The organism is Gemella cuniculi DSM 15828 (genome assembly GCF_000425665.1).
Classification (GTDB): domain Bacteria; phylum Bacillota; class Bacilli; order Staphylococcales; family Gemellaceae; genus Gemella; species Gemella cuniculi.
In genome coordinates this window covers 90,363-205,705 of sequence record NZ_KE384431.1, presented here as the reverse complement: position 1 = coordinate 205,705, position 115,343 = coordinate 90,363, and the positions used below count along the sequence as shown (strand labels likewise).

111 protein-coding genes and 1 pseudogene (2 of these 112 cut by a window edge) are annotated in these 115,343 nt (G+C 28.2%); 93 read left to right on the top strand and 19 right to left on the bottom strand.

Annotated features, from left to right (window positions below; all coding sequences use genetic code 11):
* The 21 genes from H612_RS0105660 to H612_RS0105560 all read left to right on the top strand — a co-directional run.
* On the top strand, positions 1-177 hold the end of the coding sequence (locus H612_RS0105660; protein WP_027130564.1) for a phosphate/phosphite/phosphonate ABC transporter substrate-binding protein. Its footprint begins 714 nt before the window's first position; only the last 177 of its 891 coding nucleotides appear in the window; the start codon falls outside the window, past its left edge; its stop codon occupies positions 175-177.
* A 198-nt stretch (positions 178-375) separates the two neighbouring features.
* A complete protein-coding gene (gene ruvA, locus H612_RS0105655; RefSeq protein ID WP_027130563.1) occupies positions 376-954 on the top strand; it encodes a Holliday junction branch migration protein RuvA in 579 nt (192 codons plus the stop codon).
* A gap of 32 nt (positions 955-986) precedes the next feature.
* The gene (gene ruvB / locus H612_RS0105650) at positions 987-1,985 is read left to right on the top strand and encodes a Holliday junction branch migration DNA helicase RuvB (protein WP_027130562.1); all 999 of its coding nucleotides are present in this window, start codon (positions 987-989) and stop codon (positions 1,983-1,985) included.
* 83 nt (positions 1,986-2,068) lie between these two features.
* The gene (locus tag H612_RS0105645; protein WP_027130561.1) at positions 2,069-2,836 is read left to right on the top strand and encodes an epoxyqueuosine reductase QueH; all 768 of its coding nucleotides are present in this window, start codon (positions 2,069-2,071) and stop codon (positions 2,834-2,836) included.
* Between the two features lie 317 nt (positions 2,837-3,153).
* Positions 3,154-3,417: a phosphocarrier protein HPr gene (locus tag H612_RS0105640; protein ID WP_027130560.1), complete on the top strand. Its 264-nt coding sequence runs from the start codon at positions 3,154-3,156 to the stop codon at positions 3,415-3,417.
* 1 nt (position 3,418) lies between these two features.
* A complete protein-coding gene (ptsP, locus tag H612_RS0105635; protein ID WP_027130559.1) occupies positions 3,419-5,131 on the top strand; it encodes a phosphoenolpyruvate--protein phosphotransferase in 1,713 nt (570 codons plus the stop codon).
* Between the two features lie 520 nt (positions 5,132-5,651).
* Positions 5,652-6,674, top strand: a complete 1,023-nt coding sequence (gene pheS / locus H612_RS0105630) for a phenylalanine--tRNA ligase subunit alpha (RefSeq protein WP_084167250.1) — start codon at positions 5,652-5,654, stop codon at positions 6,672-6,674.
* A 12-nt stretch (positions 6,675-6,686) separates the two neighbouring features.
* The gene (gene pheT / locus H612_RS0105625; protein ID WP_027130557.1) at positions 6,687-9,074 is read left to right on the top strand and encodes a phenylalanine--tRNA ligase subunit beta; all 2,388 of its coding nucleotides are present in this window, start codon (positions 6,687-6,689) and stop codon (positions 9,072-9,074) included.
* Positions 9,075-9,082: 8 nt separating this feature from the next.
* Positions 9,083-9,694 carry a glycerol-3-phosphate 1-O-acyltransferase PlsY gene (gene plsY / locus H612_RS0105620; protein ID WP_027130556.1) on the top strand — a complete coding sequence of 204 codons (612 nt, stop codon included), beginning with the start codon at positions 9,083-9,085 and terminating at the stop codon, positions 9,692-9,694.
* Entirely contained in the window at positions 9,691-10,539 is an 849-nt protein-coding gene (locus H612_RS0105615) for a bifunctional 5,10-methylenetetrahydrofolate dehydrogenase/5,10-methenyltetrahydrofolate cyclohydrolase (protein ID WP_027130555.1), read from the top strand. Before plsY ends, H612_RS0105615 begins: the two co-directional genes overlap by 4 nt.
* A 330-nt stretch (positions 10,540-10,869) precedes the next feature.
* Complete coding sequence (secE, locus tag H612_RS0105610) at positions 10,870-11,043, top strand: preprotein translocase subunit SecE (RefSeq protein ID WP_027130554.1); 174 nt, start codon at positions 10,870-10,872, stop codon at positions 11,041-11,043.
* 13 nt (positions 11,044-11,056) lie between these two features.
* A complete protein-coding gene (gene nusG, locus H612_RS0105605; protein ID WP_027130553.1) occupies positions 11,057-11,602 on the top strand; it encodes a transcription termination/antitermination protein NusG in 546 nt (181 codons plus the stop codon).
* Positions 11,603-11,640: 38 nt separating this feature from the next.
* The gene (locus tag H612_RS0105600) at positions 11,641-12,498 is read left to right on the top strand and encodes a DegV family protein (protein ID WP_027130552.1); all 858 of its coding nucleotides are present in this window, start codon (positions 11,641-11,643) and stop codon (positions 12,496-12,498) included.
* A 20-nt stretch (positions 12,499-12,518) separates the two neighbouring features.
* On the top strand, positions 12,519-12,899 hold the full coding sequence (gloA, locus tag H612_RS0105595) for a lactoylglutathione lyase (protein ID WP_027130551.1): 381 nt from the start codon (positions 12,519-12,521) through the stop codon (positions 12,897-12,899).
* Positions 12,900-13,037: 138 nt separating this feature from the next.
* Entirely contained in the window at positions 13,038-13,502 is a 465-nt protein-coding gene (gene rimP, locus H612_RS0105590) for a ribosome maturation factor RimP (protein ID WP_027130550.1), read from the top strand.
* 18 nt (positions 13,503-13,520) lie between these two features.
* On the top strand, positions 13,521-14,555 hold the full coding sequence (gene nusA / locus H612_RS0105585; RefSeq protein WP_027130549.1) for a transcription termination factor NusA: 1,035 nt from the start codon (positions 13,521-13,523) through the stop codon (positions 14,553-14,555).
* A gap of 12 nt (positions 14,556-14,567) precedes the next feature.
* Positions 14,568-14,855, top strand: coding sequence for an RNase P modulator RnpM (gene rnpM / locus H612_RS0105580; protein WP_027130548.1), 288 nt, complete (start codon positions 14,568-14,570; stop codon positions 14,853-14,855).
* On the top strand, positions 14,855-15,166 hold the full coding sequence (locus tag H612_RS0105575) for a L7Ae/L30e/S12e/Gadd45 family ribosomal protein (RefSeq protein WP_027130547.1): 312 nt from the start codon (positions 14,855-14,857) through the stop codon (positions 15,164-15,166). The genes rnpM and H612_RS0105575 overlap by 1 nt, the downstream gene beginning before the upstream one ends.
* Positions 15,166-17,250: a translation initiation factor IF-2 gene (infB, locus tag H612_RS0105570; protein ID WP_027130546.1), complete on the top strand. Its 2,085-nt coding sequence runs from the start codon at positions 15,166-15,168 to the stop codon at positions 17,248-17,250. Before H612_RS0105575 ends, infB begins: the two co-directional genes overlap by 1 nt.
* 15 nt (positions 17,251-17,265) lie before the next feature.
* Positions 17,266-17,619, top strand: a complete 354-nt coding sequence (gene rbfA / locus H612_RS0105565) for a 30S ribosome-binding factor RbfA (RefSeq protein ID WP_027130545.1) — start codon at positions 17,266-17,268, stop codon at positions 17,617-17,619.
* Between the two features lie 109 nt (positions 17,620-17,728).
* The gene (locus H612_RS0105560; RefSeq protein ID WP_027130544.1) at positions 17,729-19,327 is read left to right on the top strand and encodes an ABC-F family ATP-binding cassette domain-containing protein; all 1,599 of its coding nucleotides are present in this window, start codon (positions 17,729-17,731) and stop codon (positions 19,325-19,327) included.
* 445 nt (positions 19,328-19,772) lie between these two features.
* Here H612_RS0105560 and H612_RS0105555 read toward each other — a convergent pair whose 3' ends face one another.
* Positions 19,773-20,240, bottom strand: coding sequence for a GAF domain-containing protein (locus H612_RS0105555; protein WP_051210156.1), 468 nt, complete (start codon positions 20,238-20,240; stop codon positions 19,773-19,775).
* A gap of 262 nt (positions 20,241-20,502) precedes the next feature.
* On the opposite strand from H612_RS0105555, the gene H612_RS0105550 reads away from it, so the two are divergent.
* Positions 20,503-22,197: a septation ring formation regulator EzrA gene (locus tag H612_RS0105550; RefSeq protein WP_027130542.1), complete on the top strand. Its 1,695-nt coding sequence runs from the start codon at positions 20,503-20,505 to the stop codon at positions 22,195-22,197.
* Positions 22,198-22,248: 51 nt separating this feature from the next.
* On the opposite strand, the gene H612_RS0105545 is transcribed toward H612_RS0105550, so the two are convergent.
* From H612_RS0105545 to H612_RS09210, 3 genes are all read right to left on the bottom strand, one after another.
* A complete protein-coding gene (locus H612_RS0105545; RefSeq protein ID WP_027130541.1) occupies positions 22,249-23,040 on the bottom strand; it encodes a metal ABC transporter permease in 792 nt (263 codons plus the stop codon).
* Positions 23,033-23,743, bottom strand: a complete 711-nt coding sequence (locus tag H612_RS0105540) for a metal ABC transporter ATP-binding protein (RefSeq protein WP_027130540.1) — start codon at positions 23,741-23,743, stop codon at positions 23,033-23,035. Before H612_RS0105540 ends, H612_RS0105545 begins: the two co-directional genes overlap by 8 nt.
* A 177-nt stretch (positions 23,744-23,920) precedes the next feature.
* The gene (locus H612_RS09210) at positions 23,921-24,958 is read right to left on the bottom strand and encodes a metal ABC transporter solute-binding protein, Zn/Mn family (RefSeq protein WP_051210155.1); all 1,038 of its coding nucleotides are present in this window, start codon (positions 24,956-24,958) and stop codon (positions 23,921-23,923) included.
* Positions 24,959-25,387: 429 nt separating this feature from the next.
* Here H612_RS09210 and rpsB point away from each other — a divergent pair, with 429 nt between their 5' ends.
* From rpsB to H612_RS0105490, 9 genes are all read left to right on the top strand, one after another.
* Entirely contained in the window at positions 25,388-26,125 is a 738-nt protein-coding gene (gene rpsB / locus H612_RS0105530; protein WP_027130539.1) for a 30S ribosomal protein S2, read from the top strand.
* Between the two features lie 39 nt (positions 26,126-26,164).
* A complete protein-coding gene (gene tsf, locus H612_RS0105525; protein WP_035500377.1) occupies positions 26,165-27,052 on the top strand; it encodes a translation elongation factor Ts in 888 nt (295 codons plus the stop codon).
* A gap of 123 nt (positions 27,053-27,175) precedes the next feature.
* Positions 27,176-27,889 carry a UMP kinase gene (gene pyrH / locus H612_RS0105520; protein ID WP_027130537.1) on the top strand — a complete coding sequence of 238 codons (714 nt, stop codon included), beginning with the start codon at positions 27,176-27,178 and terminating at the stop codon, positions 27,887-27,889.
* A 31-nt stretch (positions 27,890-27,920) separates the two neighbouring features.
* On the top strand, positions 27,921-28,478 hold the full coding sequence (gene frr / locus H612_RS0105515; protein WP_027130536.1) for a ribosome recycling factor: 558 nt from the start codon (positions 27,921-27,923) through the stop codon (positions 28,476-28,478).
* 10 nt (positions 28,479-28,488) lie between these two features.
* Positions 28,489-28,692, top strand: coding sequence for a DUF896 domain-containing protein (locus H612_RS0105510; RefSeq protein ID WP_245570456.1), 204 nt, complete (start codon positions 28,489-28,491; stop codon positions 28,690-28,692).
* A 3-nt stretch (positions 28,693-28,695) separates the two neighbouring features.
* A complete protein-coding gene (locus H612_RS0105505; RefSeq protein ID WP_027130534.1) occupies positions 28,696-28,941 on the top strand; it encodes a YneF family protein in 246 nt (81 codons plus the stop codon).
* Between the two features lie 323 nt (positions 28,942-29,264).
* Complete coding sequence (locus tag H612_RS0105500) at positions 29,265-30,164, top strand: RluA family pseudouridine synthase (RefSeq protein ID WP_027130533.1); 900 nt, start codon at positions 29,265-29,267, stop codon at positions 30,162-30,164.
* A 395-nt stretch (positions 30,165-30,559) separates the two neighbouring features.
* Positions 30,560-31,426 carry a class II fructose-1,6-bisphosphate aldolase gene (fba, locus tag H612_RS0105495; protein WP_027130532.1) on the top strand — a complete coding sequence of 289 codons (867 nt, stop codon included), beginning with the start codon at positions 30,560-30,562 and terminating at the stop codon, positions 31,424-31,426.
* A 108-nt stretch (positions 31,427-31,534) separates the two neighbouring features.
* Entirely contained in the window at positions 31,535-32,572 is a 1,038-nt protein-coding gene (locus tag H612_RS0105490; RefSeq protein ID WP_027130531.1) for a M42 family metallopeptidase, read from the top strand.
* A gap of 112 nt (positions 32,573-32,684) precedes the next feature.
* Here the strand turns inward: H612_RS0105490 and H612_RS0105485 are convergent, their stop codons facing one another.
* Positions 32,685-33,536 carry an RluA family pseudouridine synthase gene (locus H612_RS0105485; protein WP_027130530.1) on the bottom strand — a complete coding sequence of 284 codons (852 nt, stop codon included), beginning with the start codon at positions 33,534-33,536 and terminating at the stop codon, positions 32,685-32,687.
* A 183-nt stretch (positions 33,537-33,719) separates the two neighbouring features.
* On the opposite strand from H612_RS0105485, the gene H612_RS0105480 reads away from it, so the two are divergent.
* The 13 genes from H612_RS0105480 (at position 33,720) to alaS (ending at position 49,636) form a co-directional block, all read left to right on the top strand.
* The gene (locus H612_RS0105480) at positions 33,720-34,751 is read left to right on the top strand and encodes a threonine aldolase family protein (RefSeq protein ID WP_027130529.1); all 1,032 of its coding nucleotides are present in this window, start codon (positions 33,720-33,722) and stop codon (positions 34,749-34,751) included.
* 337 nt (positions 34,752-35,088) lie between these two features.
* Positions 35,089-35,634 (top strand): helix-turn-helix domain-containing protein, encoded by a 546-nt coding sequence (locus tag H612_RS0105475; RefSeq protein ID WP_027130528.1) that lies wholly within the window; start codon positions 35,089-35,091, stop codon positions 35,632-35,634.
* 15 nt (positions 35,635-35,649) lie between these two features.
* Positions 35,650-36,738, top strand: coding sequence for an ABC transporter ATP-binding protein (locus H612_RS0105470; protein WP_027130527.1), 1,089 nt, complete (start codon positions 35,650-35,652; stop codon positions 36,736-36,738).
* A 3-nt stretch (positions 36,739-36,741) separates the two neighbouring features.
* The gene (locus tag H612_RS0105465; protein ID WP_027130526.1) at positions 36,742-37,560 is read left to right on the top strand and encodes an ABC transporter permease; all 819 of its coding nucleotides are present in this window, start codon (positions 36,742-36,744) and stop codon (positions 37,558-37,560) included.
* Entirely contained in the window at positions 37,560-38,360 is an 801-nt protein-coding gene (locus H612_RS0105460; RefSeq protein WP_027130525.1) for an ABC transporter permease, read from the top strand. The genes H612_RS0105465 and H612_RS0105460 overlap by 1 nt, the downstream gene beginning before the upstream one ends.
* A gap of 1 nt (position 38,361) precedes the next feature.
* Complete coding sequence (locus H612_RS0105455; protein WP_027130524.1) at positions 38,362-39,438, top strand: ABC transporter substrate-binding protein; 1,077 nt, start codon at positions 38,362-38,364, stop codon at positions 39,436-39,438.
* Between the two features lie 477 nt (positions 39,439-39,915).
* Complete coding sequence (locus tag H612_RS0105445; RefSeq protein WP_156882796.1) at positions 39,916-40,740, top strand: NHL repeat-containing protein; 825 nt, start codon at positions 39,916-39,918, stop codon at positions 40,738-40,740.
* A gap of 880 nt (positions 40,741-41,620) precedes the next feature.
* A complete protein-coding gene (gene dnaX / locus H612_RS0105440) occupies positions 41,621-43,336 on the top strand; it encodes a DNA polymerase III subunit gamma/tau (protein WP_027130522.1) in 1,716 nt (571 codons plus the stop codon).
* Between the two features lie 107 nt (positions 43,337-43,443).
* Entirely contained in the window at positions 43,444-43,761 is a 318-nt protein-coding gene (locus tag H612_RS0105435) for a YbaB/EbfC family nucleoid-associated protein (protein ID WP_027130521.1), read from the top strand.
* Between the two features lie 4 nt (positions 43,762-43,765).
* The gene (gene recR / locus H612_RS0105430; RefSeq protein ID WP_027130520.1) at positions 43,766-44,362 is read left to right on the top strand and encodes a recombination mediator RecR; all 597 of its coding nucleotides are present in this window, start codon (positions 43,766-43,768) and stop codon (positions 44,360-44,362) included.
* Positions 44,363-44,381: 19 nt separating this feature from the next.
* Positions 44,382-46,358, top strand: a complete 1,977-nt coding sequence (tkt, locus tag H612_RS0105425) for a transketolase (RefSeq protein ID WP_027130519.1) — start codon at positions 44,382-44,384, stop codon at positions 46,356-46,358.
* Positions 46,348-46,716 (top strand): S1 RNA-binding domain-containing protein, encoded by a 369-nt coding sequence (locus H612_RS0105420; protein WP_027130518.1) that lies wholly within the window; start codon positions 46,348-46,350, stop codon positions 46,714-46,716. The genes tkt and H612_RS0105420 overlap by 11 nt, the downstream gene beginning before the upstream one ends.
* 298 nt (positions 46,717-47,014) lie before the next feature.
* Complete coding sequence (alaS, locus tag H612_RS0105415; RefSeq protein WP_027130517.1) at positions 47,015-49,636, top strand: alanine--tRNA ligase; 2,622 nt, start codon at positions 47,015-47,017, stop codon at positions 49,634-49,636.
* Positions 49,637-49,792: 156 nt separating this feature from the next.
* On the opposite strand, the gene H612_RS09205 is transcribed toward alaS, so the two are convergent.
* A complete protein-coding gene (locus tag H612_RS09205) occupies positions 49,793-50,449 on the bottom strand; it encodes a DUF3841 domain-containing protein (RefSeq protein ID WP_051210153.1) in 657 nt (218 codons plus the stop codon).
* A 330-nt stretch (positions 50,450-50,779) separates the two neighbouring features.
* Here H612_RS09205 and H612_RS0105405 point away from each other — a divergent pair, with 330 nt between their 5' ends.
* From H612_RS0105405 to H612_RS0105370, 8 genes are all read left to right on the top strand, one after another.
* On the top strand, positions 50,780-51,085 hold the full coding sequence (locus H612_RS0105405) for an Asp23/Gls24 family envelope stress response protein (RefSeq protein WP_027130516.1): 306 nt from the start codon (positions 50,780-50,782) through the stop codon (positions 51,083-51,085).
* A 13-nt stretch (positions 51,086-51,098) separates the two neighbouring features.
* Positions 51,099-51,494, top strand: a complete 396-nt coding sequence (nusB, locus tag H612_RS0105400) for a transcription antitermination factor NusB (RefSeq protein ID WP_027130515.1) — start codon at positions 51,099-51,101, stop codon at positions 51,492-51,494.
* 13 nt (positions 51,495-51,507) lie between these two features.
* Entirely contained in the window at positions 51,508-52,767 is a 1,260-nt protein-coding gene (gene xseA, locus H612_RS0105395; RefSeq protein WP_027130514.1) for an exodeoxyribonuclease VII large subunit, read from the top strand.
* On the top strand, positions 52,767-52,967 hold the full coding sequence (xseB, locus tag H612_RS0105390; RefSeq protein WP_027130513.1) for an exodeoxyribonuclease VII small subunit: 201 nt from the start codon (positions 52,767-52,769) through the stop codon (positions 52,965-52,967). Before xseA ends, xseB begins: the two co-directional genes overlap by 1 nt.
* Positions 52,960-53,820 (top strand): polyprenyl synthetase family protein, encoded by an 861-nt coding sequence (locus H612_RS0105385; protein ID WP_027130512.1) that lies wholly within the window; start codon positions 52,960-52,962, stop codon positions 53,818-53,820. The genes xseB and H612_RS0105385 overlap by 8 nt, the downstream gene beginning before the upstream one ends.
* Positions 53,821-54,349: 529 nt before the next feature.
* Positions 54,350-55,483, top strand: coding sequence for a glycerate kinase (locus H612_RS0105380; RefSeq protein ID WP_245570459.1), 1,134 nt, complete (start codon positions 54,350-54,352; stop codon positions 55,481-55,483).
* Positions 55,473-56,336: a DMT family transporter gene (locus H612_RS0105375; RefSeq protein WP_027130510.1), complete on the top strand. Its 864-nt coding sequence runs from the start codon at positions 55,473-55,475 to the stop codon at positions 56,334-56,336. The genes H612_RS0105380 and H612_RS0105375 overlap by 11 nt, the downstream gene beginning before the upstream one ends.
* 19 nt (positions 56,337-56,355) lie before the next feature.
* Positions 56,356-57,246, top strand: coding sequence for a C39 family peptidase (locus H612_RS0105370; RefSeq protein ID WP_027130509.1), 891 nt, complete (start codon positions 56,356-56,358; stop codon positions 57,244-57,246).
* A 321-nt stretch (positions 57,247-57,567) separates the two neighbouring features.
* On the opposite strand, the gene H612_RS0105365 is transcribed toward H612_RS0105370, so the two are convergent.
* The gene (locus tag H612_RS0105365; protein ID WP_281170297.1) at positions 57,568-59,082 is read right to left on the bottom strand and encodes an ABC transporter permease/substrate-binding protein; all 1,515 of its coding nucleotides are present in this window, start codon (positions 59,080-59,082) and stop codon (positions 57,568-57,570) included.
* A 4-nt stretch (positions 59,083-59,086) separates the two neighbouring features.
* Positions 59,087-59,827 (bottom strand): ABC transporter ATP-binding protein, encoded by a 741-nt coding sequence (locus tag H612_RS0105360; RefSeq protein ID WP_027130507.1) that lies wholly within the window; start codon positions 59,825-59,827, stop codon positions 59,087-59,089.
* Positions 59,828-60,210: 383 nt separating this feature from the next.
* Between H612_RS0105360 and sufC the strand changes: the two genes are divergently transcribed.
* The 41 genes and pseudogenes from sufC to xerS all read left to right on the top strand — a co-directional run bounded on the left by sufC (position 60,211) and on the right by xerS (position 106,503).
* On the top strand, positions 60,211-60,951 hold the full coding sequence (gene sufC / locus H612_RS0105355) for a Fe-S cluster assembly ATPase SufC (RefSeq protein ID WP_027130506.1): 741 nt from the start codon (positions 60,211-60,213) through the stop codon (positions 60,949-60,951).
* Position 60,952: 1 nt separating this feature from the next.
* The gene (gene sufD / locus H612_RS0105350) at positions 60,953-62,248 is read left to right on the top strand and encodes a Fe-S cluster assembly protein SufD (protein ID WP_027130505.1); all 1,296 of its coding nucleotides are present in this window, start codon (positions 60,953-60,955) and stop codon (positions 62,246-62,248) included.
* A gap of 2 nt (positions 62,249-62,250) precedes the next feature.
* Positions 62,251-63,480 carry an aminotransferase class V-fold PLP-dependent enzyme gene (locus H612_RS0105345; protein WP_027130504.1) on the top strand — a complete coding sequence of 410 codons (1,230 nt, stop codon included), beginning with the start codon at positions 62,251-62,253 and terminating at the stop codon, positions 63,478-63,480.
* Complete coding sequence (gene sufU, locus H612_RS0105340) at positions 63,470-63,901, top strand: Fe-S cluster assembly sulfur transfer protein SufU (RefSeq protein WP_027130503.1); 432 nt, start codon at positions 63,470-63,472, stop codon at positions 63,899-63,901. Before H612_RS0105345 ends, sufU begins: the two co-directional genes overlap by 11 nt.
* Before the next feature lie 53 nt (positions 63,902-63,954).
* Positions 63,955-65,334 (top strand): Fe-S cluster assembly protein SufB, encoded by a 1,380-nt coding sequence (sufB, locus tag H612_RS0105335; RefSeq protein ID WP_035500399.1) that lies wholly within the window; start codon positions 63,955-63,957, stop codon positions 65,332-65,334.
* A 421-nt stretch (positions 65,335-65,755) separates the two neighbouring features.
* Positions 65,756-66,940: an acetate/propionate family kinase gene (locus tag H612_RS0105330; RefSeq protein WP_027130501.1), complete on the top strand. Its 1,185-nt coding sequence runs from the start codon at positions 65,756-65,758 to the stop codon at positions 66,938-66,940.
* Positions 66,941-67,004: 64 nt separating this feature from the next.
* Positions 67,005-68,165: a CCA tRNA nucleotidyltransferase gene (locus tag H612_RS0105325; RefSeq protein WP_027130500.1), complete on the top strand. Its 1,161-nt coding sequence runs from the start codon at positions 67,005-67,007 to the stop codon at positions 68,163-68,165.
* A 36-nt stretch (positions 68,166-68,201) separates the two neighbouring features.
* Positions 68,202-70,046, top strand: coding sequence for an exonuclease domain-containing protein (locus tag H612_RS0105320; protein WP_027130499.1), 1,845 nt, complete (start codon positions 68,202-68,204; stop codon positions 70,044-70,046).
* A gap of 145 nt (positions 70,047-70,191) precedes the next feature.
* Positions 70,192-71,478 (top strand): asparagine--tRNA ligase, encoded by a 1,287-nt coding sequence (gene asnS / locus H612_RS0105315; protein WP_027130498.1) that lies wholly within the window; start codon positions 70,192-70,194, stop codon positions 71,476-71,478.
* Positions 71,479-71,489: 11 nt separating this feature from the next.
* Positions 71,490-72,017 carry a DnaD domain-containing protein gene (locus H612_RS0105310; RefSeq protein ID WP_027130497.1) on the top strand — a complete coding sequence of 176 codons (528 nt, stop codon included), beginning with the start codon at positions 71,490-71,492 and terminating at the stop codon, positions 72,015-72,017.
* A complete protein-coding gene (gene nth / locus H612_RS0105305; RefSeq protein WP_084167249.1) occupies positions 71,998-72,636 on the top strand; it encodes an endonuclease III in 639 nt (212 codons plus the stop codon). The genes H612_RS0105310 and nth overlap by 20 nt, the downstream gene beginning before the upstream one ends.
* Before the next feature lie 18 nt (positions 72,637-72,654).
* Positions 72,655-73,107, top strand: a complete 453-nt coding sequence (gene lspA, locus H612_RS0105300) for a signal peptidase II (protein ID WP_027130495.1) — start codon at positions 72,655-72,657, stop codon at positions 73,105-73,107.
* 98 nt (positions 73,108-73,205) lie between these two features.
* Entirely contained in the window at positions 73,206-73,712 is a 507-nt protein-coding gene (locus tag H612_RS0105295) for a methylated-DNA--[protein]-cysteine S-methyltransferase (protein WP_027130494.1), read from the top strand.
* Positions 73,713-73,886: 174 nt separating this feature from the next.
* Positions 73,887-74,849: a methionyl-tRNA formyltransferase gene (fmt, locus tag H612_RS0105290; protein ID WP_027130493.1), complete on the top strand. Its 963-nt coding sequence runs from the start codon at positions 73,887-73,889 to the stop codon at positions 74,847-74,849.
* Entirely contained in the window at positions 74,842-76,161 is a 1,320-nt protein-coding gene (rsmB, locus tag H612_RS0105285; RefSeq protein WP_027130492.1) for a 16S rRNA (cytosine(967)-C(5))-methyltransferase RsmB, read from the top strand. Before fmt ends, rsmB begins: the two co-directional genes overlap by 8 nt.
* Entirely contained in the window at positions 76,161-77,294 is a 1,134-nt protein-coding gene (rlmN, locus tag H612_RS0105280; RefSeq protein ID WP_027130491.1) for a dual-specificity RNA methyltransferase RlmN, read from the top strand. The genes rsmB and rlmN overlap by 1 nt, the downstream gene beginning before the upstream one ends.
* Positions 77,272-78,018: a protein phosphatase 2C domain-containing protein gene (locus H612_RS0105275; RefSeq protein WP_027130490.1), complete on the top strand. Its 747-nt coding sequence runs from the start codon at positions 77,272-77,274 to the stop codon at positions 78,016-78,018. Before rlmN ends, H612_RS0105275 begins: the two co-directional genes overlap by 23 nt.
* Positions 78,008-79,870 carry a Stk1 family PASTA domain-containing Ser/Thr kinase gene (pknB, locus tag H612_RS0105270; protein WP_027130489.1) on the top strand — a complete coding sequence of 621 codons (1,863 nt, stop codon included), beginning with the start codon at positions 78,008-78,010 and terminating at the stop codon, positions 79,868-79,870. Before H612_RS0105275 ends, pknB begins: the two co-directional genes overlap by 11 nt.
* Before the next feature lie 86 nt (positions 79,871-79,956).
* A complete protein-coding gene (gene uvrC, locus H612_RS0105265; protein WP_027130488.1) occupies positions 79,957-81,702 on the top strand; it encodes an excinuclease ABC subunit UvrC in 1,746 nt (581 codons plus the stop codon).
* 152 nt (positions 81,703-81,854) lie between these two features.
* Positions 81,855-82,769, top strand: a complete 915-nt coding sequence (locus tag H612_RS0105260; RefSeq protein ID WP_027130487.1) for a fumarylacetoacetate hydrolase family protein — start codon at positions 81,855-81,857, stop codon at positions 82,767-82,769.
* Between the two features lie 15 nt (positions 82,770-82,784).
* Complete coding sequence (gene recA / locus H612_RS0105255) at positions 82,785-83,924, top strand: recombinase RecA (protein WP_027130486.1); 1,140 nt, start codon at positions 82,785-82,787, stop codon at positions 83,922-83,924.
* The gene (locus H612_RS09940; protein WP_156882795.1) at positions 83,917-84,009 is read left to right on the top strand and encodes a DUF4044 domain-containing protein; all 93 of its coding nucleotides are present in this window, start codon (positions 83,917-83,919) and stop codon (positions 84,007-84,009) included. The genes recA and H612_RS09940 overlap by 8 nt, the downstream gene beginning before the upstream one ends.
* 177 nt (positions 84,010-84,186) lie before the next feature.
* A complete protein-coding gene (locus H612_RS0105245) occupies positions 84,187-86,373 on the top strand; it encodes an ATP-dependent helicase (protein WP_027130485.1) in 2,187 nt (728 codons plus the stop codon).
* A gap of 5 nt (positions 86,374-86,378) precedes the next feature.
* Positions 86,379-88,367 (top strand): NAD-dependent DNA ligase LigA, encoded by a 1,989-nt coding sequence (gene ligA, locus H612_RS0105240; RefSeq protein ID WP_027130484.1) that lies wholly within the window; start codon positions 86,379-86,381, stop codon positions 88,365-88,367.
* A 2-nt stretch (positions 88,368-88,369) separates the two neighbouring features.
* The gene (locus H612_RS0105235) at positions 88,370-88,654 is read left to right on the top strand and encodes a LapA family protein (protein ID WP_027130483.1); all 285 of its coding nucleotides are present in this window, start codon (positions 88,370-88,372) and stop codon (positions 88,652-88,654) included.
* A gap of 13 nt (positions 88,655-88,667) precedes the next feature.
* Positions 88,668-90,932, top strand: a complete 2,265-nt coding sequence (recJ, locus tag H612_RS0105230; RefSeq protein WP_027130482.1) for a single-stranded-DNA-specific exonuclease RecJ — start codon at positions 88,668-88,670, stop codon at positions 90,930-90,932.
* A gap of 203 nt (positions 90,933-91,135) precedes the next feature.
* Positions 91,136-91,456, top strand: coding sequence for a DMT family transporter (locus H612_RS0105225; protein ID WP_027130481.1), 321 nt, complete (start codon positions 91,136-91,138; stop codon positions 91,454-91,456).
* Between the two features lie 39 nt (positions 91,457-91,495).
* Positions 91,496-91,948: a GNAT family N-acetyltransferase gene (locus H612_RS0105220; RefSeq protein ID WP_027130480.1), complete on the top strand. Its 453-nt coding sequence runs from the start codon at positions 91,496-91,498 to the stop codon at positions 91,946-91,948.
* A gap of 19 nt (positions 91,949-91,967) precedes the next feature.
* Positions 91,968-92,681 (top strand): B3/B4 domain-containing protein, encoded by a 714-nt coding sequence (locus H612_RS0105215; protein ID WP_027130479.1) that lies wholly within the window; start codon positions 91,968-91,970, stop codon positions 92,679-92,681.
* Between the two features lie 343 nt (positions 92,682-93,024).
* Positions 93,025-96,873, top strand: a complete 3,849-nt coding sequence (locus H612_RS09200; RefSeq protein ID WP_051210148.1) for an NEAT domain-containing protein — start codon at positions 93,025-93,027, stop codon at positions 96,871-96,873.
* A 175-nt stretch (positions 96,874-97,048) separates the two neighbouring features.
* The gene (locus H612_RS0105205; RefSeq protein ID WP_211223600.1) at positions 97,049-97,657 is read left to right on the top strand and encodes an NAD(P)H-binding protein; all 609 of its coding nucleotides are present in this window, start codon (positions 97,049-97,051) and stop codon (positions 97,655-97,657) included.
* An 87-nt stretch (positions 97,658-97,744) separates the two neighbouring features.
* Positions 97,745-98,113 carry a nuclear transport factor 2 family protein gene (locus H612_RS0105200; RefSeq protein ID WP_027130477.1) on the top strand — a complete coding sequence of 123 codons (369 nt, stop codon included), beginning with the start codon at positions 97,745-97,747 and terminating at the stop codon, positions 98,111-98,113.
* 109 nt (positions 98,114-98,222) lie between these two features.
* The gene (locus tag H612_RS0105195; RefSeq protein ID WP_027130476.1) at positions 98,223-99,065 is read left to right on the top strand and encodes an SDR family oxidoreductase; all 843 of its coding nucleotides are present in this window, start codon (positions 98,223-98,225) and stop codon (positions 99,063-99,065) included.
* A gap of 3 nt (positions 99,066-99,068) precedes the next feature.
* Positions 99,069-99,455, top strand: a complete 387-nt coding sequence (locus H612_RS0105190) for a MerR family transcriptional regulator (protein WP_027130475.1) — start codon at positions 99,069-99,071, stop codon at positions 99,453-99,455.
* Between the two features lie 13 nt (positions 99,456-99,468).
* Positions 99,469-99,861, top strand: a complete 393-nt coding sequence (locus H612_RS0105185; protein ID WP_027130474.1) for a cupin domain-containing protein — start codon at positions 99,469-99,471, stop codon at positions 99,859-99,861.
* A 250-nt stretch (positions 99,862-100,111) separates the two neighbouring features.
* The gene (locus tag H612_RS0105180; protein ID WP_027130473.1) at positions 100,112-100,624 is read left to right on the top strand and encodes an adenine phosphoribosyltransferase; all 513 of its coding nucleotides are present in this window, start codon (positions 100,112-100,114) and stop codon (positions 100,622-100,624) included.
* Positions 100,625-100,644: 20 nt separating this feature from the next.
* Positions 100,645-103,515 (top strand): insulinase family protein, encoded by a 2,871-nt coding sequence (locus H612_RS0105175; protein WP_027130472.1) that lies wholly within the window; start codon positions 100,645-100,647, stop codon positions 103,513-103,515.
* A gap of 12 nt (positions 103,516-103,527) precedes the next feature.
* A pseudogene (gene trmB / locus H612_RS09195) lies at positions 103,528-104,175 on the top strand (tRNA (guanosine(46)-N7)-methyltransferase TrmB).
* Positions 104,176-104,291: 116 nt separating this feature from the next.
* Positions 104,292-104,849 (top strand): elongation factor P, encoded by a 558-nt coding sequence (gene efp, locus H612_RS0105165; protein WP_027130471.1) that lies wholly within the window; start codon positions 104,292-104,294, stop codon positions 104,847-104,849.
* Positions 104,850-105,060: 211 nt separating this feature from the next.
* Positions 105,061-105,249 carry a 50S ribosomal protein L28 gene (rpmB, locus tag H612_RS0105160; protein WP_027130470.1) on the top strand — a complete coding sequence of 63 codons (189 nt, stop codon included), beginning with the start codon at positions 105,061-105,063 and terminating at the stop codon, positions 105,247-105,249.
* 207 nt (positions 105,250-105,456) lie between these two features.
* Entirely contained in the window at positions 105,457-106,503 is a 1,047-nt protein-coding gene (xerS, locus tag H612_RS0105155) for a tyrosine recombinase XerS (RefSeq protein ID WP_035500371.1), read from the top strand.
* 45 nt (positions 106,504-106,548) lie between these two features.
* Here the strand turns inward: xerS and H612_RS09190 are convergent, their stop codons facing one another.
* From H612_RS09190 to trmL, 11 genes are all read right to left on the bottom strand, one after another.
* A complete protein-coding gene (locus H612_RS09190) occupies positions 106,549-107,094 on the bottom strand; it encodes a GrpB family protein (RefSeq protein WP_035500370.1) in 546 nt (181 codons plus the stop codon).
* A gap of 64 nt (positions 107,095-107,158) precedes the next feature.
* Positions 107,159-107,731 (bottom strand): CDP-diacylglycerol--glycerol-3-phosphate 3-phosphatidyltransferase, encoded by a 573-nt coding sequence (gene pgsA, locus H612_RS0105145; RefSeq protein WP_027130468.1) that lies wholly within the window; start codon positions 107,729-107,731, stop codon positions 107,159-107,161.
* Positions 107,732-108,242: 511 nt separating this feature from the next.
* On the bottom strand, positions 108,243-108,980 hold the full coding sequence (locus tag H612_RS0105140; RefSeq protein WP_027130467.1) for a hypothetical protein: 738 nt from the start codon (positions 108,978-108,980) through the stop codon (positions 108,243-108,245).
* 69 nt (positions 108,981-109,049) lie between these two features.
* Positions 109,050-111,125: a DNA translocase FtsK gene (locus H612_RS0105135; RefSeq protein WP_051210172.1), complete on the bottom strand. Its 2,076-nt coding sequence runs from the start codon at positions 111,123-111,125 to the stop codon at positions 109,050-109,052.
* A 202-nt stretch (positions 111,126-111,327) separates the two neighbouring features.
* Positions 111,328-111,540, bottom strand: a complete 213-nt coding sequence (locus H612_RS0105130; RefSeq protein WP_027130465.1) for a ferredoxin — start codon at positions 111,538-111,540, stop codon at positions 111,328-111,330.
* Positions 111,530-112,111 (bottom strand): XTP/dITP diphosphatase, encoded by a 582-nt coding sequence (locus H612_RS0105125; RefSeq protein WP_027130464.1) that lies wholly within the window; start codon positions 112,109-112,111, stop codon positions 111,530-111,532. The genes H612_RS0105130 and H612_RS0105125 overlap by 11 nt, the downstream gene beginning before the upstream one ends.
* Positions 112,112-112,131: 20 nt before the next feature.
* Positions 112,132-112,926 (bottom strand): glutamate racemase, encoded by a 795-nt coding sequence (gene racE, locus H612_RS0105120; RefSeq protein ID WP_027130463.1) that lies wholly within the window; start codon positions 112,924-112,926, stop codon positions 112,132-112,134.
* 20 nt (positions 112,927-112,946) lie between these two features.
* Positions 112,947-113,675, bottom strand: coding sequence for a DNA repair protein RecO (recO, locus tag H612_RS0105115; protein ID WP_245570454.1), 729 nt, complete (start codon positions 113,673-113,675; stop codon positions 112,947-112,949).
* Entirely contained in the window at positions 113,662-114,570 is a 909-nt protein-coding gene (era, locus tag H612_RS0105110; protein ID WP_027130461.1) for a GTPase Era, read from the bottom strand. The genes recO and era overlap by 14 nt, the downstream gene beginning before the upstream one ends.
* Positions 114,571-114,572: 2 nt before the next feature.
* Complete coding sequence (ybeY, locus tag H612_RS0105105; RefSeq protein ID WP_027130460.1) at positions 114,573-115,046, bottom strand: rRNA maturation RNase YbeY; 474 nt, start codon at positions 115,044-115,046, stop codon at positions 114,573-114,575.
* Positions 115,047-115,153: 107 nt separating this feature from the next.
* Positions 115,154-115,343, bottom strand: the final stretch of a protein-coding gene (gene trmL, locus H612_RS0105100) for a tRNA (uridine(34)/cytosine(34)/5-carboxymethylaminomethyluridine(34)-2'-O)-methyltransferase TrmL (RefSeq protein WP_027130459.1). Its footprint extends 287 nt past the window's final position; 190 of the gene's 477 nt are visible here — the last part of the coding sequence; its start codon lies beyond the right edge, outside the window; its stop codon occupies positions 115,154-115,156.

The following is a 115,343-nucleotide window of genomic DNA, read 5'->3' as shown; positions in this document are numbered from 1 at the left end:
GAGCTTCAAGAAAAATTAAAACAAGCATTGCGTGATATTGAAAAAGATCCAAAGATGAGTGAGTTGTTTAAAAAGTTATTCAATATAACAGGATTTGAAGATGTAGATCAAAATGCATATAAAAAAGTAGAAGATACAGCAAAAATTATGAATGTGGATTTAGATAAAGTAAAATAGTAATTATGAAATCGAACTTAATTTTTATTGAGTTCGGTTTTTAATTTAAAACTTAATTTTTGGTGTATAAAATTTTTGTAATTTAAATAAATTTATTTTGTTAAATCTGGGGTTATAAAAATAATAAAATTGTCTAAATACTTGAGATTTTTCTTATTTGAATTTATAATTAAATAATTAACAATGGAGCGTGAAATTATGTATGCATATATAAAAGGAAAAGTTTCCGAAATTAATCCAACCAATATTGTAGTTGATAATAATGGAATAGGTTATGAAATAGTTGTAGCAAATCCTTATGAATATAAGTTAGAAGAAGAGAATATAGTTTTTATAAGTCAACAAGTAAGAGAAGACTCTAATGTACTATATGGTTTTTCAAGTAGAGAGCAAAAAAAGGTTTTTCTTTTGCTATTAAAGGTAAAAGGAGTTGGACCTAAAAGTGCACTAGCTATTTTAGCAGGAGCAACCAGCGATGAAATAATTTCTGCGATAGAAAAACAAGATGTGATTTATTTAACGAAATTTCCAGGAATAGGGAAAAAATCTGCTCAACAAATAATACTTGATTTGCAAGGGAAGGTAAATTTAAATATTTCAACTACCGTTACAGAAAGTAGAACGGATATTTATTTAAAAGATGCATTACTTGCTTTAGAAGCATTAGGATATAGTAAAAAAGAATTAGTAAAAATCGAGAAAAAATTATCACTATTTGAATATAATGGTGTGGATGATTATGTTAAGCAAGGATTAAAATTATTAATTAGTAGTTAGTACAAAAATTCAACATTTTATGGAGGTAATAAATGGTAGAAAGAGTTGTGTCTGCTCATCAAAATAATGATGAAGAACGAGAAGAACAATCATTACGTCCTAAACTTTTGAGTCAATACATAGGACAAAATCAAATAAAAAATAATTTGAAAATTTTTATTGAAGCTGCGAAACTAAGAGCAGAAGTATTGGATCATTGCCTTTTATATGGTCCCCCAGGATTAGGAAAAACTACCTTAGCCACAATAATTGCTAACGAAATGGGAGTAAATATAAGGTATACTTCTGGTCCTGCTATAGAGAAATCAGGTGATTTAGCAGCAATATTAACAAGTTTAGAACCAGGTGATGTTTTATTTATCGATGAAATTCATAGGATTAGTAGGTCAATTGAAGAAATTCTTTATTCAGCGATGGAAGATTTTTATTTAGATATTGTTATTGGAAAAGGAGAAGAATCGAGAAGTATAAGAATAGAATTACCGCCATTTACGTTGGTAGGTGCGACGACTAGAGCAGGAGCGTTAACAGCACCATTGCGCGATAGATTTGGTGTACATTGCAGACTTGAATTTTATAATATAGATGAGTTGCAAAATATTATAGAGAGAACATCAGAGATTTTTGATTGTAATATTGATAAAAAAAGTACTTATGAGATAGCTATGCGTTCAAGGGGAACACCTCGTATTGCGAATAGACTATTAAAGAGAGTTAGAGATTTTGCACAAGTTAAAAATAATGGGGTTATCACACAAAAATTAGCTGTTGATTCTTTAGATCTTTTGCAAGTAGATGCAAAAGGCTTAGATAATATAGATTATAAGATTTTAGAATGTCTTATAAAACGTTATGAAGGACGTGCTGTAGGATTAGAAACAGTAGCTGTAACTATAGGAGAAGAGAGTATAACTATAGAAGATGTCTATGAACCATACTTAGTAAAAGAAGGTTTTATAGAAAGAACACCAAGGGGAAGGAGAGCAACGCCCAAAGCATATTTACATCTTGGGGTTGAATATCCAAAATAAAGTTATATGAAAATAGAGTGCCTTATTCTTTTTTAATTTTTAACAATAATATTAATTATATTAGATATAAAGAAAGGATTTATATGATAGATAGTAAACAATTTATTAATACTCGACATAAAAATCAAAAAATAAATTATGATAATGTATTAAAAGAATTAATAAAAGAATGGGGTAAGAAAGAGTTTAGACCAAAAATTCTTATTCATTCGTGTTGTGCACCTTGTAGCACTTATGTTTTAGAATATTTATCAGAATTTAGTGATATTACAGTTTTCTTTTCTAATTCTAATATTCATCCAAAGGAAGAATATATAAAACGAATGTTAGTTCAAAAAGATTTTGTGGAAGAATTTAACAGAAGAAATGATAAAAAAATAAAATTTTTAGCTGACGAATATTCTCCAAGTAAATTTGTGAATATTGTGCGAGGGCATGAAGACGATAGAGAAGGTGGAGAAAGATGCCATATTTGTTATGAAATGAGATTAGATTCTTCAGCTCAAAAGGCAGAAGAATTAGGATTTGATTATTTTGCTTCTGCACTTACCATTAGTCCTAAGAAAAATGCTCAAGTTATTAATGAAACAGGATACGTATTACAAGAAAGGGTGTCAATATATTATCTCCCGTCAGATTTTAAAAAAAATAATGGTTATAGGCGCTCGGTAGAAATGTGTGAAGATTATAATATTTATCGGCAATGTTACTGTGGATGTGTTTTTGCTGCAACTGATCAAGGTGTTGATTTAAAACAAATTAACAAAAATGCTAGGGATTTTAATAAAAACCATGAGGATTATGAAAGATTTAAATCGCTGATAAAATTAGGTGGTGAAATAATTAAGTAAAATTTTTGTAAAATACTAATTTTAATCAAAATTTTTATTACACTACCTTAAACATTTAATACAAATAAAATATATAAAATATAAAAAATATTATAATAGTTTTTATATTTTATATATTTTTTATTAGAAATAATTCATTTTCATTTTATTTTCAATAATCTAAAAACAGTAAGGTATTTTATTGAAAGAAATGGTTTTCTTTAATAAAAAATAAGAAAATATCGTATGTTAAAATGAGCATAAAATACTTGTAAATATTGTTTTCATGTGGTATTATGTGTTTGTAAATATTTTTTTTAATAAAAGGAGATATAACTATGTTACAAAGAGAATATAAAGTAATTGATGAAACAGGAATCCATGCTAGACCAGCTACACTTTTAGTACAAGCTGCTTCAAAATTTCAATCAAATATCGAATTAGAATACAACGGTCGTAAAGTTAATTTAAAATCAATTATGGGTGTTATGAGTTTAGGTGTTGGAAAAGATGCTGATATCGTAATTTACACTGATGGTGCTGATGAAGAAGAAGCAATTAATGCTTTAGAAGAAACAATGAAGAAAGAAGGATTAGTTTAATATGTTACAACTAAAAGGTATAGCAGCCTCTCAGGGTATATCTTTTGCAAAAGCATATATATTTGTAGAACCAGATTTGACAGTAAAAGAAGAAAAAATTCAAGATGTGGAAGCTGAGGTAAAAAGATTTGAAGAAGCAATTGAAATTTCTAAAAAAGAATTGACAATTATTAAAGAAAAAGCTTTAGAAAATCTTGGGGCTGATAAAGCTGCAATTTTCGAGGCACATCTTTTAATTTTGGATGACCCAGAATTTATGGGAACTGTTAAAACTGATATTGAATCAAAAGTTATAAATGCTGAGTATGCTTTGAAAGAAACTTCAGATATGTTTGTTGCAATGTTTGAATCAATGGATAATGAATATATGAAAGAACGTGCAGCGGATATTCGAGACGTATCTAAACGTATTTTAGCACATCTTTTAGGAGTTGATTTACCTAATCCAAGTTTGATAGATGAGGAAGTTATTGTAATAGCGGAAGATTTAACTCCATCTGATACTGCTCAGCTTAACAAACAGTTTGTTAAAGGATTTGCAACTAATATTGGAGGTCGTACATCGCATTCAGCTATTATGGCTCGTTCGCTAGAAATTCCTGCGGTGGTAGGAACAAGTACAATTACTAAAGAAGTTCAAAATGGTGATATATTGATTCTTGATGGTTTAGATGGAGTTGTGGTAGTAAATCCTGATGAAAAAACTACAACAGATTATAAGCTAAAATATGAAGAATTTGAAGCGAAAAAAGCTGAATGGGCAAAACTGGTGACAGAAAAATCTGTAACAAAAGATGGTCATGAAGTTATTTTGGCTGCTAATATTGGGACACCCGCCGATTTAGAAGGTGTGAAAAATAATGGTGGAGAAGCTGTAGGATTATATCGTACAGAGTTCTTATATATGGGACGTGATCAACTGCCAACAGAAGAAGAACAATTTGAAGCGTATAAATCTGTTTTAGAAGGTATGGGTGATAAGCCTGTTGTTGTGCGCACCCTTGACATTGGTGGAGATAAAGAATTACCATATCTAGATCTTCCAAAAGAGATGAATCCATTTTTAGGATTTAGAGCGATAAGATTATGTTTAGAAGAAAAAGATCTATTTAGAACGCAATTAAGAGCATTGTTAAGGGCTTCTGTTTTTGGAAAATTATGTGTAATGTTTCCGATGATTGCAACTATTCAAGAATTTAGAGCTGCAAAGGCACTGTTCTTAGAAGAAAAAGAAAAATTAGTTGCGGAAGGTATTTCAGTAAGTGATGATATAGAATTAGGTATTATGGTGGAAATTCCATCAACAGCCGTAATTGCTGATATTTTTGCAAAAGAAGTTGACTTTTTCTCAATTGGAACTAATGATCTTGTTCAATATACAATGGCAGCAGATCGTATGAGTGAAAAAGTTTCATATCTGTATCAACCATATAATCCAGCAATTTTGAGACTTGTGAAAAATGTTATTGAGGCATCACATAAAGAAGGAAAATGGACAGGAATGTGTGGAGAAATGGCAGGAGATAGTTTAGCAATTCCACTACTTTTAGGTATGGGATTAGATGAGTTTTCTATGTCTGCAACCTCAATCCTTCAAGCAAGAAGTCAAATTAAGAATTTATCATTAGATAAAATGAAAGAGTTAGTGGATAAAGCAATAAACTGTGCAACTACTGAAGAAGTACTTGTATTAGTAGAAGAATATACTAAATAGTTTTAAATTAAGATTCATAGCAAAATATAGTTATGAATCTTAATTTTTCTATTAAAGAAGTACGTTTAATATTTGACAATATGAATTTTTTATATTATCATTTTAAGTATAAATTTTTAAAAAAGCTATGATTAAGACGGTATACATAAAATTTTTAACAGGGAATAACTTTGAAACTGAGAAAGTTATATTAATTGAATGTATATTTTCAGCTTATGAGCAATTGTATAAGTAAGATTATGAGTACAGTCGGGTAGTATCCGTTATTATACTGAAATGCTATGTTAAATATAAATATAGTTTTAAGTTTTGAGGAAGTATTATACTTCGAAATTGGGTGGTACCACGATATATTCGTCCCTAGAAAATAGTTCGTTTTCTGGGGACTTTTTATTATGGATAAATAATATAACTTTTAATTCATTAATGATTAACGAAATTAAATCTAAAAATGAAAAATTAGTCTTATTTATTATCCAAAAATTTTATAACTTAGTATTAGAAAATTGAGGAGGAACTTATGTCTTTAGAAAATATAAGAAAAGAATATCTTGAAGCAGTAAAAAAAGCAACTGATGAAAAATCATTGTATGAACTTAAAGTAAAATTTTTAGGTAAAAAAGGAGCTCTTACTGAAATAATGAAAGGAGCACGTGATTTATCACCAGAAGAAAGACCACAATTTGGTAAAATGGTTAATGAAATAAAAACTTTCATTAATGATAATTTGGAAGAAAGAAAGCAAGAATTCACTAAAAAGGCATTGGAGCTAAAGCTAGCAAGTGAAGAGATTGATGTTACTCTTCCTGGAAGAAAACTAGAGTTGGGTGGAATAAATCCACTAAATAAAATAGTAGAAGAAATCGAGGAGATTTTTATTTCTATGGGTTATTCTGTTGCGGAAGGTCCAGAAGTAGAAACTGATAAATTTAATTTTGAAATGTTAAATTTACCAAAAGATCATCCTGCACGTGATATGCAAGATTCTTTTTATATTACCAATGAACTGCTTATGAGAACTCAAACATCTCCAGTACAAGCACGAGAAATGTTAAAGGCAAATGGAAATGGGCCAGTAAAAATTATTTGTCCTGGTAAAGTCTTTAGAAGAGATAACGATGACGCAACTCATTCACATCAATTTACTCAGATAGAAGGTTTAGTTGTAGATAAAAATATTACTTTTAGTGATCTAAAGGGAACATTAGAACATTTTATAAAAGCAATTTTTGGGGAAAATAAAAAAATTCGACTACGTCCAAGTTTCTTTCCATTTACAGAGCCTTCAGTTGAGGTTGATGTTTCTTGGGGAAATGAGGATGATGAAGAAAATATTAAATGGTTGGAAATTTTAGGAGCAGGAATGGTGCATCCTAACGTATTAGAAATGGCTGGTTTCAATCCAGAAGAATATACAGGTTTTGCTTTTGGTATGGGACCGGAACGTGTGGCAATGTTGAAATATGGAATTAGCGATATAAGAAGTTTCTATACTAATGATGTTAGATTTTTAAAACAATTTAACAATGATAGAAATGATTAATAGGAGGAAACAATGTTAGTAAGTTATAATTGGTTAAAACAATATGCAGATATAAAAGATAATGCGAATGAATTAGCTGAAAAAATTACACGTGGTGGTATTGAAGTTGAAGGAGTAGAGTATTTAGCTGGAAATATTTCTAATGTAGTAGTTGGATTTGTAAAATCAAAAGAAAAACATCCTGATGCAGAAAAATTAAATGTATGTAAAGTAGATGTTGGTGATGAAGAATTGCAAATTGTCTGTGGTGCGTCTAATGTAGATGCAGGACAATATGTAATAGTTGCAAAAGTCGGGGCAAAGTTACCAGGAATAAAAATAAAAAAAGCAAAACTTCGTGGTGTTGAATCACAAGGAATGATTTGCTCGTTAAAAGAGTTGGGATATAATCAAAGTGTAGTTCCTAAAAATTGCCAAGATGGAATTTATGTTTTCGAAGAAGAGCAAAAATTAGGTTCAGATGTAGTTGAGATATTAGGATTAGATGACTATGTATTAGATTTATCTATTACACCAAACAGAGCGGATGCTTTGAGTATGAGAGGACTAGCTTATGAGTTGGGAGCATTGTATACTCAAAGAGTGGATTTTAAAGACTCAGAAAAAGAAGAAAATTATGAAGACACTACATTAAGTATTTCAATAGAGAGTTCTTCTTGTAAAAATTATTTAGGACAAGTTGTAAAAAATGTGGAAGTAAAGGATTCTCCGTTATGGTTACAAACTCGACTTATTAATTCAGGTATAAGACCTATTAATAATATAGTTGATATAACAAATTATGTGCTTTTAGAATTTGGTCAACCAATGCATGCATTTGATAAAGATTTAGTAGGAAGTAACATTGTAGTGAGAGATGCTAGAATGGATGAAATTTTAGAAACTCTTGACGGTGTAGAAAGAAAATTACAAAAAAATGATTTAGTTATTACGGATGGGAACAAGCCAATTGCACTAGGAGGTGTAATGGGTGGGAAAAATACAGAAGTAAACAGTAGTACAAAAAATATTATTTTAGAATCTGCATACTTCAATCCGATAAATGTTCGTCGTACTTCATCATTTCATGGATTAAGAAGTGACTCTTCCACAAGGTTTGAAAAAGGAATAGATCCTAATATGCAAAAAAGTGCATTACAGAGAGCAGTTGAACTAATTCTTGAACTTTGCCCAACTGCTACAGTTGAGAAATCGGTTGGGGTAGTGAATAAAGAAATAGAAAAAGAGATAATTATTTCTACAGAATATATAAATAATTATTTAGGAATAAAATTAACTACAGAAGAAATAATAACTATATTGAAGAGTTTAAACTTTAATGTGGAGAATTCTGATGATATTATAGTTAAAGTGCCAACAAGAAGACCAGATATCTCTATAAAACAAGATTTAGTTGAGGAGATTATAAGAATATATGGGTATGATAATTTAGCTTCAACACTTCCCAAGTTTTCAAAAACAACAAGAGGTGGTTTAACGTATTCACAATATGTTGTAAGAAATTTGAGAAAGATGTTCGTTAGTTTAGGATTTAATGATACAATTAACTATTCATTAGTATCAGATGAGGAATCCATACAATTTACATTAGAAAATAATCATAAAGTTAAACTTCTTATGCCAATGACTGAAACACATTCAACACTTCGTCAAAGTTTAATACCAGGTTTATTAAATACTGTTCAATACAATGTTGCAAGAAAACAAAAAAACTTAAAATTATTTGAGATAGGTAAAGTATTCTTTGGGAGTGGAGATGATAACATTCAACCTAAAGAAACATTATACTTATCAGCTGCATTAACGGGAGTTGATAGAGAAACTAAGTGGTTAAAAGAAAGCGAGAAAATTGATTTTTATAGTGCAAAAGGTTATTTAGAAGTTGTTTTTGAACGTTTAGGACTAGAAGAAAAAATAACATATAGTGCTTTTAAAATGGCAGAAATGCATCCAGGGCGATGCGCAAAAGTATTTTTAGGAGAACAATGTGTTGGTTTTATTGGCGAAATTTATCCTGTAATGGCTGAAGAATTAGGAATAAATAAAACATATGTTTTTGAAATTAATTTAGATAAGATTGTATCAGAATCAAAAGTTAAACCAAAATACGAAGAAGTTACTAAATATCCTGAAATTACACGTGACATAGCTATGTTGGTAGATAGAGAAGAAGAATATCAAAATATCTATAACATTATTGAGAATGTAGATAATAAATTAATTACTAACGTGGAGTTATTTGATTTGTATGAAGGATTAGAGTTGTTAACTGGTAAAAAATCATTGGCATTAACTCTTACTTATAGTGATAAAGAAAAAACTCTTACTGATGAAGAAGTAACGGTTGTTCACGATAAAGTATTAGCTTCATTAGAAGAATATGGTGCTATTATAAGATAGGAGTAAATATGATTACGAAAATTTTATTATTTTGTGTATTAGCATATTTAATAGGTTCGATTCCATTTGCTTTAATAGTGGGGAAAACTTTTTACAATACGGATATAAGAACAATGGGAAGTGGAAATTTAGGAACAACCAATACTTTTAGATGTTTGGGTAAAAAAGCAGGAATAAGTGTATTTATATTGGATGTTTCTAAAGGGATAGTAGCAACATTTTTACCGTCATTGGTATTAGGTAAAGTGGATTATTTATCAATATTTGGGGCTTTTGCAATGATAGGACATGTATTTCCTGTTTTTGCAAAGTTCAGAGGTGGCAAAGCAGTTGCAACTGGTTCTGGAGTATTTATTTTTCTTTATCCATTATTAAGTTTAATTTTGATCATAATATTTTTATCTACGTTATTTTTAACAGGATATGTTTCTTTAGGGAGTATTTTAATTTGCCTAACTTCTATAGTATATCTTTTATTATTTGAAATAGGAATTGATAAATATGTAATGATAACTATGTGTATATTTGTAATATATATGCATAAAAAAAATATTGAACGATTAATAAATGGTACGGAAAGTAAATCAAAATTAAAAATTAAATTTGGAGAAAAGAAATGACGAAGATAATAAGTGGAAAAGAATTGGCGAAAAATTTAAGAGCAAGGATAAAAATAGAAGCGACCACTCTTAGAGAAAAAAATATTGAGCCAACATTAGCTGTAGTATTAGTTGGTGATAATAAAGCATCGAGAAGTTATGTTAATTCTAAACATAAAGCGTGTATAGAAAATAATATTAATTCTATAAAGATAGAGTTAGAGGAAAATATTTCGACAGATGAGCTTTTAGTGGAAATTGAAAAATTAAACAATGATAATAAAATTCATGGAATTTTAGTTCAGTTACCATTACCAAAATCTATAGATGAAGAAAAAATTCTTAATGCGGTATCACCTAAAAAAGATGTTGACGGATTTCATCCAATAAATGTAGGGAAATTGGTTATAGGTGAAGCTAAATTAATTCCGTGTACTCCACTTGGAATTTTAGAAATGATAAAATCTACTGGAGAAAAAATTGAAGGGAAATTAGCATTAGTTATAGGAAGAAGCAATATAGTAGGAAAACCAATTTCAACGTTATTGTTACAAAATAATGCTACAGTTATAACAGCACATTCTAAAACTAAAAATTTGGATAAATTGATAGAACAAGCTGATATTATAGTTAGTTGCGTTGGATATGCACATTTTCTTTCAGGTAAAGAGAGAGTAAAAGATACTTGTACAATAATTGATGTTGGAAATAATTATAAAGAAGGAAAGTTAGTTGGTGATGTTGATACAGAAAAATTTATAGGTAGAGTATCATTTATATCACCAGTACCAGGTGGAGTAGGACCACTAACAATAACTATGTTAATGAGAAATACGTTGACCGCAACGTATGAATTAACTAAATAAAAGTAAAACGTGTGTTCATATAATAGTTATTTAATGAAAAAATTATTATATGAATGTGCTTCAAAATTATATTCTTTGGATATTGATAAAGGAATAGGCACTATTCAATATAATAGAAAAAGTTTATTTTTAGTAACAGGAATTTTTTAAATAATTTTAATAGTTTTTATTAATATATTTGAATACTTGCACAATTAGTGATACAATGATATTATTGTATAAATGTATTTATTTTATTTAATATAATTTATAGACTTATAAATTATACTATGTTATAATTTATAAAATGTGAAGGAAGCGAAAGAATTTTATATGGGAGGAGTAGGATAAATGGTAAGATTTCTAAAAAATGTTGTCTCAGAGATGAAAAAAGTAAGTTGGCCAACATTTAATGAACTTGTTAGAAAAACATTGATAGTTATAGTCGTTGTTGGAATTTTGATGTTATTTAGCTATATAGTTGATTTGGGAATAACTGCTGGCATTAGACGTTTTAGTAGATAAGAGAGAGGTTATTATGAGTGATACAGTAACAAAAGAATGGTATGTAATTCATACTTATTCAGGATATGAAAACAAAGTAAAAGATAATTTAGAAAAAAGAGTTGAGTCTCTTAATATGGAAGATAAAATTTTTAGAATTGTAGTTCCAGAAGAAAAAGAGACAATTATAACGCCAACAGGCAAAAAGAAAGAAGTAAATAGAAAAACTTTTCCAGGTTATGTTCTTGTGGAACTTGTAATGACAGATGATTCTTGGTTTGTAGTGAGAAATACTCCAGGAGTGACAGGTTTTGTTGGTTCTCATGGAGGTGGCTCTAAACCAAGTCCACTTCTTCCAGAGGAAATTAATTTTATTTTGCAACAAATGGGACTTTCTAGCATAGTTGATATTGATATAGAAATAGGAGATCATATAAGAGTAATCTCAGGACCATTCATTGACATGGAAGGAAAAGTTGTAGATATAGACTTAACTAACTATAAAGTAGATGTAATGATTGAACTTATGGGTAGAGAAACAAAAGTTGAGTTAGAATTATACAATGTGGAAAAATTCTAAGAAAGGAAAAGCTATCAAAAAGGATAGTAGGAATAAGTGTGGAAAAAATTGCAATTATGATGGATTCTACAGCATATCTTCCAGAAGAATTGAAATCTAAATTAGGAATTAAGTCTGTGTACTTAAATATAATACTAGATGGTAATTCTTATAAAGAAGTTATTGATATGCCTGTAGAAAAATATTATGAGTATTTGAAAAATCCTGATAATTCTTTCCCTACAACATCACAACCCGCAATAGGTGAGGTTGTTACTTGCTTAGAAAAATTGAAAGAAGAAGGATATACAGATGTTATTGCTATTGCATTATCTAGTGGAATAAGCGGTACATATTCTTCATATTCTGTTGGCGGGTTGATGGTTGAAGGTATTAATGTTCATCCATTTGATTCCGAAGTATCGTGTAGACCAGAAGGATATTATGCTATAAAAGCAGCTAAGTTAGTAAAAGAGGGAAAGAATTCTAAAGAAATAATTGATTCCTTAGAAGAAATGAAAAAAATATCAAAAGCATATTTTATGGCTGATGATCTTTCGCATTTGCAACGTGGAGGCCGTTTGAGTGGTGCACAAGCATTAGTAGGTAATTTACTTCAGGTAAAACCACTGCTACATTTTGAGGATAAGGTGATAGTTCCTTTCCAAAAAATTCGTACTTATAAAAAAGTTATTTCAAGAATATATGAGTTGTTTGATGAATTTTATCAAGTGCACAAAGGAGAAAATATTACAGTGTGTGTACTTCATGTTGATGCAATAGAAAAAGCAGAAGAAATAAAAGAATATATTATTTCAAAATATCCGGACATAACTGTAGAAGTAGATGAAATAAGTCCTGTTATTTCTACACATTTAGGAATAGGAGCAATAGGATTTGGTTGGACAATTTTATAAAAATTTAGAGGTGAAAATTTATGACACAAACTATGGTGCATACTTGTTATAGGGTTGCTGATTTAGAAAAATCAGTAAAATTTTATACTGAAGCTTTTGATTTTGAGAAAAGTAGGGTAAGAGATTTTCCAGAATATAAGTTTACTTTGGTTTATCTGACATTGCCGGGTTCAGATTATGAACTAGAATTAACGTATAATTATGATCATGGTGCTTATGAACTAGGAGATGGATATGGACATATTGCTATTTCAGTTGAGGATTTAGAATCACTTTATGAAAAACACAAAACAGCAGGGTATGAAGTTACTGAATTGAAAGGTCTTCCAGGCTTTCCGCCAAGCTATTATTTTATAAAAGATCCAGATGGATATAAGATTGAAGTTATTCGAGCTAAATAAGACAGAAGTATTTGATTTTTATATTTTATTGTGATATAATTAATGCGTAGTAAAATAAATTACCGAAAGGGTGGTGAATTTTGTAAGTTCTCCGCTCTTTTATATTGGAATAAAAAATTATAAGTAAAGAGGTGTTGTATGAGTATCGTAGAAAGTGTAAGAGCTATAGCAACAAAACAAACAAAAGATTCAGATTATTCTCTTTATGATGTAGAATATGTAAAAGAAGGAAGCGAATATTTTTTACGTATTTACTTTGATAAAGTAGGTGGTTTATCTTTAGATGATTGTGTTTTTTTAAGTGAAAAGCTTGCAGAAGAATTAGATAAAGAAGATTTTATTAACGAAAAATACTATTTAGAAATTTCTTCCCCAGGTATAGAAAGAGATTTAAGAAATCTGGAAGAAGTTGTGGCTTCTATAGGGAAGCATGTCTATATAAAAACTTATGAAAAAATTGATAATCAAAAAGAATTTTATGGAGATATATTAAAAGTTGAAGATAATGATGTAACTATAGAATATAGAGATAAAGCAAAAATAAAAAAATCAACTATTAACTATGAAAAAATTGCTAAAATTAGATTAGCTGTTAAATTTTAAAATTAAAGGAGAGAGAAAATGAGCAAGGATTTGCTTAAAGCTATAAAATTAATTGAACAAGAAAAAGGAATTGCTGAAGATATTTTAATAGAAGCTATAGAATTAGCATTATTATCAGCATATAAGAAAAATTTTAATGCAGCAAAAAATGTGAGAGTAGAATTCAATAGAACAACAGGTGATTATAAATTTATTATTAGAAAAGATGTTGTTGAAGAAGTCTATGATGATAGAATAGAATTTGCATTAGAGGATGCACTGAAAATAAATCCAGCTTATGAAGTTGGTGATATTTATGAAGAAGAGGACTTGCCAAATGATTTTGGACGTGTTGGTGCTCAAGCAGCTAAGCAAGCATTACTTCAAAGACTTCGTGAAGCAGAAAAAGAAATTTTATATAAAGAATATAGTGAATATGAAGGAGAAATTCTTTCAGGAACTGTTGACAGAATAGATACTAGATATGTATATGTAAAGTTAGGGAAAATTGAAGCAATTTTAGGTGAAAACGAAAGAGTTAAAGGAGAAGAATACATTCCTCAAACACCAATAAAAGTTTATATTGCAAAAGTGGATAATCCAAGTCGCGGAAGCAAACCACATGTTTTAGCATCAAGATCACATTCAGAATTTATTAGAAGATTATTTGAATTAGAAGTTCCTGAGATTTATAATGGAATTGTAGAGATTAAGAGTGTATCAAGAGAAGCTGGAGATAGAACTAAGATTGCAGTTTTTGCAGAAGATAAAAATATTGATCCAGTGGGCGCGTGTGTTGGAAATAAAGGTGATAGAGTAAATCGTATTGTTAGTGAATTAAATGGAGAGAAAATCGATATTATTACTTGGGATATTGATCCAGTAAAATTTATTACTAACGCATTGGCACCTGCCAAAGTAGAAGAGATTAATATAGATGAAGAAGAGAAAATAGCTAATGTAAAAGTTAAAGAAGATCAACTCTCTTTAGCAATTGGTAAGAAAGGTCAGAACGTTCGTTTAGCTGCAAAACTAACAGGTTGGAAAATTGATATAAAAGCAGCAAATGTGTAACGAGGTGTTAAGATGAAAAAGAGAAAAATACCAACGAGAAGATGTATATTAACTAATGAGATGTTTCCAAAAAAAGATTTATTAAGAATAGTAAAAAATAAAGAAGGCGAAATTTTTGTAGATTCAACAGGAAAAAAATCTGGGCGAGGTGCTTATGTTGTTTCAGATTTAGAAGTAGTTCAAAATGCACAAGAAAAAAAACAACTTGAAAAATTTTTCAGTGCAACTACAGAAGAAATGGAGCCAATATATAACGAAGTGATAAGATTAATATATAGAAAGTCAATACCACAGAAATAATGAATAAAATATATAATTTATTAGGTTTAATGCAAAGAGCAGGAAAACTTATTACAGGTGAAGATTTAATAATAAAAAACTTAAAGAATAGAAAAATAAAATTATTAGTTATTACAGAAGATTGCGGAGTAAACACTAAAAAAAAATTAGTAGATAAATCTAATTTTTATAGTGTTGATTATATTATATTTTCTAGTATAGAAGATATAAGTGTAGCAATCGGACGTGATAATAGGGTCGCAGTCGGAATAACTGATGATGGATTTATAAAAAAATTTAAACAATTATTAGAAGAAGGAGGAAGACGGTAATGAAAAAAGTCAGAGTATATGAGTATGCAAAAAAAATTGGAAAACAATCTAAAGATATTATAACAGTACTTAAAGAAGCTCAAATAGAAGTATCTAATCACATGTCGATGTTAACAGAAGAGGGGTTAGCAAAATTAGATAGCATCTTCAAAGTAAACGAAAAAAAACAAGTTGAAAAAACTAAAAAATCTTTAAATCAAAATCAAAGTGACGAAGTGAAAAATTCAAATAAAAAAAATAAAAAGAAAAAAAATAAAAAAGAAAAAACTAAAAAATCTCAAAAACAGCAACCGGCAATTATTGAAATACCTACGGAAGAAACTATTTCTGAAGATACAATTTTAGTAAAAGATGGAATGACTGTAGTAGAATTATCTGATGCACTATCTGTAAATTCTACTGAGCTTATCAAGAAGTTATTTATGGAATTAAAAATAATGGCTAATATTAACCAATCATTAACATTAGAGCAAATCGAGCTAATAGCTATTGATTATGGAAAAGAAATCCAAGAAGAAGTAGAAATAAATAAAGAAGATTTAGATTTATACTTCGACGTAGAAGATGAAGAAAAAAATCTAAAAGAAAGAGCACCAATTGTAACAATAATGGGGCATGTTGACCATGGGAAAACAACTCTTCTTGACACAATTAGAAATACCAGAGTTACAGCAGGAGAAGCTGGTGGTATTACTCAACATATTGGTGCGTATCAAGTAAGAGCAAAAGATAAAAAAATTACTTTCCTAGATACACCAGGACATGCTGCATTTACTACGATGCGTGCAAGAGGAGCAAAAATTACGGATGTTACTATATTGGTAGTAGCAGCTGATGATGGAGTAATGCCTCAAACTATCGAAGCGATTAACCATGCCAAAGCGGCAGAGGTGCCAATCATTGTTGCGGTTAATAAAATGGATAAACCTCAAGCTAATCCTGATAGAGTAATGAATGAATTAGTAGAATATGGTCTTATTCCAGAGGACTGGGGAGGAGATACAATATTTGTTCCGATTTCTGCATTAAAAGGTGATGGTATTGATGATTTATTAGAAAATATTTTATTAGTAACTGAAATGCAAGAGTTAAAAGCAAATCCAAATCGTCTGGCTTTAGGAACTGTTATCGAAGCAAAACTTGATAAAGGTCGTGGAGCAGTGGCAACATTATTAGTTCAAAATGGTAGTTTGAACGTTGGAGATCCTCTTGTGGTAGGTAATACGCATGGACGTGTTCGTGCTATGATTAATGATCGCAATAAAAATATTCAAACAGCAAAACCGTCAACTCCAGTAGAAATTACAGGACTTCAAGATGTTCCTAATGCAGGAGATAGATTTGTAGTATTTGGTGACGAAAAAACAGCACGTCAAATTGGAGAAAAACGTCAACAACAATATATTGAAACTACAAGACAAGCCAATTCAGCAGTATCATTAGATACTTTATTTGAGCAGATGAAACAAGGTGAGATGAAAGATCTTAACATTATTATTAAAGCAGATGTTCAAGGTTCAGTTGAGGCATTGGCAATGTCATTAGCAAAAATTGATGTAGAAGGCGTAAATGTTAGAATTATTCATACTGGTGTTGGAGCAATTAATGAGTCAGACATTACTTTAGCAGTTGCCTCTAATGCGGTTGTTATAGGTTTTAATGTTCGTCCAGATAATAACGCAAAACAAATGGCAGGAACAGAGCAAGTTGATATTCGTCTTCACAGTATTATCTATAAAGTTATAGAAGAGATTGAGGCTGCTATGACAGGATTATTAGATCCTGAATTTGTGGAAAAAGTTATTGGACTTGCTGAAGTACGTCAAGTTTATAAAGTTTCAAAAATTGGAACAATTGCTGGAGCATATGTTACAGAAGGTAAAGTATCACGTGATGGAAAAGTTCGTGTAATCCGTGATAGTGTTGTAATTTATGAAGGTGAAATTGATACATTAAGAAGATTTAAAGATGATGTAAAAGAAGTGCAAAGCGGTTACGAATGTGGAATGACTGTAGAAAACTTCAATGATATTAAAGAAGGAGATGTCTTTGAAGTATTTATAATGGAAGAGGTTAAAAAATAGAATAGGAGGAGATTTATGTCTGAGTTAAGAGTTAATAGACTCGCAGAACAAATAAAAAAAGAAATTACTTATGTATTAGCTACAAAAGTAAAAAATCATGATTTGGGATTTGTTACTGTTACAGAAGTTGCTTTGACAGGCGATTATTCTCAAGCAAAAGTTTATTATACTGTTTTAGGTGGAGAAAAAGATAAAGATAAAACAAAAAATTCTTTGGCTAAAATAAAAGGATTTGTAAAAACAGAAGTAGCTAAAAAAATAAAAATAAGAAAATTTCCAGAACTTATTTTTGAGTATGATACAACTAGTGAGTATGCACTTCACATTGAGAATTTAATTGCTAGTGTGAATAAAAAAGAGGAAAAATAATACATAAAAAAAATACAAAAGTTAGTCTAAAAAACTTTGTACATATATAATATAATTATTTTTTATGTACAACTATGTTTATTATATGAAATTATATAAGGAGAAGATAATGTTACAAGTAACAAATTTAGGTTTGCGTTTTGCAGATAGGAAATTATTTGAAGATGTAAACATCAAATTTACGAATGGAAACTGTTATGGACTTATAGGAGCAAACGGTGCTGGGAAAACAACATTTTTAAAACTTCTATCAGGAGAAATTGATTCACAGCAAGGACATGTTTCTCTAGGGAAGGGAGAACGACTTGCAGTACTTCGCCAAAATCATTTTGCTTATGAAGAGAGCCGTGTGATTGATGTTGTTATGATGGGACATGAACACCTTTGGGATGTAATGAATCGTAAAAACGAAATTTATATGAAAGATCCATTTACAGAAGAAGATGGAATTATTGCTGCTGAACTTGAAGGTGAATTTGCAGAAATGGATGGATGGAATGCAGAAAGTGATGCAGCTCAACTTCTTGAAGGCTTAGGAATTTCAGTAGAATATCACAATACACTTATGGGAGAATTAGATAATGCTATTAAAGTAAAAGTTCTTTTGGCACAAGCGCTATTTGGTAATCCTGATGTTCTTCTTCTTGATGAGCCGACCAATGGACTAGATATTAGTGCTATAAAGTGGTTAGAAGAATTTTTGATTAACTTTGAAAACACAGTTATCGTAGTCAGTCATGATAGACACTTTTTAAATAATATTTGTACACATATTTGTGATTTAGATTTTGGAAAAATTCAACTGTATGTTGGAAACTATGATTTCTGGTATCAATCTAGTCAGCTTGCAAGAAGGATGGCGGAAGATTCTAACAAAAAGAAAGAAGAAAAAATTAAAGAACTTCAAGAATTTATTGCAAGGTTTTCTGCGAATGCTTCTAAATCAAAACAAGCAACAAGTAGAAAGAAAATGTTAGATAAGATTACTCTCGATGATATTAAACCAAGTAGTCGTCGTTATCCATATGTACGTTTTACACCTGATAGAGAGATTGGAAATGATTTATTAATAGTAGATGGTGTTAGTAAAACTGTTGAAGGAAAAGAAGTTTTAAGTAATATTAGTTTTACTGTCAATCCAAATGATAAAGTAATCTTGTTGGGTGATGAAGTGGCGAAAACTACACTCCTAAAAATTCTGGCAGGAGAATTGGAACCAGATAGTGGGACTGTAAAATGGGGAATAACGACTTCAAGAAGTTATATGCCGAAAGATAATACAGAGTATTTTGATGGATTAAAATTATCATTAGTAGAGTGGTTGCGTCAATATGCATCGCCAGAGGAAGAGTCAGAAGCGTATTTGCGTTCGTTTCTTGGAAGAATGTTGTTCTCTGGAGAAGAAGCATTGAAGAGAGCACATGTTCTTTCTGGTGGAGAAAAAATGCGTTGTATGCTATCAAAAATGATGTTATCTAAAGCCAATGTGATTTTATTGGATGAACCAACTAATCATCTTGATTTAGAATCAATTACAGCGGTTAACGAAGGGATAATCCAATTTAAAGGATCAGTATTCTTTACTTCTCACGATTATGAGTTTATTCAAACAATAGCTAATAGAGTGATCGAGTTAACACCAGAAGGTGCAATAAATAAAGAGATGGATTATGAAAATTATCTAAGATTTAAAGGAATAATAGATTAAAAAAATAAGGTCAGTAGTTCTTTACTACTTTGATTGTAAAGTAAATACGATATATGGATTTTGTATCCATATATCGTATTATTTTTATACAAGAAGACAAATATCCGATACAACATAAAAAAATAGGGAATATTTGTCATTAGGCTATAGTCAAATAAATGGATATAGAAATGAGAAAAAACAAAAAAGAATAAAATTACAGAAAATTCTCTACATTAAGGGGGAGGGTGTTTGATTACAAAGTGATAAAGAAAAAATTCCTTTATCAACCTAAAAAATACGACTACAGATGTTTAATGACAAAGTGATTTTTATTTATTATATACAGGCTAATTGTCGTTCGTTTTTTTAGTTTTGTTAATAATCTTGGATAAAGTTCCGTTTGAGTTTCTTTTGATGATTCATATTTGATAAAGAGTCACTATTTCTCATTTTTATATTGTATTTAAAATTCTATTTTTTCAAAAATTTTTTCTGTCACTTCACTAAAAGTGCAAACTTCAGCTTTGGAAAATCTGCTAAATTTTGTAGAATCTATATCAAGTAATGCAACTACAGTATTTTTTTTCAAAATTGGGATTACTAATTCACTATTAGATGCACTATCACAAGCTATATGACCAGGAAATTTATGAACATCTTCAACATAAACAGTTTCTTTAGTAGTAAAACAATGCCCACATACACCCTTATTAAATGGGATACGAGTACATGCAACTTTTCCTTGAAATGGGCCAAGTGCAAGATTATTTTTTTCGTGATCAACTAAGTAAAAACCAACCCAATTTGTATCAGGTAAATATTCCTTATATAGTGCTGATAAGTTTGAAAGATTAGTAATTAAATTATTTTCTTCATAGACAAGAGATAATGCTTGCTCAATAAATAAAGTTTTGTTTTCTAATATATTCATGTAAATACCTCCAATTAAACTTACATATATAATTTTCCCACATTATATGAAAAAAATAAAGGAAAAAAACTGAAATATTAATATAAAATAAAAATAATTGATTTTGTTTTATAATTTAGATAAATAAAATAGAAAAAAAGAAAAAAATTTTGAAAAAAATAGTTGAAACACTTTGTTTTTTACTTTAAAAATGGTATAATTTTGTTAGGTTTATTGTATTTGATAAAGAAAAATTTAATAAGAGATTTCAGGGGGAAGATATATGACATATATATTTTTATTTGTGTGTATTCTTATTCTTGGGGGGGTAGTTGCACTATTCATTCTAAGAAATAGAAAAAAACAAGATTTATACCCTCTTTTGGTTATGAAAGATGAACTAGAAAGAGAAACATTATCTGATGATTTAAAACAGATTAAAACATTAAATATTGCTGGAAAAGCTGAAAAACTTTATAATCGTTGGGAAAGTGAATGGTATGAGATACAAAGTATTGATATAGAGGAGCTTGATCGTGACCTTTATAGTGCAGAGAGTTATATCGATAAATTTAATTTTAAAAAAGCTGATGAAGTTATTATGAATAGTGGTGAATTGATTGCTAACATAAAAGATAGGATTACCAATATCAGAAAAGAGATTAAAGAATTATCAGAAGTAGAGCCAGGCAATAAAGAAGTGTATGAAGAGATAGTACGTGAATATAAAGAATTAAATAGAGAACTATTAGCAAAAAGACATCAATATGGTACTGCAGCTGAACAATTTGAACAAAATATAAAAGAAATTGCTCCACAGTTAGATGATTTCAAGGTATTAACATCAACAGGAAAATATTTAGAAGCTCAAGAAAGAATAAGCTCCATAAAAGATACTATCTTCGATTTAAAAGAGAGAATGGAGATTTTACCAGAACTATTGAAAGAAATTGAAAAAACTTGTCCTGCTCAAATTCAATCACTTAGATTAAAGGTTGAAGAAATGGAGAAGAAAGGATTTAAATTAACTCATTTAGATATTTCTGGTAAAATAGAAAGTAGTGTATGGCAACTAAATGATGCAAGAGATAAAGTAAAATCAGGTGATATAGATTCGATAGAAAGTATTTTAGATGGTATTTATGACGTTATTGATGAAGTATCAAATGATTTGAAAAAAGAACTTAATTATAAAAAATATATAGAAAATCATTACAGAGAAGTATCTAATAAACTTGATTTGCAAGATCAATTAAATCAGGCACTTTATAACAATATTCAAGAAATAAAAAATAGATATCAAATTTATCAAAAAGATGAAGAAATGGTTTCTAATTATTATGATGAATTAAGTAATTTACTTGATATAAAACATGATATTGACGTTTATATAAATAATCAACCAAAATTGAATTATAAAGATCTTAAAGAAAAAGTTGAGCTTTTAGGACAAGGATTAGAGAAAATTGAAGAAGATCAGACAAATTATTCAAGATATCTAACTAGTCTTCGTGAAGAGGAAAGTCTTGCAAGAGAAAAATTATTATTTATAAATCAAGAAAAAGAAGTTATAAAACGTAAACTTGACAATTCAAGAGTGCCAGGTTTTAGTGATAGATTTATAGTTCTTTATAAAGATGTAACAGACAGCTACAAATATGCAATAGAAGAGTTAACAAAAGAACCAATCAATATTGATTTATTAAAACGTGCTGTTGCAGAAGCTGAAGAGTCACTGGAAATCTATCAATCAGAAGTTGACAATATTCTTACTGATATTGAATTGATAGAAAAATTAATTCGTTATGCAAATAGATATAGAAAAGATAATGTTGAATTTCATCAACAGTTGACAGTTGCTGAGCAATATTATAGAGAGTATCGTTATAATAAAACATTGGAAATTATAAGATCATCACTGGAAAAAGTCGAGCCTGGTGCTTATGAAAGAATAAGAAATTCTGTAAAAGCTAGATAAATAACTAATAAAGAGATTACCCAATATTTATGGTAATCTCTTTATTAGTTATTATTTTTTTAAATTATAATAGCCTAAGCTAGAAAAATAAAATATTGCTTCAATCGTTGCTATGAAAAAAGTTACTGGTAGGGAAGTATAATATGATAAAGTAATTCCTAACCATGTTCCAATCAATGCAAAAGTTATTGAAATTATAATCATTTTTCCAACTTTATTAGTTACATATCGTGCTGCACTAGCGGGTACTGTAAGAAGTACAAACATGAGCAAAGCACCAACTACTGGGACAGTAATACTAGTTGCGATAGAAAGTAAAACTAAGAAAAAAATAGAAATAAATTTACTATTAAGTCCTAAAGCCTTTGCTCCTATGGCATCAAATGAGTCAAATTTTATTTTTCTATAAAAAATTGATAGAAGGATAATTACAGCAATAGCCAAAGAAAAAATAAGTTTTACGTCAGATCTAGTAATTGAAACAACGCTACCGAACAAAATATTATTTACGTAACTAGTGCTTTTTGGTGTTAAAGATAAAAATAATAAACCTAGACCCAGAAATATCCCAAGCATAACACTAACGGTAGCTTCACGACGAAATGCTTTAACACTAAAATGTCCAACAAGGTATGACATTGTAATTGTAAAAATAAGCAATCCATAAATAGGATTAATACCAAGAAATACTGCGAATGCAGCACCAGCAAATCCAACATGAGAAAGTGTGTGTGAAATAAAAGACATATTTCTAGCCATTACAAAAACTCCAATATATCCAGCCATTATTGCGACAATAGTTCCTGCAATAAAAGCATTTTGCATAAAATCATAACTAAGCATTGTTATCATCTCCTACATAATGTTTACATAATTTTAAATTATTTTGTTCTTTATTATAATCTTTAATGCTCATAAATTTATATTCATCGTCAGATAAGTACAAAATTTTATCAATGTACTTTTCATCAATTAAAGAAAGTTCATGTGTGATACATAAAGTTATAATATTTTCTTTTTTTGTGATTTTTCGAACAAGTTCCATACATTCTATTTCACTAGTTTTATCGAGATTAGATGTAAACTCATCCAAGAGTAAGAGGTTTGGTCTGTTAATAAGCGCTTGTGCTAAAAAGACTCTTTGTTTTTCCCCACCAGAAAGAGTTCCTATAGATTCTTTTCTTTTGGAAAGTGAGTTAGTAAGATTAAGAACGTTTTTAATTTTTTCTTTTTCTTTTTTATTGAACCAGGGGAATAATTTTTGAGAAAGTGGAAGAGCGACAAAATCTTCAACCGAAAGTGGAAGTTCTTCATCAATTTGTCTAAATTGAGGGACATAACCTAAATTAGCATTGTCATTCAATAGATTAATACTGTCATTTTTATTTAATTTATCTAATATGTTATTTAGTAAAGTTGTCTTTCCAACACCATTTCTTCCAACAATTGCCATAACTTCACCAGATGAACATGAAAAAGAAAGGTTGTTTAAAATTTTTTTTTCTCCTATAGAATAGGAAAGATTTTTTATATTAAGCTCAGTCATATAAAACTCCTAACTAATTTTTAAATTACAAAATAAAAATTTTAAAATAATATACCTATAATTGTATTTAAAATAAATACTATAATCATAAATCATATCATAAAATTATATAAAAAAGAAGAGATACGATTTATAATCTCTTCTTAGAATTATACTACATATTTTTACATATGGATACTATTTTTTATCTTCATCTTTATGATCGTGGTCATGGTCATGGCTATGATTATGACTATGTGAGTGTCCTTCATGCCCATGTTCATGGTTATGATTATGACCCTCACTAGCACCTTCGACATGATATGCTTTTTCACCACTACCACCATTTAAAATTTCTTCAAGTTTATTATATTGATCTAACATCCACTCAATATATGTCTTTCCATCTGGTTGTGTTTCAGTAACATTAAGAATAGGTATGTTATTTTGCTCAGCTAAATTTATTAAACCTTCTACAGTTTTGTTAGTGGTTTGAACATTATTTATAATTAAAGAAATTTGTTTAGATTTAATTTGTTCTTGAATTGCTTTTAAATCTTGTGGAGCTGGGTCGTTTCCTTCTTCTGTTGCTTTAGCTAATTTTTTAACTTCAGTTGTTAGTTTAAAACCTAAATTGTCAACAGCGTAGTCAAATACTGGCTCAGTAGTAATAACGTATTTACCATTTGCTTTTTCTTTCAGAGAATTTATCTTATCAGTAATTTTAGCTAATTCTTTTTTATAATTATCTCTATTATTTTCATAAAATTGTTTATTTGAAGAATCTTTTTCTGCTAAAGTTTTAGTAACTTCATCAGCAACTTTCGACATTACTTCAGGATTATACCAAATGTGTTCATTTTCACCATCTTTAAGACCTAAAAGTTTTGCTCCATTAATTTTAGTTATATTTTTATTGTTATCTGCCAATTTTTCAAACCAAGAGTCGTAACCACCACCATTTAAAATAGCAATATTTGCATCAGAAACTTTTTTTGCATCTTGAGCAGTAGGTTCAAAATCATGGGGATCAGCAGACGAAGAACTTATAATGGAAGAAACTTCCGCTTTATCACCAGCAATTTTTTTTGCGACTTCAGCGTAGAAGTTTACTGATGTTACAATTTTAGTTTTCTCACCAGAATTTGAATTTTGTGAATTTGTTTTGCTAGAGCATCCAACTAAAAGTATAGCAAATGCAGCAAGTAATGATAATAATCTTTTGAACTTATTCATTATAATATACATCTCCTTTATTTCGTAATCATTACGGTCTAACAAATTATAATATAATTTACAAAAAAAATCAATAGCAAAATTAAAATAAATATATATATAAGAAAATAGAAAGAAAATTTATTAAATAGTTTTTAATTAAGGAGAACAAATATGATTTATTTTAGTAAAAGATTTTTTATAGTAAGTGAACATATATTAAATTTTTAAAATATTCAACTAATAAATTTTTATATTTCAATTAAGGAAATCAGCAAAAAATAGGTATTAGCCCTTGATTTTTAGTTAGGAATACTATATAATTAATGAAGTTGAGTAAAATTCAACAAAAAAATAAAACACACGATATTTGAGTAGCTGCTCGGTGCATTTATGTTTGCAGTAGTCTTTGAGAATATCGGAGGAAAAAACCAAGGAGGAAAATAACTTATGGCAGTTATTTCAATGAAACAATTATTAGAGGCTGGAGTACACTTCGGTCATCAAACAAGAAGATGGAATCCAAAAATGGATAAATATATCTTCACAGAAAGAAATGGTATTTATATCATCGACTTACAAAAAACAGTAAAAAAAGTTGATGAAGCATATGAATTCGTAAAATCAGTAGCTGATCAAGGCGGAAAAATGTTATTTGTAGGTACTAAAAAACAAGCACAAGATGCGATTAAAGAAGAAGCTGAAAGAAGTGGTCAATACTACATTAATCATCGTTGGTTGGGTGGTACTTTAACTAACTATAAAACTATTAAAGGACGTATTGATAGAATCGCTGAAATTGAAAAAATGGAAGCTGATGGTGTATTTGATGTTTTACCTAAAAAAGAAGTTCTTGAATTAAGAAAAGAATATGATAAACTTAATAAATTCTTAGGTGGAATTAGAGATATGAAAGGTATGCCAGATGCGTTATTCGTTGTTGATCCTAAAAAAGAACACAACGCAATTGCAGAAGCTAAAAAATTGGGGATTCCTGTAGTAGGTATTGTAGATACAAACTGTGATCCAGATGATGTTGATTATGTAATTCCTGCAAACGATGATGCTATTCGTGCAGTTAAATTATTAACAGCTAAAATGGCAGATGCATTTGTAGCATACAATGAAGGAAATATCGAAGAAACAGAAGAAGCATTCGTTGAAGAAGTAGAAGCAACAGAAGAATAATTTTTTAAAATAAATAATAAAATAACGGAGGCGATCAAAATGGCACAAATTACAGCTAGTTTGGTAAAAGAATTAAGAGAACGTACTGGTGCTGGTATGATGGACTGTAAAAAAGCACTACAACATACTGATGGGAATATTGAAGCAGCAATTGACTACCTAAGAGAAAATGGTATTGCTAAAGCGGCTAAAAAAGCTGATAGAATAGCTGCTGAAGGTCTTTCTTATATTGAAGTTAAAGGAAACAAAGCAGTTATCCTAGAAATCAATTCAGAAACTGACTTCGTTGCTAAAAACGAAAAATTCGTTGCTTTGGTGAAAAATGTAGCAGATGCTATATTAACAGCTGAACCAAAATCTTTAGAAGAAGCGCTTCAGGTTTCAGCACAAGGTGGAACAGTAGAAGCAGTTATTAATGAAGGAATAGCTACAATAGGCGAAAAACTTTCACTAAGAAGATTTGAGGTAGTTTCTAAAACAGATTCAGATGCCTTTGGTGCATATTCTCACATGGGCGGAAGAATTGGTGTTCTTACTCTAGTGGAAGGAAGTACTGATGAAGAGGCTGCTAAAGATGTTGCAATGCATATTGCTGCATTAGCACCAAGATACCTTGATGAAAGTGAAGTACCTGCAGATGTACTTGAACATGAGAAAAAAGTATTAACTGAACAAGCATTAAATGAAGGAAAACCAGCTAATATTGTTGAAAAAATGATTGTTGGTAGAATAAACAAATTCTTAGAAGAAATTACAGTTGTTAAACAAAAATTTGTAAAAGATGATAGTTTCACTGTAGAAAAATTCGTAGCATCAAAAGGTGGAAAACTTACTAAATTTGTAAGATATGAAGTTGGTGAAGGAATTGAGAAAAGAGAAGATAACTTTGCTGAAGAAGTAATGAGCCAAGTTAATGCTGGAAAATAGTATTCTCTATTAATATTAAGTTATTATAGAGCTGAAGCACACACTTTTTGTGTGTGCTTTTTTAAAAGAATTATGTGATGAATAATAATAATAATTGTCTAATATTTTATTAGGAGGATAAAAATGGTTGCTAAATACAAAAGAGTTTTATTTAAACTTAGTGGTGAAGCACTTGCAGGTGGAAAAGGTTTTGGAATAGATTCTGATGTTGTCAACAAAATAACAGCACAAATTGTAGAAGTTGTAAAACAAGGGGTAGAAGTTGCTATTGTTGTTGGTGGCGGAAATATTTGGCGTGGTAAAACTGGTGAAGAACTAGGTATGGAAAGAGCAACTGCCGATTCGATGGGGATGTTAGCAACTGTAATGAATTCATTAGCTTTGCAGGATTCATTGGAGCAGAAAGATGTAGACACTAGGGTACTAACATCAGTAGAAATGAAAGCTATGGCAGAACCATATATTAGAAGAAGAGCGATAAGGCATTTAGAAAAAGGAAGAGTAGTTATTTTTGCTGCAGGAATAGGTAATCCTTATTTTTCAACAGATACTACAGCTGCACTTCGTGCAAAAGAAATTGGAGCTGAAGCGATTCTAATGGGTAAAAATGGAGTAGATGGTGTTTATTCAGCTGATCCTAAGATTGATAATTCGGCAATAAAATATGATAATTTGTCGTATATGGATATTATCAATAAAGGACTAACGATTATGGATTCTACAGCAATTTCATTTTGTATGGATAATCATTTACCAATAATTGTGTTTTCAATAGATAATGCAGATAATATCGTAAAAGTTGTTTCTGAAGATAATTTAGGAACAATCATTAAATAATAAAATTTTTATGGAGTAGGAGTGTGAAAATATGCCTGAAAAAATATTAAATAATTTAGAAGAAAAAATGGAAAAAGCCATTGCCAGTTTAAGACGTGAGTTAGCATCTATTAGAGCAGGAAAGGCTAGTGCTTCTGTATTAGATAGAATAACTGTTGAATATTATGGAGTACCGACTCCTGTAAATCAAGTAGCTGGGATTTCTGTTCCAGAGCCAAAAATGTTAGTAATTTCTCCATATGAAAAATCATTATTAGGTGCAATAGAGAAAGCTATTCAAGCATCAGATTTAGGATTAAATCCTGCAAATGATGGTAATGTTATAAGAATAGTGTTTCCAGCACTTACAGAAGAGCGAAGAAAAGAGCTAGCTAAACTTGTAGGTAAAGAAGCAGAAAGTGCTAAAGTTGCTGTTCGTAATGTACGTCGTGATGCGATGGATTCTATGAAAAAATTAGAAAAATCATCACAAATAACAGAAGATGACTTAAAAGGTTATTCAGATGATATTCAAAAAGAAACTGATAAATTTATAGCTGAAATAGATAAAGTGACAAAAGAAAAACAAGATGAATTAATGAGTGTGTAATAGTATGGAAATGACAGAAATTATAGCAAAGATTAATTCGCTTAATGCTATTAAAAAAGAACGAAATTTAACTGCAGAAGAAACTGCAGAATTAGCAGAGTATAGACAGTTATATTTAAAAAACTTCAAAGCTAATATGCGTAATATATTAGCTAATACTAAAGTAATAAATGAAAATGGAGAAGATATAACTCCTAAAAAGAAAGGAAGATAAGCTATGAGTGCAACAACAATTACGATTTTAGTAGGAGCTATTTGTTTACTTGCAGGAGTTGTGGGTGGATTTTTCCTTGCAAGACGAAACTTCATGAATTATATGGAAAAAAATCCTCAAATTAATGAAGATATGGTTATGAGTATGATGAGTCAAATGGGACAAAAACCATCTCGTAAAAAAATAAATCAAGTTATGAGTAATATGCAAAAAGCTCAACAACAAGCAAAAAAACAAGTAAAAAAATAAGTGAAAAATAGATACATGATTATTTAAATATCATTGTATCTATTTTTTATATAATTTTAGTAATACGTTAGAAGTTTTAAGAGTATAAAGATAATTGTTAAAATTATTGATTAAGTTATTTTAATATATATTGGAACAGTTGAATAGATTCTAAATAGCTAATAAAAAATATTGATGTAAAGATAATTTTTGAATTTTACTTTTTTAAAAAACACTTTAAAGAGAAGTTTAAATGCTCATTTTGTACTGATTTTATATTCTATTAAGTTTCTTTTTGTCAATATATATGTTAATATAGTATAGTACGTAAAAAGGAGGAAGTAATGGATACAAAAACAATTAAATATACTTCATCAGTAAATGAAAGAATAGATAAATTTTTACAAAAAGAACTTTCTGAATTATCAAGAACTAATATTCAAAATTTAGTATTAGGAGGATATATTAAAGTAGATGGAAGAAAAATAAAAACAAACTTCAAGTTAAAAAATGGTAATATCATAACTATTGAGTACAGAGAACCTGAGGAGTTAAATGTAGTTAAACAAAATATTCCATTAGATATAGTTTATGAAGATAATGATCTAATAATAGTTAATAAGGCAAAAGGGATGGTAGTCCACCCTTCAGTAGGTCATAAAGATGGTACATTGGTTAATGCATTATTATTTCATAGTGAATTATCTAGCATTAATGGAACTATTCGCCCTGGTATTGTTCATAGAATAGACAAAGATACATCTGGACTTTTAATAGTTGCCAAAAATGATAAATCACATGTCAAATTATCAGAAATGATCGCTAATAAAGAGATAAAAAGAAAATATTATGCACTTGTACACGGAAATATAAAACATGATTATGGAACAATAGATGCTCCAATAGCAAGAAATCCTAAGGAACGAAAAGAAATGGCAGTAATTGATGAAGGGAAACCATCAATTACACATTTTAGAGTAGTGGATAGATTTGAAAATTATACACTTATAGAGTGTGAATTAGAAACAGGAAGAACACATCAAATAAGAGTTCATATGAAGTATATAAACTATCCATTGGTAGGAGATCTTGTTTATGGACCGAGAAAAACATTGAATACGAATGGTCAAGCATTACATTCTAAAAGTATCGAATTTAATCATCCTATAACAGGTGAACATTTGTACTTTGAAACAGAAGTTCCAGAATATATGATAGAAACAATAGCGAAGTTAGATAAATAACTAAAATAAAAAATTTATTTCTTTAATGATTTAAGTTGATAAGTTAATATAAACAATAAGAAAAAAACTCAAAATAGATTGAATTTTAAGTTTGATTTATTTTTTATATTTATTAAGATTGCAGTAAATTTTTTTACATAGAATATTGTTCTTATAATCAATGAGAATATTTATAATATGTTTATTGTTTATACTAAAATACTTAAACAAGAAAGAAACTGATTAATATGAAAGTAATGGATATTCCAATTTACTAACTTGTATTATAATATCTAAAAAAAATTTATAAATATTATACAGTGAAAGCCTTATCCTGAAAATTTTTCACTTTACTTTTTAATAGTATGGTGTATAATATAGTATAGTAAGTAGTTATTTTAAGGAGGAAAAACAACATGGTATTAGTACCGGCAAAAGATATGCTTGTGAAAGCAAGAAAAGAAGGATATGCGGTAGGGCATTTCAATATTAACAACTTAGAATGGACAAAGGCTATTTTATTGGCATGTGAAGAAGCAAAAAGTCCAGTAATTTTGGGTGTTAGTGAAGGTGCGGCTAAATACATGACTGGTTTTAAAACAGTTGCAGCTATGGTAAAAGCTATGGTTGAACAGCTTAACATAACAGTTCCTGTAGCATTGCATTTAGACCATGGTTCTTATGAAGGAACTAAAGCAGCAATTGAGGCTGGATTTAGTTCAGTAATGTTTGACGGATCACACTATCCTTTTGAAGAAAATATCGAAAAATCTAAAGAGATGATAGCTTTAGCACATGAAAAAGGTTTGTCAATTGAATGTGAAGTGGGGTCAATTGGTGGAGAAGAAGATGGAGTTATTGGTAGTGGAGAATTAGCAGATCCACAAGAATGTAAAACAATGGCTGAATTAGGAATTGATTTCTTAGCAGCTGGGATTGGGAATATTCATGGTAAATATCCAGAAAATTGGGCTGGTTTAAGTTTTGAAACTTTAGAACATATTTCAAGTGTAACTGGTGGTATTCCATTAGTATTACATGGTGGATCAGGTATTCCAACAGATCAGATTCAAAAAGCTATTTCTCTAGGAGTTGCAAAAGTTAATGTTAATACTGAATGTCAATTAGCATTTGCTGAAGCAACTAGAAAATATATTGAAGAAGGTGGAGATCAAAAACCTAAGGGATTTGATCCACGTAAATTATTAAATCCTGGATTTGAAGCTATTAAAGCTATGGTTCACGAAAAAATTGATATTTTCGGTTCAAGAAACAAAGCATAATAACTACGAAATACTAAAAGAACTCGTGCTTTTGCATGAGTTCTTTTGAAATATACTACATTACATTATTAGTATTAAAAGAAAAGTTTTATAGGGAGGTTTTTATTAATGGATAAAGTAGTGGATTATATAAAAAACTTAACTAGTATTCCATCACCAACCGGATACACAAAAGAAGTAGGAGATTATTTAATTTCTGAACTAGAAAATCTAGGGTATAAAGCTACTAGAACAAATAAAGGTGGAGTAAATGTCATCATTAAGGGGAAAAATAATGACAAGCATAGAGTTATAACTGCACATGTTGATACACTTGGAGCTATTGTTCGAGCAATAAAACCAGATGGAAGATTAAAAATGGATCAAATAGGTGGTTACCCATGGAATATGATAGAAGGTGAAAATTGTCGAATTCATATTGCGAGTAATGGAAAAACTGTAACAGGTACAATCTTAGTTCATCAAACTAGCATACATGTTTATCGAAATGCAGGAACAGTAGAAAGAACTCAAGAAAATATGGAGATTAGACTTGATGAAAAAGTAACTAATGAAGATGAAACGCGTGCATTAGGTATAGAAGTAGGAGATTTTATTAGCTTTGATCCAAGAACAGTAGTAACGCAAACGGGTTTTATAAAAAGCCGTTTCTTAGATGATAAAGTTAGTGCTGCAATTCTTTTAGAATTATTAAGAAAATATAAAGAGGAAAATATTAGTTTACCATATACAACACATTTTATGTTTAGTTGTTTTGAAGAAGTGGGACATGGTGCGAATTCGAGCATTCCAAAAGAAGCGGTAGAATATTTAGCGGTAGATATGGGAGCTATGGGTGATGATCAACAAACAGATGAATATACAGTTTCAATTTGTGTAAAAGATGCAAGTGGCCCATATCATTATGAATTTCGACAGCATTTAGTAGAGTTAGCTAAAGAAAAAGGTATTTCGTTCAAATTAGATATTTATCCTTTTTATGGAAGTGATGCATCAGCAGCAATGAGAGCTGGTGTAGAAGTTAAGCATGCTTTACTTGGAGCTGGTATTGAGTCAAGTCATTCTTATGAACGAACTCATATAGATTCGGTAACAGCAACTTATAAAATGGTAGATGCATATCTTCAAAGTCAGTTAGTAAAATAATTTTTAAATTTAGTTAAAGAAAAGATTATTTTTAAAGTTGATGTTAGTTAATGAAAAAGAGAAGTTAATTCGAATTAGATTTCGATTCTAACTTCTCTTTTTAATAAAAAAATTAATTAAAAAATTCCTTTTCAAGGCTAGAAAGAATTTCTAGTTTTTTATTAGTAACGGGATGATTAAATTTTACTTTTAATGCACCTAAATACATTTTATCGTATTTATATCCATCCTTCGAATATAGTTTATCACCAATAATTGATGATCCTATCGAAGTTAGATGAACACGAATTTGATGAGTGCGTCCAGTTTCTAGTGAAATAGTAACGGCAAATTTATTTTGATCGATTTTTTTGCAATCTAAAATATTAGTAATAGCAGTTTTCCCATTGCGTGTTACTGCCATTTTATTTTTTTCTCGTAGGTTACGACCAATATTGGTATTAATAATTTGTGGGGGAATATTGTTTTTTACAACGGCCGTGTAATATCTCTTAATATCGCGCTTTTCTAGCATAAAATCAAGCTTTGATTTTACAAAGGGGTTTTTGGCAAAAATAACTAAACCACATGTATCGACATCAAGTCTATGAATTGGTTCGAGATAAATATACTCGGAAATTAGATAATTTACTAGAGTATTATTTTCATTTTCTATGTCGTTTGGATGAGTTTTTATACCAAAAGGTTTGGAAACTATCAATAAATAATCATCTTCGTATTCCTTTTTTATAATAATTTTTTTATTAATAAGGTATTTTGATTTGTTAAAATCAGCATTAATGCTCAATAGATCATTTTCTTTTAAGCAACTAGTTAAATTTTTTTCTAAGTTATTAATTAAAATAGTATTTTCTTTATGATGGGTATTCATGCGAATAGTATGAATATTTTTTTTAGATATTCTTAAAAAATTTTTAAGGTAAAACTCAACACTAGGGTAATTTTCAAAAATTTTAAAGTTCATAAAATCTCCTTATGTTATATTATTGCAAATACAATTGTTTTTATGCTATAATTTTGTTGTAAAATTTAAGGTTTTATATTTTAGAATATGAGTACAGCATTACTTTATTTTATTGTTTAACAGCATATATCATTATATGATATATTAAAAAAATTAAAAAGTAAAACAAAAAGGAGATATGTAATGACATTATTTTTTGCTAATGATTATTCAAAAGGGGCGCATCCTAAAGTTTTAGAAAAATTAGTAGAAACTAATATGAAAATTGAAGTAGGATATGGTTTTGATACTTATTGTGATAGTGCAAAAGAAAAAATAAGAAAAGCATGTGGAAAAAAAGATGCGGAAATTTTCTTTTTAACAGGAGGAACACAAACGAATGCAACAGTTATAAAATCTCTTTTACGACCATATGAAGGAGTAATAGCAGTAAACACTGGGCATATAAGTACGCATGAAGCAGGTATTATAGAAGCTGGAGGACATAAAGTAATTGAGTTGAATAACTATAATGGTAAACTAAATGTTGATGATGTAAGAGAGTATATCAATACTTTTTATAAAGATGCTAATCGTACACATATGGTTATGCCTGGTATGGTGTATATAACTTATCCAACAGAATACGGAACACTTTACACAAAAGAGGAATTGAATAACTTATATAAAGTATGTAAAGAGTATGATATACCGTTATTTGTTGATGGTGCTAGGTTAGGATATGGATTAATGGCTAGAGAATGTGATATTACTTTTCAAGAATTTTCATCTTTATGTGATGTTTTCTATATTGGTGGAACGAAAATAGGAGCATTGTGTGGAGAAGCGGTCGTTTTTTCAAATACTAAAATAATACCACAAAATTATACAACCTTTATAAAACAAATGGGTGCATTACTTGCTAAAGGACGTTTACTTGGTGTGCAATTTGATGCTTTATTTACGGATAATCTTTATTTTGAAATTAGCAAACATGCAATAGATATGGCAGAATTATTGAAGGAGACATTAAAAGAAAAGGGATATAAATTTTTCTTAGATTCTCCAACTAATCAGCAATTCGTTGTAATAAAAAATGAAGCAGCAAAAGAATTAGAGAAAAAAATGAAATTTGCATATTGGGAGAAATATGATAACAATAATACAATTATTCGCTTTGTGACAGATTGGGCAACTCAAAAAGAAGATATTGAAAAATTAATAGATGTATTATAAAAACAGGATAATAATGTCAATTTAAAAAGTTTGGATGAAGAATTAAAAAATTAATTTTTTTGGTTTTAATTTAAACTTTTTTTATTTTTTCGTGGCTAACTTCATTTTACAATATACGTAAAAAGTAAGGATTAATAAATTTTTAAAAAATATTCTTGATTTTACTACTAAATTATAGTATCATATTCTTTGTGATTTAATATTATTAAACTAAGAGTTTAATAATAAGTTACTTTAGAAACAAAAAGTAAGGTATTTTTAAACTGATAATTTAATGATATATGTTTTTTTTAAATTATAGAAAATCATTTCAATGACTAATATGAAAGGAATAAATATGTATTTAATAGGAGAAAGATTAAAGAGACTTAGGATTCAAAAAAATCTAACTCAAGAAGAATTAGGAGAACGGACCGATTTGACTAAGGGATATATTTCCCAAGTAGAGCGTGATTTAGCCTCACCATCTATGGAAACTTTTTTTAATATTTTAAAAGTATTGGGTTGTGCACCAAAAGATTTTTTTGATAAAGATAGCACGAGTCAAAAGGTTTATTATTCTTTAGATGATCAAACCAGTTATGAAGAAACAGATGAAGGATATGAATTAACATGGTTAGTGCCAGAATCTAATGAAAAAGAAATGGAATCCCTTATATTAAAATTAGAAAAAAATAGTAGTTACAAAACATTTACTCCTTCAGAATCAGAGACACTTTGTTATATTTTAAAAGGAAAATGTAAATTAATGTTAGGAGAAGAAGAATATATTGCTTCTAAAAATGAATCATTTTATTTTTTGGCGACTTCTGAGCATAGATTATCTAATCCGTTTGATGAAGAATGTGAGGTATTAGTTGTAGCAACAAATTCATATTTATAAAAAAGGAGAGAGAAAATGACAAATATTGTAGAGTTTAAAAATGTTTCTATGTCTTTTGGTAATACAAAAGTTTTGAAAAATATAGATTTAGAAATAGAGAAAGGGAAATTTTATACCCTTTTAGGACCTAGTGGTTGTGGGAAAAGTACAATTTTAAAATTAATAGGTGGCTTTTTAAGCCCTACATCAGGAGATATATTACTAGATAACAAGATAGTAAATGATTTTCCTGCAAATAAAAGACAAGTTAATACCGTGTTTCAGGATTATGCCTTGTTCCCACATATGAATGTTTATGAAAATGTGGCATTTGGTTTAAAAATAAAAAACGTAAAGAAAGATATTATAAATAAAAAAGTAAAAAAAGCTTTGAAGCAAGTAAATTTATCTGGATTTGAAAAACGTGATATAGATGAAATGAGTGGTGGACAAAAGCAACGTGTTGCTATTGCACGTGCCATTGTCAATGAACCAGAAATTATTTTATTAGATGAATCATTATCTGCACTTGATTTAAAACTTCGCCAAGAGATGCAATATGAACTACGTGAGCTTCAGCAACAGACAGGAATTACATTTATTTATGTGACGCACGATCAAGAAGAAGCTCTTGCAATGAGTGATTATATTTTTGTTATGAACAATGGAAAAATCGAACAAAGTGGGACACCCTTGGATATTTATGATGAGCCAGTTAATCGTTTTGTAGCTGATTTTATAGGAGAATCTAATATCGTTAATGCCGTTATGATAGATGATTACTTGGTGGAAATTTATGGCAAACAATATGAATGTGTTGATGCAGGTTTGGATAAAAATAAACGTGTAGAAGTTGTTATTCGTCCAGAAGATTTGGAAATTACAACAGTAGAAAAAGGAAAAATAAGTGTTGTAGTTGATACCCAATTATTCAGAGGGGTTCATTATGAAATCTGTTGCTTAGATGATCAGTACAACGAATGGATTGTCCACTCAACTAAGGAGGCAAAGCCAGGTAAGGCAATTGGTCTTAACTTTGATCCTGAAGCAATTCACATAATGGTTCCTGGTGAAACTGAAGAAGAATTTGATGCTAGATTAGAATCATATGAAGAGGAGGAATAAAATATGTTTAACAAAAAAACTCGTTCATTTTTTATGATTCCTTATATTTTTTGGATGTTACTTTTTGTTGTTTTTCCAATTTTACTTATTGTGTATTATTCTTTTCATGATATAAATGGAAATTTTACATTTTCTAATTACAAAATATTTTTTAGTAGTACTTATGTGATTATGACACTGTATAGTTTTTTATATGCATTTTTAATTACTTTGATTTGTTTAGTAATTAGTTATCCTTTAGCATTTGTAATTAGCAAGAGCAAATATAGCGAGTTATTGCTTTTATTGATAATTATGCCTACGTGGATAAATATACTCTTAAAAACTTATGCATTTTTAGGATTGTTTGGCGAGTATGGTACAGTAAATAGTTTTTTGGAGTATATAGGGCTAGGTACACAAAGTTTATTATTCAATTCATTTAGTTTTGTTTTTGTTTCTAGTTATATTTACTTACCATTCATGTTGTTACCGATTTATAATTCTGTAGTGGGAATTAATAAAAATTTAATAGAAGCATCCTATGATTTAGGTGCAGATTTTAAAACTACATTTAGAAAAATTATTTTTCCACTTAGTATAAATGGAGTAAAAACAGGTATTCAAGTAACATTTATTCCTGCACTGTCATTATTTATGATTACAAGACTTATTGCAGGGAATAAAATTATTAATTTAGGTACAGCTATTGAGGAACACTTTTTGGTGACTCAAAATTGGGGATTAGGATCTACAATTGCAGTATTTTTAATAGTAGTTATGGGTATCATTATGGTACTTACTAATACAAAAGATAAAACGAGTATAGGGGGTAGAAAATAATGAAATTAACTTCAAAATTATATTTAGGAATTATTTTTTCTATTTTATACATTCCGTTAATTTATTTGGCATATTATTCATTTAATTCTGGAAAAACTATGATTAACTTTGATGGTTTTTCATTAGCACACTATACTGAGTTATTCGAAAATAGCAGAATGTTGGTTATTGTAATCAACACTATAGTTGTTGCACTTTTGTGTGGATTATTTTCAGCAATATTCGGAACTTTAGGTGCATTAGGAATCTATTCGTTAAAATCAAAAAGACAAAGAAATAGTTATCTTGTTGGGAATAATATTTTAATTGTTAGTCCAGATGTAATAATTGGATGTTCATTTCTACTAATGTTTACTTTTATTTCTAAACAATTAGGTATAAATAGTATTCAAGGTTTTTGGTCAGTGTTGTTATCCCACATAGCATTTAGTATCCCTATTGTTGTTTTAATGGTATTACCAAAATTGTACGAGATGCCAAGAACTATGGTTGATGCAGCGATAGATCTTGGTGCTAGCTACTGGCAAGTTCTTAGTCAAATAGTTATTCCATATATTACACCTGGAATTTTAGCAGGATTTTTTATGGGATTAACATACTCACTTGATGATTTTGCTGTAACATTTTTCGTAACAGGTAACGGATTTCAGACTTTATCAGTAGAAATTTATTCTATGGCAAGACAAGGTATTAGTTTGCAAATCAATGCATTATCAACAGTATTAACCATTTTTATTATGTTAGCAGTGTTAATTTATTATGTAGTGAATACAAGTAAATTAAAAAAGGAGGTAAGATAATATGAAAAAATTACTAATGACCTCTTTGGCAATTTTAATTTTATGCATGGGATTATTGTACAGTAGAAATTTTATAGATAGTTCAAATAGTAAAAGTAAACAAACACTTACTATTTTTAACTGGGGAGAGTATATTGATCCAGAATTAATAAAAAAATTTGAACAAGAAACGGGGATATCTGTAATATACGAAACGTTTGATTCAAATGAAGCTATGCTTACGAAAATTCAATCAGGTTCAACTCCATATGATATAGTAATTCCATCAGATTATATGATTAAAAAAATGAAGAAATTAAATTTATTAAAAAAAATCGATAAAAATAAATTGAAAAATTTTGACGCATTAGATCCAAAACTTCTTGATAAAAGTTTTGATTATAATAATGAATACTCAATACCATACTTTTGGGGGACAGTAGGAATTCTTTATAATAAAAATAAAGTACCTAAAGATTTAACTTTTGATAAATGGAATGATCTATGGGATAGTAGATTGAAAAATAATATATTGCTTATTGATGGAGCAAGAGAGATGATGGGAATAGCTTTACAATCAGAAGGGAATTCAGTAAACGATACTAATGAAGTTAATCTTAATTTAGCTGAAAGAAAATTGGAGTTATTACATCCTAATATTAAAGCAATAAATGCAGATGAAAAAAAGATGTTAATGATAAATAATGAGGCAACAGTTGCTGTAGTTTTTTCAGGTGATGCTGCCGCGATTATGCAAGAAAATGAAGAGATGGAATATTCGGTTCCTAAGGAGGGAACTAATCTATGGTTTGATAATATTGTAATTCCAAAAACATCAAAAAATGAAGAAGCGGCCTATAAATTTATAAACTTTATGCTAAGACCAGAAAATGCTGCTAAAAATGCAGAGTTTATTGGTTATGCAACACCAAATTTAAAAGCAAAAGAATTATTACCAAAAGAAACGGTAGAGGATGAACAATTTTATCCAGATTTAGATACATTTAAAAAGGTTGAAGTATATGAAGATTTGTCACCAGAAATGCTTCAATTATATAACGATTTATTTTTAAAATTTAAAATTAATAATAGACAATAAAGAAAATCCACATTACTTAAAAACAAAAGTAGTGTGGATTTTTTTGAGAAATAACCTATAATTTTGAAATTAATATTTAAATTAAATTAGAAAATATATATTTGCATTAAAAAATAAAGGGTATTCAAATAAATTATTTTAATTAATTTGACATTCTATAAAAAAAAAAGTTATAATAACTATGTAAGCGGATTCTATAAAATTTATTAAAATATATTTAGGAGGTGTTTTTATGAAAATAAAAAGAATAATTTTATTTTTTGTTGTCTTGGTATTATTTTTGTCTGGTTGTCAAAATAAAATATCAAAAAAAATTTTGATTTTGCGGTTTTAGACGAAAATAATATTTTTACATTTAAAGAACAAGATGGTAAATTAAAACAAATAGAGAAAATAAAGAGAACAGATGGTGATCAAAATTTTGATGAATATTACCATTCATTAGACAATGATTTTATTTATGCATTAACAGTTCCAATGTCCCCATATAGAGATACATATATTGTGAAAATGAATAGAAGGGATTTTTCTGCCACTAAAGAAAAATTTAATCGTGGAAACACGTTATCTATTGATGATGACTTTATTTATATTGCATCTATTTTAGGAGATAAGGAAGATATATTTAAGTATGATAAAAACACCTTAAGAAAAGTATCTCAAAAAACTATTTCTGATGAAAATGTTAATATAATAAGAGGTATTGTTAATGTTAATGGTGAATTATACACTTTAGTAGGAACAGTTAATCGACAGAACTTTTCTAAAGGAACATATTTGTGGAAAATGGATAAGGACTTAAATATTATAGAAAAGATAGACCTAAATTATACAACAGGTGGTTACTTAAAGATGGTCTTAGTTGGTGAATATTTATATATGATTGAAGGGACGAATGGTGTAACAAGCGCTGGAGAACCAGGTCCTGGAAATAATTTAGTTACATATAATATAAAAACAAAAGAAATAAAAAAGGTACAGTTAACAACTCCATATCCTTATAATTTATATTATGATAAAAACAATAATAATTTGATTATTCAACATTACGGAGTATATGAAAAAGATTTTCCATTTACAATATATTCACTAGACAATAAAACAGAAAAGATTATTAAACTTCCTGAGTATAAAGATAAAGGATCAAATATAAGCTCATTCACTTATGGGAAAGATAATTATTATTTTTTACTTGGAAATATAGATATGGTAGTGAAATATGATTTAAAAACAAAAGAGATTAAAAAATTTGATTTAAAAGAATTTTCCGTAAAAAAACCACATTCTGTGGTAGCTAAGTAATGCTGAAAAAGAAGGGATTGACCCAAAAATCTAAAACTTCAAGAAGTTTTTAAAAAATATAATAAAACGCAGTGGTTTATTGATTTCGAAATACACTTTGTAGAAGCTTTTTCGAAATCTAATAAACTGTACTGATTCGAAACTATAAATTTCTTTCCTCCTTTTGGTCGTTAGAAATTTAGTTTCTGTAGAGCAGTGGCAACTATAATCTTTTCCTTACTTTGTTCGTTAAGATTATAGTTGCTTTTGCATACGTTGTACAGTAATTGTTTCTACGTTGCTTTGCTTCTTGAAACAATAATGTACAACGCAATAAGTTATTCGCACGTTTTTCTTACAGTCTTTGACTTCAGAAAAACTACGATTAACCAAATGCGGGGGCGACTCAATAAAATCGATTTGGCAGTTGGAACTATAATCTTTTCCTCACTTTGTTCGTTAAAATTATAGTTCCTTTTGCACACGCTATTCGTAAAAGTTTTTAAGTACCAAAGGAACTTAAAACTTAAACGACTACCGCAAAATCACGATTTTTGAGTCGCTCCTTTCTTTTATTATGACTTAATAAGAACAATAGGTTAAGATTAATTAAACATCACAACCTCTCACATAAGTGAGAGGTTGTTTTTTGTGCGTAAAATCTGCGTAAAAAGTATTAAAATACTCTTGAAATTGAGTAGTTTTGTTTTATTCTTGAATATACCTTTAACCACTGCGAACAGTTGATTTAACTATGTTTGACGCAATGAGTTTTATTTAATTTTAATTTAAACTAATTGTATTTTTTTAATATTACAGCTATGTTCTGTAATTATTTGAAGACGAAATTTTTCCCAAAATGTGGTATAATTATTTAGGTATTATTAATTAGGAGGTTTACATGTTTCAGGCATTGTATAGAAAATACAGACCACAAAAGTTCGACGATATTGTTGGTCAAAATCATATAGTTTCAGTATTGAAAAATGCGATAGAAAAAAATCAAATTAGTCATGCCTATTTATTTTATGGACCACGCGGTACAGGTAAAACTTCTATTGCAAAAATATTCGCTAATGAAGTAAATAATAATGAAATTTATCAAAAGGAAAATGTAGATATAATAGAAATAGATGCTGCCAGTAATAATGGTGTTGATGAAGTCCGTGATATAAAGGAAGCGATAAAGTTTCTTCCAAGTGAAGGTAAGTATAAAATATATATAATTGATGAGGTTCATATGCTTACAACAGCTGCATTTAATGCATTGTTGAAAACATTAGAAGAACCACCGGCACATGTGATATTTATTTTAGCGACTACAGAAATTCATAAAATACCTGCGACAATTCTTTCAAGATGTCAAAGATTTGAATTTAAGAATTTATCAAATGAACAACTTAAAGAGAGATTAACGTATATTGCGAAAACTGAAAATCTAGATATAGAAATTAAAGCTGTAGAAAAGATATCTGCACTTGCTAAAGGTGGACTGAGAGATGCGATTAGCATATTAGATCAAGTGTCTAATTATGCAGAAAAAATTACTTTAGACAATATATTAGAGGTTACATCTTCTATTGGTGAAGAGGATATACTTGAATTTTATAAAAATTTACTTTTAGGTGATGTAACGAATTCACTTCTTACTTACAATAATTTTGTAAATCAAGCTAAGGATACTAAATTGTTGTTAAATGATTTAATAAATATAACACGTGACGTTATTGTATATAAAAATTTAAAAAATAATAATTATACTCAGTATGAAATAGAAAAAATAAATGATGTAGTTGAAGATATTTCTTTTGATTATTTTTATAAAATAATTGAAATTTTATCACAAACTGAGCAGCACATTAGATTTTCTACAGAATACATGAGTTATATGCAAATTTGTATTGTGAAAATTTGTTCAAAGGAAACATCTGATGTAATAAAAGAAAGTAAGATGAATTCTTTAAATAGTGATAGTTCATTATCTAACAATCATATTATAGAATTGGAAAATAGAATAAAAGCATTAGAAGAAAAGTTAAAACAAAATAAAATTAATATTGTAAAAAAAGAAACTTTTAACTCAAAAGAAATTGATAACAATGAAAACAATAATTTTGAAGGAGATAATATTAGTTGGACTAATACTTCTAAAAATGAAATTAAAGAAGTTATTATAAAAGACAAAGGAAAAATTCAAGAATTAATTGAAAATGCTAACGATAATTTTACAAGTTATGCTTCAAGTGTATTTAGAAAAATTATAAGTGAAAGTCTAAATGCTAATAATAATGAAGTAGTTGTTATGAGAGAATTATTTAAGTCATGTACACTTGTTGCTTCATCTAAAGTAGGGGGACTTCTTGTTTTTAATGAAGCTGATAAGATGATTAAAATGTCTTCAAGTTCTAAGTATAAAAAATATTTGGAAGAATTATTTAAACGATATATAGGTGTAGATTATACTATATACACTTTACAAGATCACCAGTACGAAATATTAATTAATGAAAATCAAAAAGAATATATAATAGATGAGAAAAGTGAGATACTACTTGAAGATGAAAAAAATATCACAAAAGTAGAAGAATTATTTTCTGACATAATAGTAGAAAAATAAATTTAGAAAAAATAAAATGAAAACCTTTGAAATGATTGAAAACCATTGACAAGATGTGTAATTTTAAATAGAATTATATTATAACAAGATATTTAGGAGGAAATACTATGCGTGGAATGGGTAATATGCAACAAATGATGAGAAAGATGCAAAAGATGCAAAAAGATATGTTAGCAGCTCAGGAAGGATTAAAAGATCAAACTGTTGAAGGAACTGTATCAGGAGGGATGGTTACTGCAATAGCAAATGGCGATGGAAAAATTTTGGATATTAAAATTAAAGAAGAGGTAGTGGATCCAGAAGATATAGAAATGCTTCAAGATTTGATTTTAACAGCAGTAAATGATGCTTTAGAAAAATCCACACAATTAAAAGAAGAAACACTAGGTAAATTTACAAATGGATTAAATATCCCAGGTCTATAATAAGATGCAATATCCAAAACCAATTTTAGATTTAATAGATAGTTATTCATTATTACCTGGAATAGGAAGAAAAACAGCTGTTAGACTTGCGTTTCATACTTTAAAAATGCATGATGAAGATATTAAGAATTTTGCAACTGCGTTAGTCGAACTAAAAGAAAAGTTAACTAAGTGCGAAGTATGTGGTAGACTTAGTGAAACACATAAATGTGATATTTGTTCAGATACTTCACGTGATAATTCGATAATTTGTGTTGTTGCAAGTGATAACGATTTGGTTGCTATGGAAAATATGCAACAATATAGAGGTCTTTATCATGTATTAGATGGTCTTATTTCTCCCATGGATGGGATAGGTCCGTTGGATATCAATATAAAATCATTATTTGAAAGGGCACAAGACCCAGCTGTAAAAGAAATAATTCTAGCGACTAATTCGTCACCAGAAGGGGAAGGAACTGCAAGTTTTATTTCAAGATATTTAAAAAATACGGATATTAAAGTTACTAGAATAGCTCAAGGTATTTCTTTTGGGAGTGATATCGAATATGTTGATGAAGTTACTTTGTCTCGTGCTATATCTGGTAGAATAGAATTATAAAAATTAGGAGGGCATAAGTATGTCACAACAATCAGTAAATGCAATTAAAGTTTTAGGAGTTGATGCGATTAATAAAGCAAAATCTGGGCATCCAGGTGTTGTTATGGGCGCAGCTCCTATGGCATATTCATTATTTTCAGAACATTTAAGAGTTAATCCGAAGATTACCGATTGGATTAATAGAGATAGATTTGTTTTATCAGCTGGGCATGGATCAATGTTACTATATTCTTTACTTCATCTTTCTGGGTTTGAAGATGTTTCTTTAGATGAAGTGAAAAATTTCCGTCAATGGAATTCTAAAACTCCTGGGCATCCAGAATTTGGACATACTAAAGGTGTTGATGCAACAACTGGTCCATTAGGTCAAGGTATTTCAACTGCAGTGGGTATGGCATTAGCTGAAAGATATTTAGCTGAAAGATATAATAAAGTACAATATAATGTTTTTGATCATTATACTTATGTCATTTGTGGTGATGGTGATATCATGGAAGGCGTTGCATCAGAGGCAAGTAGTTTTGCAGCACAACAAAAATTAAATAAACTTGTTGTACTTTATGATTCGAATGATATTTGTCTTGACGGAGAAACTAAAGATGCATTTTCGGAAAATGTAAGAGCAAGATATGAGGCGTATGGTTGGAATACTATCCTTGTAGAAGATGGGGCTGATGTAGCAGCAGTTAGTCGTGCGTTAGAAAAGGCTAAAGTTTCTGATAAACCTACACTAATTGAAGTTAAAACTATTATTGGTGCCGGTTCTCCGAATAAACAAGGAACTAACGGTGTTCATGGAGCTCCACTAGGTGAAGAAGAAACAGCATTATTTAGAAAAGAAATTGGTTGGGAATATGCTCCTTTTGAAATTCCAGAGGAAGTATATGCAGATTTTAAAGAAAAAGTTGCAGATCGAGGAGAAAGAGAATATTCTAAATGGGAAAAGCTTTATAAAGAATATAAAGAAAAATATCCAGAATTAGCAACTGAATTAGAAGAAGTATTAACAAGAGAAGATGTTAAACATTTATCAAAAGAAAGTTTTAACTTTAAAAATGTTGGTGAATCGCAAGCAACTCGTAATTCATCACAGGATGCAATTAATAGTGTAGCAGCAGTGCTACCTACTTTCTTTGGAGGATCAGCTGACCTTTCTCATTCTAATATGACATTTATTAAAGGAGAAGGTCTTCAAGATGATAAAAATAGAACACAAAGAAATATTCAATTTGGTGTAAGAGAGTTTGCCATGGCAACAGTACTAAATGGTATGATGCTACATGGAGGAGTGCGTGTATTTGGTGGAACATTCTTTGTATTTTCAGACTATCTAAAAGCAGCATTACGACTATCAGCATTACAAAATTTACCAGTAACTTATGTATTTACTCACGATAGTATTGCTGTTGGGGAAGATGGACCTACTCATGAACCAATTGAACATTTAGCATCATTGAGAACTATTCCAAATTCTTATGTATTTAGACCAGCGGATGCGACAGAAACACAAGCAGCTTGGTATTTATCTCAAAAAGTAAATAATAAGCCAAGTTCATTAGTATTAACTAGACAAAATCTTCCGGTTTTAGAAAATACATCATTTGAACAAGTTTCAAAAGGTGCTTATGTGGTATATGAATCCACAGAAGATTTTGATACTATTTTGATTGCAACAGGTTCAGAAGTAGCACTTGCCATAGAAGCGGCTAAAGAGTTAGAGAAATCTGGAATAAAATCACGAGTAATTAGTATGCCATCTGTGGAATTATTTGAAGAACAATCTAAAGAATATAAAGAAAAATTACTTCCACATAATATTCGACGTCGTGTTTCTTTAGAGATGGGGAATACTGCCCTTTGGTACAAATATGTGGGATTAGATGGTTTAGCAATTGGTATTGATAAATTTGGAGCATCTGCTCCTGCTAACAAAGTGATAGAGGAATATGGGTTTACTGTTACAAGAGTAGTAGAGAAAATAAAAAATGAGTTATAAAGAAATCAGACCAGGAGATATAATAAAAGTTAAGGTAACTGCGGTAAAACCTTATGGTGCATTTATAGAAACTCGTAATAAGCAAGCAGGTTTAATACACATTTCGGAAATTACAAATTGTTTTATTTTTGACATAAGTAGTTATATTAAACAAGGAGAAATTTTAGAAGTAAAAGTTCTTTCCATCAAGGACAATAAAATAAATGCAACACTTAATTTTAAACCAAAAGATACTGGTGTAAAAAAAGAAATTAATAGTTTGGATACTTTAAATTTTGTTTATGGCTTTGATACTTTAAAACAAAATATGAAATTTTGGCAGAAAAAAGCTATGTCAGAAATGAGAAATTCCAATTAAAAACTATTGACAAATTCTTTATAACTGTATATAATGTATCTAAATAATGTAGTGAAGTTTAGGAATTAAAAGTTGGAAGTATTATTTTAGAGAGAACCTGTTGGTGAGAAGGGTTTATAATATAACTTTTATGCTACCTATGTTTATACTTCATCGGCAACGAAAAGAAAAGCCGTTATAAAAACTAATGAGGAGCATAATATATGCTTAAATTAGGGTGGTAACACGATTATAGTCGTCCCTTGTGTAAAACTTACACAAGGGACTTTATTTTTTGTCAAATTGAAAGGAGAATATGATGAAACAACTAACATCATCACAAATTAGAAGAATGTTTTTAGATTTTTTTGTAGAAAAAAATCATAAAGTAGAACCGAGTGCATCTTTGGTTCCGGTTGATGATCCGTCTTTATTATGGATAAATTCTGGTGTAGCAACCTTAAAAAAATATTTTGATGGACGTGAAATACCAGAAAATCCAAAAATTACAAATTCACAAAAATCTATAAGAACTAATGATATTGAAAATGTTGGTAAAACGGCACGTCACCATACATTTTTTGAGATGTTAGGAAACTTTTCTATTGGTGACTATTTTAAACCTGAAGCAATTTCTTGGGCATGGGAATTTTTAACATCTGAGAAATGGTTAGCTTTAGAAAAAGAAAAATTATCAGTAACTATTCACCCAGAAGATACAGAGGCATACGATATTTGGCACAATGTAATTGGATTACCCGAAGAGAGAATTATACGTATTGAGGGGAATTTTTGGGATATTGGTGAAGGTCCTTCAGGGCCGAATACAGAGATTTTCTATGATCGTGGGATTGAAGCTGATACTACTTCACCGAAAGAAGAGATGTACCCTGGTGGAGAAAATGATAGATATTTAGAAATATGGAATGTAGTATTTAGTCAGTATAATCACAATGCGGATGGTACTTATACAGAACTACCAGCGAAGAATATAGATACAGGTATGGGATTAGAGAGAATAGTATCGGTCTTACAAGATGTTCCTACTAACTTTGACACAGATTTATTTATGCCAATTATTAATGAAATAGAAAAATTATCTAATAAAAAGTATAGTGAGTTTGAAGAACAAGATGTTGCATTTAAAGTTATTGCAGATCATATTAGAACTGTAGTCTTTGCTATTGCTGATGGTGCATTACCGTCAAATGAAGGTCGTGGCTATATTTTAAGAAGGTTACTTCGTCGTGCTGTAAGATATGCAAAAGTTTTAGGACTTAATAGTTCATTTATGTACAAACTTACTGATGTTGTTGCAGATATTATGGTAGATTATTATCCAAATGTTAAAGAATCAATCAATTTTGTTAAAGATGTAATTTTAAAAGAAGAAGATAGATTTCATGAAACGCTAAATGAAGGAGAAGCAATTTTAAATAGTATTGCTCAAGAAGTAAGAAATACTACAAAGGTTATTTCAGGTGAAGATGCGTTTAAACTTTATGATACATTTGGATTTCCTATTGAATTGACAGAAGAATACGCAGAAGAATATGGTTTGACTGTTGACATTGATGGATTTAATGTGGAAATGGAAAAACAAAAAGAACGTGCTAGATCTTCACGTCAAGATGATTCGTCAATGCAGGTTCAATCAGATCTTTATAGTAGAATCATAGGAGATAGTGAATTTGTAGGATATACTTGCTTAGAAAAAACTGCAAAACTTGTTGCAATAGTAGATAAGGAAGATAATATTTTAGAAAATTACAAAGCTGAAGAAGTAGTGAAGGTGGTATTTGATAAAACTCCTTTTTATGCCGAAAGTGGAGGACAAGTAGCTGATAGAGGAGAAATCTTTTCAGAAGGACTTAAAGCTGAAGTAATTGATGTTAAAAAACTTCCGGATAAACGTCATATTCATTTTGTAAAAATTGTTGAAGGTGAATTGAAGGTAGGTAATGAATATAAACTTGTCGTAGATAGAACATATAGACTAAATATTGAAAAAAATCATACGGCTACTCACTTATTAAATGAAGCTTTAAGACATGAAGTAGGCTCTCATATTAAACAAGCAGGATCATTGGTAACTGACGAAAAACTTAGATTTGACATTACACATTTTGCACCACTTACAAAAGAAGAAATCGAAAAAGTTGAACAAGAGGTAAATAAACAAATTTGGAATGCATTAGAAATAAAAACTGAAGAGATGCCAATAGCTGAAGCAAGAAAATTGGGAGCACAAGCGCTATTTGGAGAGAAATATGGCGATGTAGTACGTGTGGTTTCTATCGGAGATTATTCTATTGAACTTTGTGGAGGTACTCACAATGCTAATAGTGCAGAGGTAGGTATATTCAAAATTGTTTCAGAATCTGGGGTAGCAGCTGGAGTTCGTAGAATAGAAGCATTGACTGGAAAAGCAGCTTATGAGTATCTAAGAACGCAAGAAGAAATTTTGCGCTCTGTAGAAAAAATGACAAAAGCAACGGCAATAAATGTCGTAGAAAAAATTTCTCATCTTCAATCAGAAATCAAAAAATTATCTAAGGAAAAAGAAAGTTTGCAACAAAAAATTGCTAATGCAGAATTAAATAATTTGGTTAATAATGTAAAAGAAATTAATGGTATTAATGTTCTTACAAGTATAGTAGAATCAGAAAATATGAATCATTTAAAACAACTTGTTGATAGTGCTAAAACAAAATTAGAAAATTACATAATTGCATTTGCATCTATTAATGATGAAAAAGTGAATTTTGTGGTAGCAGTAGATAAATTAATAACAGATAAATACAATGCAGGTAAGTTAGTAAACGTATTGGCAACTGTTTGTGATGGTCGTGGAGGTGGACGACCTGATATGGCCCAGGCAGGAGCAAAAAATAAGGATAATATTGATAAAGCATTTGAAGAATTATTATCTAATATTTAAAATTTTAGAGATTTAGCCTTACTTCCTAAAAAGAAAATGAAATGGAAATATAATTAAAAAAATTTCATTTTCTTTTTACTAAAAATTATTAATAAAGAGAATGGAATAAATTCACCTTATTCCATTCTTTATTATTTGTGTATTATATTGAAGTTCTTAATCAAAACGTTTAGAGTAGTATATTTTTCTAAATTTTGGAGGAAATGTGTTTTTCATATCTTTTGTTATTTCGTGAAAATTTTCTCCAGGTTTAATAATATATTTTACCCATTCTTTCTTTATTTGCCATAAATTAGCCTGAACTGTGAATTCATTCCAATCATCAATTTTAAAAATTCTTTTCCAACTTCTTTTTATTTCATTTTCTAATTTAGGGTAAAGTCCACCATTTTTCTCACTAAATAGCGTATAAGAATTTTTTAAATCTATTTCGTTTAATTTTTTTAAAAAATTTATTTTATCGTTATAGTCTTTTGGAATATAGATATTATTTAAAACATAATTCCATTTTAAACTATCAAAATAAATAACTTCATCTATAGGAACTTCTAAACAGTATACTACTTCATTATCTGTAGGTTTTAAACAATTACTTTTACTTACAGAACACCATATAGGATATTTTATATGTTTAGGATGAGGTATTATTTTTTCGGCCATTTTTGTAAATAATGAATATTTTTCCAAAAATGAATCAGAAATATCTTTCATGTGTAATCTTATATAAATTTCATTATTAGTAATAGAGTCAGTTAATTCTAATTCATAAATAGAATTAATAGGTTGTTTAGTATATAAATTAACAGTTTTCATAATTTTAATTCTCCCGTAATAAAGTTATATTTATTTAAATTATATTATTTTAAAGAAAAAAACGCAAATTATGGTTTTGTAATTAATCTTAAGGATAATATTTAAAATTAATAAAATTTAAATGACATTAAAAAGTTAAGTATTTAAATGTGCTAAAAAAAGATAATTATATAGCTATTCTTTTTTCTCTAAAATATGGTATAATAATATAGATTATTATGGATATATTAATTTTTATTACTTGAATTAAAAAAATGAACAAAAATTAATACTAAAATAATTTATTTATAGTTTTTGAAATCTTATAAAATGAATCAGGAGGATCTATTGATGGAAAATAAAAAATTAGGAACTGTAGAAATTAATCCACACGCACTAACAGTAATTGCTAATATTGCAGCTAGTGAGGTAGAAGGAGTATCAAAATTATTAGGAAGAAAGTTGTATTCTAGAGGAGTAGATTTAGAGTTTGCAGGTGAAGAGCTACTTATTGATGTGTATTGTAATCTTAAATCAGGATATTCAGTAGCAAAGGTTGCAAGAAAAATCCAAGAAAATGTAAAAAATTCTATATTTAACATGACGGAAATTAATACTAAAAGTGTTAATGTGAATATTTTAGGAATAGATTTTTAATTAGGAGAAATTAATGAAGAGCAGACACGAACTTAGAGAAGCAGTATTTAAAATTTTGTTTCAAGTAGAAAATACGGAATTGAATTTTAAAGAGTTGTTGGAATTAGAACAAGAAGAGATTTCTACGAATACATACGTTAATAAAACTTTAGAAGAAATTTTGGATAAAATAAATGATATTGATGAAATTATTACTAATAACTTAAAAGATTGGAAGTTGGAACGTTTATCAAAGATGGATAGACAAATCCTTCGCATAGCAACATATGAAATTTTACACAGTGATATTCCATATAAAGTTTCTATAAATGAAGCTGTTGAACTATCAAAAAAATATAGTGAAAAAGATGATAGTTATAAATTTATTAATGGTGTTTTAAAAGGTATAGTAGAGACTTCGACAAAATAAGAGGTAAAATTTAGTGGAAGAAAGAATATATTTGACAGTTACAGCACTAAATAAATATATAGAAAAGAAATTTGTACTTGATCCATATTTGAGTGAGATATATATAAGGGGTGAAATTTCTAACTTTAAATTACATAGCAATAATAATATTTATTTTTCTATAAAAGATGAGAATACAAGAATAAATGCTGTTTGGTTTGGGGCAAAAAATTTAGAATTTAAAGATGGAGATACAGTTCTTATAAAATCAAAAATTAATTTTTACTTTCCTAGAGGTGAACATAACCTTTTAGTAGTAGACATGAAAAAAGATAAAATTGGCGAATTGTATCAGAAATTTTTAGAACTAAAAGAAAAATTGGAAAATGAAGGACTATTTTCTTTAATATACAAGAAAGAAATTCCAAGATTTAGCCAAAACATTGCGGTTGTAACTGCTAAAACAGGTGCAGCAATTCAAGATATAAAAAAAACTATTCAAAGAAGATTTCCTATTGCTAATATAAATATTTATTCTACCTTAGTTCAAGGTGAAAATTCTGTTCAAGATATTGTTGAAAATATAAACTTAGCAGATAGTGAAGATAATGATGTTATAATTTTAGCACGTGGTGGAGGTTCAATAGAAGACCTTTGGAGTTTTAATACAGAAGAGGTAGCAAGAGCAGTATTTAAATGTAATACACCAATTATTACAGGAGTTGGCCATGAAACGGATACTACTTTAGTCGATTTTGTTTCTGACAGAAGAGCCTCTACTCCGACGGCGGCTGCAGAAATTGCAACTCCAAATATAATAGATATAAAAAATAGACTTAATTTTAACTATGATAAGTTAAATAATAATATTAATTTTTTGGTACAAAATTATAAAAATAGGGTTTTAAAAAATTCTAATAATCCATATTTAAAAAATTATGCAACTATTTATATTAACTATAAAAAGAAAATTTCACTTTTAGAAAAAGAATTAACTAGAGGCTTAACTACTATTGTTAAAGATAAAAAAACACATTTTTATTTAAGTAAAAATAAATTTATCAATATAAAGATTTTGGAAAATTATAAAGAAAATTTTTCGAAGAAAATTGAAAAATTAGAAGCTAATTCACCAATAAATATCCTAAAAAAAGGTTACTCGATTTCATTTTTAGAAAATAAAAAAATTACTTCAGTAGAAGAAGTGAAAGCTAATGATAATGTAGCAATTCGTCTAATAGATGGTATATTGGAATGTGAAGTTAATAAAGTTTTTAAAGAAGGAGTTAAATAATGGGAAAAGAAAATTTTGAAACTAATCTAGTTAATTTAGAAAAAATAGTAGCAGATCTTGAGGCAGGAAATTTATCATTGGAAGATTCTTTGGAAAAATATAAACAGGGAATAGAAATTATAAAAAAGTGTAATAATATAATTGAAAATGCAGAAAAAGAAGTTGCAAAATTAGCAGAGGACTTTAATGAAGATGAATAGTTTCGAATTATTTGTAAATGAAAATAAGAACAAATTGAATATTTTTGCTAAGAATTACATAGAAAAATTAGAAATTCCTACACTACTAAAAAATTCTATTATTTATTCCTTAGTTAATGATGGGAAAAAAATTCGTCCATTATCATTTTTATATTTGTTAAAATTTTATAATATTGATTTTAATAAATTTTTTGATATAGCATTAGCCATAGAACTTGTTCACACATATTCGTTAGTACATGATGATCTTCCTGAAATGGATAATGATGATTATCGTTGGGGTAAACTTACTAATCATAATGTATATGGACAAGATGTTGCGGTTTTAACTGGTGATGCAATGTTGACATTAACTTTTGAAGTTTTGAGTGATGCTAATGTTAATAATGATCTAAAAATAAAATTAATAAAACAGTTAGCTAATTATTCAGGAGCGATGGGGATGATTGCTGGACAAATTTATGATGTTAAACAAAAAGATTTCAAAGTTAATGCAGAGTACTTAAAAAGAATGCATAGTTTAAAAACAGGACGTCTTATAGAGCTACCACTTAGTTTTGCATGTTTAATTGCAGGAAAAAATTCAGAGTACGATCTGATCAAAAATTTTGGAAAAGAATTAGGAGTAGCCTACCAAATTAAAGATGATATATTAGATTATTATGGTAAATTTGAAAAGATAGGAAAACTGCCTAGTGACGAAGGTATGATTACTTATCTTAGTTTTTATGGTGTAGAAGAATGTGAAAAATTACTAAAAAATCATACGAAAGTAGCGATAGATATTGCAAAAAAATTAGAAAATGATTTATTAAAAGATTATGCAAACTATTTGCTGCAAAGAGATAAGTAGATAAGTTTTTATAGAAATAAGCCACAAAAGTTTAGGGGTAAACTTTTGTGGCTTTTATACAGTAATTATATTAACATAGGATTGGGCTTCCGGGAAATATCGATTAGTTAATATATTATTTAAACTACATGTTTACTGGCACAAACATGAGGATTACTGATAATTTGTAAAACTAAAAGTAGTTTGTTAATGTAGTTCAGATGATTACAACTGTATTGAGAGATTGCAACTTTCTAAGTAAAGAAAGGGTATTTCCCGATAATGAATCTTCGTTCAAAAAATGCCCAAGATAAGTAGAAATTTATTTTACTTTACATAATTATTATACTAAAAAAAGAAAGAAATTTAAAGTATTTGTGTAAATTTTAGCAAATAAAAATGTTTTCATAAAATAATTAAGATTTACAATCTTTAAAATTTTAATAAATGATGATAAAATATAAATTGTAATATGATTATTTCTATTTGAAATTTAGATAATAGTCATCAGAAGATTATAATTAAAAAGGGGGGATAAACAGTGAAAATAATGGTAGCTATGAATGAGTTTAAAGGCTGTTTAGATTCCAAAGAACTTTCTAAAATTATTTCTAATAAGATTAAAGATATTAATACTGATATACTGGTGCATAGAGAAATTATTGCAGATGGTGGAGATGGTTTTTTAGATATTTTCAAAAATTTTTCTAAAAAAACTTTTGAAACTATAAATGCTAATAATGAAAAAATAAATGCAAAATATTTAGTAAATTTTGAAAAAAAAGAAGCAGTAATAGAAATAGCAGAGATCGTAGGAATAAAAAATTTGAAGAAACACCAAAGGAATCCATATAAAGCGAGTACTGAAGGTTTAGGGATTTTGATTAATTCACTATTAAATAAAGGTATAGTTCATTTTATTATAGGTTTAGGGGGAAGTGCAACTAATGATTGCGGAATAGGAATGCTTAGTGCATTAGGATTTAAATTTTATGATAAAGATAATAAACTTTGTTCGACTGGTATTAGTGATTTAAAAAGGATAGTAAAAATTGATGATACTTTGAAAAATTTAAGATCAAAAGAAGCAAAATTTACACTTATTTGTGATGTTAGCAATCCACTGTACGGAGAAAATGGAACTACATATATTTTTTCTGAACAAAAAGGATTGTTAAAAAAAGATTTTCGTAAAGTTGATAGTTATGTGGAAAAATTTTCAAATTTGGTTTTTGAAAAATACCAAAAAGATTATTCGAAAAATAAGGGAAGTGGTGCTGCTGGAGGATTAGGTTTTGCTTTTTTAAGTTTTTTTAATGCCAAATTAGTAGGTGGTTCTGATTTCATGATTAATTATCTTGATTTAAGTAACAAAATAAAAAATACAGACATATTGATAACAGGAGAAGGAAAGTTAGACAAACAGAGTTTTATGGGGAAAGCACCGATAGAGATTGCAAAAATTGCTAAAAAATACAATAAAAAAGTAGTTTTTTTGGCGGGAAGTATTGATGATGCTGAGATAGAAAAGTTGAGATATAAAAGAGTAATAGATGCTTCATTTTCAATTCAGCGTGGAGTCATTACTATAGATAGAGCATTAAAAAAAGAAGTTGCTACTAGAAATTTAGAAAAAACTGTTGAACAAATTATTTCGTTATTGGAGTTCAATTATGGAAAGTAAAAATAATATTTTGATGGGAATATTTTGTATTGTTATGGCGGGATTAGGGTTCGCACTTATGGGACTTTTCGTACGATTATCTGGTGATTTACCATCAATGCAAAAAGGAGTTTTTAGAAATTTAATTGCAGCACTTATAGCGGTAGTTCCTTTGTGGAAGCATCGTTTTAATATAAAAATGCCTAAAGATACTCCAGAATGGATTGCTTTAGTAACACGTTCCATTTTTGGGACAATAGGACTTGTTTTTAATTTCTATGCATTAAGTCATATTAATTTGGCAGATGCTTCATTAATTCAAAAATTATCACCATTTATAATTTTAGTACTATCATATTTTGTGTTCAAAGAAAAAATGACAAGTTTTCAGATTCTTGCATTGGTCATTGCATTTGTGGGTGTGTTGTTTATAATTAAACCTAGTACTACGGGATTAATAAGCAAAGGTGCAATGGCAGCATTAATGGCGGCATTAAGTACGGGGATAGCCTACACTTGTGTGCGTTATTTAGGAAAAAAAGAAATTTCAGGTGAATTTATTATATTTTTCTTTTCAGTATCTTCAACATTAATGTTATTTCCATATTTGATTTTTGATTATCACGTGATGAATTTATATCAAGTAATTATGTTACTTCTTGCTGGAGTAAGCGCATCATTAGGACAATTTGGAGTAACGTTTGCATATAGATATGCCGCAGCGAAAAATATTGCAGCATTTGATTATTCTCAGGTTATATTTTCTGGAATATTAGGTTTTTTATTTTTGGGAGAGATTCCTGATATTTATAGTTTAATAGGATATATAATTGTAATTTCAGTAGGTGTTGTTTTAGTATTTAAGTCAAAATAAAATTTTAAAGAGGGTATAAATGAAAAGAAAGTATATAGAAATTTTTATAATAATATGTTTGGTATTTGGTACATCTATTTTGTATCTGATAAAAAGTGATTCAATAAAATTATTTAGTAATAATAGAAATAATGAAGAGATATCATTACAAAAAAAAGAGAATACTATTAAGGTTAGGGATGATATTCGTGGCGTTAAACAACCTTCTCCATTTATTACTGATGATAAAGGTGTTGATAGAAATTTATTTGAATATGGTAGTAACAATTTGGTGGGGCAATTAATTTATTTACAAAAGGATAATTTACCAAAATCACAACAAGTGCTTTTAGCAAATAACAAAGATGCAACCCAATATATTTTAGGATATTTATTCAGAGAAGAAACTTCTTTTGAATATGGAGAAACTGCAGAATTAAAACGAAAATATCCATACTATCTTCAATGGGATAAAAGATGGGCATATGATAGGTTAGGAGAAAATAGTAGTATAGCTATTGGTGGTTGTGGACCAACAAGTATAGCAATGGCTTTAGGTGGAATATTAAATGATGAAACTATAACTCCACGCAAAATTGCAGAAATAGAAAATGCTAATGGATATTTTACTCCTGCTGGAACAAGTTGGAATTTTTTTGAATTTATTGCTAAAGAATATGGGGTGAAAGCTCAAGGAGTTAAGTTGAATAAAAATGCTATAGATAAGGTCTTGGAAAAAGGGAATCCAATAATAACATCCGTTCATCCAGGGAAATTTACAACGGTAGGACATATAATTTTAATATCAGAAAAAGATTCTGAAGGAAATTATATAATAAATGATCCAAATAGTTATACAAGAACTTTAAAAAAATGGACATATGATGAGTTGAAAACCGAAATAGTCGCAATGTGGGAATTTTTGAAATAAATTAAAAAAGTGAATGGTTCAAAAATTTGGAATTTTATGTTCAAAACAAAAGTAATGGACTGGATATATTTTAAACGATTCGGAGTTTTAAATAGTTTTGTATTTCGCTTTGTTCGTTAAAATGATAATTTCTTAAAAAAAACTTTATACTACTTGAAGTCTAACAATATAATAAACTTATGTGAGAAGAGACTATATAAAATCTTAATTTTATATAGTCTCTTCTTTATTTATAGTTTACTAATAAAGTGTATTTATTTTATATTAAATCTCTCTTGTTAGTATATGCACATTAAATAATTTATTATTAAAATTTTAAAATTACAATAAATTGTGTTTAACTAAGTATTCATGTGCAACATCACTAGCTGCACGACCTTTTACTTTTACTTCATAGTTCATACTGCTCATTTCTTCTTCAGTTATTTTCTCAGCTAATTTATTCAAAATATTCTTTAATTCAGGATATTTATCAAGTGTCTCTACTCGGAGAAGTGGTGCTCCTTGATAAGGTGGGAATAAATGTTTAGTGTCTTTTAATACAATTAAATTATATTGTTTTAGTTCACTATCTGTTGAGTATGCATCAGTTATTTGGATATCATTTGAGTTTATTGCTTGGTATCTTAAAGAAGGCTCCATAGTTTTTACGGTTAAATTTAAATTATATTTTGTTTTAAGACCCAAATTTCCATCTTGTCTGTCATTAAATTCCAAAGTAAAACCTGCAGTTGAATTACTTTGCACTTTAAGCAGATCATCAATAGTTTCAAGATTATTTTTATCGGCAAATTCTTTTTTTACTGCAATAGCATATGTATTTTGATATTTCATTGGAGAAAGGTATGCTAAATTGTCCTGTGTTAATAATTTATCACGAGATATTTTGTAAACTTCTTTGTCAGATTTTCCATCTAAATTTTCTTTATCTTTTAGTAGAGAAGTTGCTACTGTACCAGTAAATTCAGGATAAATATCCACTTCTTTATTTTTTAGTGCTTGATACAGAAAACTAGTCTTTCCAAAATTGGGCTTTAATTCCACTTTTATATCACTATTTTTTTCAATAAGTTCTTTATACATGTTTATAATAATTTCTGGCTCAGGACCAATTTTACCAGCAATTATTAATTTTTTATTTGTATTCATCATATTAGGTATAAGAGAGGAAATTAAAATAACAATCAATGCAACAAGGGTAATAAACATTGTTTTTATATTAGCTTTCTCTAAAATTTTAATAGAAAGATTAAAAATAATTGCAAGCACTGCAGAAGAAACAGCTCCGATTAATATCAATGCACTATTATTTCTATCAATCCCTAATAAAATAAATGAACCAAGACCTCCAGCACCAATTAGTGCACCAAGAGTTGCAGTACCTATAATCATAACAGCAGCTGTTCGTATTCCTGAAATGATAACTGGCATAGCAAGTGCGAGTTCAAATTTTTTTAATTTTTCAAAACGAGTCATTCCGAATGCTTCTGCCGCCTCTTCTAGAGAAGGATCAATTTTGTTAAGACCTGTAACTGTACTTTGTACAATAGGAAACAAGGCATAGATAATGAGTGCAGTAATAACAGGAACAACACCAATTCCAAGAAAAGGAATAAATAATCCTAATAAAGCTAGAGAAGGTATAGTTTGGAATATTCCAGTTATTTGGAGAATCCATTCTGAAAGTTTTTTATGTTTATTGATTATTATTCCGAGAGGAACAGCAATAATAATTGAAATGAGTAATGAAAGCAAAGAAATTTTCAAATGTTCAATAAGAGCTATTAATAAATCATTTTTTTTATCAATTAGCTTTTTATCAATTAGCACAGAAATAAAATTATTCATCTACAACCTCCTTATTATGGGAAGAAAAGAATTTTTTTACGAATTCATTAGAAGGATAATTTTTAATATTATATGGAGTATCTAATTGGATAATACTTCCCTTATCCATAATACAAATTTTATCACCTAAATAGATAGCCTCGTTGACATCATGAGTAACGAATATTACGGTGATACCTAATTCATTGTGAAGTTCTTTAATTAAATTTTGAAGTTGTTTTTTTGAAATAGGGTCCAAAGCACTGAAAGGTTCATCCATTAATAAATATTTAGGTTCACCTATTATTGCACGTAAGATACCTATCCGTTGTTGCTCACCACCAGATAATTCATGAGGATATCTATTTAAATATTTTTCAGGATTTAAACCTACTTTATTTAATAAACTTTTTATTTCTGGTAGTATATCTTTCTTATTCCATTTTTTCATTTCTGGAATCAGCTCTATATTTTCTTTTACTGTTAAATTTGGGAAAAGAGCTATTTGTTGAAGGACATATCCCATATTTAATCTCAATTCACGTAGTGAATATTCCTTAATATTTTTGTTGTCAATAATAATATTTCCACTAGTAGGTTCAATAAGTCTATTTAACATTTTAAGCGTAGTAGTTTTTCCGCTTCCACTAGAACCGACTAGAACAAAAAAATCACCACAATGAATAATAAAATTTTGATCAGAGATAACCGTTTTATCAGAATATACTTTTTTTATGTTTTTAAATTCAATCATAAGAGACCTTTCATACTTTCGTTAATGTTTTAGAAATCATTAATTAACAATTTCTTAGTTATAGTGTAATTTAAATATTGCTAATGTGCAAGAAATAAGCTTGTTCCTCTAAGTGTATGTTATTAAATTAATTAATTATTTTTTGTTTATATTGTAAATTAATATTGAAAAACAATTTTTATAAAAGATATAAAAATGATAAAAGTTTTTCAATATTTATAATAATTTAAAATAAAAAATAAAACTTTTATAACTAAATCAATAATTTGATAAATAAAATAAAACATATTATAATAAAAATAAGTTTAATAGATAGTAGCTCTCAATAACAAAATTTAATTGTATGTTGTTACTTGCTATAAATAGAAAATGGAGGATTTACAATGTCAGTTCTTGATATAAAAGATTTAGAAGTATCTATAAATAATAAAAAAATATTAAAAGGACTAAATTTAGAAATAAAATCAGGAGAAATTCATGCTGTTATGGGACCAAATGGTGCCGGAAAATCTACATTGGCTTCTGCTATAATGGGACATCCTAAATATGAAGTTGATGGTGGAAGTATATTGCTTGATAATGATGAAGTTTTAGATATGGAAGTTGATGAGAGAGCTCGTGCTGGATTATTTTTAGCAATGCAATATCCGTCTGAGGTACCAGGAGTTCCTACTTCAGAGTTTATAAAATCTGCGATTAATGCTGTAAATGAAGATAATATTCCGCTTATGAAATATATAAAAAAGTTAGATAAAACTATGGAATTTCTGGAAATGGATTTGAAAATGTCACAACGTTATGTCAATGATGGTTTTTCTGGCGGAGAAAAGAAACGTAATGAAATTTTACAAATGATGATGTTAGAACCAAAATTTGCAATTTTGGATGAGATTGATTCTGGTTTAGATATTGATGCTTTAAAAATTGTATCTAAAGGTGTTAATAAAATGCGTGGGGAAAATTTTGGTTGTCTCATTATAACGCATTATCAACGTCTCTTAGACTATATTGTTCCTGACTATGTCCATGTGCTTATGGATGGGAAAATTGTGAAAACTGGTGGTCCAGAACTTGCATTACGTTTAGAAAAAGAAGGATATGATTGGTTAAAAGAAGAGGTTTAATATGGAAAATAATAAATTAAAACTTAGTATTAAAGCTTTGCAAAATGTTTTTTCTGATACAAACGAACCAACTTGGTATTTAAATATTAGAAAACTTGCACTTTATAAGAGTTATACTTTACCATTTCCAAGTTTAGAGTCTATGAATCTAGAATCTTGGAATTTATTTAATATTAACTTTTCATCACTTAGGTTAAACGAAGAAAAAATAAATATTAACGGAATTTTAACTAAATATGATGTAAAAGATAATGACATTGTAGTAGTTCAAAAAAATAATACATTGGTATATAGTAATATTCCTGAAAAATATCAGGATAAAATTATTGTAAAAGATATTTTTTCTGCTATGAATGATTCTAATATTAAAAATAGTTTTATGAGTGCGGTGGATTATGCTGAGAGTAAAGTAACTGCAGTTCATTATACACTGTTGAATGCGGGAATATATGTAGAAGTTAAAGATAATGTCTGTGTTGAAGAACCTATTCAATACATCGTAATTTCAGATAAGGTGCAAAGTTTGTTTAATCATGTTACAATTAAAGCAGGAGAAAATGCCTCTGTTAATTTTATAGAAAACTATATCAATAACATTCAAGAAGATGATTCACCATTTAATGTTGTTACCGAAGTAATAGCTAAAGAGGGAGCAAAAATTAATTATAGTTCAATAACTAATGAACCAAAGAAAAAACGTGGAACTATTCTGCGTCGTGGACTTACTAATAAAAACTCACTTATAAATTGGAACATAGCAGCTATGGATGAAGCAGATGTCTATCATGATAATACTACAAATATTTTAGGTGATGGTTCAGAAGCTAATTTAAAAATAGTGACACTTGGTGTAAAAGAACAAAAAACGTATTTTAATAGCGAAGTAGTTAACCAAGGTCTAAGTACAAAAGGAGATATCCTTCAACATGGAGTACTTCTAGATAGATCACATATCGTATTTAATGGAGTAGGATTTATAGTCAAGGGTGCTACTGGCTCAAATGCATATCAAAGTTCTAGAATGTTGACTCTGTCATCAGACGCTCAAGCAGATGCTAATCCAATGTTATTAATTGATGAAAATGATGTTATGGCTGGTCATGGAGCTTCGTTAGGTCGTATTGATGAAGAACAATTATATTATTTACAAAGTAGAGGCTTATCTAGAAAAGAATCTAGTCGATTATTGGTACATGGCTTTTTATCACCAGTAATATCAGAACTTACTGTAGATAAAATTAAAGAATTAGTAACAATCTTGATAGATGAAAAAATAAATAATAACGAGAGTGAATAATAATGAAAGATTTAAGTAGCTACAGAAAAGACTTTCCTATATTGAAAAGAAAAATTAAAGAAAATAATCTTATATTTTTTGACAATGGAGCAACTACGCAAAAACCGATCCAGGTAATAAATACTATTTCAGATTATTATAAAAATTACAACTCCAATATACATCGTTCAGTCTATACATTAGGAGATGAATCTGAAAAGATTTATGAAGAATCAAAATATTTAGTAAAAGATTTTATAAATGCTAGCAGTTACGAAGAAATTATTTATACTAGTGGAACAACTGAGAGTTTAAATTTTATTGCAAGAATTGTTGAACAGAATTTATCAGAAGGTGATGAAATTATCATTTCTTATATGGAACATCATGCTAATATAATTCCGTGGCAACAATTAGCAAAGAGAAAAAATTTAGTACTTAAGTATTTAGATATTGATAAAAAAGGAAGACTAAATATAGAACAACTAAAAAATTTTATTACAAAAAATACTAAAGTTGTGTCTTTATGCCATGCATCAAATGTGCTTGGTAATATAAATCCTGTTTATGAAATAGGAGAGTTATTGAAAAATAAAGATATCTATTTTGTGGTAGATGCTGCTCAGTCAGTTCCGCATTTGAAAATTGATGTACAAAGAATGAATTGTGATTTTTTAGCTTTTAGTGCTCATAAAATGTGTGGACCATCAGGAATAGGAGTTTTATATGGTAAAAAGTATCTTTTAGAAAAATTTGAACCTGTAGAATTTGGTGGCGGAATGATAGGAATAGTAGATGAGTTTTCTGCATCATGGGCAACTTTGCCAGATAAGTTTGAAGCAGGAACACCGCTTTTAGCACAAGCAGCTGGATTAGCTACGACAATTAAATATTTGGAAGAAATTGGTTTGGAGAACATTGAGAAATATACTAAAGATTTAACTAAGTATCTTTATGATGAATTATCAAAAATTGAAAATATTGAAATTTATGGTACAGATAATATAGAAGATAGAGTTTCTCTGATTTCATTTAATTTAAAAGGTGTTCATCCACATGATTTAACTAGTTTTTTAGATGAAAAAGGGATTTGTATTCGTGCTGGTCATCAATGTACACAACCATTATTGAATCAACTAGGAACATATTCAGTTGCAAGAGTGAGTTTATATTTATACAATACAAAAGATGAAATATCTTTTTTTATTCAAACCTTAAAAGAAACAAAGGAATTTTTTGAAAATGAGTTTTAACAATTTGAAAGATTTATATAAACAGGTAATTTTGGATCATAGTAAGCATCCAAGGAATAATGGTGTATTAGAAGATAGCTATAAGTTAGAGATGTTAAATCCTTCATGTGGCGATAAAATTACTGTAAGTATGAATATAGAAGATAATATTATAAAAGATATTAAATTTATAGGAACTGGTTGTTCTATATCGTTAGCATCAGCCTCTATGCTTACTGAAGAATTGAAAGGATTAACAGTAGAAAAAGCAAATGAAAAAATCAAAGATTTCTTAAATATGATAATGGGAGCGGAGTTTAACGAAGATAATTTGGAAGATAGTGTAGCTCTTGAAAATATATCGCAACTTCCTGCAAGAGTAAAATGTGCTACACTTGCATGGAAAATTACTGAGAAAATATTAGAAGATAATAAAAAATAATCGCACTATAATAATTGAGAAAAGGAGTGATATTTTTGAACAAAAATGAAGAAATGTTTACCGAATATCAGTATGGATTTTCAGATAAAGATGTCTCGATATTTAAAACTGAAAAAGGATTAACAAAAGAAATAGTAGAAACAATTTCAAGAAGAAAAGAAGAACCGCAGTGGATGCTTGACTTTCGCCTTAATGCTTTAAAGGAATTTTATAGAATGCCCATGCCTACTTGGGGTGGTGATTTGTCAGAAATTGATTTTGAAGATTTGACGTATTATGTTAAACCCTCTGAAAAAACTGAGCGTTCATGGGATGAAGTTCCAGAAGAAATAAAAAATACTTTTGAGAAACTAGGTATTCCTGAAGCTGAGCAAAAATATTTGGCAGGGGTATCTGCACAGTATGAATCAGAAGTTGTTTATCATAATATGCATAAACAATTTGAAGAAAAAGGTATTATTTTTGAAGACACAGATACTGCTTTGAAAAATCATGAAGAAATTTTTAAACAATATTTTTCTAAGGCTGTAGATTATAATGATAACAAATTTGCTGCATTGAATTCAGCAGTATGGTCAGGAGGTTCTTTTATTTATTGTCCTAAGAATGTATCAATAGAAGCACCTCTTCAAGCATATTTTAGAATAAATAGTGAAAAAATGGGTCAATTTGAAAGAACGCTTATTGTAATAGAAGAAAATTCTTCTATTCACTATGTTGAAGGATGTACAGCACCTACATATTCAGCAAGTTCGCTACATGCAGCAGTTGTGGAAATTTTTATTAAAGAAAATGCACGTTTTAGATATACAACTATTCAAAACTGGTCGACTAATGTTTATAATTTAGTAACAAAAAGAGCAATAGTTGAAAAAAATGGGACTATGGAGTGGATAGATGGAAATTTAGGTTCAAAACTTACTATGAAATATCCAGCGTGTGTATTAGTAGGAGAAGGGGCTAGTGGAAGTACATTATCTATTGCTATGGCAAGTGAAGGACAGGTACTTGATGCGGGATCTAAAATGATTCATCTTGCACCTAGAACATCATCAACTGTTGTATCTAAATCAATGTCAAGACGTGGTGGAAAAGTAAATTATCGTGGTTGGATTAACTTTGGGAAAAATTCTGAGGGCTCACGTTCAAATATAGAGTGTGATACACTAATTTTAGATGAATACTCAACTTCAGATACAATTCCATACAATATTATAAAAAATTCCAATGTATCTTTAGAACATGAGGCAAAAGTTTCTAAGGTATCAGAAGAACAATTATTTTATTTAATGAGTCGTGGTCTTGATGAAGCACAAGCAACAGAAATGATTGTTATGGGATTCATTGAGCCATTTACTAAAGAATTGCCAATGGAGTATGCAGTTGAGTTAAACAGATTGATTTCTTTTGAAATGGAAGGTTCAATAGGCTAATAAAACAAGTATAAATTTATTTAATATGGAAAATTTAAAATAAAGAATTAGTAAATTTTATTTTACAAAAATAAATAAAGTAAAAAGAGTATTGAAGTAAATTAAAACAACTTTGACGTTTTTAATTTCACTTTCAATACCTTTTTTATTGGTTTTATTTAACCTAAAAATATTATAGTAAGTTTTATTAAGGTAAATAAAAATTATACATTACATTTAATTCCACTTAAATATTTTTTTATAGTAATATTTCTATAAATTATTTATAGTTGATAAATAGATATAGATAGCGTATTCTTTTTTAATTTTTTTGATTAATTTTTTACAAAATTTTAAAAATAACGCTTGTAATTAGTTTCAATTAATGAGATAATAAATAATATAATGTTTTAAATAAAGAGTAAGAGGAGATTAGACACTTATGACAAAGATACTAGCTATTAATTCAGGAAGTTCATCTTTAAAATTTCAGTTATTTGAAATGCCTGAAGAAACAGTTATCACCAAAGGATTGGTGGAAAGAATTGGGATTGAAAATGGTATTTTCACTATTGAATTTAATGGAGAAAAAATTAAAGAGACATTAGATATTTCTAATCATAATGTAGCTATTGAGATGCTACTTTCTAAATTAACTTCTATGGGAATTGTTAAAGATGTTACAGAGATTGAAGGTGTTGGACATCGTGTTGTTCACGGTGGTGAATTTTATGATTCGTCTATTTTAGTAACAGATGAAGAATTGAAAAAGGTAGATTCAATTGAAGATTTAGCTCCATTACATAATCCAGCTAATATTATGGGAGCCCGTGCCTTTAGAGAAATTTTACCAGGTGTACCAAATGTTCTAACATTTGATACTGCATTCCATCAAAGTATGCCAAAATCAACTTATATGTATGCTGTACCTAGAGAATTTTATGAAAAATATGGAGTTCGTAAATATGGGGCACACGGAACAAGTCACAGATATATTGGAGAAACAGTTGCTGAAATTTTAGGAAAAGATCCAAAAGAATTAAAAACTATTTCTTGTCATATTGGTAATGGTGCATCAATTTGTGCAATTAAAAATGGAAAATCATTTGATACTTCAATGGGATTCACTCCATTATCAGGTTTAGTTATGGGAACTAGAACAGGAGATATCGATCCAGCTACAATTCCATATATTGCACAAAAAACAGGGTTGTCATTGGAAGAAATCGTTCGCATCTTTAATTTCGAATCAGGACTAAAAGGTGTGTCTGGAATATCTTCAGATCTTCGTGATGTTGAAGATCTAAGAGATACTAATCAGTATGCAGCAGAAGCTATTGATGTATATATTAATAGAATTAAAGAATATGTTGGAGCATATGCAGCAGCTATGAACGGAGTAGATGCAATTGTGTTTACTGCAGGTGTTGGAGAAAATGCTACTTGGGTTCGTGAAGAAGTACTTGAAGGATTAACATTCCTAGGTGTAGAAGTTGATAAAGAGAAAAATAATGTAAGAGGTAAAGTTGCTGAAATTTCTACCCCAAATTCTAAAGTTAAAGCATTCGTTATCCCAACAAATGAAGAAGTGATGATTGCAAGAGATACTTATAACTTATCTAAATAAAAATTATTAAATGGATTGGCTGGGGATTTATTCTCCAGCTTTTCTAATTTTTAGAGAGGATAATATGAAAACTAATAATTTTAAAAAAACTTTTGGAAAAGCAGTAGATATACTAAAAATTTTTGAGAAAAATGGTTATGAAGCATATTTTGTAGGGGGATGTGTAAGAGATTATATTTTAGATATAAATTTTTCTGATATAGATATTACTACAAATGCACTGCCAGAAGAAATAAAATCTATATTCAACAAAACTATAGATACTGGTATTAAACATGGGACGGTTACAATTTTTTATAAAGGCACTCCTTACGAAGTTACTACATTTAGAGTAGAAAAAGAATATACAAATCATCGCTCACCAGATAAGGTGGAGTTTGTATCAAATTTAAAAGAAGATTTAGATAGAAGAGATTTTTCTATTAATGCAATGGCATTAGATTCAAACGGTAATTTATATGATTATCATAATGGTAAGCAAGATCTAAATAATAAACTTATAAAGACGGTGAATAAACCTAGCGATAGATTTTTTGAGGATGCGTTACGTATGTTAAGAGCATTTCGCTTTTCTTCAAAATTGAATTTTGAAATAGAAGAAGAAACTCTTAATGCAATAGAAGAAAATGCTAAACTGATAGAGTTTGTTTCTGTTGAAAGAATAGTAGCTGAATTGAAAAAACTTTTAAAAGGAGTAGGAAATTACAGAAGTTTAAAATTGCTTTTGAAAAGTGGGATAGGTAACTATATTCCATTTATAAAAAACATCACAAATTATAGAGAATTTTCTAATTTTACATTTTGTCAAAGCATTTATTATTTATCTTATTTCAATAATATCCCTTTGTCTGAAATGAAAAAACTAAAGCTATCTAATAAGGAAATCGTGCAGATAAAAAACTATAATAAGATTCAAAGTGAGTTTGAAAATGGTGTTCCGCTTGAATTAATTCTTTATAAGAACTCGAAAGAGGATGTGATTTTTATATCAGATTTATTTGGATATTCAGGTGTAAATAAAATAAAAAACACCTCTCTCATTATAACTTCTTTTTCAGAAGTAAAAATTACTTCAAAAGAGATAATAGAGATAGTAAACCTAAAACCTGGACCGTGGATAAAAAAAGTAATGAATGATATTGTGGAAAATATACTTTTAGAGAAAATGAAAAATAATAAAATTGAAATAGTAGATTTTTTATTAAGAATAAGAGATAATATATAATATTATAATTTCATAGAATGTGAGGTGAGGGAGAGTTTGAAAAATAAATATTTTTGTGTGGTAGATATAGAGCTTACTGAAGATAAAGAGATTATACAGTTTTCTGCTACAAAATTAGACTCTAATTTCAAAAAAGTTAGTAGTATCAATTATTATATAAAACCGAAAAAAGAATTATCAAGTTTTGTGACAGAGTTTACAGGAATAACGGATGAATTGTTGAAAAACAAAAAGCAATTTGATGAGGTAGCTAAAAGTATTTATAATTTTATAAAGAACAGTATTTTAGTGTGTCATGGATTGCATTCAGATTACTCTATTTTACGTAAAAATTTTTTATCTGTGAGAATAATGTATAAACCGCATATGGCATTAGATACAGTTGAATTAGCTAGATTATTTTTTCCAACTCAAAAAAGTTATCGCCTTTCAGATTTATCTAAGTCTCTTAATCTATATTCTGGAACTAATTATCATAATGCGGAAGTAGATGTTGAAGTTACTGTAAGTTTACTAAAAAAAATTAGAGAAAAAATATCAATTATAGAAGAACCAAATTATTTAAAAATAAAAAAAATTTTAGCAAAAGAAAATTTGGAAATGTTTAAATTTCTAAATTTATGTAGAGATGAACAAATAACATTAAAACATGGTAATAATTATCTTACATATAATGATGTAAAATTTAACAAAATTTTTAATACTAAAAAGCGAAATTATCCTAAAAAAAACATATTATTTTCTTCCATAGATGAGCAAGAATATGCGAAGGTTTTTAAAATCAAAAATTATGAAATATTAAAACAAAAACGTTCTTATGTTCCTTTGGATATATTTTCACTGTTTCCAAAGCGGCCTGATGCTTGTGTAGAAAGATTTTGTATAAGGCTTTATGTTTGGATATTGGAAACTAAAACAGGAGATTTTTCAGAATTAAATTTAAATTCTTCAGAAAAATTACTTTTAGAAGAAATAACTAACAATATAGAAATAAGTTCTGAGGCTTATTATTTTAATAAAAGAAATGAAACTGCTAAAGCTAAAAAAAATATTATAACTAGTTATGAAAATATCGAATATGTTTTTAATAGGGATGATATTGAAAATCACACACTTATTTTTGAGAATAAAAAAATTTTAGGGCGAGAATTAAATTCACAAAATACAAAATCTTATCATTATAAAAAGGTTATAGCAGAATTAAATAGAAAGATTTCAAGAAAACCATTTGATAAAAATTTAAAATCTATTCAGTTGAACATTGTCAGTATAGTTAGATTTTTACATGAAATGTATATATCTGAAAGTATATTTTTATATAATGATAGCCTTGAATTTATACAACAAGATATAAAAATTATAAAAAGTGATATAAAAAAAAGTAAAATCAAAATGCCCAATACTTACAAATTTATTTCTCAATTAGAAAAAATATTAACTACTAAAAAAGATAGTTATAAATTTGAAAATTTAGAGAAAGAAAATAGTTTATATTTAGAAACAATTAACGAACAAAAAGTAAAAAGTATTGTAGATATACTTCAATCTAAAAAATACGAATTTTTAAACAAAAAAAGTAAATTGAATATTTCATGCTTAAAAACTCAGGAATTAGTCATAGACAATAGAACACAAGGAAGATTTTTATATATATTTGAAAATAATAAATTTCGAGATTTAAACTTTAGTAAAAGAGAAAAGAAATCATACGTAAAACATATAAATTTTTCATCAACAGATAGTTTTAATGAACTTTATACAGATATGAATAGAAATAATAAATTAACTTATATATGCTATTCAACAAAAGATATTTTAGATTATCAATGTTATTTGAGTAATATATTTGATTCTATTATTATCCTAAAAGATGTAGAATAGAATATAAAGTTTATTTTATAGTTTATTTTTTATAAATATTTAAAAAATTAATTTTTTATGATATAATTTTATTAGTTTTTATATTAGATAAATTCCATTATTAAATATAAATAAAAATATTAAAAAATTGAGGAGGACTCTTAGTTTGAATATTAATAACTTAAAAGAACAACTAGGAAAAAAAATTACTCTTGGAGCATGGATTGCTAATAAGAGAAGCAGTGGGAAAATTGCATTTTTTCAATTGCGTTATGGAGCTGGATTTATTCAAGCTATAGCTTTAAAAGAAAATTTGGGAGAAGAAAAATATCAAGAACTTAGACACCTTCCACAAGAAACTTCTTTAAAAGTTACAGGATTAATTAAAGAAAATGATAGAGAAATATCAGGTATTGAACTAGAAATTGAAGATTTTGAAATAATTTCTATTGCACATGATTATCCAATCACACCTAAAGAACATGGGGTAGAATTTTTAGCTGATAACCGTCATATTTGGATTCGTTCTAAGAAACAACATGCGATTTTAACTGTGAGAAATCAAATAATTAAATCTACATATGATTTCTTTGAAAAAGAGGGATTTTTGAAATTAGATCCACCAATCTTAACTTCCTCTGCACCCGAAGGGACAACAGAATTATTTAATACAAAATATTTTGAAGAAGAAGCATATCTTTCTCAATCAGGTCAACTTTATATGGAAGCATGTGCAATGGCATTTGGAAAAGTATTTTCTTTTGGTCCTACTTTTAGAGCAGAAAAATCCAAAACTAGGAGACATTTAATTGAATTTTGGATGATTGAACCTGAAATGGCATTTTGTAATCATGATGAAAGTTTGAAAATTCAAGAAGCGTATGTTAATTATTTGATTACTAATGTAATGGAAAAATGCGAGGAACAATTAAGAGTTTTAGGGCGTGATTTAGAATCACTTAATAATGCTCGTGGAGAATTTCCACGTATAAAATATAAAGATGCAATTCAATTATTAAAAGATAATGGTTTTGATGATATTGAGTACGGCGATGATTTTGGTTCTCCTCATGAAACGTTTATAGCCAATAGTTATAATAAACCTGTATTTATTACTCATTGGCCAGTGGATATTAAGCCTTTTTATATGAAAGAAGATCCTAATGAACCAGGTGTGGTTTTATGTGCCGATTTGATTGCACCTGAAGGTTATGGAGAAATTATAGGTGGTTCACAAAGAATAGATGATTATGATAAACTATTAGAAAATATTAAAAAACATGAACTTAATGAGGAAGCGTATAATTGGTATTTAGAACTTAGAAAATATGGTTCAGTGGAACATTCAGGTTTTGGATTAGGTCTTGAAAGAACTGTTGCATGGATAACAGGAAATGGACACGTTCGCGAAACTATTCCATTCCCACGTTTATTAAATAGATTAACACCTTAAGGATAAGTAGTATGATTAATATTAATACTAATGGATTACTAGTAGATTCCGATTTTTTAATGAACTATAAAGATTATAACTTATCTGGAGAAGAAGCTATTTTTCTTCTTCAGATAAGTTATTTGACAGAACAAGGGAAAAAAATTTTTTCCGTTAATTCGTTTTCAATAGCACTTAACATGTCTGAAAAAGATATTTTTACAATGATGGATATATTACTTAGAAAACAGGTAATAAAGTTAGCAGCAGACAATAAGATTAATTTCAGTATATTTGATAAAAATGATAATTATTATACATTGAAAGAATTATTAAAACTGACTGAAAAAATCACATCAAAAATTCTGACATCAAAGGAAATAGATATAGTTTCTTCATGGATTGATAGGAAATTTACAAAAAAAGAAATAGATGAAGCACTAACTTTGTCAAAAAATATAAGTTATGTTAATGGAATTTTAAATAATAAGATTTCCAATTCAAAAGAAAAATTTGAGGAAGGTGGTAGTAGTTTAGGATATGACTGGTTTAACAAATAAAAAATTGCAAAATAAAGTTAAAATGATTACCAAGTATTTAGATACAACTTTTCCAAATGTAGGCTGCGAGCTTAATTTTTCTAATAATCTTGAATTAGTCATTGCGGTTTTGCTTTCAGCACAATGTAAGGATGAATATGTTAATCGAGCAACTGTAAGTTTATTTGAGAAATATAAGACTATTGATGATTATGCAGATGCTAAAGTTGAGGATGTTGAAAAACTTATTAAATCACTAGGTCTTTACAAAGCAAAATCAAAAAATATAGTTGGCATGGCAAATATGTTAAGAGAAATTTATCATTACGAAATACCTAGAACACGGGAGGAACTTATGAAATTACCTGGTGTTGGAAGAAAAACTGCTAATGTTGTGCTAGCTGTTGGTTTTAATGTTCCTGCGATTGCTGTAGATACCCATGTAGAAAGGGTTGCGAAAATGTTAGGACTTGTAGAAAAAAATGATAATCCGCTTCAAGTAGAAAAAAGACTAATGGAGTTATTTCCAATGGAAAGTTGGAGTAAAATACATCATCAGTTAATTCACCTTGGGCGTTATAAATTGCCTGCACGTGGAGAAAGAAGTATTGATCCAGAATTAGAAGAGTTACTTATATAAAAATAAGGAGGAATATGTATGTTATTGATTTTTATGCTTATGTGCTTATTAATACTTTTAGATCAACTTAGTAAAAATTTTATAGTTAATAATTTTACTTTAGGTGAAAGTAAAGAATTAATTGCTAATTTTTTCAGTATTACATCACATAGGAATAGAGGTGCTGCATGGGGAATTATGCAAGACAGTCGTTTATTTTTTTTAGTAGTGACAATAATTTTTTTAGCTATTTTATCGTATTATCTTTTTAGCCAAAGAGGAAAATTAACTAATCTTGATAAGTGTACATTTGCCTTAATATATGCAGGAGCTATTGGGAATTTCATGGATAGATTAATTCGATTTGAAGTTGTAGATTTTTTAGATTTTAAAATTTTTGGATATGATTTCCCTATATTCAATCTTGCTGATTGTTTTATTTGCGTAGGGGTGGCTTTTCTAGTAATTAGGATATATAAAGAAGAAAATTAATAATATATAATGGAATGGGGGCAAAGAAATTTTTTATTTCTTTGCCTTTAGTTTGATTAATATTAATTTTTTCTATTATCGAAAAAGGAGATTTTGTTGTGTATTATAGTAAGTATAGTAGCCCGATTGGAATAATTATTTTGACTTCTGATGGAATTAACTTAGTAGGTAGTTATTTAGAAAATCAAAAATATTTTTTATCAAATATTGAAAATTTTGAAAGACATGATGATTTGAAAACTTTGAAAGACAGCAAAAAGTGGTTAGATATGTATTTTTCAGGGAAAAATCCCAGTTTAAAGGGAATAAATCTTAAATTATCAGGAACAAGTTTTAGAAAGGAGGTATGGGAGATTTTGAAAGAAATTCCGTACTCAAAAACGGTGACATACAAAGAAATTGCACAAAGAATTTGTAAAATTAGAGATATTAAAAATATGTCGCCACAAGCTGTAGGTGGTGCTATTAGTCATAATCCACTTTTTATTTTTATTCCTTGTCACAGGGTAGTAGGAAGCGACGGAAAACTTACAGGATTCGCTGCAGGGATAGATAAAAAATTGTTCTTACTTAATCTTGAAAGAAGGAGTAGCTTTAAAATATAGAAAAATAAAAAAGTTTTAGTTTTATATTGTTTGTAATTATTTTTTATGTTTCAAATTCCCTTTTACATAATTGAAAATTACTGATAATTATGAGAATATTTATGTTACATTGTTAGAACAAAATTTTAAAATATGATATAATTAATTAGATTAAATTGTTTACAGGAGAAACAAATGGATAGAAAAAAAATTGTATTTATGGGAACCCCAAAATTTGCAGTTCCTATTTTAGAAATGTTAATAAAGAGTTATGGAGTAGATTTGGTAATAACTCAACCAGATAAAAGAGTTGGTAGAAAAAAAATTCTTACACCAACGCCAGTAAAAGTCGTTGCACAAAATTATGATATAAAAGTTCTGCAACCTGAAAAAATTTCTTGTGATGAAGAAGTTTTAAATGAATTGAAGAAACTTAATCCAGATATTATTATTACTGCAGCTTATGGGCAATTAGTTCCAGAGAGTATTTTAGAAATACCTAAGTATAAATGTATTAATGTACATGGTTCTCTTTTACCAAAACTTAGAGGAGGTGCACCAATTCAATACTCTATTCTAGAAGATCATAAAAAAACAGGAATTACTATTATGTATATGGTTAAAAAACTTGATGCAGGTGATATGATTTCTAAAGTGGAAGTTGATATTTTAGATAGTGATAATTATGAAAAACTTCATGATAAATTATCTGTTGCTGGGTGTGATTTATTAGATAGAACTTTGCCAAAAATTTTCTCTGGAGATATTAGTCCTGAAAAACAAGATGAATCACAAGCAACATTTGCCAAAAATATTCTCAGAGAAGACGAAAAGATAGATTGGTCAAAGAATGCAAGAATTATTTTTAATAAAATTCGTGCATTGGATCCAATGCCTGGTGCATTTACTTATTTAGAAAATAATATTTTGAAAATATGGGATAGCGAAGTTGTAAAATTAAATGGAAATTTTAATTTTTCAAAGGTAGGCACAATAATTAAACAAGATAAAAAAAATATTTATGTTCTATGTGCTGACAATACTATTTTAAAAATTAAAGAACTTCAAGTGTCAGGGAAAAAACGCGTCCCAGTAGCATCTTTCTTATCAAATAAGAAAAATTATGTTGGAATAAGATTAGGGGAAGTTAATGAATAATATTAATTCAAGAAAAATTTCCTATAAAATTCTTTGTGATATATTATTGGAAGATGCATACAGCAACATTACTCTAAATAAGTATTTTAAACAATATAATATTGATGAGCAAAATAAGAGATTTATCAGTGAGATAGTCTATGGAACATTAAAGAATAAATTATATTTAGAACACATTATAAAAGTTTATTCTAAAGGAAGAATTAAACCTAAAGTAAAAATTATTCTATCAATGAGTATTTACCAAATTATAAATATGAATAAAACACCTAATTTTGCTATCATTAACGAAGCTGTTAAACTTTCAAAAGATGAATTAGGAAATATTACAGGTAAATTTGTGAATGCAATATTAAGAAATATAGAACGTAATTTTGATAAAAATCTTATGAAGTATAAAAGTGCAAAAGAAAAATTTTGTGTTGAAAATAGCTGTCCAATACAATTATTTGATATATTAGAAGAACAATACGGAAAAGCTAAGGCACAAAATATAGTAATGTCATTTAATAAAAAAAGTAAGAATAGTATAAGATACAATCCATTGAAAATCTCCAAAGAAAAATTATTGAAAGTATTTGAATCTGGTGCACATCTTAGTGAAATTTGTGAAGATAATTTAATTTTAGATAAATTAAATATAGACAATGATTATTTTAAAAATGGATATTTTATTATTCAAGATGAAGCAAGTTCACTTGTAGCTTGTTCAATTGGAGAAAAAGAAAATGCTAATTACAAAATACTAGATACTTGTGCTGCACCTGGTGGGAAGAGTTTACATATAGCTAGCAAGTATTTTAATTCAACTTTAATTTCATGTGATAAACATATACATAAGTTAAAACTTATCGAGAATAATTGCATAAAACTGGGTGTTGAAAATATTAAAATAAAAGAACAAGATGCCACAGAGTTAAATGATGAATTTATAAGTAATTTTGATATAGTAATTTGCGATGTGCCTTGTTCTGGAATAGGTGTTATAAAAAATAAACCTGAAATAAGATATAAAATTACAAATACCTATATAAAAAATATTTCCAAATTGCAATACGATATTTTAGAAAATAGTAAAAATTATGTAAAAAAAGGTGGAATACTAATGTATTCTACTTGTACCATTGATAAAAGAGAAAATATGGAAAATATTGAGAAATTTTTAAAGAAAAATAGAAATTTTAAATTGGAAAAAATAAAATTAAAAAATAGTAAAGTTAAGGTTCAAGATTATGGAGTGGTAGAAATACTTCCTGATGATCATGAGTGCGATGGCTTTTTTATCGCAAAACTTAGAAAAATGGAGGCATAATGTTAATTACAGATTTTAAAGGTTATAAAAAATCTAGATGGCTCAAAGATTTTGAAAAAATGTCTATTTATTCTATGCGTTTAGATCAACTAGAAAAATATTTCCTAAGTATAGGAGAAAAAAAATTTCGAGCGAAACAAGTCTTTGATTGGTTATATAAAAAAAGAATTACAGATTTTTCTGAAATGAAAAATCTTCCAAAAAAATTACAAGAAATGCTGAAAGATGAGTTTGAAATTACAACTCTTAAGACGATTATAAAACAAGAGTCAACAGATGGTACTATGAAGTTTTTATTTGAACTTCAAGATAAATACACTATAGAAAGCGTCCTAATGAAAAATAAATATGGGAATTCTTTATGCGTAACGACTCAAGTTGGTTGCAGAATAGGCTGCACTTTTTGTGCATCAACATTAGGTGGCCTAAAGAGAAATTTAGAAGCAGGAGAAATAGTCTCACAAGTATTAAAAGTTCAACAAGAACTTGATAAGAAAGGAGAACGAATTTCCAGTATTGTTATAATGGGAATTGGTGAACCGTTTGAAAACTATGATGAGATGATGGATTTTATAAAAATAGTAAATTGTGATGATAGTTTTAACATTGGGGCGAGACACATTACAGTTTCAACGTCAGGTATCGTACCTAAAATTTATGATTTTGCAAACGAAAATATTCAAATAAATTTTGCGGTATCATTACATGCACCCACTAATGAACTTCGTAGTAAAATAATGCCAGTTAATAGAGCGTATAATATCGATAAATTGATGGATGCTCTAAAATATTACCAAAAAACCACAAATCGTAGAATAACATTTGAATATGGTCTTATGGGAAAAGTTAATGATCAAAAAGAACATGCAGAAAAACTTTCTGAAATTATAAAAGATCTTAATTGCCATGTTAACTTAATTCCTATAAATTATGTTCCTGAAAGGAATTATGTTAGGACCAGCAAAAATGATATTTTTTCATTTGAAAAAATATTAAAGAAAAATAAGGTAAATGTTACTATTAGAAGAACACAAGGAGATGATATAGATGCTGCTTGTGGACAGTTACGTGCAAAAGAGCGTAAAGATGAGGTAAAAGGAGGAATCCCAGATGCCACTAGTATATTCGTATAATAGCAATAAAGGTAGGAAAATAAAAAATGAAGATGCTGTAAGTGTAGTTAAGAATAAAAGAGGAGATGCACTTGCAATAGTATGTGATGGTGTAGGAAGCCATAGTAACGCTGCATATTCTAGTAATTATATAGTATCGATTTTGGAAAAAGAATGGCAAGAAATGTCATTTGCAAACTTTAAAAATATGAAAAATTGGTTGCATAATGAAATAGAGAAGTTAAATGAAGAATTATTTAATAAATCAAAAGTAAGTAAAAGAAAGATGGGAACTACTATTGTCGTAGCTGCTACTTTTAACGACGAGATTGTTGTTTATAATATTGGAGATAGCAGGGCTTATGGGATAACTACGGATAATGAAATGAAATTTGTTACTGTTGATGATTCTTTTGTTGGGGCATTAATAAATGCTGGTGCAATTACAGAAGATGAAGCAAAAAATCATCCTGAAAAACACGTTCTTACACAAGCACTAGCAACTAGAAAAAAGATAGATCTTCACACATTTGTTGATAATTTAGATAATTATGATTATTTTTTAATATGTTCTGATGGATTGACTAATATGTTGGAAGAAGAGGAAATTAAAGACATTATAAGAAATGAAGAATTGTCAATTGCAGTCAATAAACTTATTAATCTTAGTGTTGAGCGTGGAGGAGTAGATAATATATCAGTTGCAATTTTGAAAAATTTAAGGGGTGGTAATAGTGATAAATAAAGTTATATGCAATAGATATAAAATATTAGATCATCTCGGAACAGGTGGGATGGCTACAGTATGGTTAGGTCATGATACAATTTTAGATCGTGATGTAGCAATAAAAACTTTTAAAATAGATGCAAATGATAAGGATGCTGTAAAAAGATTTAATAGAGAGGCAAAAGCTGTCACCAGTCTTTCGCACCCAAATATAGTTTCAATTTATGATGTTGAAAACGAAGGAGATTTTTATTACTTAATATTGGAATATGTAGAAGGTATGACCTTAAAAGATTATATGATAAAAAATCCTAAGATCCCTATCGAAACTATTGTTCATATTGCTAAACAAATTGCAGACGGACTTAGTCATGCACATCAAAATGGAATTATCCATAGAGATATAAAACCTCAAAATATCTTAATGAAACCAGATCTTACATGTAAAATTACAGATTTTGGTATAGCACGTGCATATGGAGATACCACATTAACTCAAACTAACCAAATGTTAGGAACAGTGTATTATCTGTCACCAGAACAAGCACGTGGTAATGTCGCTACGGCTCAAAGTGATATTTATTCCTTAGGAATATTAATTTTTGAAATGATTACTGGTCAAATTCCATTTAAAGGGGAATCTGCTGTAGCAATTGCACTAAAACATCTTCAAGAAGAACTTCCAGATATCGATAAATATAGAGAAGGTGTTCCTCAAAGCGTAAAAAATATCGTAATTCAAGCAACCATGAAAAATCCTAATGAAAGGTATATAAGCTCTAAAGAATTAGCGGAAGATATCAATACCGTCTTGAGTCCAGAGCGTTTATATGAAAATAAATATGTTGGTTTTAAAATTCCAAATGCTAATCAGGAAAATAACCAAACACAATATATTGATAGTAGAGATATAGAACCTTTTTACGAAAGTAGTTATCAAGAAAAAGACTATAGGCATCATTATGAAGATACTAATGACAATAAGTACAATAATAGAAATAATGATGGAAAAGCTGAGCAAAAAAAACAATCAAGAGCGAAACATGTTATTCTTGCTCTTTTAGCGATCATTTTTATTTGTGTAGGATCGTTTTTTGCTTATAACTATATAATCGGTTCTGACAGTGTGTCGGTTCCAGATGTCAGAAATAAAACTTTAAATGAAGCAAAAGTTACCCTAGTAAAAGCTGGGCTTGAAGTTGGAGATGTAACGGAAGTAGCTAGTGATGATGTAAAAGAAAATACAGTCATCGACAGTGACCCTAAAGCAGGTAAGAAAATTAGAAAAGGTTCTAAAGTAGATTTAAGAGTTTCATCTGGGAAGAAAACGGTAGACATGCCAAATTTTGTAGGACTTGATGAAGAAACTGTAAAGCGTAACGCTTCAAAATTAGGTTTTAAAAATATAACTGTAGAGAGAGTTTCAAGCGATAGATATGATAGTGGAAAAGTTTCTTCACAAAATATTGCAGCAGGTACAGAAATAATTCCTAATGAAAGAGAACTAATCATTCAAGTTTCTACTGGTAAGAAAAAAGTAAGTATGCCAAATTTAATTGGAGAAAACAAAAGTAATGCTGAGAGAATTATCTCTTCATATGGATTTAAAAATGTATCATATAAAGAAGTGGATTCAGATAAAGAAATTGGGACAGTAATATCACAAAGTATTAGAAGTGGATCAAGTATTGTTCCTAGTGAAGAATCATTAGAGATAATTATTTCCAGAGGAAGAGATAAATCTAAAGATAATAAAGATAGTAGCACAGAAAATCCTGATAATAATGCTACAAATCCATCAAAAAGTGATAGCAATAAATCTAACAATGGAAATTCTAACACAACACCTGATAAAAAAAATGGAAATTAAAGTAATGAAGCTGATCCAAAAGTAGAAGACTATAATATTTTACTTAGGGGTCAGCCTCTAAATTTATAATTAATGGTGATTATGATATGAATATAACTTTACAAAGAAAATTAGAACTACTTCCTGATAATCCAGGATGTTACCTATATAAGAACAATATTGGTGAAATCATTTATGTAGGTAAGGCAAAAAATTTAAAGAACAGAGTGAAAAGTTATTTTACTGGAACTCATAATAAAAAGACACAAATGTTAGTTTCAAAAATTGATGATTTGGAATACATAATTGTTAATTCCGAAAAGGAAGCATTAATTTTAGAAAATAATTTAATAAAGAAATATCGACCATATTTCAATATCCGATTAAAAGATGATAAAAGTTATCCATACTTAATGATAACAAAGGAAGAACATCCAAGACTAGTATTAACTAGAAAGTATAAAAAAAATAATAAAAATATTTATTTTGGTCCTTATGTTGATATAAAATCTGCAACACAAGTAAAAAAAATTCTTGATAAAATTTACCCACTTCGCCGATGTAATCCCATAGAAAAACGTCCATGTATGTATTATCAAATCGGAGAATGCATAGGTCCATGTGCAAAGAAAGTTACACAAGAAGAGTACAGAGAACAGATTTTAAAAATAAGATCATTTCTTGGAGGAAATACTAAGGAAATTTTATCAATATTACAAGAAAAGATGCAGGGATATATCATTAATTTGGAGTTTGAGGCCGCTTCTCAAATTCATAGTTACATAAATTCTATTCAGGTATCTGTACAAAATCAACTTGTCACAGATAACAGTAATATTGATAAAGATTACATAGGTTTTAGTTATAATGATGACTATATTTGTATTCAAATATTTTTATCAAGATTAGGAAATATTATTGAGCGTAAGATGGAGTATTTTAATCTTTATGATAAACCTGAAGAGATTTTGTATTCTTATTTAATGCAATATTATGCAATTAATAAACTACCAAAAGAAATATATATTAATAATGTTGATGAACAACTTCTTGGTAAAGTAATTGATGCAAAAATAATTAACCCAAAGCGAGGCAATAATAAAAAGATATTAAATACGGTAGTAGAAAATGCTGAATATTTTTTAAACAATAATCTAAAAATTGAGGAACAAAAAGAAAAGAGTTTGCAACTCACGTTAAATAATTTGTCTAAAAAATTGGGTGTAAACAGTATTAATAGTATAGACGCATTTGATAATTCTAACATTATGGGGGTGGATGCAGTTTCTGTGAAAGTTAATTTTACTAATGGTAAGAAAAACACTTATAACTATAGAAAATTTAAAATAAAAGATACAGTAGGTATAAATGATATTCAAACTATGAAAGAAGTTCTGTACAGAAATTATAAAGATAAAAACACCAACACTGAACTAATAATTGTTGATGGAGGAAAAAATCATTTAAATGCGGCTATAGAAATAATTCATGATAAATTAAAGTTGGATATGAAAATTATAGGGTTAGTTAAAAATGATAGGCATATTACAGAATATATTATTACAGATGATTATGAAGTAATTGAATTGAAAAAAACGTCGCCTGAATATTTATTTTTAAAACAGATACAAGATGAAGTTCATAGATTTGCAATAACATATCATAGAGCAACAAAGACAAAAAATATGTTTACGTCTAGTCTAGATAATATTTCAGGTATAGGAAAAGTTAGAAAAAATCTACTTCTAAAAAGTTTTTCATCTATAGAAGAAATTAAAAATACTTCAGAAGAAAAATTAACAGCACTTGGAATACCAAAAGATGTTGTAAAAAACTTGAAAGAAAGTTTATAAATTATAAATAATATAACAAAAAATAAAGTTATCCAAATTTAAAAAGAAAAAAAGTACGGATAACTTTATTTTTTTGAAATAAAATATAGAATATTTAGTAAAAATATGTTATAATAGCTTAAAAGATTATTACTGCGTTGAGGAGGCAAACTATGAAATTTTTATCTTTTAGATATAATGATAAAGAATTGTATGGAGTAAAGGTGAAGCGTGAGGAAAGTACATGGAATTTGATTAAAATTCTTGAAGATTTTGATAACGAGGATACAATTCCACAAACTTTGAGAGAAGCTATTGAAATTTATGGTGTTTCTTTTATTGAAAAAGTTAGAAAAGTTTTAAAACTTGTTGAAGAGAGTAGTTTAATTGAAGAATATAAAGTTCCACTTGATCAAATTATTTGGCGTTCTCCAATAACAAGAACTCCTAAAAATATTCTTTGCGTAGGTCATAATTATGAAGCACATGTTAATGAACTAGGTGATGAATTAGCAAAAACTCCAAAAGATGTTCTTATCTTTACTAAAGCTACTACTGCACTGGCAGGTAATAATGAAGTAGTGCCGTCTCACAAAGACATCACAGATAGTTTGGATTTTGGAGGAGAACTTGCTGTTGTTATCGCAAAGACAGGAAAAAATATTTTACGTCCACTAGTTCTTGATTATATTTTTGGTTATACAATCATGAATGATATAACTGCAACTGATCTTCAATATAAACACGGGCAATTTTTCTTAGGAAAATCATTAGAAAAATCAGCCGTAGTTGGCCCATATTTAGTAACAAAAGATGAAGTAAGTTCACCTGAATCAATGAATATTGTTACAAAAGTTAATGGAGAAATAAAACAAAATGCTATGACTTCTGAAATGTTGTTTAGAGTTGATGATGTATTAGCAGAAATCAGCAAAATAGTTCCATTGGAAGCTGGTGATATTATCGCAACAGGTACTCCTGCTGGAGTTGGAATGGCACAGAATCCACCAGTTTTCTTGAAAAAAGGCGATGAAATTAAAATAACTGTTGAGGGAATTGGAACGTTAACTACAGTTATTGGTGAGTAATAGAAAGGAATAACTATGGCAAAGAAATCAAAAGAAAAACAAGTTGTACATATTGATAAAGAAGATTTAAAAGCCCGCCAAAACGCGATAAAAGAGGCTATAAAAGATATTGAAAAAGAATATGGAAAAGGGGCCATAATGGATATCTCTGGAGAAAATCCTATAAAGGTAGAAGCTGTTTCTTCAGGTTCATTAGCAATAGACTCTGCACTAGGAATTGGAGGTTATCCAAAAGGAAGAATCGTAGAAGTATATGGACCAGAATCTTCTGGGAAAACAACTATAGCACTTCACGCGATTGCTGAAGTTCAAAAAACAGGGGGAATTGCAGCATTCATTGATGCAGAAAATGCACTAGATATTGAATATGCAAAAGCACTTGGTGTAGATTTTACCCCAGGAAGATTTTTCTTATCACAACCAGATAGTGGTGAACAGGCTCTTGATATAGCTGAAAAGTTAATTTTATCTGGTGCGATTGATATTATCGTTATCGACTCGGTTGCGGCATTAGTTCCAAAAGCTGAAATTGAGGGAGTGATGGGGGCAAATCATATAGGTCTTCAAGCAAGACTTATGTCACAAGCACTACGCAAACTTACAGGACAAATAAATAAAGCCAATACTATTGCATTATTTATCAACCAACTTCGTGAAAAAGTAGGTGTGATGTTTGGAAGCCCAGAGGTGACGACCGGAGGACGAGCACTTAAGTTTTATTCAACAGTTAGAATTGATGTTCGAAAAGGAGAAGCAATTAAAGATAGTAATAGTGGTATTTTAGGAAATAGAACGAAAATTAAAATTGTTAAAAATAAAGTAGCTCCTCCATTTAAAATAGCAGAAGTTGATATTATGTTTGGGGAAGGAATATCTAAGGTTGGAGAAACATTGGATTTTGCTGTTGATTTAGATATTATTAATAAATCTGGATCATGGTTTTCATATAATGGAGAACGCTTAGGTCAAGGGAGAGAAAATGTAAAAAAAGTTTTCGAAGAAAATGTAGAATTATATAACGAAATTTATCGATTAGTAAGAGAGGAATTGCTTAATAAAAACTCAGAGAAAAGTAAAGAATTTATAAAAAGTGAAGTTATAGAAAATGATGAGTTAGAAGCAATTGAAGAGGTAATAGAGTCAACAGATGAATAAGAGAATTTTTAAAATAGTATTATGGTTAATGATATTTGCGATATTAGCTAGCGGAATAGTTTCTGCAATTGCAATATTTTTATAATAAATTCAAAGTAATAATTTTTATAAAAATAACTTTTATTTGGAAAACTTATGAAAATTCAATACGATTGTATTAAATCAAATTGAATTTAAAATTATGACAAAGACTCAGAGTTAATCTGAGTTTTTATTTTGAAAATATGATAAAATAAAAATATATATTTTAATTAGGAGAAACATGGTGAATTTAGCTCAAAGTATGAATAGCGATCAATTAAAAGCTATTGTAAAAACTGAAGGTGCAGTAATGGTAATAGCTGGAGCAGGTAGTGGTAAAACTAGAGTGTTAACAAATAGGATTGCTTACCTGATTTCAGAGAAAAATGTTATTGAAAGTAATATATTAGCAATAACATTCACTAATAAAGCTGCAAAAGAAATGAAGGAAAGAATTTATAATCTTGTAGGAGAAACTTCAAAATATATTTGGATAAATACGTTTCACTCTATGTGTGTTAGAATTTTAAGACAACACATAGAACTATTAGGATATAGTAAGAATTTTACTATTCTTGATACTAGTGAGCAAAAAACAATTATTAAGAATATAGTAAAAGATTTAAATTTATCAGAAGATTCATATCAAGCCAATAATGTATTGAAAATTATATCAAACTCAAAAAATAGCATGATAGATTCCTGTCTTATGAAAGAACAATCAAGATTTGGTTTTATGAAAAACGTTGCAGAAGTATACCATTATTATGAAAAATATTTAAAGAAAAATAGTGTTCTTGACTTTGATGATTTAATGTTGAAAACAATAGAATTATTTGAAAAACATCCTGATGTATTGAATATTTATCAAAATAAATTCGAGTATATTCATGTTGATGAATACCAAGATACTAATGTTATACAATATAAATTAATAAAAATGCTTGCTGCAATTCATAAAAATATTTGTGTTGTAGGTGACGATGATCAAAGTATTTATAGTTGGCGTGGTGCATGTAGTGATAATATAATTAATTTTGAAAAAGATTTTAATAATGTAGAACTAATATTTTTAGAACAAAATTATCGTTCTAATTCAACAATACTAGAAGCAGCAAATGCAGTTATTAAAAATAATACCGACAGAAAAGAAAAAGCATTATGGTCTGAAAATGAAGGTGGTGGAAAAATAACTGTTTATGCAGCTTCTAATGATAAAGATGAAACAGATGATATTGCAAAAAAAATTCAGGAACTTAAAATACAAGGAATTAATTATAAAGACGTAGCAATATTATATAGAGCCAACTACTTATCGCGTTCATTAGAAAATTCTTGTATATCTTTTGGTATTCCATATAAACTAATAGGTTCTTTAAAATTCTTGCAACGTCAAGAGATTAGGGATTTACTGGCTTATATGAATGTTATAGTTAATAAAAATGATGAGTTCAGCTTAAGACGCATAATTAACGTTCCAAAACGTGGTATAGGTGCAAGCTCTATGGAAAAAATAGAAGATTATGCTAATGAGAATGAATTGACATTATTTGAGGCATTAAAGGATATTGATAATATAAAAGTATCAAAAAAAATTACAACAAATGTCAAACTATTAACTAATTTGATTGAAAAATATTCTTCAACAGAAGATTACTCTATCGAAGATCTTATTGTTGGAATTTACAAAGATTCAGGTTATGAAACTATGTTAAAGGAATCTGCTGATGCTTATGCGGAGAGTAGAATAGAGAATATTTCGGAATTAGTTTCTTCTGCGAAACAATTTTCTAATATAAATGATAATTTAATAGATTTTATTTCTGAAATGTCCTTGACATCTGATGCTGATGATGAAAGTGAAGAAGATGCAGTAATTCTTTCAACTGTTCATGCCTCTAAAGGATTAGAGTATAAAGTTGTTTTTATTATGGGATTAGAAGAAAATATTTTTCCTTCTATAAGAGATGCTGAAAGCAGTGAAGACGAGAAAAACAAAATGGAAGAAGAAAGACGATTAGCATATGTTGCAATTACTCGTGCTAAAGAAAAATTATTCCTATCATATTCAAATAGACGTATGCAATTTGGTTCTATAAAAATGAATAAACGTTCAAGATTCTTGGACGAAGTACCTAATAAACTTATGCATTTTGAATCTGCATTTGGTGCAAATACTGACGAAAACATCACAGATACAAATAATGTTAATAAATTTATAAGTCGGCTTAGTCCAAAAATAAAAATCTCAGATAAACCAAAAACTAATAGTTCAAAAAATTATGACAGTGGTGATATAGTTAATCATAAAAAATTTGGAGATGGGAAAGTACTTAGTATCACTAGCGATAGTGTAAAAGTAGAATTTGATGAAGTCGGAGTTAAAATTCTTCTTATTGAGTATGCTAATTTGACTAGAAAGGGATAATTATGATAGAAAATATTAGAGATGAAATTACTAAATTAGTAAATTTACTTAACACGTATTCTTATCAATATTATGTTGAAGATAATCCGCAAGTTAGTGATACGCAATATGACACTTTATACAAACAATTAGAAAAATTAGAAGAACAATATCCGCAGTACATATTAAATAATTCCCCTACTCAAAGGGTAGGGGATGTAGTACTTGATGAATTTGAGAAGGTTACACATGATGTACCTATGTTAAGTCTATCAAATACGTTTTCTCTTGCTGATTTAGAAGATTTTGATACAAGAATAAAAAAGTTAGTATCTAATAAAAAAATTGAATATATTTGTGAACTAAAAATAGATGGTCTTGCTATTTCAATTAACTATAAAGACGGAAAATTAATAAAAGCTGCTACTCGTGGAGATGGTATCATTGGAGAAGATGTTACTGAGAACGTAAAAACAATCTTTTCTATTCCGAAAGTTTTAAAAGATAATAAAACTTTTGAAGTGCGTGGAGAAGTCTATTTACCAAAAAAATCTTTTGAAATATTAAATAAAGAGCGAGAAGAAAACAATGAGGTTCTATTTGCAAACCCTAGAAATGCAGCAGCAGGTTCTATCAGACAGTTAGATTCAAAAATTGTATCAAAAAGAAAATTATCTGCATTTATTTATTCAGTAGTAGGTGATGAAACAATTACTTCTCAAAATAATGCATTAAATTTAGCAAAAGATTATGGATTGCCGGTTAATAATAATTTTAAACTTTGTAAAAATATTGATGAAGTCTTTAATTTTATAAAGTATTGGGATGTAAATAAAAGCACTTTACCATATGACATCGACGGAATCGTAATAAAAGTAAATTCTTATACAACGCAAGAGGAAGTAGGGTATACACAAAAAAGTCCACGATGGGCTACTGCCTATAAATTTCCAGAAGAAGAACTTGCTACCAAACTACTAGATATTGAACTTAGTGTTGGTAGAACAGGAATAATTACTCCAGTTGCAATTTTGGAACCAATTAATATTTCTGGTTCTACAGTTTCTAAAGCATCTTTACATAACAAAGATATCATTAACGAGCTTGATGTTCGTATTGGAGATACAGTTATTGTAAAAAAAGCTGGCGAAATAATACCTAAAGTGGTAAGAGTGATAGAAGAATTACGACCTATTAATTCTGTAAAATATTTCATGCCAGTTTTATGCCCTTCATGTAGTGAAAAAACATTTTCTAAAGAAGATAATCCTTTCATAAGATGTTTAAATCCTGATTGTCCTGAACAAAATATTAGAAAAATAATTCATTTTGCTAGTAGGGATGCTTTGAATATAGACGGAATGGGAGAAAAAGTTGTAAAATCTTTGTATGAAAAAGATATAATAAAACATACTATTGATTTATATTCACTGAATAGAGAAGAACTTGTTCAACTTGAAAGAATGGGTGATAAATCAGTGGATAATTTACTTACTGCAATTGAAAATTCAAAACAAAGTACATTAGATAAAATTATTTACGCACTAGGAATTTTAAATGTAGGAAAAAAAGCTGGAAAAATCTTAGCGGAAAAGTATCAAAATCTTACTAACTTTTCCAAAGCAACTATGGAAGAATTAGTGGAACTTTCTGATATTGGACAAATTACAGCAGATTCAATAATTGATTATTTATCAAATGATAATAATATTAAATTTATTGATGAACTTATTAGTATGGGTATAAATCCTGAATACAAAAGTAATGAAATTGTTAGTAAAAGTAAATTTTTTGGCAAAACGGTTGTCTTAACAGGAAAATTAATAGAACTTACTAGAAATGAAGCAAAAAATTATTTGGAAAAACTAGGTGCTAAAGTTACAAGCAGCGTCTCAGCAAAAACAGACTTTATAGTAGCTGGAGAAAAGGCTGGTTCGAAACTGAAAAAAGCAGAAGAGTTGAATATAAAGGTAATTACCGAAGAAGAATTTATAAAATTAGTTAATGAGGTGTAAAAATGGATAATAAACTACCATATAAAGTTTTTAGTTTGGTAATAATTTTTGTATCTATAATAACATTTTTTATAATGAATTATAATTCAGTACCTGTTTCATTTATATTTTTTACAGTGAAGCTACCTTTAACATTACTATTTTTTATATGTTTTTTTATTGGAATAGGTGTAGCTAGTTTTTATTGGTATCAAAAATATAAATCGTTAGAAAAAAAATGGGAAAGAACAGAAAAATTATTATTTACAAAAGAAAAATTAGAAGATGATTCTAAAAATAGTAACTAGGAAGAGGTAGAAAATGGGGCTAAAATATAATTGGGTGTACCCTAAATATAACGATAATTTTATTAAGGAAGTTGAGTCCTATAATATTTCGAAAAATATTGGAAAAATATTAAATTCTAGAGGTATTAATGAAATAGACGAAATGAAGAAATATTTTTCTGATGATTATGAGGAAGGATATGATCCTTTTTTAATGTACGATATGAGGCGTGCTGTTGATAGAATTAACGCGGCTATTGAAAACGAAGAAAAAATTTTAATTTATGGGGATTATGATGCTGATGGAATTACATCAACAGTTCTTTTAGTAGAAACTTTAATTTCATTAGGAGCGAATGTTTCTTCATATATACCGAATCGTTTTGATGAGGGGTATGGCCCGAATAAAATAGCTTTCAAAAAAATTATTGATTCGGGCATATCGCTTATAATTACAGTTGATAATGGAATTGCAGGTATAGAGGAAGTTGATTTCGCTAATTCACTAGGATGTGATGTTATTATCACCGATCACCATAAAGTGCAAGATATTATTCCTAATGCTTATGCAATTATTCATCCCGAACATCCTAAAGGAAATTATCCATTTAAAAAATTAGCAGGAGTGGGTGTTGCATTCAAGTTAGCACATGCACTATTAGAAATTTATCCAGATTTTTTATTGGATTTAGTTGCCATTGGAACAATAGCAGATATGGTGTCTCTAACTGATGAGAATAGAATTTTTGTAAAACAAGGATTAGAACTCATAAATGAAGATCCGAGAATAGGTTTAAAAATGTTACTTGAATTATCCAGTATCACTACAAAAATTGATGAACAAACAATAGCTTTCTACATTGCACCGAAATTAAATTCTATTGGCCGAATGGATAGTGCAAAATTAGGTTTATCATTTTTAATGGCTGAAGATGCACACAATGCTAAAAATTTTGCAGAAAAAATTGAAGAACATAATATCGAAAGAAAAAAAGTTACCGAGAGTATTATAAAAGATGTTATAAAAAAAATCGAAAGTAGTAATAAAAAAGAAAAAAATGTTATTATGATTGCTGGTGACGATTATCATGAAGGAGTGCTTGGAATAGTAGCCTCAAATATAATAGAAAAATATAATAAGCCAACCTTTATTATGAAAAAAAAAGATGGAATATTAAAAGGTTCTGCACGAAGTGTCTACGATTTTAATATTTATGAAGCTATAAATAAAATAGGCGATTTATTTTCAGCTTATGGAGGCCATACTTTGGCAGCAGGATTTTCTTTTGAGGAAGAAAATTTTATAAAAATTGAGGATTTTCTAGATAAAGAATTTGAAGCATATAAAAATACTCATGAATTAAAATCTTCTAAAAATATTGATATAGTTAGCACGTTAGAAGAAATGAGTTATCAATTTTTAAGTACATTAGAAACATTAAAACCATATGGTATGGACTTTGAAAAACCAACAATATTATTAGAAAATTCAAAAGTTTTAAGTAAAGTTTATTTTGGAAGTGATAAACAATATTTAAGGCTTACTATTGCAGATGATGTTGGTAGTCTTGAGTGTATCAGCTTTAAAGATAATTCATCATTTAATGATGTTGAGGAAAACGATGTAATAGATTTACTTTGCACACTTGATAAAAACAACTTTAATGGAAGAACAAAACTTCAAGCTCATATAATTGATATGCAAATAAAAGAATTTTTATTTGAAGACTTAAGAAATACAAATTTTAATATCGATAAAATTTCTTCTGAGTGTTTAAAACTTTCGAAAAAGTTATTTGATAAAGAAAATAATTTTTATAGATATAAAGATATTACTAAAATAGATAAATCTTTTGAAAACATTTATCTATTAGATATACCGAATTCTAAAATTCAGTTAGAAGAAGTATTGAGACTAAAACCTAAGAAAATATATTTAATCTGCAACGAACATAAAATTATGTCAGAAATTTATAAAATCGATAAAAATAGGTTAATAAAGTTATTTAATATAATTATAAACAGTAAAGATAAAAAAATAAACATCAATTCTAATCTTCAAAATCTTGTCAATTCACTTGCTACTAATATAGAAAGTATAAAGATTATGATTCAAATATTTAGAGAATTAGAACTTATTACTTTTGAAAATAATACAATTATTCTTAATGAAGATTATAATACTGTAGATTTAAAAAAATCTCCAAGTTTTGTTTCTATGGAAAATATTTTCGAAATGGAGCAGTTATTTTTAAAAGAAAATATAATAAATATAAATAAGAAATTAAAAAATAACTAAAAATAATTGAATTATATTAATTTTTATGATAGACTATATACATTCAATAAAATATTAGGCTTCCTAATCCCCCGGGATTAGGAGAAAAGCAGTATTTATTATTTCAGTAGGGGCTTTCTTATGAAAGAAAAGAAATAATAAGTGTTGCTTTTTATTTTTTAAACTAAAAGTTAATTAATAATTTTTCAAAGGAGCTTTTAACAATGATGTGGTTTTACTTAGTTTTAGCGGGAATATTAGAAGTAGTTTGGGCGAGTACAATGAAGCTTAGCAAAGGTTTTACTCAATTAAATTACACTATTATTACCTTAGTAACTATGATAGCTAGCTTTTATTTTTTATCTAAGGCACTTAAAGATTTACCTATGTCTTTAGCATATCCAATATGGACTGGTATTGGTGCTGTAGGGACAGTAATAGTGGGTGTTGTTTTCTTAAAAGATCAGTTATCATTAGCAACTTGGTTTTTTGTAATATTACTTGTAGTCGGAATTATTGGTATTAAAATTACAAGTGGACATTAATTTATGAATAATTAATTTTATAAAAAGAGGTGAGGATTTATGTTTAAAATTAGAAAAGCTAAAAAAGAAGATAGTTTCCAAATATGGGAACTTATGAAAGAACTTGCGATTTTTGAAAATTATATCGAAGAATTCAAAATAACGCCTAAAATAGTAGAAGAATGTGGATTTAATAAAAATCCTGCAGATTTTTACTGTTTAGTAGCGGAATTAGATAATAAACTTGTAGGTTTGGCAGTATATTATTTTTTACCTTTTACTTCACAAAATAGACCTGCTATTTATTTGAAAGAACTTTATATAAAATCAGAATATAGAGGTGAAAATTTAGGGGAACAACTAATGAATTCTCTAAAAAATGAAGGTATAAAACATAAATGTTTTCAAATAAAATGGAATGTAGCATTATGGAATGAAAAAGGAAAAAATTTTTATGAAAAACTAGGTGCTAAAGAAAATAAAATTTGGTTAAATTATGAATGGAATATATAAATTAAAGGAGAAAATTAGTATGACAAAAAAAATAATAATCGATAAAGAATTTTTAGAACTATTTCCTAATGGTGCAATTTATCTGTTAGAATTAAATAATATTGATAATAGAATTAAGGAAGAAAATATAAAATATTTCAATACGTTAATAAATAATTCTGCAAGTCTTTCTAAAAAATATTTTACAGAAGAAATTTTTAGCGATAATGAGGTAATAAAAATTTGGCGTGAAGCATTTTCAAAATTTAAAACTAAAAAAGGTGCTAGATCTTCTATCGAAGCATTATTAAAACGTACAAATCAAGGGAGAGTATTTAATTCTATTAATCCATTAGTAGATATTTATAATAGTATATCTTTAGAATTTGCATTACCTTGTGGAGGAGAAGATATAGATAACATTGATGGAAATATGCATTTAGGAAAAGCAAAAGGAGGAGAAAGTTTCCTACCTCTAGGAGAAACTAAAGATTCACCAGCGTTACCAGAAGAAATAATTTATTATGATAATAGCGGTGCTATTTGTCGTTCTTTAAATTGGCGTGAAGCACAAAGAACAATGTTAACACCTGAAACAAAGAATGCTATTATAGTTATTGAAACTATAAATGAAGAACAACAAGAAAGAGCTGAATATGCAATTTCAAAATTATCAAAATTAAGTGAAGATTATTTTAAAGTAGAAGGTAAAATATTTAAGTTAACGAAAGAAAATACAGAAGTAGTATTATAGTTTAATAATATATCACTAAACTGGATACAAAACAATTAACATGGATCAAATAAATCACATGTTAATTGTTTTTTTTTATTTTTTAAGTAAACTAGTTAGATTTTGAATAAATTATAAAATTTGATTAAGTAAATTAAAAATACGAGTGAGAATAATTTTATTTAAAATTCCATTCCTTTAATCTACTTACGAAGTCAAATATTTAATAAGTTGGTGTAAAAATAAAAATTATTCTTTCATTAGTATTTTATAGAATTTTAAAAAAGATACTTGTTTATTTTTACATGCTATAGTATAATGTAATAAGCGATAATCATTATCAGTTAAGTTTAGGAGGACATATATGAAAAAGAATTTAACATTAAAAGTTTTTAAGGGGATAGCTATTCCTCTTTGCTTATCTACTAGTTTAGTAGTAAGCCAAAATAGTAGTATACTGCTTCATTCGAACGTTATACATGCTCAAGAACAAAAATTAAGCGATGGATTTAATATTTTTAAACCCTATGTTGAAGAGAGTAGTGTCAAATTCAAAATTTCAGGAAACGACACAAGTAAGTCTTTTTTTGATCGCTACTGGTCAAATGTAGAAAAAGTATTAATTGATGGAAAAGACTTTGGATTCAATAATAAAGGTACATCTAGTAAAGATTATTACCATTTTTATGATGGTGTTGTTACAGCAAATGCAACAGGAGTTACGGAACATTATCAAAAACACTCAAAACATAAAATAGAATTTATTTTTACAGATGGTTCAAAAGCGATCTATGAAGATGAAGGATATGATAATTCTTCGAATTCATCTGATTCATCTAACGAATCACATAAAGAAAATAAGTATGAAGTTGCTAAAATAGAAAAAGGCACTAATTGGAAAGGGGAATCCCAGCTGTCAATTGAACTGGTTGATACAAATCAGCACGAAGAGTTCAAGTCAAACATTGCTAAAATGACAATTAACGGCACAGAGATAACTCAAGAACAACTAGAAAAAGCAGAAGTATCAAAATGGTTTGGTATTAGATTCTTTGATGAGAATGTTGTTAAATTATTTAAAGATAAAGATAATAATGTGATTTTCACATTAAAAGATGGAACAAAAGTTTATTATCCCAAAACACAATCTAATGATTCTAAGCAAAATGATGAAAAAAATCTACCAAATGAATCACAATCAAATGGAGATAAGGAAAAAACAGAACCAGAAATTTCATATAATAATAAGGATATATTAAATTCTGTTGAAAAAAATCCTTATGGAGATGAATTGTTATTTACTCTAGTGAACGGTTATGATGCGAAAGATGTATTAAGTCGTACAAAATCGATTGTTATTAATGGGCAGGAATTTGATGTTAAAAATTTCAAAGTACATTGGAGTGGAAAAATAAATAGTATAGGATCTGGTGATGGTTTAGCCGCATTTAAGGCGTGGAAAGAAAAAGGAAAAAATACAGTTGTTTTTCGTTTTACTGATCAAACTCAAAGTAAAACTTTTACAGTTGGAGAAGATCAAGGTGAACAAAACAAACCTGAAGATAAAAAATTATCTTTAACTGACAAACTAGCAGATGGCGAGTATACATTAGGTTTTAATGCACTGTATGCGGATGGTCGAGAAGGAAGTTCAATGTTAGAAGGATTTTTCGATAAAAATGTCAAATTGACAGTTAAAGATGGAAAAATGAGTATTACAATGTTAAATACTTTATTTGCCTATAGTTTATATGATCTTGCCGTTGAGAATAATGGTCAATGGTCTTCTTCTCAAAAAGAATTCTATGGAGAAAAAAATAGTGCTGGTCAATATGATAAGGCATTATTTACACTACCAATCCAGAATTTAGATCAAACTCATCTAGCCGGAGTTATTGTTGGGCATATGGGAGGACTACAAAGCCAAATTGGTGACTTCGACAAATATACAAAAGTAAGGTTAAAATTTAAACCAGAGGTAAAAAAAGGTTGGGCTGGTTTTGATATAGTAGAAAAAGAAAAAGAAGCTAAGAAAAAAGGCGATGCTTTGTTGCAGAAAAAACTGATTGCCAATGGAGTGGACAGTAATAGCGATGGTGTTGTCACTGCAGAAGAATTGAAAAACTTCAAAGGCGCTATTAATATTGGTGCAATTGAAATCGATGGTGCTGTTGATAAAGGTGAAATTTACAATATTGATTTCCTAAAAAATATGGGACCAGGCGTAACATCATTCTCTTCAGATAGTAATTCTTTTGGAGAATTACCAAAGGATTTGTTTAAAAATGCAACTAACATTGAACGTATCAATTTGGGCGGAAATAAAGTTACAAAAGTATCAGAAGAATTATTCGCAAATAATAGAAAATTAAAATCTGTAAATTTATCAGCAAATCAATTGGGAACTGTACCTGAAAATCTTTTTTCTAATAATCCAGTATTAGAAGAAATACAATTAGATCAAGCATGGTTATCATCTTTACCAAGTAATATTTTCAAGAAAAATCCTAAATTAAAATCATTAGGATTAATGGAGAATAAATTAAAACAATTAGATGATAATATTTTTTCAAATAATCCAGCACTTTCATTCTTAGGATTGCAAAATAATGAACTTGCAAAATTACCAGCAAGTGTTAGTCAATTAACAGAATTAAAAGATTTGTATGCACAAAATAACCAACTAACTACCATGCCTCAAGGATTTGAAAAATTAGAAAAATTGAATAAATTGAATTTAAATTATAATCAACTAACTACACTAGAAGATGGTGTGTGGAAAAATTTAGCAAAAAACAATGCGTATGTATACTTGGTGGGTAATCAATTATCAACAATACCATTGGATATAATTAAAGAAAATGGAAAATTATCCCTGTTGGATATTGCTAATAACAATTTACCAGCTAGTATTCCGTATAACGAATCAGAAACAAAACAACTAGGAATACGTCCAACAACTCCTCAGAGTTACTATCCACAACGTCAAGCGGCAGAACTTACTGTAGAAGCTAAAAATAAAAAAATCACAATCTCTCCAAAAAATGAGAAAATGACAATTTTAAATCTATTCCATTGGTTCCACGGTCGTTCTACTTTCTTTGGTGGAGAGGGCATCATTCAAGGAATGAAAAACTATCAAGAATTTCTAAATAAATTAACTCAGCCGATAGATGAAATGTTGAAAGGAGAAAATTATGCTCGAAACTGGGATATCGTTACAAAGGTTGAACGTATTCGAGGGGACGAGGTAGTAGAAATTAGTAATACAAGAGTTAGTAACAAGAATGATCACAAAATGGAAATTGTGGATCCAGATATGAAAAATGGTGATCAATATCGTGTAACTAAAACACTTTATGAAAATAGTTCAACAAAAGAAAATGCAAAAATAATTGATATACAAGGAATGGCACAAGCAAGCATGGATTATTCTCAAGAGAAAAATAGCCGTCGTTATACAGTACCAGTTACAATGTTAAGAGTATCAGATGGAAAAGAATCCATGGGAAATGGTGCACTAGAGAAAATTGCAGAGGTAGTAGAAGATGAAAATGGATTACATGTTACCTTAACATTTAAACCATTACATTTAAACCAATATAATTTAACAGGTCATTTAACAAAATTAGGAATTTATCCATCTTTAGCAGATTTACAAAAAAATCAAAATTTGTCTATAGCAAAAGTTGTTAGTACATATGTGGATCAGCAGAAAGAATTCGCTAAACAAGTAACCTTTACACTGAATAGTATGGAAAAACAAGTTGGTGCAAGAGTATGGGTAGATGCGATGGATGATATTGCTCATGCTGCAGGTCAAGAAGATGGTGCTCAAAACACTATTTTGCAGTTTGATTGGTCAGCAAAAAAAGAAGTAGTACCTCCTCAGAAGAAGGAAGGACAGCAATCTTCTGATTCAAAATCATCAAATGAAAAATCTCAAACTCAAAAAGGACAACAAAAATCGTCAAATAATGGGCGTGGTTCTGCTCATATAAAAGATGATTTCACTGATAGCATGACGCATACACATGCGAAAAGAACTCCATCAAATAATGATATACATCATCCAAGTTCTAATGATGAACCTACAAGTAAAAACAATGCTATGTTAGCTAAAACAGGAATAGCAGGATATAGTTTACCACTAGGATTATATTTTGTTTTTGGAGTTATCCTTATTGGATTAGCTTATAGAAAAACAAAATAATTATTTTTCTATCACTTAAGTTTTGAAAAGTATTATAGTAAATACGAAGTGTTTCTAAAAACACTTCGTATTTTTTAATATTAAAAAAAACTAATAAAAATATATATTTTTTTCTTGACTTAGAGTGTACTTCAAGGTTTATACTTAAGATAAGAAATAAATAAAGAGGTATATTATGGTGAAAAAAGTAATAATTATTGGAGCGACTGGCTCATTAGGAAGGGTAGTACGAGAAGATATATTAAATAAAACAGATTGTCATTTAATATTATTCTCTCGTACAGCAAATACAATAGATATAAAAGACCCCAAAAGAGAAATTATTAAGATAGGTGATGTATATAATAATGTTACTCTTGATGATGCACTAAAAGATGTAGATGTAGTTTTTGCTGCACTTTCAGGTAATTTAGGTCTTATGGCGGAAAAATTAGTACACTCCGTTGAACGAAGTAATGTAAAAAAACTTATCTTTATTTCTTCTATGGGAATTTATAACGAAATTCCAGCACATGTAGGCGAAAGAGGTAATTTAAAATACAATCCAATGCTACAAACATATCGAGATGCAGCGGATATAATTGAAAATTCTAAAACAAATTATACCATAATTCGACCAGGTTGGTTTGATAATAATGATACTAATTATGAAATTACTCATAAAGGGCAAGAATTTGGTGGACATAACGTTTCAAGAAAAAGTATTGCTGATTTAGTGCTGCATCTTATCAAAAATTATGAATTGTATAAAAATGAAAGTATTGGAATAAATAGACCGGAATAGAAATATGAAGAAAATATTTATAAAATATATTTTATAGCTATTTTAACATTAGTTATATATTATACAAATAATCAAAAGGAGAATAATATGACGAAAGATGAAAAACAAATTGTAGAACTATACAGAAACATGCAAAAATTTATGGTAGAAAAAAATACTATAGAACTAAATAAAATTCTTAGTGATGATTTTTATTTAATTCATATGACAGGTTATAAACAGAATAAGAAAGAATGGCTTGAGCAAATTAATAATGAAAAAATGAGATATTTTTCTACAAAAGAAGAAAATATTTCTTATGTAATAGACGATGGTTATGCTAGACTTGTTGGGCAAAATAGAGTTGATGCAAGAATTTATGGAAGTCGTCACATATGGCCATTGCAATTAACAATTAATTTTGAAAAACTTGACGAGCGATGGGTCGCTATTTCTTCATTTGTGACTACTTATTAGTCAATCATCACTGAACCATAAAATAAATTTGTCTAAAATTTGACTTGAAATTTATTCTGAGGTATTGAGGTGTATAGTAAAATTATAAACAAAAGAAAGGTATATAAAAATGGAAAATAAAAAAGATGTGGTGGTTTTGATAGGTGCTGGAGCAATTGGTATGGCTATTGCAAGAAGAATAGGAGTAGGAAAACATATCGTTGTAGCTGATTTTAAGAAACATAATATTAGAGTAGCTGAAGAAATTTTAGAAAATTCTGGATTTGAGGTTAGTGGTTTTGTGGTAGATATTAGTTCTAAAGAAAAAATTCAAGCATTGATAAATTTTTCATTATTAAAGGGAAATATAAAACACGTAATTCATGCGGCAGGTGTTTCACCATCACAAGCAAGTATTGAAGATATTTTGAAAGTTGATTTATATGGAACTGCTGTAATATTAGAAGAGTTTGGTAAGAATATTGCCAAAAATGGAAGTGGAGTAGTTATTTCTTCACAATCTGGTCATCGTTTAGAAGCACTAACTAAAAAAGAACAAGATCGTTTGTTAGCAATGACTGATGTAGAAAAATTATTGAATTTAGATTTTATTTCACAAATAGATGATACATTGAAAGCATATCAATTTTCAAAACGTGGCAATAGTTTAAGAGTAAAAGCACAAGCGATAGAATGGGCAAAACAAGGTGCAAGACTCAACACTATTAGTCCAGGCATTATTATGACACCACTCGCTAAAGATGAATTGAATGGAGAACGCAAGGAATTTTACAGAAATATGTTGGAAAATATTCCCGCTGGCCGTGTTGGTATAGCTGATGAGGTGGCAGAACTTGCAGAATTACTTCTTACTAGTAAAGGTAGTTTTATTACAGGTAGTGATTTTCTTATAGATGGTGGGGCGACCGCTTCTTATTTCTATGGGCCATTACAACCTATTAAGGAGGATTAAAATATGAATATAAAAAAAGCTAGCGAACTAACTGGTGTTAGTTCAGATACAATAAGATATTATGAAAGAATAGGAATTTTACCACCTATTCCAAGAAATGATAATGGAATAAGAGAATTTACAGATGAAGAAGTTCGATGGATAGAATTTACAAAACATTTTAGAAATGCAGGAATGTCTATAGAAAAACTTGCTGAATACATAAAATTATTCGATCAAGGTGATAGCACAATTCTAGCACGAATTGAACTTTTAGAAGAAGAAAAAGAAAGATTACTAGAAAAAAGAGATGAAATACAAGCTAACCTTGATAAACTAGATTACAAAATCGAAAACTATAAAAATATAGTAGTCCCAATAGAGAAAACACTAAAAAAATTTAGTGAATAGAGGTAAATGTATTATGAAAAATTTTAAACCATTATTCGGAATAGGAAATAAAAATGAAGATTATAAACAATTTTTCATCGGAGATAGTTATTTAAATATGTTGATTGCTAATAATGATTTGGATATTAGTGTTGCAAACGTAACATTTGAGCCTGGTTGTAGAAATGATTGGCATATTCACAAAAATGGCTATCAAATCCTTCTGGTAACTGATGGAGAAGGATGGTATCAAGAAGAAGGAGCTATTGCAAAAAAATTAATTAAAGGGGATACTGTTTTTATAAAAGATGGTATAAAGCATTGGCATGGTGCAACTAAAGATTCTTGGTTTAGTCATATTGCTATCACAACAGGAAATGCTGAATGGTTTGAGAAAGTCGAAGATGTTGAATATAGTAAATTATAAATATATATTACAATAAATAAATTTTTAAGGAATAAAAAGTTTAAATAATAAAAAAATTAAAATTTAAACTTTTTATTTTTTATTGTTTATTATTTAAAAACTATATTTTATTCCATAAAATATGATAATCTAAATAAAGTTAAAAAGTATTGAAAAAATAGTTTATCTAGCATTAGAAAAAATTGCTTATTTAACTAAAATATAGTATAATAACTAGGTTAATAAAACATTTAGGAGAATACAGAAATAGATGAATTTAGAAAAATACATTTCAATCGTACCAGATTGGCCAAAAGAAGGAATTAGCTTTAAGGATATTACAACATTAATGGCTGATGGAGAAGCATATAAGTATGCAACCGATCAAATCGTTAACTACGCCAAAGAAAAAAAAGTAGACGTTGTTGTTGGTCCAGAGGCACGTGGATTTATTATTGGTTGCCCAGTTTCATATTCGTTAGGAATAGGTTTTGTTCCTGTGAGAAAGCCAAATAAATTACCTCGTGAAGTTATCAGTTATGAATATGATTTAGAATATGGTAGCAATACTCTTACAATGCATAAAGATGCAATAAAGCCAGGTCAAAGAGTTTTAATTACGGATGACTTATTAGCAACTGGCGGAACTATTGAAGCAACAATCAAACTAGTAGAACAATTAGGAGGAGTTGTAGTGGGTATAGCATTCTTAATCGAATTAGATGGACTTAACGGTATGGATAAACTAAAAGATTATGATGTTCTTACATTACTTAAAATGTAACTCGCTACTAAAATATTAATATGACATTTGAACTAATAGAAAAGAAATATCTAAAAAATATAAATACCAATGCTTATTTATACAAACATAGTAAAACTAAAGCACAACTTATTTTTTTTAAAAATGACGACATAAACAAAAGTTTCAGTATTAGTTTTAAAACTATTCCTTACAATGATAATGGTATTTTTCATATTTTAGAACATTCTGTTTTATGTGGTTCAGAGAAATATCCTTTAAAAGAACCTTTTGTAGAATTACTTAAAGGTTCTTTTAATACATTTTTGAATGCAATGACATTTCCTGATAAAACCATGTATCCAGTATCATCTAAAAATGAAAAAGATTTAGAAATTCTTATGGATATTTACTTAGATGCTGTTTTTAATCCAAAGTTAAAAACAAATTCTAATATTTTACGTCAAGAAGGATGGCATTATCATTTAGAGAATAAAAATGATAATTTGATTTATAAAGGTGTAGTTTACAATGAAATGAAGGGAGTCTATTCTTCTGTAGATGAAATTTTAGATCAATATGCAACAGAATACTTGTTTAGCGATACATCATATAAATATTCTTCAGGTGGAAAACCAGAGGCAATCCCTACCATTACTCATGAAGAATTTATTAATACTTATGAGTATAATTATCACCCAAGTAATAGTTATATTTTCCTTTATGGGAATTTAGAAATAGATAGATATTTAAATCATATTGATTCATATTTAAATAAGTATCAGTTTAAAGATTACAGTAATTACAAACTAACCACACAAAAAACTTTTACAAAAGACATAAAAAAATGTACTTACTTTAATGAAAATACTATTAATAAAGCATATGTATCCTATAATTACATTTTAGGGAACAGTAATGAATTTAGCAAACTAGAAAATATAGATATTATTGACGATATACTTTTAGGTAGTAGCAATACTAGATTTAGAAAATTTTTTATTGATAATAATATTTGCGAGGATGTTTACAGTTTTGTCCAAAAGGATAGAAAAGAAGCAATATATACTTTGATTTTTAAATATGTAAATGATGATAAAATTGATGAATTGGATAGTTTGTATAAAAATTTATTGCAAGAAATTATAGAAGATAATTTTGATTATGAACAAGTTCAGGCTTCTATTAATAAAAAGAATTTTTCAATAAAAGAAGAAGTCAATAAAACATCAGCACCTAAAGGTGTATCTTATGCAATAAGATTATTACGTAGTTGGTTATATAACAATGAAAATCTTCTTGATGGTTTTGATTTTGATACAATTATTGCTGATTTACAGAAAAATTGTGATAGTAAAAACTATGAAAAATTAGCAAAAGAATTTTTATTAGAAAATACTAAACAACTTACTTTACATCTTCTTCCTACTTTAAAGAAAGAAAATAAAGAAAAAGATTTAGAAAGTTATAAAGAAGTTTTATCTGATAAAGAATTAGATAAAATTGTTGAAGAAACAAAAAAACTTCGAGCATGGCAGAGTAGTGTTGATAAAAAAGAAGATTTAGAAAAAATTAAAAGTGTTAGTGCAGATGAAGTAGAATTAAAAAATCCATTTAGTAAAACTGAATTTGAGATTGAAAATGGGATCACTTATTCGCATTTTAACGCAACAACAAACGGAATTTCTTATTCGAAACTATTATTTGACATTACAGATTTTAATATTAAGCAACTTCAATATTCATCACTGCTAACATATCTTTTATTCAATCTCAACACTAAAAATAAAACTGAAGCTGAAGTAGTTAAAGAAATTGGATTTAATCTAGGTGGTTTAAATTCATATATAGATGTATTTAGAAAATATAATAGTGAAGAATGTGAAATTAAATTTATTGTTACAGCGAAAAATTTAGTAGAAAAATCAAAAGAGTTAGCTTCTATATTAGAGGAAACTACACTTAATGTTGATTTTGAAAATAAAGAGTCAATCTACAATGTGATATTAGAGTTGAAATTAATGCTTGAAAATAAATTTAAAAATTCTGGACATGCCTTTGTTGCACGTAGGCTTTCAAGTTATTATAATATTCAAGGTAAATTATCAAGTTATCACAGTGAATACGATTTCTATATTTTTATAGAAAATTTGTTAACTGATTTTGATGATAAAAATTATGAAATTATAAAAGAAAATTTATACAATGTTTCTAAAATTATTTTTAATAGCTCAAGACTACTTATTAATTTTGTAGGAAACAAATTAGAATACAGTAACTATAAGAAAGATCTAAAAAGTTATATTGGAAAGTTTCCTAAAGAGTTTGAAAAACAAAATGGTTATAGCATTGAACTCAAAGAAATTGGTTATTCAGAAGGGTTTTATTTCGATTCTTTAGTACAATATGTTGGAGTTGGTTATAATATAAAAAATTATACAGGATCTCATCTAGTGCTTCGTCACATACTTAGTCTTGACTATTTATGGAATAATGTTCGTGTGAAAAATGGAGCTTATGGCTCTGGAGCTATATTTAACTCTTTCGGTGATTTTAACCTTTGGTCATATCGTGATCCAAATTTAAGTGAAACATTAGATATTTATTATGATATTGATAATTATATTAAGGATTTTTCAGTAGATAAAAGAGAATTAAATAAATACATTATTGGTACATTAAATACACTAGATGTTCTGATGTCACCAAATTCTCGTGCTTTTTATTCTCTTACACAATATATTACAAAAAATCCTACAACTAGATATGATGAAATAATAACAGAAATTAAAAATACAAAAATAGAAAATATTACAAAATTAGCCTTAGAATTTAGAAACATGAAAGAACGCAGTTACAAATGTATAATGGGTTCTAAAGCAAAAATAGAAGCTAATAAAGAAATATTTACAAAAATAATAGAATTAAAATAGAAAGGAATATTAATGAGAGTTCGTAATAGATCAAATTCAAAAGAACGTCTTGAAAACAGTCCTGTTGTCTTTTTGCAACCTAAAAATAACAAAGGAGTTTGGAAAGAGATTTTTGGTAATGAAAGACCAATATACTTGGAAATAGGTAGCGGAAAAGGGAAATTTATTCATGCACTTGCTGAAAAACATCCCGACATCAATTTTATTGCAATGGAGGCTCAACCTACTGTATTGAGTTTTCTACTAGATAAACTAGAAGAAACACATAGAGATAATTTAAAATTAATTTCGGGAAATGCTGAAGAATTATTAGAGTATTTTTCATAAGGAGAAATCAGTAGAATATATCTTAATTTTTCAGATCCTTGGCCAAAAACTCGTCATGAAAAACGTCGCTTAACATACCATAAATTTTTAGAAAAATATGAGATTATATTAAATAATAATAAAACAATAATTCAAAAAACTGATAATCAAGGCTTATTTGAATACAGTTTAACAAGTTATGCAAAATATGGTTTTATCTTTGAGAAATTATCCCTAGACTTGACTAATAGCGTATACGAAGAAGATAATATTCATACCGAATACGAAGATAAGTTTATTAAAAAAGGTAACCGAATTTATATGGTAGAAGTTAAAAAAGGTAATTCCGCTTAAATTTACGTAATATAAATTATGTTAACTTAAGTTTGTTGAAGATTTAACAAAGTTATTGATTTAATGAAAAAAATTATTTATAATAATACTAGTATAATTTAAAGGAGAAATATAAAATGATATCAGTTAATGATTTTAAAACCGGAGTAACTATTGAAGTTGATGGAAATATTTGGAAAGTTTTAGAGTTCCAACATGTAAAACCTGGTAAAGGGGCTGCGTTTGTAAGATCTAAATTAAGAAATATGAGGACTGGAGCAGTTAACGACAAAACGTTTAGAGCAGGGGAAAAAGTGGCAAAAGCTCAAATTAACAATCAAAAAATGTCTTATCTATATTCTACTGGTGATGCATATGTATTTATGGATAACGCTACTTATGAACAAATAGAAGTTCCAGAAGCAAACTTGCAGCATGAACTTAACTTCTTAAAAGAAAATATGGAAGTATCTATACTTATGTTTGGTGATGAAATTTTAGGTATAGATTTACCAACAACTGTTGAATTAACAGTTACCGAAACTGAACCTGGAGTAAAAGGTGATACTGCACAGGGAGCTACTAAAGCTGCTACAGTAGAAACTGGATACACATTACAAGTACCTCTTTTTGTAAAAGAAGGAGATGTATTAATAATTAACACATCAGAAGGAACTTATGTATCAAGAGCATAATATAAAATTAAATATCTGTTACTCAATTTATAAGAGTAACAGATATTTTTTACATAACATCCATAATTTTGTGCGCAAAGTAGCGAAATATTTTGAAAAAATTTTAGAAATAGAGTATATCACTTGCTATTTCTCTTTAGGTATGCTATATTATATGTTGTGTATGTAGTAAATGTTATGAATAAACTATTTCCAAAAGGAGGATTAATTCATGGCAAAAGTTTGTTACGTTACTGGACGTAAAGCTCGTTCAGGAAATACTCGTTCACACGCAATGAACGCAACAAAAAGAAAATTCAAAGCTAATCTACAAAAAGTAACAATTTTAGTAGATGGAAAACCTAAAAAAGTTTGGGTTTCTGCTAGAGCTTTAAAATCTGGAAAAGTTGAGCGTGTATAATATCAACGATAAACTTTAAGCTATCTAAGGTGTAACTTTAGATAGCTTTTTACTTTTAAATTTATTCTAAAATCAAAGAAAAGAAAAGAAGAGTAAACCCATATTTTATTATTTGCTAAAAGTAAAGATTTATGTTACAATGTATTTGTTCGCATAATACATATTATATGTATAAATGATAAAATATAAAAGAAACGAGTTATATCAATGAATCAACGTAATTATTATCGGCAAAAAATTAATAAACTTATTCCTGAATTCCCTGATTATATAGAAGACTTTATAGATACACACTATGATAATCTTTCTCCATTAACTTTACATAGATACTTGGAAACTTATAAAAACTTTTTAACTTGGTTAATTAGCGAAACAATCTCGTCTGCTGAAACCATTAAAGATGTAAAGTTATCCACTCTCGAAAATATATCAAAAAAAGAAATGGAAAGTTATTTCAAAAATCTTTCTCGTGAAGAAATCAATGGGAAATATCGCAGTCAAACAACAGTAAATAATTATAAGGCTGCCATGCGCTCTTTATATAAATTTTTAACTGTTACTAGTGAAACTGAACAAGGACACGCCTATTTTGAACGTAATGTCATGTTAAAAATTCCCATTACACGTGTTAAAGAAACTTTATCATCGCGTTCAAAAAAAATATCTGAGAAAATATTTTTAGATTCTCAAGATGAAAAATTTTTAAATTTTGTAGAATATGAATATGAACAAAATTTATCAAAGCATGCTAAAACATTTTTTCTACGAGATAAAGCACGAGATTTGGCTATTCTAACATTATTTTTAAAAAGTGGAATTCGTGTTAACGAACTAGCTAATTTAAAAGTTAAAGATATAGACTTTTTAAATAGTGAGATAAACGTTATACGTAAAGGAAATAAAATTGATACAGTCATCATTACCCAATCCGCTATCAACAAATTAGAAAAATATTTTTCTTCTCTTAGCTTTAAACTCTCGCGAGAAGATTATGCTTTTGTGACTAAAAATAAGAATGGTTTATCTATAAGAGCTATTCAAAAATTAGTGATGAAATACACTGATGCTTTTAATGTTCCTATGTCTCCGCATAAGCTAAGACATAGCTATGGCACAAAACTTGCTCTTAAAACAAATGGAAACATCCCTATTATTATGACTCAAATGGGTCACTCAAATAGTGATACGTCTATGTTGTACATAAACGAGTCTAAAAAAATAATTAAACAATCAATAGATAAATTAGATGATTAAAGTTCGTCGCGATTACAATAGTTTACGTAAATAAAATTACGTAAACTATTGTAATCGCGATATTTTTTCAATCTCTGTGTATTTTTTAATAAATTCTGATTTGCTTTTTGTATATGCTTCTCGATCATTTCTAAATTTTTCTTCAGCTATTAATTTTAACTCTTCATATTTTTTAGCCACACTAGGATTTTTTTCTAAATAATCCCTAAAATATACTTCATCTATATCCCTTAAATGACGAATATGTATATGAAATACTTTTTCTTCAAAACCATTTTCTCCATATCCTTTGACAAAAAATGCTCTTTTATCTTCTTGCCATCGTTTAGAATATTTCTCTCCTAATAATTTTACAGTTTTACAAATTTCATTTTCATCTTTCACTTCAATAATAATATCAATTATATTTTTTGCAAAAATACCTTCAATAGCTGTACTGCCTATATGGTAACTATTAAATTCGACATCTTTTAAGATCATACTTATCTTATTAATTTCTTCTTGATACCAACTTTTCCAATATAAATTATGTGAAACTAAAAAAATTGGATATTTCTTTTTAAATTCTTTATCTTGAAAAATGTTGTTCATATTTTTCCACCACCCTATAAAAAACTAGGATAATTCTAAATTTACCACTAGCTTTCTATAATATTTATTTAAATACATGGATAGAATTTTTAAAATATTCTACACCTGATGCAATAGTTAAGATAACTGAAATCCAAAGTATTATATAATCTAGCGAAAAATTCCAAGTGTTAAATATTGGATTACCTAAAAGAATTAATATTATTGCCACAAGTTGGCTAATTGTTTTTAATTTTCCTAGTATTCCAGCTGGTATAACTTCACCTTTTTCTACAGCTAAAAGTCTTAATCCAGTTACTGCAAATTCTCTAGCTATAACAATTACGACCATCCAACTATGCATCATTCCAAGTTCTACCATAACAATAAAGGCACTTCCTACCAATAACTTATCTGCTAGCGGATCTAAAAATTTCCCCATATTTGTTATTAAATGATATTTTCTTGCTAAATAACCATCAACAAAATCTGTAATAGATGCAAAAATAAAAATGATTGCTGCTATAAAAATGTTTAATTTGATAGGTTTTCCATTTACTATTGATAAAGGCTCACCATTTATATCAAATAATAAAAAGAATATAAAAACTGGAATTAGAATTGTTCTAAATAAAGTTATTCTATTTGGTAAATTCATTTAAACTAATGACCCTTCTACTATTTTTTAGATATAATTTATTATAACATAAACTAAATTAAGCGACAATAAAAAAATAAATATACCTACAAATTATATTTGTATTTTTTCTTTTTAACGCTGTAACATGAGTAAATAGAAAGTATTTGGGGTTTTCGCTCCATTCTACATTTTATTCATAACAAGAATCTTATAGTACTCTTAAAAGTTTAATTAGTTTTTCTTGATGAGTTTTCTTTATACCACTAACCATCGCCGTCATTAAACCAATCTTGTGATTTTTTATAAATCCGTTCTTCCTTTCTTCCTTTCTGCAAAAATTTGTTTTTCAATGTTAATAACAATCCAATCAATAAAATACTCACACTTCTTCACAACTTTATATATATTGAAGGTGTACTTGACATATACAAAAATGCAAGATAATTCTAAGATAATTAAAATTTTGAACTTTTATATAAAAAGAATGGCATTTAATTTGTTTAAAATTAATACCATTCTTTTTATATTATTATTGTTGTCCTGCAGCATTAGAGTTATTTGAAGGTGTAGTATTATTCTCTGTGTTATTTTGTGCTGTACCAGGAGTAGTAATATTCCCTCCTCGAGATGCTGGTTGACTTGGCGAAAGAACTGGAGGGGTTTGTTGATTGCTACCTTGTGTAGTCTGCTGTTCTGTAGTTTGTTGCGACTGTGCTACTTGCTGCTGTTGAGCATTAGCTGCAGCAGTTGCATTGTAATTCGCTAATAATGCTTCTATTTCTGCTAGTATTGTAGCTGAATCATTTTCATTAGAATAAATGTTGTTTTTTTCAGTTTCAATGACTTTTTTTAATTCTTCTAAGTTTTTTTGTGCATTTGATAATTTTTGAGAATCTTGTCTGTCTTGAAAACTAAGTGTATTATCTTTTAAAGTATTATTAACTAATTCAACAGTATCTTCTTTCATTTTTTTTACTGAATCCGTATATAATTTGTCTAAATCAGATTTTTTTTGTGATATTATTTCACTTTCTTTAGATACTAGGTTCTTTAATATCTCTACTTTTTTTCCAAATTCTAGTTCTTTATCAAATTTTTCCACACTTGAATTAATTAATGTTGTATATTTAGATACTACATTTTGTACAGTTGGCTGCTGTACATTTTTATAATCTTGCTGTTTTTTATAAGCATAAGCTGATAACCCAAAAACTAATAATAACATAATTATTAAAAGTCCTATTAAAAATTTATTATTTTTTTTCAATTATTTCACCTCTAAATTATTAAATTCTAATTCAGTTTACATATTTTTAATTATGCAAACTAAATTTATTTATTCTTGATCTTCTGCAAATTCCTTTTCTAAAAATACTTTTCTTGGTTTACTTCCATCTGCTGGTCCAATATATCCATCTTCCTCTAACATCTCTATAATTCTTGATGCTCTATTAAATCCTATTTTAAATCTTCTTTGTAAAAGTGATGCAGATGCTTTTTGTGTTTTTGCAATAAATAATAGTACTTCTTTATACAATGGATCCACTTCATCAAAAGAATTATTATTACCTTGAGAACTAATTTCGCTTGGTGTCATATTAGGATCATATTGAGTCTCAGATTGATTTTTTACATAATCAACAACTTTCTCAACTTCTTCGTCAGATAAGAAAGCACCTTGTACACGAACAGGTTTGCTAGAATCCGCCGATAAATAAAGCATATCTCCTTTTCCTAATAGGGTTTCTGCACCTGATTTATCTAAAATAGTTCTTGAATCAACACTAGAACTAACAGCGAACGCTATTCGTGATGGGATATTTGTTTTTATCACACCTGTTATTACATCAACGGATGGACGTTGTGTTGCTATAATCATATGAATACCAGCTGCACGTGCTTTTTGTGCAATACGTGCTATAGATTCTTCCACCTCTTTAGATGAAACCATCATCAAATCTGCAAGCTCATCAATAATAACAACAATATATGGTAATTTTTTGTAATCTGAATCTTGTTCAGCAATTTTATTATACCCTTCCATATTTCTAACTCTTGCTCTAGCAAATTCACGATATCTGTTTTCCATTTCAAGAACTACTTTATGAAGCACATCCGCAGCTTTTAAGGGGTCAGTAACAACAGATGTCAATAAATGTGGAATACCATCATAAATAGAAAGTTCAACCATTTTTGGATCTATCATAATAAGTTTTACTTTATCGGGTTTGTTTTTCAAAAGTAAACTTGTAATAATTGTATTTACACAAACAGATTTACCACTTCCTGTAGATCCTGCTATTAAAAGGTGAGGAGTCTTATCAATTCTTGTAAAGATCGCTTCTCCAGAAACATCTTTCCCTAATGCTACAGATAATGGAGAATTATCCTTATCATTAATGAAAACTTCTTTCATCGTAACAAGTTCATTTATAGTATTAGGAATTTCTATACCAATTAATGATTTTCCTGGAATAGGGGCTTCTATTCTTACATCTTTAGCAGCAAGATTAAGTGCAATATCATTACTTAAATTAATAATCTTACTAACTTTTGTTCCTGGGGTTGGTAAAATTTGAAATTGTGTAATAGACGGACCAACGATAGCTTTTACGATTTTTACTTCTATACCAAAATTATTAAATGTACTTTGAAGAATTTTTGATTTATTCACTACATCACTTTTTGTAATAGTTTGTTGCTTAGTAGGATTATTTAATAAGGTTATTGGAGGTAAGATATAATTATCATATGATTCATCTTCTTTCGTTTTTTCAAACTTAGGAGGTTCTTCTGTTTCTTCTTTTCTATTTCGTTTTCTACTTACAGATTGAACCATTGGAACATCTTCTTCATTAAATTCTCTTATATCAACCACCAAAGCATCTTCTTTTATTTTATTATATCTTTCTTCATTAGAATTTTTTTTATCCATCATTTCCGAATTAGATAAAGAAATTTCATTATCAATATTTTCATCTATATTTTTATCAAAAGAATTCGAAATATAATTTAAAACTTTTGACACTAAAACTCGATGATTTATATTTAAGTACAAAATAACTACTGTAATAATAGCCGAAATTACTACCAATAATGAGCCATAGTATGAGAGTAGATATATCAAAAACTTAACTGGAAAATATGAAACTACTCCACCGCCATACAGCGAAACTCTATTATAATAAATATCCATAAAACTAATATGATTCATATCTTTGTTGCCAATTAAAATCAATTGAAATAAACAATCAATTAATATTAAAAATATAATTACTAAAATTGGTGATTTTAACTTTTTATTTAAAATATAGTATATGGGAATTGCAACTAAAATCAAATAGACAATATAGCTGAAATTTCCAAACAAGTATTTAAACAATGTATCAAAGATTCTTCCTATAAATCCCATTTGTAAGACAGATAAAATAACAATAATGACAGATACTACAAAAAATATAGTTCTATATGCTTCTTTTGACAATAAAGGAATACTATTTTGTTTTTTTCCTTTTCTGCTTTTTATTGATAATTTATTATTTTTAGTAGTTTTTGAAGTTGTATTATTTTTTTTATTTTTGGTTGTTTTTTTTGTGCTCAATACTCTCTCCTTTCTAGTCCTCAGAAACAAAAATAGCTTCTGTTGGGCAATTTTCCTTTGCTTCAAGAACTAAACTTTTAAATTTTTCATCTACATTTTCTATCATCTCATTATTATCGAGATGACAAAATGCTATCCCATCTTCATCATAATCATATACTTCTGAACAAATCGCATTGCAGTTACCACATGCAATACAATCTTCTCTATTTATTTTAGTTTTCATTGTTTTCTCTTAAATATTTTGTCAATTTTTCTAATGATTTTTTTCTATGACTAATAGAATTTTTTTCTTCAGCAGAGAGTTGTGCAAATGTCTTGTTTAATTCTGGTACGTAGAATATAGGATCATATCCAAAACCATTTTTTCCACGTTTTTCTAAAATAATTTTTCCTTGACATTCTCCTCTAAAAGTAAGTTCTTCTCCATTCGATTTTACCAAAGCGATGACTGAAACAAATTTTGCATGTGAAGTTTTTCCGTTTAATTTCGTTAAAACTTTCTCAATATTTTTTTCGTCGTTTTTTTCATAAGAGTATCTTGCAGAATAAACTCCAGGTTCACCATTTAATAAATCTATACTCAAACCACTATCATCAGCTATTGCTGTTTTTTTAGAAAATTTTGCTATAGTACGAGCTTTAATCAGAGCATTCTCCTCAAAAGTCGAACCATTTTCTATTATATCATCGAAAAATGAAATGTCTTTTAAAGTTAAAATATTATATTCATTTAAAATATTTTTAATTTCTTCAACTTTATGTGAATTATTAGAAGCTAATACTAACTCTTTCATAATAAATCTCCTTTATATTATTACAATTCTACTATCTCAGCTTTTATAGATTTTTTCAACCATTTTGATGCAATATTATCAAAATTATCACTGTATCCAGATATAAAAAATTTATGTTCTTTTTTATTTAGTTTCTTTTGATGTAATTTTTCATATGTCAATACTGTACTAACTTCTCTTGCAGCTTCCCTCCCAGAAGAAATTACTTTAATTTTATCACCATAATATTTTTCAATATCTTTTTTCAAAATCGGATAGTGAGTACATCCTAAAACCACTGTATCCATATCCAAGTTTTTTGTTTCCGTTAATGTTTCCTCTAAAAGTTTTTTAGTTGCATCAGGAATTAAATTTCCTTCCGCTTCAATAAAGGGACAAAAAGCTGGACATGCTTTATCATAAACAATAATATTTGAATTAATATGTTCAACTTCTCTATCATATACTTTTGAATTAGCTGTAAATTTTGTTCCTAAAACTAATACTTTATTATTTTCAGTTGCTTGAATAGCTCTTCTAGCTCCTGGTTGGACAACCCCTATTATAGGAATGTCATATTTTTGCTGTAAATAATCTAACGCGGCAGCTGTAGCTGTATTACAAGCTAAAACAATCATTTTCACTCCCTGATTTATTAAAAATTTAACAGCTTTTTCTGTATTTTCAATAATTTCTTCTCTTTTTTTATCTCCATAGGGACAATTCTTTACATCGCCAAAGTAATAGATAGTTTCATTCGGTAATTGTCGCATAATTTCTCTTGCAACTGTTAAACCACCAACTCCACTATCGAAAACACCTATTGCACGACTCATTTATATACATCCTTTCCATATTACAAAGAATTCAATATTTCTTCTAGTTCTATTATTTTTTTATATGATTTAGTTTCTATTCCAACATATTCTTTAAATAATGTATTAAGAAAAGCAAATAGCTTTAGTAATTCACTGTTTTCTATATCTAAATGTTCTAAAAAGTCTATACTTTTTATACTCAAATAATAAATTACTTTTATAAGTTTATCTTCTAAATTGTACATACTAGAGTCAATGTTAAATTTATCAACAAAACTATTTTTTATAAAACTATATCCTACATATCCATAATTTGTTTTTTGGTATTTAAATATAAAACCTTGCTCTTTAATAAGTTGAATTAAAAAATAAACACTAACCAATTTTTCAGAAACACCAATTTCTATATTATTCAAACAGTATTTTAGTAATTTATACAAATTTAAATTACTTTCTTCCGTATAATTTATATATTCTATTATATTCAAAGCATAACTATTTTTTAATACATCATAAATTATATTACTGTATGAATTCTCAATCTCTAGGTTAATTATTTTATTCATTCCACTAGTTGAAAAAAAGTTTATACTTACCTCATATAAAATACTAACTTTATCTTTTTTCTTACTCTTATTTACGTTTTCATAAAAAAAACTTTCAATATTTCCGTGTTCTGTTAAAACGTGAAGTATTTCATGGTAATCTCTATATTTTATTTTTTTTATGATTATGCCTTTTATAAAACTTTGCCTAGTCAAAAACATCATCCCTATACCCTAAATCTTTTATAAGATTTGGTTTAGAACGCCAATTATCAATAACTTTTACCCACAATTCAAGGAAAATTTTTTCTCCAAGTAGAGTTTCTATATCTTTTCTTGCTCTACTTCCAATTTCTTTAATCATTTTCCCTTGTTTACCAATGATCATTCCTTTTTGTGATTTTCTTTCAACAACGATAGTAGCAATAATATTTTTCTTTTTTCCTTCTTCTTTTTCTATTTTATCAATAACTACTGCAATAGAATGTGGTATTTCTTGTTCTGTTAATTGAAGAACTTTTTCACGGATAAATTCCGAAATAACAAAATATTCGGGCGAATCAGTAATTACATCATCAGGATACATTTTTATACTTGGAATCAAATATTTTTTAGTTGTGTTTAGTAAATTGTCAACATTAATAGATTTCAAAGCAGATATAGGGACTATTTCTACAAAATCATATAGATCTTTATAAAATTCTATAATTTCTATTAATTTTTCAGGATTTATTAAATCAATTTTATTTATCAATAAAAATGTAGGTACCTTTAATTCTTTGACGATATTTATCAAATGTTGATCACCAGGTCCAAATTTTTCGTTAGCATTAATTATAAGGTATACTATCTCTGATTCTTGAATGGCACTGTTTGCCAATTTCATCATATAATCTCCTAATCTATGCTTTGGTTTATGTATCCCTGGAGTATCAATAAATACTATTTGAGAATCTCCATCGGTGTAAACTCCGTTAATAATGTTTCTTGTTGTTTGTGGCTTATCAGACATTATAGCAATTTTTTGTTTTAATATGTCATTTAATAATGTTGATTTCCCTGCATTGGGACGCCCTATGATAGTGATGAATCCTGTTTTTATTTGTTCATTAAACATAATTATCTCCTTAATCCGAATTTTTCAAGAATAGCTTCTTGTTTTCCAAACATTTCTTTTTCATCTTTATCATTCATATGATCATAACCTAAAAGGTGCAAAAAGCCATGTACTGCTAAAAAACCTATTTCTCTATCAAAACTATGATTATATTCTTGAGCTTGTTCATGTGCAATATCTACACAAATTATAATATCACCAAGAGAATTAAATTCATCTTCCAAACCTATAATATTTATTTCATCTTCTACTTCATCATTTAATGCAAATGAAATAACATCTGTTGGAATATCTTTTCCTCTGTAATCACGATTAATTTCTTGAATTTCTTCTTTACTTACAAACGATAATGACATTTCGGTAATGTTTGTATCAATATTTTCATATTTTGCTGCACATTCAAGTAATTCGATAAGCATATTCTTTGTATTATCATCTACTAGATTATTATCATCAATAATATCAACAAAAGTCATAAATTTCTCCTTATATACTTTTTATTAAATAAACATCATACAATGTTTAGTAGTGGTATAAAAAATTTTAAGCTATCTTTTTCTTAAAATTTTTTACCCACTACTCACTAATTTAATGTCTTGAAATTTTGTTGCCTTAATGCTTCGTATATTATTAAAGCCGCTGTATTAGAAAGATTTAATGAACGAACATTTTCACTCATTGGAATTCTTAATGTCTGTTCTGAAAAACGTTCTCTAAATTCTTTAGGCAGTCCTTTAGTTTCTCTTCCAAAAATAAAATAAATATCTTCATTA

Excerpts from the sequence above, each read along its gene's own strand:
- ruvA (WP_027130563.1), top strand. The coding sequence starts at position 376 with ATGTATGCATATATAAAAGGAAAAGTTTCCGAAATTAATCCAACCAAT.
- ruvB (WP_027130562.1), top strand. The coding sequence starts at position 987 with ATGGTAGAAAGAGTTGTGTCTGCTCATCAAAATAATGATGAAGAACGA.
- H612_RS0105645 (WP_027130561.1), top strand. The coding sequence starts at position 2,069 with ATGATAGATAGTAAACAATTTATTAATACTCGACATAAAAATCAAAAA.
- H612_RS0105640 (WP_027130560.1), top strand. The coding sequence starts at position 3,154 with ATGTTACAAAGAGAATATAAAGTAATTGATGAAACAGGAATCCATGCT.
- ptsP (WP_027130559.1), top strand. The coding sequence starts at position 3,419 with ATGTTACAACTAAAAGGTATAGCAGCCTCTCAGGGTATATCTTTTGCA.
- pheS (WP_084167250.1), top strand. The coding sequence starts at position 5,652 with ATGTCTTTAGAAAATATAAGAAAAGAATATCTTGAAGCAGTAAAAAAA.
- pheT (WP_027130557.1), top strand. The coding sequence starts at position 6,687 with ATGTTAGTAAGTTATAATTGGTTAAAACAATATGCAGATATAAAAGAT.
- plsY (WP_027130556.1), top strand. The coding sequence starts at position 9,083 with ATGATTACGAAAATTTTATTATTTTGTGTATTAGCATATTTAATAGGT.
- H612_RS0105615 (WP_027130555.1), top strand. The coding sequence starts at position 9,691 with ATGACGAAGATAATAAGTGGAAAAGAATTGGCGAAAAATTTAAGAGCA.
- secE (WP_027130554.1), top strand. The coding sequence starts at position 10,870 with ATGGTAAGATTTCTAAAAAATGTTGTCTCAGAGATGAAAAAAGTAAGT.
- nusG (WP_027130553.1), top strand. The coding sequence starts at position 11,057 with ATGAGTGATACAGTAACAAAAGAATGGTATGTAATTCATACTTATTCA.
- gloA (WP_027130551.1), top strand. The coding sequence starts at position 12,519 with ATGACACAAACTATGGTGCATACTTGTTATAGGGTTGCTGATTTAGAA.
- rimP (WP_027130550.1), top strand. The coding sequence starts at position 13,038 with ATGAGTATCGTAGAAAGTGTAAGAGCTATAGCAACAAAACAAACAAAA.
- nusA (WP_027130549.1), top strand. The coding sequence starts at position 13,521 with ATGAGCAAGGATTTGCTTAAAGCTATAAAATTAATTGAACAAGAAAAA.
- rnpM (WP_027130548.1), top strand. The coding sequence starts at position 14,568 with ATGAAAAAGAGAAAAATACCAACGAGAAGATGTATATTAACTAATGAG.
- H612_RS0105575 (WP_027130547.1), top strand. The coding sequence starts at position 14,855 with ATGAATAAAATATATAATTTATTAGGTTTAATGCAAAGAGCAGGAAAA.
- infB (WP_027130546.1), top strand. The coding sequence starts at position 15,166 with ATGAAAAAAGTCAGAGTATATGAGTATGCAAAAAAAATTGGAAAACAA.
- rbfA (WP_027130545.1), top strand. The coding sequence starts at position 17,266 with ATGTCTGAGTTAAGAGTTAATAGACTCGCAGAACAAATAAAAAAAGAA.
- H612_RS0105560 (WP_027130544.1), top strand. The coding sequence starts at position 17,729 with ATGTTACAAGTAACAAATTTAGGTTTGCGTTTTGCAGATAGGAAATTA.
- H612_RS0105555 (WP_051210156.1), bottom strand. The coding sequence starts at position 20,240 with ATGAATATATTAGAAAACAAAACTTTATTTATTGAGCAAGCATTATCT.
- H612_RS0105550 (WP_027130542.1), top strand. The coding sequence starts at position 20,503 with ATGACATATATATTTTTATTTGTGTGTATTCTTATTCTTGGGGGGGTA.
- H612_RS0105545 (WP_027130541.1), bottom strand. The coding sequence starts at position 23,040 with ATGCTTAGTTATGATTTTATGCAAAATGCTTTTATTGCAGGAACTATT.
- H612_RS0105540 (WP_027130540.1), bottom strand. The coding sequence starts at position 23,743 with ATGACTGAGCTTAATATAAAAAATCTTTCCTATTCTATAGGAGAAAAA.
- H612_RS09210 (WP_051210155.1), bottom strand. The coding sequence starts at position 24,958 with ATGAATAAGTTCAAAAGATTATTATCATTACTTGCTGCATTTGCTATA.
- rpsB (WP_027130539.1), top strand. The coding sequence starts at position 25,388 with ATGGCAGTTATTTCAATGAAACAATTATTAGAGGCTGGAGTACACTTC.
- tsf (WP_035500377.1), top strand. The coding sequence starts at position 26,165 with ATGGCACAAATTACAGCTAGTTTGGTAAAAGAATTAAGAGAACGTACT.
- pyrH (WP_027130537.1), top strand. The coding sequence starts at position 27,176 with ATGGTTGCTAAATACAAAAGAGTTTTATTTAAACTTAGTGGTGAAGCA.
- frr (WP_027130536.1), top strand. The coding sequence starts at position 27,921 with ATGCCTGAAAAAATATTAAATAATTTAGAAGAAAAAATGGAAAAAGCC.
- H612_RS0105510 (WP_245570456.1), top strand. The coding sequence starts at position 28,489 with ATGACAGAAATTATAGCAAAGATTAATTCGCTTAATGCTATTAAAAAA.
- H612_RS0105505 (WP_027130534.1), top strand. The coding sequence starts at position 28,696 with ATGAGTGCAACAACAATTACGATTTTAGTAGGAGCTATTTGTTTACTT.
- H612_RS0105500 (WP_027130533.1), top strand. The coding sequence starts at position 29,265 with ATGGATACAAAAACAATTAAATATACTTCATCAGTAAATGAAAGAATA.
- fba (WP_027130532.1), top strand. The coding sequence starts at position 30,560 with ATGGTATTAGTACCGGCAAAAGATATGCTTGTGAAAGCAAGAAAAGAA.
- H612_RS0105490 (WP_027130531.1), top strand. The coding sequence starts at position 31,535 with ATGGATAAAGTAGTGGATTATATAAAAAACTTAACTAGTATTCCATCA.
- H612_RS0105485 (WP_027130530.1), bottom strand. The coding sequence starts at position 33,536 with ATGAACTTTAAAATTTTTGAAAATTACCCTAGTGTTGAGTTTTACCTT.
- H612_RS0105480 (WP_027130529.1), top strand. The coding sequence starts at position 33,720 with ATGACATTATTTTTTGCTAATGATTATTCAAAAGGGGCGCATCCTAAA.
- H612_RS0105475 (WP_027130528.1), top strand. The coding sequence starts at position 35,089 with ATGTATTTAATAGGAGAAAGATTAAAGAGACTTAGGATTCAAAAAAAT.
- H612_RS0105470 (WP_027130527.1), top strand. The coding sequence starts at position 35,650 with ATGACAAATATTGTAGAGTTTAAAAATGTTTCTATGTCTTTTGGTAAT.
- H612_RS0105465 (WP_027130526.1), top strand. The coding sequence starts at position 36,742 with ATGTTTAACAAAAAAACTCGTTCATTTTTTATGATTCCTTATATTTTT.
- H612_RS0105460 (WP_027130525.1), top strand. The coding sequence starts at position 37,560 with ATGAAATTAACTTCAAAATTATATTTAGGAATTATTTTTTCTATTTTA.
- H612_RS0105455 (WP_027130524.1), top strand. The coding sequence starts at position 38,362 with ATGAAAAAATTACTAATGACCTCTTTGGCAATTTTAATTTTATGCATG.
- H612_RS0105445 (WP_156882796.1), top strand. The coding sequence starts at position 39,916 with ATGTCCCCATATAGAGATACATATATTGTGAAAATGAATAGAAGGGAT.
- dnaX (WP_027130522.1), top strand. The coding sequence starts at position 41,621 with ATGTTTCAGGCATTGTATAGAAAATACAGACCACAAAAGTTCGACGAT.
- H612_RS0105435 (WP_027130521.1), top strand. The coding sequence starts at position 43,444 with ATGCGTGGAATGGGTAATATGCAACAAATGATGAGAAAGATGCAAAAG.
- recR (WP_027130520.1), top strand. The coding sequence starts at position 43,766 with ATGCAATATCCAAAACCAATTTTAGATTTAATAGATAGTTATTCATTA.
- tkt (WP_027130519.1), top strand. The coding sequence starts at position 44,382 with ATGTCACAACAATCAGTAAATGCAATTAAAGTTTTAGGAGTTGATGCG.
- H612_RS0105420 (WP_027130518.1), top strand. The coding sequence starts at position 46,348 with ATGAGTTATAAAGAAATCAGACCAGGAGATATAATAAAAGTTAAGGTA.
- alaS (WP_027130517.1), top strand. The coding sequence starts at position 47,015 with ATGAAACAACTAACATCATCACAAATTAGAAGAATGTTTTTAGATTTT.
- H612_RS09205 (WP_051210153.1), bottom strand. The coding sequence starts at position 50,449 with ATGAAAACTGTTAATTTATATACTAAACAACCTATTAATTCTATTTAT.
- H612_RS0105405 (WP_027130516.1), top strand. The coding sequence starts at position 50,780 with ATGGAAAATAAAAAATTAGGAACTGTAGAAATTAATCCACACGCACTA.
- nusB (WP_027130515.1), top strand. The coding sequence starts at position 51,099 with ATGAAGAGCAGACACGAACTTAGAGAAGCAGTATTTAAAATTTTGTTT.
- xseB (WP_027130513.1), top strand. The coding sequence starts at position 52,767 with ATGGGAAAAGAAAATTTTGAAACTAATCTAGTTAATTTAGAAAAAATA.
- H612_RS0105385 (WP_027130512.1), top strand. The coding sequence starts at position 52,960 with ATGAATAGTTTCGAATTATTTGTAAATGAAAATAAGAACAAATTGAAT.
- H612_RS0105380 (WP_245570459.1), top strand. The coding sequence starts at position 54,350 with ATGGTAGCTATGAATGAGTTTAAAGGCTGTTTAGATTCCAAAGAACTT.
- H612_RS0105375 (WP_027130510.1), top strand. The coding sequence starts at position 55,473 with ATGGAAAGTAAAAATAATATTTTGATGGGAATATTTTGTATTGTTATG.
- H612_RS0105370 (WP_027130509.1), top strand. The coding sequence starts at position 56,356 with ATGAAAAGAAAGTATATAGAAATTTTTATAATAATATGTTTGGTATTT.
- H612_RS0105360 (WP_027130507.1), bottom strand. The coding sequence starts at position 59,827 with ATGATTGAATTTAAAAACATAAAAAAAGTATATTCTGATAAAACGGTT.
- sufC (WP_027130506.1), top strand. The coding sequence starts at position 60,211 with ATGTCAGTTCTTGATATAAAAGATTTAGAAGTATCTATAAATAATAAA.
- sufD (WP_027130505.1), top strand. The coding sequence starts at position 60,953 with ATGGAAAATAATAAATTAAAACTTAGTATTAAAGCTTTGCAAAATGTT.
- H612_RS0105345 (WP_027130504.1), top strand. The coding sequence starts at position 62,251 with ATGAAAGATTTAAGTAGCTACAGAAAAGACTTTCCTATATTGAAAAGA.
- sufU (WP_027130503.1), top strand. The coding sequence starts at position 63,470 with ATGAGTTTTAACAATTTGAAAGATTTATATAAACAGGTAATTTTGGAT.
- sufB (WP_035500399.1), top strand. The coding sequence starts at position 63,955 with ATGTTTACCGAATATCAGTATGGATTTTCAGATAAAGATGTCTCGATA.
- H612_RS0105330 (WP_027130501.1), top strand. The coding sequence starts at position 65,756 with ATGACAAAGATACTAGCTATTAATTCAGGAAGTTCATCTTTAAAATTT.
- H612_RS0105325 (WP_027130500.1), top strand. The coding sequence starts at position 67,005 with ATGAAAACTAATAATTTTAAAAAAACTTTTGGAAAAGCAGTAGATATA.
- H612_RS0105310 (WP_027130497.1), top strand. The coding sequence starts at position 71,490 with ATGATTAATATTAATACTAATGGATTACTAGTAGATTCCGATTTTTTA.
- nth (WP_084167249.1), top strand. The coding sequence starts at position 71,998 with ATGACTGGTTTAACAAATAAAAAATTGCAAAATAAAGTTAAAATGATT.
- lspA (WP_027130495.1), top strand. The coding sequence starts at position 72,655 with ATGTTATTGATTTTTATGCTTATGTGCTTATTAATACTTTTAGATCAA.
- fmt (WP_027130493.1), top strand. The coding sequence starts at position 73,887 with ATGGATAGAAAAAAAATTGTATTTATGGGAACCCCAAAATTTGCAGTT.
- rsmB (WP_027130492.1), top strand. The coding sequence starts at position 74,842 with ATGAATAATATTAATTCAAGAAAAATTTCCTATAAAATTCTTTGTGAT.
- rlmN (WP_027130491.1), top strand. The coding sequence starts at position 76,161 with ATGTTAATTACAGATTTTAAAGGTTATAAAAAATCTAGATGGCTCAAA.
- H612_RS0105275 (WP_027130490.1), top strand. The coding sequence starts at position 77,272 with ATGCCACTAGTATATTCGTATAATAGCAATAAAGGTAGGAAAATAAAA.
- uvrC (WP_027130488.1), top strand. The coding sequence starts at position 79,957 with ATGAATATAACTTTACAAAGAAAATTAGAACTACTTCCTGATAATCCA.
- H612_RS0105260 (WP_027130487.1), top strand. The coding sequence starts at position 81,855 with ATGAAATTTTTATCTTTTAGATATAATGATAAAGAATTGTATGGAGTA.
- recA (WP_027130486.1), top strand. The coding sequence starts at position 82,785 with ATGGCAAAGAAATCAAAAGAAAAACAAGTTGTACATATTGATAAAGAA.
- H612_RS09940 (WP_156882795.1), top strand. The coding sequence starts at position 83,917 with ATGAATAAGAGAATTTTTAAAATAGTATTATGGTTAATGATATTTGCG.
- H612_RS0105245 (WP_027130485.1), top strand. The coding sequence starts at position 84,187 with ATGGTGAATTTAGCTCAAAGTATGAATAGCGATCAATTAAAAGCTATT.
- H612_RS0105235 (WP_027130483.1), top strand. The coding sequence starts at position 88,370 with ATGGATAATAAACTACCATATAAAGTTTTTAGTTTGGTAATAATTTTT.
- recJ (WP_027130482.1), top strand. The coding sequence starts at position 88,668 with ATGGGGCTAAAATATAATTGGGTGTACCCTAAATATAACGATAATTTT.
- H612_RS0105225 (WP_027130481.1), top strand. The coding sequence starts at position 91,136 with ATGATGTGGTTTTACTTAGTTTTAGCGGGAATATTAGAAGTAGTTTGG.
- H612_RS0105220 (WP_027130480.1), top strand. The coding sequence starts at position 91,496 with ATGTTTAAAATTAGAAAAGCTAAAAAAGAAGATAGTTTCCAAATATGG.
- H612_RS0105215 (WP_027130479.1), top strand. The coding sequence starts at position 91,968 with ATGACAAAAAAAATAATAATCGATAAAGAATTTTTAGAACTATTTCCT.
- H612_RS09200 (WP_051210148.1), top strand. The coding sequence starts at position 93,025 with ATGAAAAAGAATTTAACATTAAAAGTTTTTAAGGGGATAGCTATTCCT.
- H612_RS0105205 (WP_211223600.1), top strand. The coding sequence starts at position 97,049 with ATGGTGAAAAAAGTAATAATTATTGGAGCGACTGGCTCATTAGGAAGG.
- H612_RS0105200 (WP_027130477.1), top strand. The coding sequence starts at position 97,745 with ATGACGAAAGATGAAAAACAAATTGTAGAACTATACAGAAACATGCAA.
- H612_RS0105195 (WP_027130476.1), top strand. The coding sequence starts at position 98,223 with ATGGAAAATAAAAAAGATGTGGTGGTTTTGATAGGTGCTGGAGCAATT.
- H612_RS0105190 (WP_027130475.1), top strand. The coding sequence starts at position 99,069 with ATGAATATAAAAAAAGCTAGCGAACTAACTGGTGTTAGTTCAGATACA.
- H612_RS0105185 (WP_027130474.1), top strand. The coding sequence starts at position 99,469 with ATGAAAAATTTTAAACCATTATTCGGAATAGGAAATAAAAATGAAGAT.
- H612_RS0105180 (WP_027130473.1), top strand. The coding sequence starts at position 100,112 with ATGAATTTAGAAAAATACATTTCAATCGTACCAGATTGGCCAAAAGAA.
- H612_RS0105175 (WP_027130472.1), top strand. The coding sequence starts at position 100,645 with ATGACATTTGAACTAATAGAAAAGAAATATCTAAAAAATATAAATACC.
- efp (WP_027130471.1), top strand. The coding sequence starts at position 104,292 with ATGATATCAGTTAATGATTTTAAAACCGGAGTAACTATTGAAGTTGAT.
- rpmB (WP_027130470.1), top strand. The coding sequence starts at position 105,061 with ATGGCAAAAGTTTGTTACGTTACTGGACGTAAAGCTCGTTCAGGAAAT.
- xerS (WP_035500371.1), top strand. The coding sequence starts at position 105,457 with ATGAATCAACGTAATTATTATCGGCAAAAAATTAATAAACTTATTCCT.
- H612_RS09190 (WP_035500370.1), bottom strand. The coding sequence starts at position 107,094 with ATGAACAACATTTTTCAAGATAAAGAATTTAAAAAGAAATATCCAATT.
- pgsA (WP_027130468.1), bottom strand. The coding sequence starts at position 107,731 with ATGAATTTACCAAATAGAATAACTTTATTTAGAACAATTCTAATTCCA.
- H612_RS0105135 (WP_051210172.1), bottom strand. The coding sequence starts at position 111,125 with ATGGGATTTATAGGAAGAATCTTTGATACATTGTTTAAATACTTGTTT.
- H612_RS0105130 (WP_027130465.1), bottom strand. The coding sequence starts at position 111,540 with ATGAAAACTAAAATAAATAGAGAAGATTGTATTGCATGTGGTAACTGC.
- H612_RS0105125 (WP_027130464.1), bottom strand. The coding sequence starts at position 112,111 with ATGAAAGAGTTAGTATTAGCTTCTAATAATTCACATAAAGTTGAAGAA.
- racE (WP_027130463.1), bottom strand. The coding sequence starts at position 112,926 with ATGAGTCGTGCAATAGGTGTTTTCGATAGTGGAGTTGGTGGTTTAACA.
- recO (WP_245570454.1), bottom strand. The coding sequence starts at position 113,675 with ATGTTTTTGACTAGGCAAAGTTTTATAAAAGGCATAATCATAAAAAAA.
- era (WP_027130461.1), bottom strand. The coding sequence starts at position 114,570 with ATGTTTAATGAACAAATAAAAACAGGATTCATCACTATCATAGGGCGT.
- ybeY (WP_027130460.1), bottom strand. The coding sequence starts at position 115,046 with ATGACTTTTGTTGATATTATTGATGATAATAATCTAGTAGATGATAAT.